The following is an 87,355-nucleotide window of genomic DNA, read 5'->3' on the forward strand; positions in this document are numbered from 1 at the left end:
AGTGGTAGCAGAAGCGGTGCTAGCAGGTGCAACGGCGGTTGCTGTACTAGACTCAAACAATGGCTTACCATCTGTACCGACTACTTCTTTCCAGCTATCACGGAAAGTTGCTTTACTGGCTGATGAGAATGGTACGAAATCCAATGCTTTGGCAGCATCATCACCACTGGTATACGCCCAGTCAAAGAATTTCAAGGTATTTTTGACATTTTCTGGATTAGCAGGTTTTTTATGTACCAAAATAAAGGTAGCGGCTGAGATTGGCCATGCTTGTGGGTCTGCTTGGTTGGTTAGCACAATGCCAAATCCGGGGGTTTTCGTCCAATCCGCATTACCTGCAGCAGCAAAGGTTTCGGCTGATGGCTGTACGAAGTTACCTGCACTGTTTTTAAGTTGGGTATACGCCATGTTGTTTTGTTTGGCGTAGGCATATTCGACATAACCAATCGCATTTTTGGCACGCATCACATTACTGGCAACGCCTTCATTACCTTTACCACCTGCCCCTGCTCCTGTTGAAGCGGTAGGCCATTTGATAGATTTATCCACACCCGGCCCTGCTTTCCAATCAGGTGATACCGCACTGAGGTAGTGGGTGAAATTGTAAGTTGTACCAGAACCGTCTGAACGGAAAATGGTGGTAATTGGTGCGTCAGGTAGTGTTGTTCCTGCGTTCAAGGCAACAATCGCTGGGTCATTCCATTTTTGGATTTTACCAAGATAAATATTGGCAAGGGTTACGCCGTCTAGTTTTAATTGACCTGCTTTGATACCGTCAATATTCACCACAGGCACAACACCACCAATCACGGTAGGGAACTGTACAAGACCTTCTTTGTCCAATTCTTCCTTGGTCATTGGGGCATCGGTCGCACCAAAGTCTACTGTTTTGGCAATGATTTGTTTAATACCACCTGATGAACCAATTGATTGGTAATTGACTTGACCACCTGTGGCAGTTTTGAAATCACCTGCCCATTTGGCATAGATAGGCTGTGGGAAAGAAGCCCCTGCACCTGTGATGGTGAAGACTGCACTTGGATTGCTACCAGTGGCACTGCTGGCTTTGGCTGGGTCTTTGTTTTCGGCAGGTTGGTTGCCACAAGCAGTTAAGGCTAAGGTTGATGCAACCACTAAACTTAATAATGAATAACGCATAACAAACTCCTATAAAAAAGGGAAGTTAGGCGAATTGGGAGAAATACGTTGAAATTTATAGCAAAATTTATCAATCACTTAAAATATTGACGGCTAAAAATCGTCAATATCTTCGTATAAATCCCCAATTGACCCTAACAAAGTCACAATGTATTAAAATTGTGACTATGATTACAGGAAAATATGACAAAATTATGACAAAGCTTCATAAAGCCGTCATAATTTTTTATGAGTAATTGAAATATAAGGTTTTTTATATTAAGGAAGAGGTTTGTTTGATTAAAAAATCACCATGATGTCAGGTATCGCACCACAAAAAACCCCACGGCTGTCGCACATAAGGTCAATACCACGTGTAACACGACCAACATAGCCCCCTGCCCCCACTGTCCACGCCCAAATAGCCCAAACACTTCCGCACTAAAGGTGCTAAACGTGGTCAAGCCACCCAAAAATCCTGTGGTAATCAGCCCTCGCCAAGTCGGACTCAAGCGTTCGACATACACCAATGCCACGCCCATCAATAAGCCACCCAATACATTGGCAAGCAATGTGCCGATAGGTAACCAAGGATGCAGACCATTAAACCGTGACAATATTGCTCGCAATACCGCCCCCACGCCTGCCCCCAGTCCAATTAATAGCCATTGCATAATAGATGCTCACTAAACCGCTGGCAACAGCGTCATATCCCAACGTGGCAAACATTTGACCGCCAACTCATCGCTTTGACCTGCCTGCAAACGCTGATAGCCTGCAAACGCAATCATTGCCCCATTGTCGGTACATAATGCAGGTGGGGCGTAATGCACGGTTGCACCGATTTTTTGCAGTTGGGTCGCCAATGTGTCACGCAATACGGTATTGGCACTCACGCCACCAGCGATGACTAGACGTTGCATGCCTGTTTGCTGAAGGGCTTTGACACATTTTTTGGCAAGGGTATCGACCATCGCATATTGAAAGCTACTGGCAATATCGGCACGAGTTTGGCTATTTTGAGGATTGGCAGGGTCAGCGTGAGCCACCGCTTGGTCTTTAATCAGATTATGCACAGCGGTTTTCATACCGCTAAATGAAAAATCCAGTCCTTTGCCTAGCATGGGGCGAGGTAGCTCAAAGGCATTGGGATTGCCTGTTTCGGCAAGTTTGGCAATGTTAGGCCCACCCGGATAAGGCAAATTGAGCATTTTGGCAGTTTTATCAAAACATTCCCCTGCCGCATCGTCAATGGATTCACCTAATATTTCATATTGACCAATACCTTGTACAGCAACCAGCATGGTATGTCCACCTGACACCAATAATGCCACAAATGGAAAACTGGGAGCATTGTCGCCCAATAAAGGGGCAAGTAGATGCCCTTCCATGTGATGCACGCCAATGGCAGGCACACCCAACGCCATCGCAAGGCTACGCCCAAATAATGCCCCTGTCATCAATGCCCCCACTAGCCCCGGCCCTTTGGTAAAGGCGATGGCATCAATGTCGGATTTTTGTAGGTTGCATTGATTAAGCAGTTCATTTAGTAAGGGAATCAATTTACGGATATGGTCACGACTGGCAAGCTCTGGCACAACGCCCCCATAAGTGGCATGTAGCTCGATTTGACTATATAGCACTTGTCCCACCAAGCCTTGATTGGCAAGGTGGCGTTGCTCACTGTCAAAAATCGCCAGCCCAGTTTCATCACATGAGGTTTCAAGCCCTAATACTCGCATATATTACCTTTTACGTTATCATTCATAGGTGGTTAATCATGTTTGATACGTCTATTAAATTGATTGACGTAATAATTGTTATCACCCTTGGTGACATAAAAAACATTTTTATCTTCAACTTCAATATCATCGTATTGCGTTGGGATAATCAGTGTACCTTGTTCATTGACTACGCCATATTTACCGTTTAGCTCAACAACACTAAAGCCATCGGTAAAATAATCCACATCATCATACTTTAGCGGAATCACTGTTTGACCCTTGGTGTTAATCATGCCCCATTTACTATCTTTGGACACCACCGCATAGCCGTCATAAAAGCTATAAACATCATCGTAGTTGGGGGCAATCACCATGTTATTTTGACGGTTGATAAAACCATAGCGATATTCATCGTTTTTATTTAACAGACCTGCCAAAGCAAGGTCGTCAGTAAAGGTATCTAAATCATCATACATTAATGGAATCACAATGCGATTATTGACATCAATCATGCCATATTTATCGGATTTACCCACGATGGCGATACCGTCTTCAAAATCCTCGGCATACTCATATTGTAAGGGAATTTTAACATTACCCTTTGTGTCAATATAGCCTGCCTTATCCTTTTGATAAACATAGGCTAAATTATTATAAAAATCACCAATTTCATCATAAATCAAGGGTGTAACAATACGACCTTTGGTGTCAATCAATCCAGATTTGTCATTAAGGGTGACAATCGCAATGCCTTCTTCAAAGTCTGATACATCATCATAGGTAGCAGGAATCTTCATTGCCCCTTTTGCATTGGCAAACCCCCATTTTTCACCTTTTTGTACGGCAATCAGTCCATCCACTTGACAAGTGCTGATATCATCGAATTTATCGTATAAAGCCTCAGGCACGTCATCACAGGCATAGCTGGTCACACTTGCCATGCTCATTATCATCATTGCCAATAGTGTTGATTTAATATTCATTATGTGTCCTTTTTATTTATATAGCTTATAGTTATGAGTATATTACTAAATATTTCACAGATAAAAAAGGGCGTATTGAATACGCCCTAAATATATTTTAAACCACAAATCAAACAAATGATTTTTCAATATTACTGTGTTTTTTACTATAAAAATATGCCAAGCCCAACACGACCAAACAAATAGGCAGACATAATGGTAAAAACATCGGATTTTGCATCCCACCATATAGCACAAATAGCGAGCCAAGCGTGGCAAAAAACGGGGCAATCACCCCAAAGAATACACTTTTAATGATACCTTGTCGCCACATTTTAAACACCGTAAAATAAAACACAATATACAAAATATAACTCATCACGATGGCAATTTCTGAAATATCCATTGAGCCTAAAATACCACTTTTCATGGTCGCATAATGCACGGCTAGCCAAAACATCGACAATACAAAACCCATCAATGCCGAGCCTAATGACAAATTGTATTTTGGTGAAATTTGGCTGATTTTATTGCCCCAAGGAATGCGACCTGTAATCGCCAATGAATAAGGCAAGCGAATCAAGCCCAAAATCAAGCCGTTCACCGTTCCCATTACCGAAATCACCACAAATACCAAAAACGCTTTGGCAGCGGTTTCACCGAATAATTTACTCGCCACCATATTGACGCTGTCATCGCCCAGTGCCAACACCTGCTCTGCCCCTAAATACGAGGTGATACCAACAAAGTACAATAAATAGCCAAATAAAATCAACAAAGGTGCGACAACCAAGGCAATCGGTAAATTGCGTTGGGCGTTTTTGATTTCCCCAGAAATACTGGTCGATACCACCCAACCATCAAAGGCAAACGCAATCGGACCGACTGCCCCTAACCATGCTAAAGTTTGGGTGGCTTGTACCGCTTGAGGCGTGGGTTGCGTAATGGCTTTGACAGGGTCGCCAAATAAAAACGCTGTCACACCCAACACGAATAACGGAATCAGTTTGACAATGGTCGAAAAAACTTGGAATTTACCTGCAAACACTGCCGAAAAAATATTAAACGCATAGCACAACACATACCACGCCAGCCCAATGCCAATCTGTAACTCAAGTGATGCATCTTTGACCCCAAACAGCAAAGCGGTATAAATGCCGACCACCCATGTTACCACCACGCCCAACGTGGGAAAGTACAAAAACAACTGAAACCAACCAATCATGGTAGAAAAATGTGGACTGACAAACTCATCGGCATAGCCAATCAATCCGCCATGTTTGTCGGTGCGTTTGGCAAGCTCGGCAATGGTCAGCGAACCAAAAATAATCGCCACCGCCGCCAACACAAACACCACCACACCCAACAGCACGTTGCCATTGGTGTATTTAAGGACGTTATCCGCCTTAAAGAAAATCCCTGACCCAATCACAATACCGACAATCATCGCCAGTGCTGTGACCAAATTATACCGCCCTTGTATTTGGTTGCTCATCATCGTATCAACATATCAAAGTTTAAGTCCATCACAACACCTACAATCCTAGCAAGAATCTTGGCAAAAACTTGTTGCGACCCCTAAAAATACGCTATCCTATACCCCCTACTTTGACTTTTCAATAGCATTAATAACAATTTTTTTCAAATCAGCAAAAATTAAGTTACCAATCCATGCCAAATTCATCCCCCATCACCACCAACCACCCCCAACCGCCCACCATCGCCATCATCGGTGCTGGGGCATCTGGCTTGATGGTAGCGGACTATCTCAAAGACTTTGCCGTGACGGTGCAAGTCTTTGAACAAAAACCCTCGCCTGCCCGCAAGCTACTGATGGCAGGTAAAAGCGGACTCAATATCTCACACGCCGAACCACTAGCTAACTTTGTCAATCGCTATCACCCCAATGATTGGCTGACACCGCATATTCACAACTTTAATGCCAAACATATTCAAGATTTTATGGCGAATCTTGGCATAGAATCCTTTGTTGGCTCAACTGGGCGAATCTTCCCTACCATGATGAAAGCCTCACCCTTGCTAAGAGCATGGCTACAAGACTTGGATAAACATGGCGTACAGTTTTTTTATCGACATAGTTGCACTAATATTGACGGTAATCAGGCAACTTTTAGCGTTGAGAAAGACGGTCACATTAGCGAGTTTACCCAACAATTTGATGCAATTGTGCTAGCCTGTGGCGGTCTGTCGTGGTCACGGCTTGGCAGTGATGGTAAATGGCAAAATTGGCTCAATAAGAATGATATCACGCCTTTCTACCCCAGTAATGTGGGGATTGTGCGGACATGGTCGTCCCATTTGACCAATGATTTTGGTAAAGCCTTAAAACGGGTCAAAGCCAGTGTTAAACTGCTGAATGGCACAGTTGATGACACAATCGAACAGGGCTTTGGTGATATTGTCATCAGTCATTACGGTATGGAAAGTGGGCTGATTTATCGACTCAATCATGCCATGCGAGAGCAATGCAATGCGACTGGTAAAATCACCTTACAGCTTGATTTATTGCCTGATATCAGCCATGAAAAACTGCTAAAAAATCTAAATAACCCCAAAAAACAATCGTTATCCAATGTATGGCGAAAGGCAGGGCTAGACCCTGTCAAAATCGCCTTGCTACGAGAAATCGTACCAAAAGTGGATTGGCATGATGGTGATACAATGGCTCAGTTTATCAAAAACTTAACCATTGAGTTTGACAGTTTTCGTCCGATTGAGGAGGCGATTAGTTGTGGCGGTGGGGTGAAACGCTCGGCATTGACCGAAGATTTTGCGTTAAAATCCAATCCGAATGTGTTTTGTTGTGGGGAAATGCTCGATTGGGATGCACCGACTGGTGGTTATTTGCTGACGGCTTGCTTTGCGACTAGTAGAGCGGTGGGAGCTGGGGTGGTGAAGCAGTTGAATACGGAGAAAAAATGACAAATATTCAACCTGCACAAATCCAATGGCAAACTGACGACAACGGCTCAACCATCCCCACTTCCACCCAATTTGGCGATGTGTATTTCTCCAAAACAGACGGCTTGGCAGAAACTCGCTATGTGTTTTTGGACGGCAATGACCTAGCCCACCGCCTCGCCCACCTGCCAGACTTTGAGCGCTTTGTCATCGGAGAAATCGGCTTTGGCACAGGGCTAAACGTCCTCGCTATTTGGCAAATGTGGCAACAAGCCAAACCCAATAACCACAGCCATTTACATATCATCACCACCGAAAAATTTCCGTTATCAAAAGACGATTTGCAACAAGCTTTGAGCGTTTGGCACGAACTAGCCCCTTTCGCCAAACAACTCATTGCTAACTATCCGCCACCGTTGGCAGGTTGTCATCGGCTAAATTTCTTTGATGAACGCATTACCATTGATATTTGGCTCGGTGATGCGACTGACAGCCTGTCGCAAGTGCTTGGACAAAGCAAAGTCAATGCGTGGCTATTGGACGGCTTTGCCCCCAGTTGTAATGATGAACTGTGGTCGAACGGCTTATTTGAGCAAATCGCACGGCTATCGGACAATGGCACGACATTAGCGACTTTTAGCGTGGCGAGTATGGTGAAAAATGGGCTAAAAAATCACGGCTTTACCCTTGCCAAACGTAAAGGCTTTGGTAAAAAACGAGAAATGCTGACCGCCAGTTTTACGCCAGTTGAAAAACGCATTGAATTTAGCCAGTTTAATTTTCGCTATAACAAAAAGATTAAACCCTATTTTATCACCCTACCCTTTACCGAGCGTTTTGAAAGCAAACTTCGCACTCGCAAAAAACCCAGTAAACGCAAGGGCTTTGCGTTACCCAATTTTTCACCGACTACACAAGCGTTAAATATTGCGGTGATTGGGGCTGGCGTGGCAGGGCTGTCGGTGGCGTATGCGTTGGCAGTGCGAGGTCATAGCGTGACGATTTTTGATAAAGACAAGCCATTGTCAGGGGCTTCTGGCAATATTCGTGGCTTTCTCGCTCCCAAGCTGACTAGTTTAAAACGCCTTGCCACCAACCTACACGCCATTGGCTATTTGGCAAGTTGTCGCTTTTATCCGTTTTTGACTCAGCAAACAGGCTTTGATATTTTGGACACCACAACTTGCCTAGATTTGCTGTCGCACAATCGCCTTGAACTGAATGAGGTGCAGGACTTTCCGTGCGAATTTGCCAGTTTGTTAAGTGCGGAACAGGCAGATAATTTGGCAGGGTATGAGGTTGGGCAGGCGATTTTATTACCCAATGCAGGGCTAATCAATACCGCCAACTTTGCCAAAGCTGTGCTAAGTCACCCCAACATCCGCTTTCAACAAGGTAATTTAACTGCTTTCACCCAAGTCCATGATAGCGTTGAATTACGAATCAGTAATATAGTCACAGAAACAGAAAAATGGGACAAGGCAGGTGAGCGAAACTGTACAACTAGTACTGTGAGCGAACCTAACGCAGTACCAATTTCTGCTTTCGAAGACTATACGCAGAAATTTGACCATGCTGTACTATGTATAGCTTTGAATACCTGTGATTTTTTACCTCAAATCAAACGCTTTAATTATAGCCGTGGTCAAGTCAGCTGGTTTACGGTTGATAAACAACAAGCGGAAAATTTACCAAAATTACCACTGAAATATGGCAGTTATTTTGCCAGTTTTGCAAATAATGGGAACAAAGTGGTAATGTTGGGGGCGAGTTTTGTCCGTGATACGCTAGATACCGAGCCGAAGCTTGCCGACCATATTAGCAACGTGACCGAGTTTTTGGACGCTGTACCACAGGCAAAAGAAATAATTAATATGGATAACATTAATACCCATTGGCAAGGGCGAGCCAGTATCCGTAGTCAAACGGTGGATTATTTGCCGTTGGTGGGGCAAGTTTGGCATGGTAGCTTTTATAATAAGGGCTTTGAAACCGATAGCCGAGTGTGGACGTTTTCGGCATTGGGGTCAAAGGGCTATGCCTATGCCCCTGTGTGTAGTGAATTGGTAGCAGGGCTGATGTGTGGGGAAATATTACCCTTGGCAAATAACATGGTGGGGAAATTAAGTCCGAATCGTAGAGTGTTACAGCAAACTTAACTTTTTCTTACCAAACCCTTCTACTTCGATACCTTAACTTGGCTTAAAATTATCCAAATTGCTGATTTAGACATACAACAACAAAAAGGATAACTCCATGAACGAAAAACAACCCCAAACCGTTGATAATTTTAACGATTTTAACCAAGCTATTTTAAACGGTGTCAAACACATCACCATCACTCGCAGTATTTTTTGTTTAAGCAGTATCACCCTACCGCCCAATACCGTATTAGAGGGACAAAACCAAGAAAATGGGGTTAAGCCTTCGCTATCTTTTGCCGATACGCACGGTATCTGCGTGACCCAAAACAACCAAATCCATAACCTCAATATCCAAGCCGATGCCGATAAAAAGGCGATTTTTAACAGTCTCATGGTCGAAGACTTGGGGCAATTTTCTTTCACCGATTTGACATTGGTTGGGCAGTTTAGTTTTATTTTACGCCGTGGGGCAAAAACTGCCAATCTTGCTGTCAAAAACCTCGACATCATCTTTGCCGATACACGAAAAAACTTTGAGCAACCACAAAAATACGGAGCAAACGTGCTACAAGGGGCGTTTACCGTATTTAACCAAAACAGCGATGAAGCCAGTCTGATTACCCTCAACGTGGATAATATCAGTATCGGGCGTGAATATGCCCCTATCGTTGGCTCTGGGCTGTTTGTGTCGGGCTTTGGCGATAAAGGCGGTCGACTTGTGGCGGATAAAATCACCACAGGGGCGATTTATTCCAACGGCAAATTACCACAAGGTACGCCAAATATCATCACCGCAGGCGTGTTTGTGGTGTATGGTGCAGAAGTCAAAGAACTCATCCACAACGGTGAAATCACCACCTATGGCGTGAATGACATGGTGTTAGATACGTGGGGAACGGTCGGTAACTGGACTTCTCACAAGGCGATTACCTCGTATGGGGCGAGTGGCATTGGCTTTGTTAACTTTGGTCAAGTGGAGAATTTTGTGGTAAAAGCCCCTGTCGTCACCTACGGACAAGGAGCAAGGGGCTACAACCAGTATGACGGCACGGTGAAAAATATCGAATTTGACAGTATTGCGACTTTTGGCAATGGCTCGATTGGCGTACAAATTAGCAAACCGATTGGCAACTTTACTGTACATAAAGACATCACCACGCATGGCGGTGAGGGTGATTCCTTGGTAAAAGGCGTGGTTGTTCAGCTCAAAGCGATTGCTTTGAGCGTGAAAGAAGATGGTGTGGTGGAAAATTTATCAGTTGGTGGCGATATCGCAAGTCATGGCGATGGTGTAACGGCTTACGAAGTGGCAGGCGAAGTCAAAGCCTTGTCGGTGAAAGGCGAGATTAAAGCTCATGGTAAAAACGCTAAAAATGTTGATATGGTTGGTGAGGGCAAATCAACCACGATTTAATTAGGCGGTTTAATTAAACGATTGAATTAAAAGGTAAATTACACCGTGGTGTACTGATTGGCTTCCTATGCGACTAATACGCCACATATCTATCTTGGCGGTGGTTGATGGTCAAAATCGCATTCAGCACTACCATGCCCAAAATCGAAATCGCAATCAATTGCCAACTGACATACCACAGCGAAGCCAACAGTACCATCCCATCTAAGAACAACATCACCTTGCCCGCAGGGATTTTAAGATAGTGTTGGGCGTATAATCCGATGATATTAAAGCCACCTAGACTGGCACGATGGCGGAATAAAATCAAAATCCCAACCCCAATCAACACATTGGCAAAAATACTGGCATATAACGGCTGTACCTCACCCACCGAAACAAAATGTGGATGTAGCTCTGTCATTAACGAAAGGGTCGTTACCGCAATCAGTGTTTTTATCACCATCTGCTTACCCAAACGCAGATACGCCAAAACATAAAACGGCAAATTGAGTAGCCAAAACACCACACCAAACGGCAACGCAGTGGCTTTTTGAATCAATAATGACAGCCCTGCCGTACCACCCACCATTACGTGCGAATGTTGTAATAAAAGCAATGCAAACCCAATCATTGACGTACCGATAGTCACCGCAAATGCGTCTTCCATCAAGCTATGGCTGATATTGTTGTCATTGGTGTCGGTCGTGGTATCGGCTGAAGTGGTTGAATCGGTCATGGTTGGCTCTATATTGCAGGTTTAAGGCTTCAAGTTTTAAGTTTCATATTGATTGAAAAGCTTGGGTGGAAAAAACTTGCATAAAATAGGGCAAATTGCAGGGATATTCAAGGGGAATTTAGGGCTTGGTAACAGTTTATTGAATTTTCTATTTTCTCAAAAGCTTTTGATACACCCAACTTCTTAACCCATTCGGCAATAACCGCACAGGCAGTCGAATGGCGAGATTTTTAATCATTTGAGTAAGGGTCAAAAAACCCTGCTGATAAAATTTACCTTGTATATCAAGCTCATACTTGGCATAGTCTAGCCCACCACGCCTTTCGTACATCGCCTCGCCTGCCCTTGCATACACTAGCACATCAGGCAGATTGGCAAACTGCTGACCTGCCAACAACAACCGCACCCACAAATCATAATCCTCAAACAACGGAGCATGACGGTAGCTACCCACCTTTAGCACGGCTGATTTTTTGAAAGCCACCGTCATATGATTGATGGGATTACGAGATTTAGCGGATTGTAAAATCGCTTCATGCGTGGTCGGTACTTGGCGTGAGGCTTTGCCGTTAGAGATATTGCCTTCAAATTCAATGATTTGCCCGCCCAGTACGTCAATGGATGGATGTTGCTCAATATAGGCGATTTGCATGGCAAAGCGATTATCAACACAGATATCATCGGTATCCATGCGAATCACCCACTCATGTGAGCATTGGTTTAGCCCTGCATTTAACGCCTGCCCTAGCCCTACATTCTTTTCTAAAGCAATGATTTTTAGCGGTAATTTGGATTTAAAATCATTCACCACTTGTTGCAAATGTGGGTTAATTGAGCCATCAAATACCAATACAATCTCATCGGCTGGCAAGGTCTGTGCGACTAGGCTTTGCAAACAGGCTTGTAAATAATTGGGCTGTTCTTTGTCATACAAAGACATCAATACGGAAAATTTCATGTTAGCTACTCGCCCCATTCTCTAACCAACCCATCGCCACCGCCTTATCCACTTTACGAGCGAACCAAAACCCATCGTTTTTTGCCTGTTGTAATTTTGGTAAATCCAAATAAAGCGGACTATTGCCATTATTCACCGCTTTATCAAAAATAATGAATCGTTTGTTATCATTGGCAACGGTTAAATCGGCTTTTTCTTGACCTAGCTTTTCTTTGATAATGGTTTGAAAAAAATGCTCATCTGGCACAAGTTTTCGCTCAAAAAACTGGCGATATTCATCCACAAACGGCAAAATCTTCGCCCAATCTTCACGAGTGACCGAAAACCATTGCGAGCCAAAATACACTGACTGTTGATAAGGTGATAGTTTCGCCAAACCTTGATAGCCTTTGGTCAACACTTTACCAATAAATTGCCGTTGCCAATCGGTATCAGCGTGCAAGGTATCCGAGCGAAAGCGATATCCATACCTCGGAGCAAGCTCACAAGTCAACATCATGGCAAAATTAAACTGCATTTTCCAATTTTGTTCAATGGTATCAAAGTCTTGCAATACCACATCTTCACCACTAATCAGATGAAAAAACTGATTGTCAGTATTGGCAAAAGCCGTATCAAACAGGGCTAACGTGGCTTTGACTTGGCTAAACCCGCCCCACTTCACATCAATGCGATGGTTTATAATAACTATATTTGCTAAGTTTTCATATTGCGTGAGTAAGCTGTCATCGCATTTTTTATCAAAATGCACATAAAAATTGACGTTGGGCGTGCGTTTTGCCAATTCGATAAAATAATCAATTGGCTTGTGGGTTTGGATAAGGACGGCGTGTTTTTTCAATTTAACCCCCTCCCTTAGTAAAGGGAGGGCTGGGGAGGGATTCATTATCCAAGTCAATCATGGTAAAACCTTTTTCTGCCAAAAATTCATACGCCTCGCTAAAGCGTTGATATAACGGCTGATTATAGACGATAAAAATATCCACTCTCGGAAAATCTCGCAAGGTAAATACTGCCGTACTCATAAAGGTATAAAGCTCATAACGACAATGCGGATTGGCGGTTAGCTCATCGGACAGATAGTCTTCGATGATTTTCTCGCTATGAATCACCGTCATTTTATCGCTAAAATCGAGATTTTCTCTGGGGTGCGGACAAAAATACTCGGTTTGATAATCACGAATCAGTTTATCTACAACCTCATGGTACACCGTTTCACCGACAAAATTATCAATCGCTTGTCCAAGAATTAGGCGTTTCACTTGATTGGTTTCGACTGCGGTATTTTCACTATTTTGCGTTAGCAATTCAATGACTTGGATGTTTTCGACAAGGTTTTTTTCATGCGGAAAAATGGTGTAATGGCGTGCCGTTTTTGCTAGAATCGATGGAATATCAGGATAGCGAATACCGACCAACTTTTTAAACAATCGCATCGGCAATGATTTTGGTAACGGATTAAAATAAGTGGAATTGGGGAAAATATTGGCTGTACCATCATCAAAGGTGTAGAGCTTGCTAAATTTTACTTTAGAAATAACATATTGCAAAAACAACACATCTAAACTAGCAAGGTACGCCCCTTCAATTGGTTGTTGCCAAATACCGAATTGTTGTAGCGTGGTTTTTAAACGGTTTAACGTGGCAAATCGCTCGCCCCACGTTTGGTTTTTTAGCTCGATAAAGGCAGATTGTTGGCAGACTTTAGCAAGTTGTTGATAATAATGATGATGTTTAGGATTGTCACCATACGGCAAATATAAGCCGATAAATGCAGATTGGCTGTTATTAATTTGATTGGTTTCGATAATGCGTTTGGCAATCAAAACTTGTAAGGGCGTGATACAGATAATGAGGTTCATTTGCTAATTTTTTCTTGATTAACCTGTAAGCTAAAATAATATAAAAATGGTAAAATCGCCACGTTACTAACGATGGTCGCCAATGGTACATAGCTCAATGCCATTCGGCTAGTCACCCATAACATCGCTAAATAAATAAGGGTCGATAGCACCGAAGCCGTGGCAATTTGGCGATTTTTGGCATGATAAAATAAAAAATTAACCAACAAAAGATAAGGAATCGTCAGCGAAAACGCCCCCACAAATACTGCCGTATAATACTGACTATCGGCAAAATTCGCCCCCAACACCCATGCAAATACCGCCTTTGGCACAAGCCACGCCACCCCTGCCAACACAGGGGCAATCGCAAAACTTAACCAAAACCAACGCTGTAATTGGGCTAGGCGGATAGTATTTTTCTTTAATTTTTCATACAGATACGGCACACTGGCACTGTTGATTGCCATAATCACAATGCTTACGCTACTGGCGATTTGCACCCCTGCCGAGTACACGCCCAACGCCTCGCTACTAAACTGCTGATAAATCATCAAGCGGTCAAATTGCCCTTTTACCGTATAACTTAACGCATGAAACAGCAACGGGAAACCGAACAATAGTAAATAGCGAAACCCCAACATAAAACGTCTTGGGGTAACGGCAAAACGCAAACCAAATTGTCGCTTGGCAAGCCATAACGCACCGATAAAAGTCAAACAAAACGACAACGCCACCGCTAGCAAGCGTAACGCCACTTTATCGCTGTCAATCAGTTGAAACATTAGCACGGTAAACAGCACATTGCTCAACGCCAAGCTGATTTGAATAGCAAAATAGCTAAGTGGGCGTTTTTGGCATTGGCGTAGGGCAAGTTGGTTTTGCACAAGGCTTTGGAACAGGGCGGTCAGACAGGCATATAGCAGTAATTCATCGCCCAATAGTCCACAAATAACGCTCGCCAGCCCCCACACGATGGCACTATACACACCACCTGCCACCAATACATTACCCAACCCATGTTTACCATACACATAGTAATAGCGTGTCAATGCCCCACTTTGGGAAAGGCTGACAAAAATCAATAAAAATGCCGTGACTGCCGTGTAATACGACAATGACCCAAACCCTGCCGTTCCCAGTTGGCGTGTGAGATACGGCAACAGCAAAAACGGCACGGCTTTGGCGGTCATCTCGCCCATGACATACACGAGGCTGTCTTTGAGTAGGGCGGATTTGGCAAGGGTTTGTATTTTGGTTAGCATGGGAAATTTAAATCACGACTTCACAATCTTATCCCAAGCCGTTGGCGTGTTTTTGACAATATCAACCGCCACTTTTTTACCCAATAATTCATCATAAAACTTCGGTGCAAGCCCAAATCCTGGACGAACGCTACGAATATGCTGTGGCGTAATGACCTCGCCTGCCTGCATATCTTGCACAAAATAGAGCGAACGGCGAAATTGAGCATTGCCGATTTCACTCGACTTACGACCATAATCCACCTGCCCCAAGGCTTGCCAAGCGGTTTTGCTATCACGGCAAAGGGCGGTCAATTCATCAGCTTCGAGCGAAAAACTGTCATCCGCCCCACCGCCATTGCGGTCTAGGGTCACGTGTTTTTCGATGATACACGCCCCCAACACCACACTACTGATGGCAGTCGTATTATCGAGCGTATGGTCGGACAAGCCCACTGGCACGCCAAAGCGAGTTTGCATATCCAAGATGGTGCGTAGGTTGTAGTCCTGTGCAGGGGCAGGATAGCCACTCACACAGTGCAATAACGCAAGCTCACGACAACCACCGTCACGAGCGGATGCGACCGCCTCGGCGATTTCATCACTGTCCGCCATGCCTGTGGAAATAATCATCGGCTTGCCTGTACTGGCAACGTATTTAATCAGGGGTAAATCCACCGCTTCAAACGAGGCGATTTTGTACGCAGGGGCGTTTAAGTCTTCGAGCAAATCTACTGCGGTATGGTCAAACGGTGAGCTAAACATGGTAATGCCGACTTTGCGAGCGTAGTCAAACAGGGGCTTATGCCAATCCCAAGGTGTGTAGGCTTGCTGATAAAGTTCGTACAGGGTGCGACCGTCCCACAGTCCGCCATGAATTTGAAAGTCTGGGGCGGTGCTGTCAAGGGTGATGGTGTCTGGGGTGTAGGTTTGCATTTTGACGGCATCTGCACCGCTTGCCTTTGCCATGTCGATAATGCGATAGGCGTTGTTAATGTCGCCATTGTGGTTGGCGGACATCTCGGCGATGATGTAGGGGGCATGGTCAATGCCGATGGGGCGGTTGTTGATTTGGAATTGGTTTTTAGTCATGGATTATTTCCAACGATATAAATAAGGTTTAATCAAGCATTTGAATATAGTAAACAACTCTTTTAGGTCAATCGTTTCATCTACTGGCAATGATAAAATTAAAGGCTTTGGTTTGCCAGTTTTACCAATTTCTTGAATAATTTCAATGGGCATTTTATCCTTTATCATAATTGGCTCTAACTCATAATAAAGCTTCTCTCGCCAACCCAACTGATATTTGTCTAACAACTCAATGTAATACAACATCATGCCAAACGTGATTATTCGACCATCCAAGCCATATCGCCTATGTTGTAATTCGTAGCCAAAACCTAACTCAGGAATCCCATCTCTAATAGGGTAATATAAGACAATATCTTTGTTTTCTGATGTGATATCTTCGCTACATTGTCCTCTTTCACAATAACCATAAGTGTAGTTATTATCTCGATAGCGAATATAAACACTTTCATGATTATAGGCAAATTGATAATCACCGACTTTAAAAGGCAACGTTAAATTTGCTTGTGAAAATAAACTTTTCAATTCATCAATAAAGGCTTGCTCATACTGATTCATGCAGAATCTCTCAAAACAAAAACTTATCCGCCATCAATTTAAATTCCACCACATCAAACACCTCACCATTGACATAATAATGCTTGGCTAAAACGCCTGTTTGCTCAAAACCCAATTTACGGTGCAATGCCAATGATGGCTCATTATATGCCAACACTTGAGCAGTGATTTTGCTAATCCCATTGGTATAAAGAACAGCCGTATTAAAAATCTTAGCGATTGCTAACACCCCCAACGCAAAGCCTAACCCCTGCCCTTTTGGACTAGTCGGGGATAAATAAAAACCCCAAGTTGCGGTTTTTTCATCGTTTTTGACTTTCGTTGACGTTAAAGTTTGATATTTATCGAGCGTGATTTGGGTCACATTGGCAAAGCCCATCGGCTCATTATTAACGCTAAAAATCATCAAATGCACATTAGGATTAGCAAGCTGTTTGGCAAACCATTTTTCATGCTCAGCCAAGGCGATTTCATCTTGCCCAAACATATATTGTCGCACATCGACATGATTTCGCCATTGCCAAATCATCTGCGTATCGTCTTCAGTGGCTTGTCGCACCTTACCATATTGCAAGGTTTTAGCAAATTCAAGCCAATTCGCCACACGTTTTGCCCCATGACCATCGACTAACTTGGCAGATTGACGGCTGAATTTTGCATAATTTTCGCTTAATTCATTCAATAGGCTAGGTAACTGCTCATCGAGTTTGGCAATGTCACTGACCACTTTTACCACATTTTGTTGGGCTAACGCCTCGGCAATCACCTTTTGATTATCCGCCAACACCAACAGCACCATCGGCAAACCCAAACAACAACGCTCCCAAGTCGTGCTACCACTAGCCCCAATCGCAATATCCGCATTTACCATCAGCTCCGCCATATTACTGACGTTGACAAGGACTTCACAAGGGAAAGGGGCGGTTTTGGCAAAAGCTTGCACGATTTGGCTATGCGGTGCAGTTTTACCCATTACCACTGTTACATTTAAAACAGGGATGTTAACAGAAGTGACATTAAAAGACGGTTGGGTAGATTTCGCCAAACTTTGCAAAATTTTGAGCGTAATATTATCTTTATCAACACCGCCCAAACTGATAAGAATGTTTTTTGATTTGGTTAAATGCTTACGTCTGCTTAGGCTAAATTCTCGCCACTCGCTAAATTCTTCACGCAACAAGGTATAACGAGTGCCTAGCAGTAATTGACAATGGGATGGGACAAGATTTTGATAGTCGTCAGCTTTTCGCCCAAAATTTTGGTCAAGCAATATCTCACAGTCATGCTCACGGTCTGCCAAATCATCAATTGCTAAAATTTTAACATTTGGCAAAAACTGTTTGGCTTGCTGTTCCCAAGTTTTGCCAATCGCATAATGGTCGATAACCAGCCAGTCGGGTTGCAGGGCGGTTAATATCGGCTGACATTCGGCAAAGTCATCGCTTTCACTGACACCTAGCCACTCGCTGTGTGGATGATTTTTTGCAAACGCATGAGGCACAGGTTTGGCTAACAGCTGAACATCAAAGCCTTTTTGCGTGATAAAATCCGCCAAATGCCCCGCATGTTCACGACAAATAAAGCTCACCGTATGCCCTTGTTGGCGTAGCCTATCGGCAAGGGTCAAGCAACGCATGATATGACCGCTACCAATTTGCAAACTTGCATCTGCTCGAATGACAAAACGCATGATTTTATTCCACTCTAACCAACGTGACAAAGGGCTTATTATATAAGCCCTTTGATAAAAAATATAGCAATACACGCATCAAGTCAGCGAATTAAATTGGTTTGCCAGAGCTATTACGGCGAGCGAACCCATCACGGCTACTTTGCTTTTCACGGTTAAATTTATCGCCTTTGCCACCTTTAAAATCACCCTCTTTACGGCGTTTTGGGGCATCAAAACCATCTTGACGGCTATCGCCAAACCCATCGCTACGCTTGCCAGCACGGTGGAATGGCTTGCTATCACGGTGTTGGCTGTCACGGTCACGGCTAAAACCGTCATCTCGTGAGCGTGCTTTAAAATCCTGTGAGCGATTGGTGCGTTTATCGCCTTGACCTTGACCGTCACGCTGATGACCAAAGGTTTCTTCTACCATGCGAGGTTTACGTGATTTATCAAAACGTGGCTCGGATGAGCGATTGTCAAAACGCTCATTTCGCCCTTGGCGGTCACCACGTTTTTCAAAGCGTTCGCCGTGGTCTTTATCAAAACGGTCTGAACGTTCTGCATGACTAAAGCGGTCTTTGTTTTTAAAACCATCTTGACGCTCACGTTTGAACTCATTGTTAAAAGGTCTATCCGATGATTTTGCCGAACGCTCGTAACGGTCATCTTGTGAGCGTCTTTCGAAACGAGGTTTGTCACCATGATACGGACGGCTGTCACCAAAGTCTTCACGTTGACGGCGTGGCTTGAAATCACCATCACGCTCAAAACGTGGTTTATTGTCAAACCTATCAAATTTGCCAGACTTTTCGGCATGGCGTTTTTCATAACCACTGGTATCATGGTTTTTGCCAAAACGATTGTCCGAACGCTCACCACGTCCTTCAAAGCGGTCTGAACGCTCAGAACGATGCTCTGAACGGTTATTAGAACGGTTGTCAAAACGGTCATCTGAGCGATGGTGTGGACGGTCATTTGAACGGTCGTTTGAGCGATTGTCAAAACGGCTGTCCGAACGTCCACCACGATTTTCGCTGTAGCCACGGCTATCACCACGTCCACGACCACCGCCAGAACGGTTGTCACGACCACGACCGTTGCCATCACGACCACGTCCACGACCTTCAAATTTTTCCACAAAACGTGGCTCTAAGCCCTCAATCGTGGTTTCTTGAATATCACGTTTTAAGTAACGTACGATATTGCCAAATTGACGGCGGTCATCACGACTACATAGATTGATGGCAATCCCTGTACGCCCTGCACGTCCTGAGCGTCCGATACGATGTACATAATCTTCGACTTGACGAGGCAAGTCATAGTTAAACACGTGGGTAATATTCGGTAAGTCAAGACCACGAGCCGCCACATCAGTCGCTACCACGATGTCATATTTGCCACTACGCAAATCTGCTACGATGCGGTTACGCTTGCTTTGTGGCAAGTCACCATGCAAATAACAGGCTTTGTGTTCCCACTCACGTAGGCGTTCGGTCAGCTCTTCGGTACTGCGTTTGGTCGCCGTAAAGATAATCGCTTGTCCACGCTCTGGGTCACAAATGATATGTTCTAATAATTTGTTTTTATGCTCAAAATTATCACAGAAATATACTTTTTCTTCGATATGAGCGGTTTCGACTTTGATATTAATACGCTCTGGATCAGTGGTAAAGCTTTCGGCAATTTTACCTACCGCACCATCCCAAGTCGCTGATGACATGATGGTTTGACGATTGGCAGGCGTGGCTTTTAAAATCGCATCAATATCATCGGCAAAGCCCATATCTAGCATACGGTCAGCTTCATCAAGAATCAAAATTGACAGGCTCGACAAGTCCACACGTCCAGCATTGATATGGTCAAGCAAACGACCAGGCGTTGCGATAATGATTTGCACGCCTTTTTTCAACGCACGAATCTGTCCGCTATATGCCGAACCACCCACCAACGGAATACTAAACAAATCACGCATTGACGAGCCATATTTACGGATACTGTCTGCGACTTGGTGAGCCAATTCACGAGTTGGGGTCAAAATCAAGGCTTGCACCGCTTTTGGTGAATTTTTGCCACGTTTGACATTGTTTTCTGGGCTGGTATGAATATGGTGCAACACAGGCAACACAAACGCTGCCGTTTTACCACTACCTGTTTGAGCCGATAGCAACAAATCACGACCTGCCAATGCTGCAGGAATCGCTTGGGCTTGAATTGGGGTTGGGTTGGTATAGCCTGTGGCTGTGATACTTTTCAAAATCACAGGGGCGAGACCCAATGCTTCGAAGCCCTCACCTTCATCTTCATCCCTTACTTCGTCATCTACATCGACTTCATCTGCCAAATGAATGATAACATTCTCAACTTCATCTTCTTCGACTACATCCACTGCCAGTGGTAAATCAGCTAATTGTTTTTCGGTTTCTGTTTGGGCTGGTGCTTCGTTGGCGTTATCAAAAAAACTATCTAAAGGGTTTACATTCGTCATAAAAATCTCATATTTGGTTAAGCGTGTTTGTTCAAAAAAGTTTTAATCCCGCTACATCTCACATCAAATTTATTTGTGGGATTAAAGCCCCTCTTTCATAAAGAGGGGTTGGGGAGATTAAAAATGTCAAATAAATAACAAGTATCGCCCATCAGCGATATCAAAATTTTTTGGCTAAAAGCAAACACGCAAACCAAAACTGCTCAATCAAGCGAGTTTTATATGATTTATAAAGAAGAAATGTCTAACACTATTTAAAACAAATAATGTTTATTATCAAATGGTTAATAGTAATGATTAAAAATCATCCTGACCATTTACAAGGACAGTCGTCTAAAATGTTATGACAAACGTGATGTTGATAATATTTGGAAATTAACTTCTGCTAGCTGATTTAATCGCTAGAAAAGTTTCAATGACCTAAAATAACATAGAAACATGACGTTGCTGTAAGCGTATTATGTGAATCATAAAATCACCCAGCATCATCAAAATTGCCGTTCGGATACTTTTGGTTAAGCTTAAATTATATCTGCTTAAATAAAAGTTATCATTGGCACAAGGCGGGGTATTTATAAATTAGCCAATCCAATCAATTACTAAATTATTGGACAAAAAAAGAGTAACCCCACTAGCACATCTTCGGCACACTCAGGAACTGCTACCGTTGCTACCTTCCGGTCCTGGCGGGGTTCGCAGTCGCAAGTTGCGAAGCTACCAATGGGATTACCGAGGTGAAATTATATAGATAAACTTTGATATAAGCAAGCGGTTTTTCACAACCGTCTAAAAATATTGGCTGTATGCCCAATTTTAATAGGACTTACGCAAATTTTGAATTTATCTTACTGAATTAAAGACACTAGACCCCTGCCTACGCAGGGGTGACGAGTAAATTACAAATATTCCGTCATTCCTGCGAATGCAGGAATCCAGTGTCTTTTGCGTAAGTCCTATTTAAATTAAAACCATCAAATGCCTAGCAAGAAATCTGTAAATAATCGGCAATTTTTTTACCTTTCTTGCACAAATCCCCCCTAGCAATTTGCCCCAATAATTTTTACAATTTTATAAATTGTTACAATTTTACCCAACCTAATAAAAGGAAATTTTATGACTATGTTAAAAAAACTTGCCCTAACCAGTGCCTTAGCCCTCACGACCCTTACCAGCCTACCTGCCACCGCCATGCCAACAGGAAACGCCATGACTACCAACACCCTTAATTATGGTTTGCTAAACTTTTCCGCCTCTGCCAGTCGCAAAGTCGATAACGACCAAATCAATGCCAGCCTCAATAAAACCGTACAAAACAAATCGAGCAGTGAAGTGGCTAACCAAATCGCCAAAACTCTGAACCAAGCGGTGAGCATTGCCAAAAAATACCCAAATGTGCAAGTCACCACTGGCAACCAATCAACTTACCCACAATATGATAAAAATCAAAAAATCATCGGTTGGATAGGCAATGCCAATCTTAATCTAAAAAGTACCGATACCGTAGCGACCAGTAAACTCATCGCAGAATTACAGTCATTTATGACCATGGATAATTTAAACTTTTCAGTATCTGATGAGTTACAAAAAAAAGTCGAAAAAGAATTGACCATTGAGGCTTCTAAAGAATTCCAAGAGCAAGCCAAAGCCTTGCTTCCTGTGTGGAACGCCCGTGATTATCAACTAGTCAATCTTGAGTTTAACCAAAGCGGTGGCTCATACGGTCGAGCCTACGCCCAGCCTGTGATGATGATGGCGGAAGCTGGCTCTGCCAAAGTCGCTGACCAAAACTTCCAAGCAGGTGAAAGTACCCTGTCAGTGACCGCAAATGGTCAAGTACAGTTGGTGAAATAATACTCCATACTAAACAAAAAATCGGTCTATATTGACCGATTTTTTGTTTATAAATTGATGTTAATTTTTATTTTTTTATACCACGGCAACGCATCGTAGGCTTTTTTGGCTTCTGCCATCGCTTTACGTTGTTTTTGAATGGCAATGTTATTGGGCAAAATTTGCAGTTGGCGACTAGTCGAAGCCACGACTTCCCCTTTGATATTTTCGACTTCAACCGTCAAGGTATAGGTATTGGGGTCTAAGGTATCGGTTTCGATGGCAACTTGATGTTCTTGACTGGTCGATAAATGCTTACCATTTAGCCGATAGACCAGCCTATCCCCTGCTCGTAGGCGTGGACGTAATTGCACATCAACCGCAATCGGCTGTACCACTCGGCGATATGCCATATTCGGAGCTGGACTGAGCAAAGTCAGCTGATAATCGCCTCGTTGACTTACCTTCACGATGGGGGCAGATAACGGCTGATTATTAGCATTGATGCCATTATTTGTGTTTACCACGGCTTCGACCATTTCATTTTCAACAGTTTGCTTTGTGGTTTCAGCAATTGGGGCTTGAGTGGCTAAACTTTGCGTATTTTGTGTCGCAGGAGGAGCATTACGCCCCAATTGGTCTAAGACTTTGAGCTGTTGGGTACTTTGAGCATATTGGTAGGCGATATTGGGATTGTCGGTATACACGACACTGCCATCCGCTTTGATGGTTTTATACACTTCTGCCCAACTTAGGCTCATTGGGCTAATTAGGTTGATACAACCAAGCGTGGTGATGGCTAAATAACGAAATGTGTTTGCCATTGGGATTATTCCTATTGTTTTTTATCATAGCAAAATAAAATTTTCGCCTTATTTTAGCATGAATTTTTGTTGAACAAACTGTTTGGCATAAAAAAACCCAACTCACGCAGAGTCGGGTTTTTCAAAGATTTTGACCGATTAACAGCTGTAGTACATATCAAATTCGATTGGATGTACTGATACGTTATAACGCTCAACTTCTTCTTTTTTCAAGTCGATGTAAGCATCCAACATTTCTTTAGTGAACACGCCACCTTTTAGCAAGAACTCATGGTCGTCTTTTAATGCTTGTAGAGCGACTTCTAAGTTCTCTGCCACGGTTGGAATCAACGCTTCTTCTTCTGGTGGCAAGTCGTATAGGTTCTTGTCAGCAGCTTCGCCTGGGTGGATTTTGTTTTGGATACCGTCTAGGGCAGCCATCAACAAGGCAGCAAAGCATAGGTATGGGTTACACGCTGGGTCTGGGAAACGAGCTTCGATACGTTTGGCTTTTGGGCTAGACACGTAAGGAATACGGATTGACGCAGAGCGGTTACGTGCTGAGTAAGCCAGTTTAATCGGTGCTTCGTAGTGTGGTACAAGGCGTTTGTAGCTGTTGGTTGATGGATTGGTAATCGCATTCAACGCACGAGCGTGCTTGATGATACCACCGATAGCGTACAATGCAGTTTCTGATAGGCCTGCGTATTCGTCACCAGCAAAGGTGTTTTTGCCATCTTTTTGGATTGACAAGTGAACGTGCATACCTGAACCATTGTCACCTACCATTGGTTTTGGCATAAAGGTCGCAGTTTTGCCGTATTCGTGTGCGACGTTGTGTACCGCATATTTGAATTGTTGTACTTCGTCTGCTTTGCGTACTAGGGTGTTGAATGATACACCGATTTCTAGCTGACAAGAAGCAACTTCGTGGTGGTGAACTTCGACACGACCTTCGCCCATGATGGCTTCAACAGCGGCACACATATCGGCGCGCATATCTTGTGAGCTATCAACGGGTGGGACTGGGAAGTAACCGCCTTTGACACGTGGACGGTGAGCGTAGTTACCGCCTTCCATTTCTTTGTCAGTTGACCATGCTGCTTCGTCCGCAGAAATGGTATGTCTTGCGCCTGACATATCGATTGACCATTTTACATCGTCAAATACGAAGAATTCTGGCTCTGGGCCGAAGAATGCTGTGTCACCGATACCTGTTGATTTTAGGTATTCTTCAGCACGGCGTGCGATAGAACGTGGGTCACGGTCATAACCTTGCATGGTTGATGGCTCGATAACGTCACAAGTCACGACAACGGTAGTTTCACGGAAGAATGGGTCGATAAATGCAGTTTCGGCATCTGGCATCAAAATCATGTCAGAGGCTTCAATGCCTTTCCAACCTGCGATTGATGAACCGTCAAACATTTTGCCTTCTTCAAAAATGTCTTCATCCATGCTACTCGCTGGGTAGCTTACGTGTTGTTCTTTACCCTTAGTATCAGTAAAGCGAAAATCCACCCACTTGGCTTCGCTTGATTTGATTAAATCTAAAAATTTATTTGACATAATACCTGTTCCTTTTGCACTAAAAAATAAAAAAACCTTTCGCCACTTTATACCCTTTTTGGTTTGCTGACAAGGGTAAAATTCAGCATTTTTTATCATAACATTGATACAAATTTGCAAATGCTACTTTGAAAAAAAGACGCTTGACCCCTGCATTCGCAGGGGTGACGAAACTTAAAAAAATCGCCATTCCCACGAATGTGGGAATCCAGTGTCTTTTTATGCAAGTCCTAATTAAGTAAGCTATTATAATCATTTCAATTTATATGCCAATTTGTCATTGGCTATTTATTAAAAATATAAATATTTGAAAAATAAGCTATTTTTATAAAAATATTTTTCATGCATATCATATTCCCACATTTTTCTCATTTTTTTATCAATTAAGTTTACGTTAAATCTGTAAACTTTTTCAATTTTATAAATAAAATGCACCTTTTTGATGATTTTAATTTCTAAAAAATCTATTTTGGTGCAAAATTGCTATTTCTTGGTTGATTTGGCGATATTTTTGGGAAATTTTGCGTATTTTTGGGGATAAGTTAACAAAATCATTAACTAAGGCTTTTTTTGTTACGATTTTTTGTCTAAACTGTAGCGTTTATTTGGTGTTAACGCATGATGGGAGAACTGGTATGAACCCAGTATATATTACCTTTGCATTATATCTGCTGGTAGTGCTAGGGATTGGCTTTGTGGCGTATTTTGCCACTCGCAATTTTGATGATTATATCTTGGGCGGTCGTAGCCTCGGTAGCTTTGTGACAGCAATGTCGGCAGGGGCTTCGGATATGTCTGGCTGGCTGTTAATGGGCTTACCCGGTGCGATTTATGTGTCTGGGCTGAGTGAGTCGTGGATTGCGATTGGCTTGGTGATTGGGGCGTATTTTAACTGGCTGTTGGTAGCAGGTCGCCTGCGTGTGCATACCGAGTTTAATAATAATGCGTTGACCTTACCCGAATATTTTCATCATCGTTTTGGCGGTGGATTGGCGGATGGTAATCGGCTAATTAAAATCGCTTCGGCTTCGATTATTTTATTTTTCTTTACCATTTATTGTGCGTCAGGCATTGTGGCTGGGGCAAGGTTGTTTGAAAGCCTGTTTGAGATTGACTATAGTACAGCGATGTGGCTTGGGGCGTTTGCGACCATTATTTATACCTTTATTGGGGGCTTTTTGGCGGTCAGCTGGACGGATACCATTCAAGCCAGTTTGATGATTTTTGCCCTGTTATTTGCCCCTATTATGGTGTATTTGAATTTGGGTGGAATGGATGAAATTCATTCAGCCATTGCGATGGCAAGTCAAGCCAATACCAAAAACTACGCCAATGTATTATTTGGCACGTCATTTGTTGGTATTATTTCGGCGGCAGCGTGGGGCTTGGGTTATTTTGGACAACCGCATATTTTGGCTCGTTTTATGGCGGCTGATACGGTGAAATCCTTGACCAATGCACGCCGTATTGGTATGACGTGGATGATTTTGTGTTTAGCAGGTGCGGTGGCTGTGGGCTATTTTGGTTTGGCTTATATGACAGTGCATCCTGACCAAACAGCGATTTTAAAAGATAATAACGAGCGTATTTTTATTGGTTTAGCTCAATTATTGTTTAATCCTTGGATTGTCGGGGTGGTGTTATCAGCGATTTTGGCAGCGGTGATGAGTACGTTAAGTTGTCAATTATTGGTGTGTTCAAGTGCGATTACTGAGGACTTTTATAAGGGCTTTATCCGCCCCAATGCCAGTCAAAAAGAATTGGTATGGATTGGGCGTGGGATGGTGCTAGCGGTGTCGTTGGTGGCGATTGTGATTGCCCAAAACCCAAATAGCAAAGTGCTTGGCTTGGTATCGTATGCGTGGGCAGGCTTTGGGGCGGCGTTTGGTCCTGTGGTGCTGTTGTCGCTATTTTGGAAACGCATGACCAATGCTGGGGCGTTGGCAGGTATGATTATTGGTGCGTTGGTGGTGATTGCGTGGAAACCTGTGACTGGTAGTAGCTTATATGAGATTGTTCCCGGTTTTATTTTGGGGCTTATCAGTATTGTAGTGGTGTCACGTTTGACCAAAGTGCCAACGGAGGTCGTCAATCGATTTGACCAAGCCAATGAAGCGTTTTTAAAGGCAAAATAAAGCACATAATATGACTATATAGTCACACATTTATGTAAATATTGTGGCTATATAGTTGCCAAACCATTAATTTTTCTTTATGCTTATGACAGTTTTATGAGAAATGTTTGTTAATTTATTGATGTTTTTGACAAAAAATCAATGCCCTCATAAGAAGCAATACCTACATGGTAGTTTTTTTGTGTTAAATGGAGTTTTCTATGTCTGCTAAAATCAATACATTAGCCCTTGCTGTGGCTACCCTTTCTGTTACTTCTATCAGCCATTCGGCAGGTCTTGACCGTTCAACCCAACCTAGCTGGGCATTCACTCAAGATGGTACGTTTGCTTATATCGAGCATATCACCATTGACCCAACAATTGCAGGACATGATGCCAAAGCCCCAGCTTCTGCCACGAGCTATCAAACAGGCAAGCCAGTATCAGATATGGCAGAAGATTATCACTTCCTAAACTTTGGTGCAAAAGCGGATGTAAATGACCGTGTTAGCCTTGGTGCATACTTTGACCAACCTTGGGGAGCGGATGTTCAATTTACAGGCGATAATAACTTCGTTGGTGCACCAACCAATGTTATCAATGGTCTTTATGCTCAAACAACCAAAGCGTTAAATGATGCAGGTTTACCTGTAACTATTAATAATGCAACTGACTTACAAAATACCATTAGTGATATTAATAATCAAATTACTGCAGGTAAAACCCAACTTGCTACGGCACAAAATACACTTGACCAATTATTAAAAGTTTCTAATCCTACCACACAACAACAAGCCCAAATCACAGGATTACAGACCGCTATCACAACTGGCACTGCCAATCTACAAAAAGGGCAAACCACTTTGACTCGCTTAGGAGCAACCCAAGCAACCACAAATAGCTTGGCTAAAATCCAAGGCGGTACAAATGTCACCGTTAGTAGCCAAAACTTTACAGGATTGGTGGGTGTCAAACTCGGTGAAAAGAAAAACATCCAAGTATATGGTGGTCCTGCGATTCAAAAACTAGAAGGCGATATTCACTTACGTGGCAATGCCTATGCAGCCGCTTCAGGGTATGATGAAACAATTCCATCAAGCACGGGTTATGGTTGGGTCGCAGGGGTCGCTTATAGCAAACCTGAAATTGCTCTAAAAGCATCGCTAACTTACCGTTCAGAAATCGACCATGATACCAATATGGTTGAATACTACCCAATGGCCCCTTTAGCCAGTGGTGGTAGCTTATCTAGCCGTCAAATCAATAACGTAACTGTAACCACGCCAGAGTCCATTAATCTTGACTTCCAAACAGGTTTAAACCATACCACGTTATTAACTGCAAAAGTACGTTATGTGCCTTGGAGCGAATTTAAAGTAACCCCTAAACTTTACAATGCCGTATCAAAAACAGCCAAAGACCCTGCAACAGGTCAACAACTGTACCCTAATGGGCTAGATTTATTATCATATTCTGATGATGCGTGGTCAGCCGAAGTGGGTATTGGTAAAAAACTTAGCCCAAAATGGGGGGTTTCTGGCTCAGTGGGTTGGGATAGTGGTGCAGGCAATCCTGTAACCTCATTAGGTCCAGTCGAAGGTAACTGGAACGTGGGCTTGGGTGCAAAATATAACATTACCCCAGAATGGTCTGTTTCTGCTGGTGCAAAATATTTGATGTTTGGTGATGCTAAAGCCAAACTACCTACTGGCACTTTGGTGGGTGATTTTGCTGATAATGATGGTTTTGTATATGGTCTACGCCTATCGTATCAAAAGAAATAATTTTTAAGCCATTTAACAAACTTTTTAACAGCCCCTTAACCGATTAAGGGGCTTTTTTATCGGATAAAACACTATCCATTTAACAAATTTGTTGTCTGTTTTTCACCTCTTTAAAGTCAGAACATGATAAAATATGTTACTGATTTATCAGCAAACTTTCTAAAAAGTAAACATTTCATTTTTATACACACTCAACTTATCCCAAAGTTAAAGTTGTAGGGGCGTAACACTTATGCCCTTTTACGATAATAGAAATTGGGATTAGTATTACACTAAAATAAGGAAATATTTTATGTCATTTAAACTTCGCTCATTATTTGTTGCCGTGGCAGGTATCTCTGCTTTTTCAGCTCACGGTGCAGGGCTTGACCGCTCAACCCAACCGAGTTGGGGCTTGACCCAAGATGGTACGTTTGCTTATGTTGAACATATCACTATCAGCCCTGAAGTCGCAGGCAAGGATAGTGCAAGCAAATCCACAGGCAATATGAGTGAAGATTATAACTTCTTGAATTTTGGGGCAAAAGCGGACATTAATGACCGTGTCAGCATTGGGGCATTCTTTGACCAACCGTGGGGAGCGGATGTTCAATTTAAAGGCGATAATAACTTTGTGTCACCTACCGTAGATAAACTACAAGACACTGTCACAGCCGTTACACAACGTGTTAATAAAACGCAACTTGACCTCATTCAACAATATACACCTGCAGTACAAGCAGGAAAAATGACCCAAGCTGATTTGAAGAAATTGATTGCTAGTAAAATAGCCAATGAGTCGATTGGTGTGAAAGCTGTTGCCTCAACTGTTGGCGAAGGCACAAGCGTCACTGTAAGTAGCCAAAATGCCACCCTAGTTGGTGGAATAAAATTGGGTAAAAACAATAACTTCCAAGTATATGCAGGCCCTACTATCCAAAAACTTGAGGGTGATATTCATTTACGTGGGATGGCATATGGGGTATTGTCTGGCTATGATGCTTATATCCCAAATAGCAACGCTTATGGTTGGTTAGCAGGGGTCGCCTATAGTAAACCAGAAATTGCCCTAAAAGCATCCCTAACTTACCGTTCAGAAATCGACCATGATGCAACATTTGATGAAAGTATCCCTGAATCAACTGCCACCGCTCTGACTGGTTTTACAGGCTCGCCAGTTGCTCTACCCCATAGTTTTTCACAAAAAGCTACCATCACTACCCCAGAGTCATATAATTTAGACTTTCAAACAGGGCTAAATCCCACCACCCTTTTGACTGCCAAAGTACGCTATGTACCTTGGGGTGATTTTAAAGTCACACCACCTGCTTATCATAGCTTAGCAAAAAACCTTGGGAAAAACCTAAATATCGTTGATTACTCAGATGATGCGTGGACAGCCGAAATCGGTCTTGGTAAAAAACTAAGTCCAAAATGGGCGGTATCAGGCTCGGTTGGTTGGGACAGTGGTGCAGGTAATCCTGCTTCGTCACTAGGTCCAGTCGAAGGTAACTGGAACGTAGGATTGGGTGCAAAATACAACATCACCCCAGAATGGTCAGTTTCTGGTGGGGCAAAATACCTAATGTTTGGTGATGCCACTGCTCAATTACCAGACCATGCTACCAATGTTGGTGAATTTGCTGATAACGATGGCTTTGTCTATGGCTTGCGTCTAACTTATCAAAAGAAATAATGTGTAACCCATATAAGTGCCAAATAAAAACCCACAATTTTGTGGGTTTTTGCATGTTATTTAGCAAATTTTTTGGCAAAATAAACCAATCAATCATTGCCCACAGACTTTAGTCCCAACATATCTAGCAACGCCATCATGCTGGCAGACATGGTAATATTCGGGTTGGTAACAACACCCAAATAACGCTGTAATTCAATCGGTGTTTCCATATTCACAGGTTGCAGGTCTTGATTAATCAGGGTCTGTGGTAGCACTGACCACCCCAGCCCCACCGACACCAACATCCGAATCGACTCCAGTGGATTGGTACTCATGGTGGCATACGGTTTCAAATTATGTTTGGCAAACTCCGCTAACGTAATCTGACTGGTAAAGGTATTGGCAGCAGGCAAAATTGCTGGATAATTGGCAAGTTGCTCAAGGCTGACATTTAGTTTTTGAGCCAATGGCGACAGTGTGCCTGTCACAAAATACAAGGGGTCAGACCATAGCATATGATAGTTCAAACGCTTGTCATACACAGGTGGTAATGTCATAAATGCCACTGATAGCTCGCCATCTAACACCGCTTTATGAGCTTGCTCTGAATCAACAAAATGCACTTCTAACTGTACCGCAGGGTAGCTTTGGATAAACTGTTTTAGCACCGCAGGCAGATGGTGTAAGCCGATGTGATGACTTGTACCAATGACCAATTTACCTGATACGGTTTGTTGACGATTTTTTAGGTTAATTTTAAGATTATCATAGTCATCTAGCCAGCGTTTGGCATGGGGAATTAAATCATGGGCAGCTTGGGTTGGGATAATGCCACGTCCTACCGTATCAAACAAGGTGACATCAAATTCATCTTCTAAGTTTTTGATACGTTTACTCACGGCAGGTTGGGTGATGAATAACTTGTCAGCAGCTTGGGAAATACTGCCTGTTTGCATGACTGCCAAAAACGTATTAAGATTGGTAGTATTCATTTGTTTCCTTTTCCTCGTTTATCAACCTAAAAATCCATCATCTAAAGAGGGTATTTTAGTATAAATAAAAGTTTTAACTGTCAAATTATATATTAATTATGATTATATGACTTACAAATTGATAACACAAGCATTTATATCAGCTTAATTTACACAAAAAAAACGATTGTTATAGCCATAACAATCGTTTAAAAAAATCTTCAATAAATCAAGTAAAATAGCCATCAAGCTCTTCTATTTCATATGCTTCTAGCAATTCATCATAACTCACAGAAAAACTGTCAAAATATACTTGTGGTAAAGCGTCTTCGCCATTTTCTTCTTCACTAATATAAGTCACGCCATCGGCATACTCTGCCATTTTTTCGCCAAATGCTTTTGTTGTGTCGTTATCTTTTTTACCCACAACAACAATTTCATCAATACCCCCATACTCCATAACCATATCAATGGCATTGATACACTTTTCACAGTCAGGCTTTACAAAAACTGTTACATAGGAAGACATAAGATTATCCTTTTTTGACATTAAACTTGATTAAATATCATAACAACTCCGATATTATCAATATAAACAATAGTCAACGTGATTTCAAATTATTTCGACTAAACAACAACCACATTGATTCCAAAAAATTCTCAAACATATAAAAATCATCAATTAAAATTATGATATTTGTCTGCTATAATTATGGCATCTAACTGATATAAAATAACGAATAGGATGTAGCTATGACAGCCAAAACATTATACGACAAACTTTGGCAAGACCACTTGGTCATTCAACGTGATGACGGCTCAAGCCTAATCTATATTGACCGTCACCTATTGCACGAAGTCACCAGCCCACAAGCCTTTGAGGGCTTACAACTGGCTGACCGCAAGCCTTGGCGTCTTTCTGCTAATGTGGCAACACCCGACCACAACGTCCCCACTACTACCACTGAACGTAGCAAAGGTGTGAGTGGGATTAAAGATGATGTATCACGCCTACAAGTGCAAACCCTTGATGAAAACTGTGAAAAATTTAATATCACCGAATTTACCATCAATGATGTGCGTCAAGGTATCGTCCATGTCGTAGGCCCAGAGCAGGGTTTGGTACTACCCGGAATGACGGTGGTTTGTGGCGACTCGCACACAGCCACGCATGGGGCGTTGGGCTGTTTGGCTCATGGGATTGGCACGAGTGAAGTCGAACACGTGCTTGCTACCCAATGCCTTGTACAGAAAAAAATGAAAAATATGCTGATTAAAGTCGATGGCAAATTGGGGCAAGGCGTTACACCAAAAGATGTCGTGCTTGCCATTATCGCCAAAATCGGTACAGCAGGCGGTACAGGTCATGCCATTGAGTTTGGCGGGCAAGTATTCCGTGATATGAGCATGGAAGGTCGTATGACCGTGTGTAACATGGCGATTGAAGCAGGGGCAAGGGTCGGTATGGTCGCTGTTGATGATACTACCATTGAATATGTCAAAGGTCGTCCGTATGCCCCAACTGGCGAGAACTGGGATAAAGCCGTTGCTTATTGGAAAACGCTAAAATCCGATGATGATGCGGTATTTGATACCGTGATTGAGATGGATGGTAGCAAGATTGCCCCACAAGTGTCATGGGGAACATCGCCTGAGATGGTGGTGGATATTACCCAAAATGTGCCAACGCTTGCCGATGCCAAAGATGAGGTACAAAAAGACGCTTGGACTCGTGCCTATGAGTATATGGGCTTGACCGCAGGACAGCCGATTAGTGATATCAAGGTTGACCGTGTCTTTATCGGTTCATGTACCAATTCTCGCATTGAAGACTTACGTGACTCTGCCAGTGTGATTAAAGGTCGTAAAGTCGCTGATAGTGTCAAAGAAGCGATTGTAGTCGCAGGGTCTGGACTGGTGAAGCAACAAGCCGAAGCTGAGGGCTTGGATAAAATCTTTATCGAGGCAGGCTTTGAATGGCGTGAACCGGGGTGTTCGATGTGTTTGGCGATGAATGCGGATAAATTACAGCCCAAAGAACATTGTGCCAGTACCTCAAACCGTAATTTTGAGGGTCGTCAAGGCAATGGCGGACGCACACATTTGGTATCACCAGCGATGGCGGCAGCGGCGGCGATTGCAGGGCATTTTGTTGATGTTAGAAATTTTTAAGGAAAAACCATGACCCCCTACACCACCCAACAAGGCATTGTTTGCCCACTTGACCGTTCAAATGTTGATACTGACTTAATCATCCCAAAGCAATTTTTGAAATCTATCAAACGTACAGGCTTTGGCGTAAACCTATTTGACGAACTACGTTATATGGACGAAGGTTATATCGGACAAGATATCAGCAAACGCCCCATTAACACCGACTTTGTGTTAAACCAACCTCGCTATCAAGGTGCGACTATTTTATTAGCACGTGAAAACTTCGGCTGTGGCTCTAGCCGTGAACACGCTCCTTGGGCGTTGGAAGAATACGGCTTTCGTACCGTGATTGCTCCGAGCTTTGCTGATATTTTCTTTAACAACTGCTTTAAAAACGGTATGTTACCTGTGGTGTTAAGCGAAACGGACGTGGATGAATTGTTTAACGAGTGTTTTGCCAATGAGGGTTATCAATTAACCGTAGATTTGCAAAAGCAAGTCGTCATTGCACCATCGGGCAAAGAATATGGCTTTGAAGTCGATGCGTTTCGTAAGCATTGTTTGTTAAATGGGTTGGATGATATTGGTTTGACCTTGCAAGAAAGCGATACCATTAAAGCGTTTGAAGAAAAAGCGAAGACGGATAGACCTTGGGTTTTTGGGTAATAAAGGAAAATTAAAATGACAAAATTAATCGCAGTATTAAAAGGTGACGGCATTGGTCCAGAGATTATCGGACAAGCCGTCAAAGTATTAGACAAACTCATCGAGCAAGGCTTAGATGCCCGTTACGAATACGCCGACTTAGGTGGTATTGCCTACGACAATCACGGCTCACCCTACCCTGCCCCCACCCAAGAACTTTGCCGTAAAGCCGATGCCGTGCTATTGGGTGCAGTCGGCGGTCCAAAATACGACACGCTTGACCGCCCACTGCGTCCCGAGCGTGGCTTACTTGCCATTCGCAAAGACTTGAACCTTTTTGCCAATCTACGCCCTGCTATTTTGTACAAAGAACTCGCTAATGCATCAACCTTAAAGCCTGAAGTCGTTGCTGGCTTGGATATCTTGATTGTGCGTGAGCTGACAGGCGATATCTATTTTGGTGAGCCACGAGGCATCCGCACGCTTGAGAATGGCGAGCGTGAGGGATTTAACACCATGAAATACAGCGAATCAGAAATTCGCCGTATCGCCAAAGTCGCCTTTGAATCCGCTCAAAAACGCAACAAAAAACTCTGCTCAGTGGATAAAGCCAATGTGCTAGAAACCACCGAACTTTGGAAAGAAATCTTCACCGAAGTCAGCAAAGATTACCCAGATGTTGAACTATCGCACATGTATGTTGACAACTGTGCCATGCAATTGGTCAAGAATCCCAAACAATTTGACGTGGTAGTGACTGGCAATATCTTTGGCGATATCCTATCTGACCAAGCCAGTATGCTGACAGGCTCAATCGGTATGCTACCATCCGCTAGCCTTGATGAAAATGGCAAAGGACTATACGAACCCTCACACGGTTCTGCCCCTGATATCGCAGGACAAAACAAAGCCAATCCCCTAGCGACTATTTTGTCATTAGCCATGCTGTTACGTTACAGCCTCAATGATGAAGCCCGTGCCAAACAAGTCGAAAATGCGGTACAAAAAGTGCTTGAACAAGGTCTGCGGACAGGTGATATTTATGAAGCAGGTACAACATTGGTAAGTTGTAGTGAGATGGGTGAAGCGGTGGTTGCTAATCTTGGCTAAAACCATGAATCGCTCACGCTATTGCCTCCAAATCCGCTATAATGCCGTTTTTATTAGGTTAAATAGGGTAATAATAGACTAATGTACTCAATTCACCATGAACCGCATTTTAGCAATCGCAATAACTGGCTACGAGCCACGGTATTGGGGGCAAATGATGGGCTAATTTCCACCGCCAGTCTGCTGATGGGCGTAGCCGCCGCCAATGTCAATGAGCAAACCTTGCTACTCACAGGCGTTGCCTCGTTGATTGCAGGGGCGATTAGCATGGCGGCAGGGGAATATGTGTCGGTATCTTCGCAAGCAGACACCGAAAAAGCCGACCTTGCCAAAGAAGCCCACGAGTTAGAGCATAATGCTGAGCGTGAACTTATCGAGCTGACCACTATCTATCAGCAACGAGGCTTAACGCCCCAACTGGCTCACCAAGTGGCAGTGGCATTGACCGCTCACAATGCCCTCGAAGCCCATGCACGTGACGAAATCGGTCTGACTGAAACAGGCAGTGCCAATCCATTACAAGCCTCGTTAGCGTCTGCGGTATCCTTTATCCTTGGGGCGTTATTGCCTGTGCTGTGCGTGTGGTTATTGCCCAAAACCAGTCTGTTGGTGGGACTCGGAGCGACCACCTTGGTGGGGCTTGGGTTGTTGGGTTGGTTATCGGCAAAACTCGGTGGGGCAAACCCCTTACCTGCGGTGATTCGTATCGTGGTTTGGGGCGTGGTGGCATTGGTGGCGACCAGTTTGATTGGGGAATTGTTTGGGGTAAAAACTGGTTAATATAACGGTAGGCAACACCCTTTAACAATGGCATAATACGCCTCTCTTTATCCTTGTAATCTCACTTCATTATGCCAAACATTCAACACGCTTCTTCTTTGGGTAAAATACTTTCTCACTTTTCTCAAAAACGCCCTGTCAACGCCTATTGGCTATTGCCAATTGTGGCATTATTTTTAGTGTTCACAGGTAACGATGGCTTTTTTGCCCAAATCAACAAGGTTTATCCAATTGCCAGTCATATCGGCTTTACCTTATCGGTGGCGATGGTGCTATTTGGCGTGTTGTTGCTGTTGATGTGGCTATTTAGTTATCGCTTTACCCTCAAATTTGTGTTGGTATTTTTGTTGATGGTGGCAAGCATTACAGGCTATTTTACCGACACTTACGGCACGGTATATGACACCACCATGTTACAAAATGCCATGCAAACCGATAAAGCTGAAAGTTCAGATTTGTTTAACATCCTGTTTTTAATGCGAATTTTATTATTGGGCGTATTGCCAAGTTGGGCAATTTTACGCCAAAAAGTATATTTTCCTCGTTTTAAACACGCTATTTTACAACGCTTAGGGGTTTTTGTTGCCAGTTTAGCCTTGATTGGCTTGCCGATTGTGGCTCAAAGTAAACAATTTGCCTCGTTTTTTCGTGAACATAAACCGATTCGTTTTTATACCAATCCTGTCACGCCCATTTATGCAGTGGGGAAACTCGCCAGTCTTGAATATAAAAAATTGACCATTCCCAAAGACACCATCATGCACGCCAAAGACGCAACCCAAGCGACTTCACCTACCCAACGCAAGCCAAAATTGGTGGTGTTTGTGGTCGGCGAAACTGCCCGTGCTGACCATGTCGGACAAAATGGTTATAGCCGTAATACCTTTCCGCAAATGAGCAAAACCGCTGGTGTGACCAACTTTGCTCAAGTCACTGCCTGTGGTACGTCCACGGCTTATTCTGTGCCATGTATGTTTAGCTATGTAGGGGCAAAGGATTATGAAGTGGATATGGCGAATTATAATGAGAATGTGTTGGAAACGTTAAATCGCCTTAAAATCAATGTGTTATGGCGTGATAATAATTCTGACTCCAAAGGTGTGATGGATAGACTGCCAAAAAATGCCTATTTTAATTATAAAGAAGCCCCCACCAATACGCTGTGTAACACCAATGAATTTAAAGAATGTCGTGATGTCGGTATGCTCGTGGGGCTAGATGAATATGTCAAACAGCATCAAGGGCAAGATGTGCTGATTGTGCTACACCAAATGGGCAATCACGGCCCTGCGTATTTTAAGCGATATGACAAAGCCTTTGAGCAATTTACCCCTGTCTGTCAAACCAATGAACTTGCCAAATGCCCACCCCAACACGTCATCAATGCCTATGACAATGCCCTGCTTGCCACCGATGATTTCTTGGCAAAAACCGTCAACTGGCTGACTGGCTATGATACGTCACACCAAGTCGCTATGCTATATGCCAGTGACCACGGTGAAAGTCTAGGTGAAAAAGGCGTTTATCTGCACGGTATGCCTAATGCCATCGCCCCAGTCGAGCAGAAACACATTGCCTCGATGTTTTGGGCAGGGCAACAGTCAGGTATTCAAGCGGTGGCAAGTGATACCGAATTGAGCCATGATGCCATTACCCCTACCTTGCTAAAATTATTTGATGTTAAAGCGACTGTTGCTGATAACAAAGTGTTATTTATCAAATAATATTTGGCATTTTAACTATTGTAAGCTTTAATCCCCCTTTGAAAAAGGGGACTTTCGCCTCAGCTGAAATGTATTTACTGGAAAAAGCCACTCCTTTTGTAAAGAGGGGGTTGGGGGAGATTCAAAAAATGGCAAATTATTTAAAGGATATTTCAGTGACCCCATCCCCTTTTGTCAAACAATGGCGATTTGAAACTCTACTGGCATCGGGGGGTGCAATTCTCGCTACACTATTTATTGAACATAGCTCACTGGACGTTGCCGTTAGTCAATGGTTTTATCAAGGTAATAGACAATGGTTGATTGATAAGTCTGCACATTTACCCGATTGGATTTTTTATACAGGTATCAAACGCTTACTAATTGTTTTTGAAGTGTATATCATTTTGGCATGGTTACAGCGAGTATTGCTGGCAAAAAAACCACAACATCGACTTGCCCAGCCGTTTACCCAACCACTTAAATTATTTCGCCCATTACAAAATTTTAGCCAACAAGAATTGTGTTATTTAGCCGTAACGATGATTGTCGTGCCAAGCGTGGTTGCAACGCTAAAAGCTGTGACCAATGTCCCCTGCCCCAGTCATTTACAAATCTTTGGCGGTGAGTTTGCATATTTAAGCCTTTGGCAAGATATCGTCAGTGGCTCTGGGCAAAAGTGCTTCCCTGCCGCCCATGCCAGCTCAGGTTTTGCCTTGTATGCTTGGGCATTTTTACCCAGTCTTGCCAAAAAACGTTGGCAAATTGCCATCGCTGTGACTGTGTTGGCATGGCTGATGGGGGGCTATAAAATGGCGATTGGCGACCATTTTTTGAGCCATACCCTTGTGTCGATGTGCCTTGGTTGGGCGATTGGCGGAGGTTGTGCATGGCTGATGTTTAAGAAATAGGAGTTTACCCCTTTTTTCCACATTTGTTACGACATTTCAAAAAAACATGACTGTTAGGTTTACATTTTTTTTATGAATCTTATGCAAGTTTTGATTGCAAATTTTGCAAATTCCTCTAAGATAGGTTTTTATGCGTAATGTTTTGTAAAAACTTTGTTACGTTTTACAAGGATTTAACGCCATCTATTAATTTTGAGCCTGTATTCATACCATCACATTTGCTCGCCATGGGATGAATGCAGGTTATTTATTTGACAAGTGACTGCTGTGATAGCGTAATGCTAGGATGCAAGTGGAGGTTTTATGTCGTTGCATGATATCGTCAATGCCATTAATGACTGGGTATGGAGTCCCGTCTTAATCTATTTATGTTTGTTGGTGGGATTGTATTTTTCGATTCGTGGTCGATTTTTACAAGTTCGCCATTTTGGACGGATGGTTCGTCTATTGATGGACGGCAAAAGTACCGACCAAGGTGTTTCGTCATTCCAAGCACTTGCTATGTCATTGGCAGGGCGTGTGGGTACAGGTAACATTGCTGGGGTGGCGACTGCCATTACCTTTGGTGGGCCTGGGGCATTGTTTTGGATGTGGACGGTAGCTTTCTTAGGTGCAAGCACAGCATTTGTCGAGTCAACATTAGCTCAAATTTATAAAGAACGTGATAGCGAAGGTCACTTTGTCGGTGGCCCTGCGTATTATTTTGAGAAAGCCTTGGGTCAAAAATGGTATGGCGTGCTGTTTGCTATTTGTACGATTTTAGCCTGTGGTATTTTGCTCCCCGGTGTACAAGCCAATTCGATTGCTGAAGCCATGACTAACTCAATGGGCATTGCCCCTGCGGTTTCGGCAGCGGTGATTGCAGCGGTACTAGGGTTTATTATCTTTGGTGGGGTCAAGCGTATTGCCTCATCAGCTGAGTTAATCGTACCATTTATGGCGTTGGCGTATATCATTGTGGCATTGGTCATCATCATCATGCACATTGGTCAATTGCCTGAAGTGCTTGGTTTGATTTTGCGTTCAGCGGTTGGTATGGATTCAGCCTTTGGTGCAGTATTGGGCCTAGCGATTCAATGGGGTGTTAAACGTGGCGTATATTCAAACGAAGCAGGTCAAGGTACAGGCCCTCACCCATCAGCTGCTGCCGATGTGTCACACCCTGCCAAACAAGGCTTGGTACAAGCGTTTTCGGTGTATGTGGATACCTTGTTTGTGTGTTCGGCAACAGGCTTTATGCTGATTATCACAGGGATGTATAACGTACAAGACCCAAATAATAAAGAAGCGTTTTTATACAATGGTGTAAAAGGCGTGGTAGCAGGGCCTGGCTATGTGCAGACAGCGATGGAAAACATCATGCCTGGTTTTGGTTCTATCTTCGTGGCGATTGCGTTGTTTTTCTTTGCCTTTACCACCATCATGGCATACTACTACATGGCAGAAACCAATATCCGCTACCTTGGACGTACCCTTAAACTTGATTGGGCAATTCCTGTCCTTAAAGTGGTGATTGTATTGGTGGTGATTTACAGCTGTCTAAAAACCGCTGACCTTGCGTGGGCATTGGGTGACCTAGGTGTTGGCTTGATGGCATGGCTAAACATCATTGGGATTTTGTTTTTACAAAAACCTGCGTTTGCCGCCTTACGTGACTATGAAGCCCAAGTCAAAGCAGGTAAAGACCCAATTTTTGACCCACGAGCGATTGGCATTGACAATGCACCGATTTGGGATGACATCAGTGCCAAATACCGCAAAGAATTTGGTGAACACCCAGACCATGAGCGTTTTGTGCCATAATGGTTAAAAATAAGTTGGTATTCAACACAAACCCCATTGTTTTAGCAATGGGGTTTTTATTTTGGTCTAAATTACGTTTAATTTATGTCCGCTTCATCGGCATTTTAACCAAACCAAATATCGCAATCAGCAATGCCATCACTTGTATTGCCACCAACGTCCCTACCGTCATTTGCCATTGTCCCTGCCGATACGCCAACCCACACGCCCACGCCCCCAATGTCCCACCCAAATAATAAAACATATAATACAACCCAGAGGCAAGTGAACGCCCCTGTTTGACATTCACCGCAATATACGTGATGGTCGCAGATTGGGTGATAAACACCCCAGAAGACATCACCGCCAGCCCCAAAATTACTAGCCACAACGGCTTGGCAAGGGTCAATAACACCCCAATCATGGAGATGACCACCGCCACTCGCACCATCCGAGCCGCCCCATATTGCCCAATCAAACCACTAGCAATCGGTGTCACCACCACGCCTAGCAAATACACCGCAAAAATATTGGCAAGCCCTGCACTGGTCAGCGAATACGGCTTATCGGCAAGGTGCAAATTGATAAAAGTAAAACACCCCACCAACGAAAACAGCACGCACACGCCCAACAGTGAAGCGGTAATCACATAGCGATTGTGCAAATGGCTATGCAACGTGCGAAATGACGCTTGCCAATTGGCATGAGGGACGAAATGCTGTGATTTTGGCAACTGCCACGCCACCCACATCGCCCCCAACAAGGTCATCGCCCCCATCCACAAAAACCCATGTCGCCACCCTATCCATTCATGCAAATGCCCCAAAATAAAGCGTCCCAAAAACCCACCCAACACCGTGCCAGCCACATAAAACGACATCAGTTTTGCCAACGCTTTACCATGATACTCTTCCCCCACATAGGCAATCGTCACCACGGTAATGCCGGGAACTGCCAAACCCTGTACAAACCGCCATAACATCATCATATCCAGTGATTGCGACACACCCATCAACGCAGTGGGAATCCCCATCAGCACAATCGCTGTAATAATCACCTGCCTACGCCCTATCGCATCGGACAACATCCCCATCAAAGGTGACATCAACGCCACCGCCAGCACCGTAGCTCCGACTACCATCCCTGCTTGGGTTTCGGTGGCATGAAAATCCTGCATAATAATCGGCAAAATTGCCTGTATCGAATACACCTGCAAAAAAGCAAACACCCCAATAATGCCAATGGTTAATTGCAATAATAACGTAGGTGACTGACTGGGTGTTGGTGCGGTATTATTGGTATTTGAGGGTTGAAATGGCTGAGATTGAACCGTATCAGCATTGGTTGCGTGGTTGGCAGAAAGTACAGGCATAAGACAAGGGCTATTAATGGCTGAGTAAAAATAAGGCGTTATACTAGCACTTTTCCGCCCTTACCCTCACTAAAATTACATATTCGCCACAACTTAAACTGTCCCTGTGCGTCACAATTGGATAAACTAATTAACCTAAACTCGGGATAAGAAGTATTAACATTTTACCTATAATCCCCCTAAATCCCCCTTTTTCAAAGGGGGACTTGCCCACCTTTTTAGTCTAAGTTATGGGGGTATAGCCCCCTCTTTCGTAAAGAGGGGGTTGGGGGAGATTTAAATGATAAAAATATCAATGACTTATAATTTTTCTTAACCCAAACTCAGGTTAATTAAAAATAATTTCTTCAAAAACAGGACTCCCATGACCACGTTAAAATCCCCTATGCCCCAACCCCTTGCTGATTATTTACACCAGTTGCATCAAGTTATCGTACCATTTTTGGTCGCTCAAGGGCTGACCCCTAACGCCATCAATGCTCGTGAAGCCCTTGCCAATCTGACTCATACCTTTGTCACCGAAGCCCCCACGATGGCAAAAATCTTAGATACAGTGTTGCTCACGCCTAGCACCTTTCGAGGCTATCCAGTACCGCTTCGCTTGTTTATCCCCTCAACGCTTGCCCCTACGAATAAAGACAATCCCACCAACGTGCCAATCTTGGTGTTTTTTCATGGCGGTGGTGGCATGGCAGGCTCGGTGAGTGTGTATGATAAAATTTATAAAAAATTGGCAGATACCACTGGCTATCTGGTGGTCGCCCCAGAATATCGCCTTGCCCCAGAAAACCGCAATCCCTGTGCCATTGAGGATGCTCATGCCGTGTTGCAATTTTTAACACCGACCTTGCAAGCCTTGGGCTACCAAAATAACGGCACACTGATGATAGGCGGTGATAGTGGCGGTGGTGCGATTACCGCCACCTTGGTGCAAGACTGGCTTGCCAATAAAATTGACACCGATTTGGTGATTACCCATCAGTTATTGATTTATGCAGGGCTAGACTACACGCTATCACAGCCATCCATGCAAGAAAACGCCACAGGCTACCTACTTGAAACCAGTAAAGTGCAATGGTATTACGATAATTATTTTAACCGTTATGATGATAGAGAATTGGCTTCGCCTTTTTGGACGGATTTGGCAACCTTGGCACACCACTCGCCCAACACCTTACCCAAAACATTAAATATTTCAGCAGGTTATGACCCATTGCGAGATGAGGATATTGGCTATCACGAGCAGTTATTAAAAGCAGGATTTGACAGCCAATGGGTGCATTTTGCCGATATGCCCCATGCCTTTTTAAATATGGAAAATCTATGTGCCGAGCAATGTCAGCAAATGTATCAAGCGGTTGGGGATTTTGCGAAGAAATACTGATAGTTAAAGCTGGGCGTATGCCATACGCCCATACAAGCTACCTAAGTTCAAAATAAGACTTGACGCAATCATATGATTTTAAAGTAGAATATTCTTAAGGTAAGGTGCGTCATACGCACCTATTAAAGATGTTGCTTTTGAATGGTGCGTATGACGCACTTTACACATGTAAATATGTTTGAAAAATCAGAGATTTATGGATGTTGCTAGCGTTAATTGTTTTAAACCAAATAATTGCTCGGCAAATTGCCAATCACTCTCATCATCAATATCCACCACGCTATATTTTGGCAACACAAACCCAGTCGCATGGCTATGAATACGCTCTTCGGTCAGCCACGCCTGCCGACTACCCCAATAAAACTGCCCTGCATCATAATACGCATGGGGCAAATCTTGGGTGCGTACTTGTTCATTTTGGCTAAACACAGACGTTAACTGATTCTCGGTATCCATCTTGAGTGAACGCAAAATATTCGATTCAAATTCCAACACAGGAAAGCAATATAAACTCGTTGATTTTTGCCAAATATCAAAGCTTTCAGTTAAAGCATTTGACGTTAATAACGGCGTACAAGGATACAGGCAACACACATTGACTTTTTCGGCAAAATCTTGCACTGCATGGCGAATCACTGCAACCGTAGTGGCATAATCATTGGCAAGTTCGACAGGTCTATCAATGACCTCTGCCCCATGTTGACGAGCGATTTCGGCAATTTCACCATCATCCGTGGACACGATAATTTTTTCAAATAATTGGCTATGCTTGGCGGTTTCGATGGCACGAGCAAGCATGGGTTTACCACAAAAATCTTTGATATTTTTGCGAGGGATACGCTTACTACCGCCACGAGCAGGGATAATGCAGATATTCATAATTGTCTTAATAGGCTATCTTAAAAGGGCGTATGCAATACGCCCCTACTGTTTTAAATTAAAGCTGTCTTTAACGCATTGACCACTTGGTCTTGCATTTCCTCAGTCAAATCATAATACAACGGCAAGCTAATTGCCCCTGCATAATACTGCTCGGCATTCGGAAAGTCACCCAACTTAAAGCCCATGTTTTGATAATACGGTTGAGTATGCACAGGAATATAATGCACATTCACGCCAATATGTTGCTGACGTAGGCTGTCAAATACTTGTTTGCGAGTTTTGCCACTTTCCGTCTTAACTTGAATTGGATACAGATGCAAGCCTGAATAATGACTTGGATTACGATACGGCAAAATAATCGGCAAATCTTTGAGCAATTCATCATAACGCTTGGCAAGCTGATGACGTTTGGCAACAAAAATATCAAGGTTTTCCATTTGGCTCACGCCCAACGCCCCTTGAAGCTCAGTCATACGGTAGTTAAAGCCCAAATCAATCTGCTGATAATACCAACCGCCATCCGACTCGTGCGTCATCAGACTGGCATCACGAGTTATCCCATGACTACGAAGCATCGACATTTTATCGGCTAATTCCTTATCATTGGTGACTGCCATACCACCCTCAGCCGTGGTGATGATTTTGACAGGATGAAAGCTAAACACGGTAATATCACTGTATTGGCAACTACCGATTGGTTTATCAGCATATTTACCACCAACCGCGTGTGACGCATCTTCGATGATGGCAAAACCATATTCTTGCGAAAGGGCGTGGATTTTTGCCATATTGCATGGCTCACCGCATAGATGTACAGGAATCACGATTTTTGGTAAACGGTTTTCTGCTTTTGCCAGTTTTAATTTAGCTTCCAGTGCCTCCACCGACATATTGAGCGTCACAGGGTCAATGTCGACAAAATCAACCTTTGCCCCACAATACAGCCCCACGTTACTAGAAGCGACAAAGGTAATCGGGCTAGTCCATAACCAATCACACTCACCTTCTTTGCCTTGACCCAATCCCAATGCAAGGCAAGCAATATGCAAAGCCGAAGTCGCACTATTCACCGCAATGCCGAAGCCTGCCCCACAATATTGGGAGAGTTTCTTTTCAAAATTAAGGACTTGCTCACCTTGGGTCAAAAAGTCCGATTGCAACACAGCCACCACCGCATCAATATCGGCTTGGGTGATGTGCTGATGCCCATACGGAATTATGTAGTGAGCAGGGATAAAGGTATGACCGTAAGAAATTTTTTGACTAATCGTATTGGTTGACATATAAGTCCTTAATTTATTTAGGAATCATTATAATCAATCCTAAATAGTAGTAAAAAATATTTATATTAAAGCAACAAGTCATATCTTCATAGGCGTTTATAATGGTAATCTTCTATTATTAACCATAAGACCTTTTGAGATATATCAATCTAAAAATCATTCAGTAATTGTGTCATCTGTACATCTGGAGACCTAACAACCCATTCCTCTTTATCAATTTTTATCACAAAAAGACTATCATCGGCATCCATAAAGTGTTTTAAAATGTTTGCTATTTGCACCGTACTGTACTTAGATTTGACGATATATATTGATTCATAAGGTCTTATCCATAGTCTTTTGAAAAATAAATCCATATTTCTATGGATACCTTTTAAGCTATTCTCATCTTTAAGCTGAATATTAATTAAATAGTATTTAGACATTGCGATTTCTTCCTAACCATAGTTTTTATCACACCTTTATTAAAACATGAATAAAATTTAGGCTCAATTTGAATCTGCCCAACAACTAAATAATAATGATGGATGAAGATAGTTGATTTTTCTTATTTTTTATAAAATATTTTTACCATTCAAATTAGAATGATGACCTATCATTGTATATTTCAACCAATAAAAAGATGCCTTCAATTTATTAATATGGTCAACTTTATCTTGCCCCAAAGCCTGTCATCATGGTTTGAATGGTTTTAAACACAATCAACATATCAAGGGCAAATGAAATATGCTTAATATAATAAAAATCGTACTGTACTTTTAGGGCGGTTTCGTCCTCATTACCTGCATAGCCTTGGGTGACTTGGGCCCAACCCGAAATACCAGGTTTGACGATATGCCGATAATTATAAAACGGAATGGTTTTTTCAAATGCTTTTACAAAACTTAACTGCTCAGGTCGTGGACCAATTAGGCTCATGTCGCCTTTTAATACATTGATAAACTGCGGTAATTCGTCAATCCGAGTTTTACGGATAAATTTACCGACTTTTGTCACCCTAGCATCATTTTCTTGAGCCAGTTTTGCCCCATGTTTTTCGGCATCAAATCGCATACTGCGAAATTTATAGATTTTAAACAGCTTACCGCCCTGTCCGACTCGCTCTTGCACAAAAATCACTTTTCCGGGGCTTTCAATGCGAATCAAAATCGCCGTGATGATACAAATAGGTAAAATCAAAGGTGCAGTCAATAAAACCACAATACTATCAAATACTTGCTTAAAGCATAAATATTGTGGTGACGGTAATAACGACCCCAATTCATTTTCATACAAATGATGAATCGCCAGTCGCCCTGTCAAAGATTCAAACACTTGGCGATTATTATACACCGCTCGCCCTTGCAAGGTCTGCTCCGTCAAAAATAATTGCCATTGGTCATCGAGCATCGGTGATGACAAATCCGCCACGATGGCTTGCACATGGCGATGTTGCTCTGGTGTAAGGCTTGGGCTATCCAATCGCACCCAATGAATCTCGGAAGACGCATCAGGAAAGAGTTGTTCAAAATTTTGGCAATGCCCCAACGGAATATATGCCATTGATGGCTGAGAGGCTTTTTTCTCGATTAAATGGGATAAAAAGAAAAATATCGCCCCAATTAAGCCAGCAAATGTTAAGTAATACAGCGAATACCGCAAACGAAGCACAATAATCACGCCTGCCAAAATCACTGCCACCGCCATTAAAATCGGCACAATATAACTTACCGACCGCCGACCCGGAAACTGAGCCAGTTTGTTAAGCCCCAAGGTTGCCAATATCACACCCAAAGTCGCCAATAGCATGCTATTGGATTGGGTTTCGATAAGATTATTTGACAATAACCGCCCTGTCCATCGCCACATCGCTGGCAATAGCACAATAATCACCCAAGCCACCAACAGCCGTATGGGCAAATAACGCCAAAGTCGAAGTAAAGATTGGGGCATTGATGACCTATAAATTAATATTATTTCCCAGTTTCCAATCCTGTTTTACTCGGATTGGCTTTTCGCCATTGCACAAATTGGGTATATAAATCCCCAAAAGTCGCAGGGTCTCTATCAGCAAAATTTTCCAAATCGGTATCGACATTATCACAATCGGTCAAATCACGCACCATGATGCACGAAGCTTGGATTAGCTCAAATGCCTTGGCTTTATCACCTTGATAAGCATACAGTTGGGCATTAGCAAGCAAATTAAATTGTGAAGAATCCGAAGTCAAAACATCTTGAAAAATCTCACGTTTTTTATCCAGTTGGACGGCAGTTACAGGGGCTTGCATCGCCAAAATACGGTCATGGTAAGCACTAAAACCAAACACCCCTGCTTGATAATTCATCTTATTATCTTGGAATTGGTGATTTTTATGGCTCACAAATTGGTCATAATTCAGATAATTTTCTGCCAAATAGGTGTTGGTATAAAATCCTGCACCGCCTGCCAATAGGCTTAATATACCCATTACCCCGCAATTTAGCCATTTTTTTGGCAAAATCCGCCAATTTGACTGGTCAATCAGTGCCAAAAACAACGCAAATACCGCCAAATAGCGAAAATACCAAAGCGGATATTCCACACTGGCATATAATAAACTGGCAAGCACAAATGCCAATGCAATCGCACTCTCAGCACTGTGTCGCCAATGAATCGCTCGCAATAAAATCCATACAATAGGCACAAAGCACAACGCACCCACCACGCCCAATTCTGCCAAAATCATGGTAAAAAAGTTGTGTGAATGGTCGGCAATTTCGGGCCATTTAAAATGTTGAGCATAATCCACACTGGCGGACATATAATGATTCCAGCCCACCCCTGTCCAAGGATGGTCGTGAAACATCATCATCGCACGTTCGCTTAATGCACTGCGATTGCCCTGCCCACCTGCCATACGGCTCACCGCCCCAAGGCTATTGCCCCCAGCGGTATAATTGGCAATCCAACTCGTCCCCATATAATACAGCAAAAACATCACCCAGCCAAAGCCTGCCAATAAAAACTTCGACCGCCACGGTGACTGCTGGGCAAAAAAATACACCCCAATCACCGTCAACATCATCACCAACCCTGCACGGCTCTGCGTCAACGCAAGCCCAATGGTAAAGCACACAAACAATACCATCAACCCAAAACGATATAGCTGACGGTAGCGACCCAAGGCGATTTTTGGTAATGCAGAACTTGTTAAACGAGCATTTTTGCGAATAAAATCTTGGTTGATGGTATCCTTGCTAATATATTGACTAAAGGCTTGATGAAGCTGATAAATCACCCCACACAACGCCAATACAAAGCCATACGCCGTATGATTGGCTTGCCCAAAATTACCATCATAGCGATTGGGTTGGGCATTATCACGCACAATGACCCAGCCTTTATAAAACCCTTGGTAATTCTGCATTTGGCTAAACTGAATAAAAAATGTCAATAATGCCATCACATACACAGCGATAAAAAAGCGGTTTAACAACTGTGACTTATCGGTGACATTACCTGCCACCATCGCCACCATCGCCACCATAAACAAGCAGGCTATCGGAAAAATCAACGCATCAGGGTATGCCAAAGTATGCAATAACGGCTGACAGCCCAACAACACCGCCAATGCCAGCCATGTCCCCACCGATAGGCTAATTTGGCGAATCGGATAATATAATAGAAAGCCAATCACACCCACCACAATCGGAAAAAAAGCCATCGCATTGACCAAAAAATCTCGCCCAAGCGGTGAATGCCAAGGGGCGAGATAACACAGCACTGCAAGCCCCATACATAGGGCAAACCAACGGCTATTATCATTATCGAGATGAGGGGCAGTGACTTGGGCGGACAGCGACATAAACAATTCCCAAATAAAAAATGCTAAACGGGGTAGTTTAGCATTTTTTGTGTGATAGCAGATAGCACAAGAAGACTATTTTTTGGTGGCAGTAATTTTATTAATCGCTACCACTGTCCCAACATGCTGACCTTGAGCATCAATTAAAATTAATGGCAAATCCATACTTGCCTCTGTCACGACTGGGAAATAACCAGTTGCAGTGGGGTAATTGGTTTTGATAGTTTGGTAAAAGGCTTTATCAAAACTTTCAACTTGCGTTAAAGATAACTTTTGTTTAAGTGCTTGTTGTGGATTATAAGGTAAGTATTTTGAAATTTGATAAACCAAATTTTCGGTTTTATCATCGGTTGGAAGAAAGACCAATTTAGGTTTTAGCCAATTTTGTTCAAAAATGGATGGTGGCGTGACTTTCAACTCATTTTTGGGATTAGTAATAAATGCAGGCGAGATGGTATAAGCGGTATCTTTATAGATGGCTATCCAAGCAGGGCGAGCATTCGCAATACTCCACATCCCCCAACCAAATGCCAAAAGCTGAATAATGACAATAACAGCTAAATCCATTTTGATGGTTTTTTTGCCTTTTTTATAGACCATAAAAGTCAGTAATGGTCCTAAAATCAAATCAATACCTAGCATTAAAATAAAAATAGTCATCACGTTAAATAACGCAAAATAAGGATTGGGATACCAAATCAGAAAAATAATGCCTGAAGCAATTAACATTAATAAAGCAGAGAGCAAAAAATGCGTTCCAAAAGCTTTTAATTTATCTTTAAACATATTATTTTATACACTTTCATCAGTTAATTGAATTATCAAACATACAATTTGATGGTAGATACTGGGCATCTATATTTGATTTACATACCCAAGAGTCATCTAATAATCGTTGCCATATCACTTTTTTTCCTTGCAACTGCCCAGATGCCCCTGTAGAAACTGTCGCAACAATCGTTGAATCACGAGTTAAAGGATTGCTGATTTGTGCAACACCTGTATTATGAGGCAAGGTTAAGCCAACTTGTGAACTACCAGATATTAAAGTGGAACCTGTGGCTCGTGGGTCGCACTCATTCCTTTGAAGTCCAATATTGATTCTACCTGTTTGAAAACATTCCTCTACAGAGAGCTTTAACATACTCACCTCATAAGTTAATCGACTTGCTTGTGTTTTTACCACAAATTGTTGATATTGTGGCACGGCAATAGCCGCTAAAATACCAACAATCGCAACCACTATCATTAGCTCAATTAACGTAAAACCACGCTGTGTATAAGAACTATGTTGGGGCATAATGAATCCAAATTTAACGGAAATAATCGAATATTTAATGCAGTTTTCATACCAGCTTTCTATCGTTAGTGATTCAAAATACGATAAACTTGAGTGACTAAATTTTGTTGATATTGTGACCCTAAAGGATTGCCGTTACTCAAGATGGCGACAACCTCACCTTGCTCAGTCATCGCTAATAAAGTATTTAACCCTAATAAGCGACCATCTCGATAATATACTTTTTTATGCAATGGTGATTGTTGATAGGCATAGGTTGCATAACCATAACAATCCTGCCATTTGCTCAAGTCACAGGGTGTGTTTGGTATCGTCAAAATATTAGGTGAAGGTTTTTTCATCATCATTTTGGCTTGCTGGGCTAGGTTGATAGCATTGCCTGACAGCCCTGCTGCAGAAGCCAGCCCTTTAAAATCAAAGGCACTATAAACATCGCCAAATCCTGTAATATCAGTTTCTACATAGTTGTAAAACACCTCATCAATTGCAGGTTTGTTTTCAACAAAGTCAATGGTGGTAGGCGTCAGATGGTATTGTTGCTGAATAATCTGTACATAAGGTTGTTTATTAACTCGGCTAATTATTTCTCCTAACAAACAATAACCCAAATTAGAATAGCTCATTTTTTCATTGGGGCTAAAGTTGAGTTGGATTTTATTAAGATTATCAAGGTGATTTGGGCAAATTTCTTCGCCAATGCCAAACATATCATTACCCCCAAATACTGTATAACGGTCAAATCCACCTCGATGCAATAATAACTGCCCAACCGTAATTTGATTAATTCGGAGGTCTTTTGGGTTATTAACTTCAGTCAGAATCTGTGTAATTGGGGTATCAAAAGACAGTTTATTTTGTTTGATTAATTCAAGGGTGGCATCAGACGTCCATAATTTAGTCACACTGGCATAGCGAAAGCGTGTTGTTTGGGTGACTGGGTCAGATAATAATGGATATTGACCAATATAACCATTTTCACAGTGGTGGATTTGATTATTTTTATCAATGAAGGCGATTTGATTACTTGGGGCATTACCATAAGTGGTTTGGTTTTTGATGATATCTGCAAGCCATGTGGGAGCATTTGGGCTACAGGTGAGTTGTTGATTAGAAAGCTTGGCTCGTAGGGGATAAGTTTTTAGCCATAATTTATTGCGTGCGATGGTATTCACATAGTAATACCCACCAATCACAGCTATCAAAATAACAACTAATAATTGGATAAAATCTTTTAGTTTGAGGTTATGAAACATGGTATCCCCTATCCTATTTATAGGCTTTTAATTGGTTATTATATATTGTTTTTATTAGTAGGTTGATTTGATTAATCCATTCATTATCTTGGCGATAATTGGTTAGTAACACCCATACCCCCCCCTTATTATCAATAATCGCCAAAGCAGTCGTATTAGGTAAGCTACCACTCCGCCAATAGAAAGTAAGATTAGGATTCACACTATATTCATATCCCATATAACCATGACAACCATCAACCACTGATACATCGCAATCTTTCATATCTGATGGTCGTTCAGTAATATTGGGCGATTTGGCTACTTCTATCGTTTTTAGTTGTCTAGCTAAACTTATTGCACTACCTGTAAGCCCACCTGTGGAGGCTAGAGCATAATAATCAAACGAAGCAAACTCAATATTATTTATCTGATTACGTTGATTCACAGATGGTATCTCAGCTCTAGATTTTTGATACCTTTGGATAAACTGTATATTATTTGCTGTCAGATAATATTGACCGTCAACGCTATCCATAAAATTGGTATTCGTTTTATGTTCAATCACTTTGGATAATAGACAATAGCCTGTATTAGAGTAAACTTTCTTTTGGTTTGGCGTAAAGTCTAGCTTAATGTTTTTAAGATTTCCAACATCATAGGGACACCATGGATGTTGCGTCAACATATTATCTCCACTGATATTTCTATCAAACCCTGCTCGATGTGATAATAACTGCCCAATTGTTATTTGAGTGACTCGATTATCTGTATATGGCTGGTGTCCCAACACAGGTAACACATTCACGAGTTTATCATCAAGCGATAATTGATGCTCTCTAACCAAAGATAATACAGCATCAGAGGTAAAAATTTTTGTTAAACTTGCATAGGCATATACAGTGGTATCCTCAATTTTTTTTGAAAAAAGAGCATAACCCTCCCAGCCTGCATGACAAGTTGACACTTGACCTAATTTATCAATATGAGCTATCTGTAATGTAGGATAATGGTAGTTTTCAATCGTTGGTATGGCTATATCTTGTAGTAAACGTGATTGCACACCTTCACAATGCAAACTATGCTTCACCAAATCACTATAGCTCAACCAACGTATAATTAATAATCCTCCAATAAGTAATACTAGTATCATTAATATTATTATTTGATATTTGGGGATATGGGTGGAAGCTTTATCCATCGAAAAATTCCATGCTCATTAATATATTGCATATAGGCTCGATACTCTGGGAACTTACTCAAATGTCGCTCCTCACTCCAAGCTCTGCCAAAATAAATTAAACTAGTCAAGGTCAATGCCAATATATTATGCCACCACTCCAAACTAAATACGATAATGCCAAAAAATGGTAGGGTATTTAACCACCAATATAAGTTTTTGGCAATATACGCAGGGTGTTTGGTATAGCGATATACCCCTGTATTCACTAAACGTCGCCAACTGAGATTAGAAAATGTAATACCGAACTCCGCTGTCGCTAGCCAATAAATGACCCAAGTCAAATTCACCGTAATAAAAAATAGCCAATATATTATAGTATCTTTTGGTACGATATCTGACCATAACAAGTCATCAGCTTGTTTATTGATATTTTCTCTTAATATAAATAAGGGCGGATAGCACAATAAGGCAAATAACCAACCTAAAAAATGCGATTCTGTATCTTTAATATCATTATTGATTAGCTTTAAGCTCAATAGATAACCAGAGGTCCCTATCAGGACGTCAAGGGTAACTCCCACATTAAATAATATTTTTGTTAAATTAATGGGGGTCAAAGCCCAGCTCATATTCAAAACTGTATAAAACAAATTTATCAAACTACTATACATATAAGGAATAAAAATAACTTTTACCAAGGTCTTTAATAAAAAACTCTTTATTACATCCCTATCAACAGCCATCTGACGATTAAGTATTTTACCTATTTTAGCATACTCATCTTCGGGATTGGCAAGGTAGCTATCTGTCACCATCACATAAATGAATACTACTAATAATAAAAATGGCAACACAGCTAACACATCATCTATAAAAACATTATAACTGACCAAATTAAGCTGTAGAAAAATAAAACAACAAGTAATAATGGTGAGTAATTGCAATAGCACCACAATAAACTTACTTCCGATACGTTGCCAATCAAAACGTTTTTGATTTATTTTTGACCAACAAAACTGGGGATTTTGCCAAAGTGCAATGCAAAATATTGGTATAAAACACAGCAAAAACCACGCTCTTACCTCCCATTCTTGGGTCAAATGACTATTCATATTTATGGTTTTTATCAAACAAAAACCCAGCAACCAACTCAAAGCTAAAATACTAGACGCAAACCATCCATTATCAGTCACTGTTTTTAGCATAGTGTACATTGCCTCAATACCAATGATTATTATTTAAGCATCAAAAAAAAGAGATACCGAAGTATCTCTTTTTTTTTGAGCCACTAATCTAAAGATTAGTTACCATTAGACGCTGCTTTTGCTGGACAGTTAGCAGGAGCAAATTTTGTATCAACAGTAGTGCCACATGACCAGCTACCACCTGCATTTGAAGCAGCACGAGTCCAAGTTACCGTTTTAGTTTTTAGTGGACCAGATGCAGCAGTCCCAAATGTACCTACGATAGTGCCAGCACCTGTTGACATATCAAATGTTAGAGTAGGTTGCTTGCCACCATTCCCACTCTCACCACCTGTAGGCATCGTGCCTACACTACCTGCAGCACCTAGCAAACTAGAAGCTGGTACTTGGAAAGTACACTCATTGCCATCAGTCAAGCAAAGGTCAACTAAAGTACGAATTGAACCTAACTCACCGATAACACGGGTAACTTGTGATTTAGTTACGTAGTTTTGGTATTGTGGGATAGCGATTGCAGCCAAGATACCGATGATAGCAACAACAATCATTAATTCGATAAGTGTAAAACCTTTTTGAGTGTTCATAATGAACTCCTTATGTTGGTATAGATGATAACCTTATTATATAAACTAGATTATCAATTTGTTTATTTAGTTTGGCAAGGTTGTTTTGCCTTGGTGATATAATAGTTGCAGTTAGCGTGCCAAGTTTTTTTATTTTGCCAAAAAATTCAAACTTTATAGAAATATCCTATTTTTTTAATTGTTTATTGCCATTTTTGCCCAATTTTCTTAAAAAACTTCAATTCCTTCTAAAATTTTCCGCAATTTTTGACCATAAAGTGACATTTTTTGTTGCATTGGGCTTACCAATTTTTTTCACCTTTCGCATTTACTGACCAATTATGCCCACATTGTCATTATTTTTGTTACCCATTCAAAGAATAAAAAAATGTCACCATAAAGGTGACATTTTTTTGTTAGATTAATAATTGACGCATTATCGCCACTCATCGTTTCTACCACATTTTTTGTCGACAGTATTATTTGGCTTGGTAATTACACGACATTTTAAACCAGTATAATCAACAGATAATACACCATCACTACTTAAGACCGTATTTGCTCTTGGCGTCGCTTGAACTTTCCAACGAGCGGAGGTCATATTGGTAGCTGTCATATCACTATTAGGACTATCACCCACGTTGACAATTTTGACATCATAAGAGGGCGTACCATTTGGGTATGCCATCACACCGCCATTGACCGTACCACCTAATACCCGCTGTAGGGGAATATTAGTATATACCCCTTCAACTAACTTACGAGATTCGATACGAGTGGCAATGTTACCTAATTCTGCCATCATATCTGCACGTCTAGCATTTATAATATAACGTTGATAACTTGGCAAAGCGACAGCCGCTAGTATAGCAATGATAGCTATGACAATCATTAGCTCTATTAGGTTAAAACCTTGTTGGGTATTTTGGGTCGTTACCATGTTGTACTTCCTGTGCCACAATGATTATTGCTAAAAACACTTACAGTAGTAATGGTGCTATCTAAGGACTCACAACGTGTGCCTCTACTCGTCATAGCAAGGTATGGCATACCGCTATTAGCTTGCGGTGTGGCTAATATTACCCAGTTAGTAGCCACACTGGTACTAGCAAATGTCGCCTGTGCGAGAGCATTACTTGCACCAGTTATTGTTACCATTCTAATGGTGTATTTGGCTGTACCTGTCGTTGGATAAGCAAAACTCATATTATCTGAACCGAAAGTCTGTGACTGAGGTACAAATCCAGCATAGTTAAGTTGTCTAGCTCGCCATCTATCTAGCTCACCTGCTTGCAAAAGCATAATGGACTTGGTTTTCTGTACATCATTCTTTCTGGTAAATTGTTGATATGATGGTATCGCGATAGTAGCAATTATCGCAAAAATCGCTACTGTCAGCATCAGCTCGATTAAAGTAAAACCTTCTTGCTGATGGTGATTAGTTGAAACCTCACTATGGCGTTCATATGGTTGATTATCCATATTAATTCTCCCACCAATCACGTGGGTTGATTAGCTTATCGCGATTTGTGCCTGCTGAGTTAATTGTACCCATTAGTAGCTCACTAGGTTTAGTAAATGCGGATTTATCACAATTAGCTCCTGTACATTTGGGCTGAAGAACCCCAAACAGTGAACCATTTTCTCCTGGTCTAGATTGAGTAATAATATTATCAACAATACCTGCACCAGCTAATGATACTGAACGTTTGGTATAATCTGTACCACCATTATAGCCAGAGGCGGTACAGTTACCATATGGTAAGCACATTAATGTACGCTGGGTCGCTCCCTGTACAGTCGCTGAACAGCCCTCTGCCATTAAGTTAATATTTGGGTTAAAGATAGAAACAAATAATAATCCTGCCTGTGCATCAGGTTCATTAAACATCTTCATACCTTTAATTTTAGCTGCATCCGTTTCAAGCTCGGTAGTACTCATGGTAGCTGATGAACCTGTCCCTGTAGTTTTATACCATTGGGTCAAAGGGAAATACCAACCATGTTTAAAACCAGTTTCCGCCGTGCCTTTTTTCATATTGGTCTTGATATTTGCATCGGTTGCAGTATATTCGACTTTATCTAAGTTTGTAACTGTTAGATTTTTGGTGATTAGTGCTTGTTTCAATGTCGTATCAGTGCCACTAGGACCTGATGTGCCACAGACAGCATCTGTTTTATAACAGAAAAAGTTCTTTTTACCAACCTCTCTGTCCATAAAGCTATAGATAGCATCGGGCTTGGTGGCATCTCGCTTGTCAGTCACTGGTAAGCTACGATTGCCTGTACCTACTGTAATTTGCCCCATTGCAGTACCATCAATCTCATCTGTGACGGTAAATAAGGGACGCTCATAAAAACGTGGGGGTGCATCAGGACTTGTTGCTTCAGCACTGACATCTAATAATTTGACCACTCTATCCACACGGAAAGTATCTGTACCACTATCTGTACCAGTAGTTGGGTCTATTTTAGTATTGTTATTGATATCTGCACGCCATACTCGCCCACCAAGGTCAGCGAAGTAAATATGGTCAGTCAGACCATCGTAATTGCGGTCAACGGTACGGATTTCAGTCACAATACTATTGGTCATATCTGCGTGTTCAGATTTTTGTAAAGTAGTCACACGGGTAGTCGAGTTATTGGTTTCGTTTTTACTTGCACCATAGCTTGCCCACCACAGAAGTTTACCATTGTCAGTAGTTGTATCAATGGTAGTTTCTTTGGTAGTAGTATTTTCTTTTTCCTCACCGATACGCACCATATAGACGGCATTACCTTGGGCTTGAGCTTTACTTTTACACTTAGCATCTGTATTAGCAGAGTCGTTAAGTTTAAAACTCGTACTTTCATAGCAAGTGTCATATCCTCCCGGTAGGAAGTTGACCATGACTTTTTTACCACCTACTTTTACATAACCTGTACTTGGCTTACCCCATGACTGTCCCATACGAGAAAAGGCAAGTTGGTCACCAGTAGTCGCATAAGTACCATTTTTCATACCAGAGATAGTTGTCACTGTACCTTGTAAATAGTTAGCATAGTTTGAGCCGACAGAATATACCATGCTTGGAGCATCTGCATTACTAATATTCAAGCCATAATAAGTCGAGCCACCCATACGTAAACCACCAGTAGCGAAGATTTGAGAAGCAGCATAACGCATAGCCGAGCCAGATGTACTAATGTTGTAGTTCGCAGTTACACTCCAAGGTGCATCAACCCCATAAGGCTGTTTGCCATTATTCGTACTATTACCTTTTTGTAAAGCAGCAGATTGTAAGTCCAAAATTTCTTTTGGAATAAAGGTAAACTGCTCTTTACCTGTCGCATCATCAACGAGATGTAATGCACCGTCCATTGAGCCATATAGTACGCTATCTTTACGAGTCGTAGGGTCAAACTTACCAACACTACTAAGTGTCACACCATAAGTCACGAGTTGAGGAATAGAGTGAAGCACACCACCAATGTTTTTATTGGTCTTTTTAAAGGTATTTGAAATAACAGTCGTGCTATCCACAATATCAGTCACTGTATTAGGCTGAGCATCATAACCCATAAAATTTAAGACTTTGTTTAAAATACCTGTAACAACAGGTGTTCGCACGGTATCCGTTCCTGTTGTTGGTTTGACCAAATCTGTGCGTAGTACTGGTTTTAGGGCATCAAAACCTGTAGTTTTTCTAGTAGTCGGATCAACTTTAATGTTGGTTAAAGTGCCATTCACATTCACCCATAAATTACGGTCATTATTAGTTTTTTCAAAGACTTGTTGAAATGCACCGCCGACTTGTGGCAAAGCAACATCAGGACTCGTTGCATCTGCACGTGCAGTATCATTAATAGTATTCCAAATATCACTGGTATTGGTAGCAAACTTACCTGTGATATCTACAAAAACATCTGTTGCACCACTTGCATCAGCAGTAACGTGGCTATTACGAATAAAGTATTTTTTTAGATTACCATCCCATAGTGATTCTTCACCTGGTTTAGGGTCAAGTATTGGGGTATAAGCATAACCGCGAGATTGTTGGGTATTGAGAGCATCAAGCGGTACAGACATTGAGCCTGTAGAAAGGGCAGGAATTTCTTTACTACCAACACCAGCAATAAATGACGTAATGCTCTCTGCTAATTGTTGAGGGGTCTCAACATAATAAAAACCACCTTCACCATATTCTTCGCCTTTTCTACCAAGTTTACATAAGTTAGTCGCATCTACACTATCGCTAGTGCAATCATCTTTACCTTCTAGAGACTTGAAGACACTACCAAAACCCGCTGTACCCGTTATGATTTGACGTTTTTTGGGATTGGATACGTTACGAAGGGCTTTAGCATATTCACCCATACATTTCCACCCACCTATTACCCCAGACTCACCATCATTTGATAAACCTGAACTGCAAACACCATTTGAACCCATTGTTATCGTATTATTAAGCGATTTATTCATTAAATCTAAAGAAGATGTCTGAAAGTTATTATTGGGAGAACCATCAGTGAGAAAATAAATACCATTACCATCACATTGAACTGTATTAGGTACGCCAGTCGTAACTGGAGAGCTATAATTATTTCTATTACTAGTATCTATTGCAGAGGCATTCGCTTTACTGAATCCACTAAAACTCTTATCTTCATTATATTTAGCTGAATAGTATTCGGAATCTCCATTTGAATAATTTACTGTAAGCCCACCAGTTACTCTATAATTGCGTGTATAGCTATCTAAATCATTTTCACTAACATCTCTATACTTTCTAATATATTTACCACTATTACAGTTATACCTATATTCATTATCCTGAATACTTAGAGAGCCTAATTCTGTACATTCATAGATAGAATAGTACTTTCTCCTATATTGTGTATAAGAATACTCGGCATAACCTAACGGTTTTCTAAGATTCGTAAGGGTCGTGGTAACAGTTGTATTAGTACCCAACATATATGCTCCAGCCTCTGCAAACGCATGGGAGCTTGGTGTATTAGTCTCTGCATTCAAACCCTTAACAACCTCCAACATCTGTCTTCGATTTTCTAGAGATAAATTTTTCGCAGGATAACTTACTACACCGCCACCCAAGCTTTGACTGGTGTAAAAGAAATTGGAAAAACCAACTTTATAATTCTTAAAATCTGTTCCTTCACTAAAACTGCCTTTAGGGTTAGCTAATAATGGCATCAAAGCCATCTTTAACCTAGAAATACGATCATAATAAGTTTTACCACCGATGGTACAAGACTTAACGTTATATTTTATATTCAACCCACCTGAGGTAACTTTCTTACCCAAATCATCGTAAATATCTTGAGTAATTTCAGTGGTATCTACCCAGCTTGATGCACTTCCTGTTTTAGCACAATAATAGCTGTTACTTTGAGTTGCTAAAGTTATTCCTTCAGCTTTATAGTCCTCCCCAATACTACGCTCATCCATACTACCTGAGTTGTCAAATACCAACATAACATTAGCCCCACCTTCAGAGGCAGCTTTATACAGTTCAACATCACTCGCATGGCCAGTCACATTCGCCATCATGAGCGTACCCACAGCCACCGTCAACACTCGAAGATTAGGATTAAAAGACTTCAAAGAAGCACTCGCCTTATTATTATGCTGTTGTTTTACTCGTTTCATCATTACCTGCCTTGGGGAGCATCTCACCCTTTCAAAACCGTCATCATTGATTTATAACCGATAGCCATTGGTCACTATATTATACACTTTGCACCTGCTGGCTCATGTTTATAACTTTGAACTTGGATATTATGAGGCACTCCTAAATCTGTTAAGCACTTATCCATCGTATCAATTTTTTCCTTGAGACAACCTGCAACGGTTGTTCTACCAGTCGAAGTACTACTACCCAAATCTACATTCCCACTAGTATAACTAGGTACAAGTGATACTGAATAACCCTTAAAATAAGTACAAGGTGGCTCATCATAGCCTGCACTGGTAGTCAAGTCATTACTTGAATCATTTCTAGAATGACCACAAAGTGGGCAATCACCCTTCATTTCATTGGTTTTCATAAAGGTCATTTGTGTCATAACACGACCCTCATTGACATAATCATTGGCATTGGTAGGATCACAAAAGCCATTGCTTGCTCCCGTTAACACACTACCAGCAGCATTCTTTTGAGTGACTTTATCAAGACGAAATAACGCATCTTCTTTGGGACGTACACAAAATACGACTTCTGCACCCACGTGCTGTTGCCCTGGACGAGTAATAAAACCCTGTAAGGTATCCAAAGCACCTCGACTTGTGGAAGTCGCCAATAGCCTGTCTTCTTTTTCGACTTTACCAAATGCTGAGTCATTCGCTTGGAACATTAATTGAGAAATTTGTGACGCAGTCGCGACTCGTAAGTCTGTGGTGCTTCGCTTAAAGACCATGACACCCAAAATAGATACCAATAACAAGACTATTAATACAATAATCAATACTGCACCTGATTGCGACTGAGGAATTTTTTGATGTGGATTCATTATACAGTTCCCCTTGCATTTCTCAAGAATACAGTAGTTTGTAAAACACGACGCATTTTGCCATCATTCTTTGAGCTATCATTAAGTGTTAAACCTGTCTTATCCAATACATCGAAACTTGGGTCTTCTGATGCGGTCACTGAACTATCTGAACGCATTAATAAACCTATTTGAATATTGACAATCCGATTACCTGTTAAAGTTGGAAAGGGGTCAGCCTTAGCAGTGGTGACAGGGGTAGGTATTGGCATATAGGTGAGCTTATAAGTATTTGGTTTAGTAGAAAATTCTTTACTATCACTCACGCCCAATAACACCCTAAAATAATCAACATTTGGAATGATGATTTCACCATTGCCTGCTAAATTTTGGTCAGTATCAGTTGCTTCTCTAACCTTGGGATCGGTCGCCGAAGGTTTTTTATATTTATCAATATTAATCGCATTTTGGTTAGTAGCATCTTTTTTCGCTACTGTTTCACTATAAGTATAAATCGCAGAAGAACAAGCCAAGCCACCATCTCGTACAAAGTAACGCTCAATGACATAATCATCTTTCATAACATTACGGCCTTGACAATCACTCTGATTATCCATTGGGACTTGATATTGGATGGTAAGTTGGTCACTTTGTAGTGCAGATGTACCACTTACCACGCTACTGCTACTATTAACAGATTCACTACGTGTTAATAAATTTCCTGATATCAGCGCATTATTCTTTGATAGACCTCGCAAATTACTTGGAAATTGTTCATCTTTATTATTTACTGTGACTGTATTATAAAATGTTGTTAATTCACTTGGGGCAGTTAATACAATACCGCCTTGAGGTGTGAGATGATTGAGAAAGAAAGCCCCATTTGTACCATCAGACATCGCACCATAGTTAGCTTTACGGATTTGTTTGGTGAGATAATCCATACCAAAAGCATTATTATCTACGACATTTGAGCCAGCTTTTTGAATATTAGCAGAGAGCGTATTAGTATAAAAAATCTGTAAAGCGGCGGCAGAAATAAGTAGCCCCAGTATGAGTGATATCATTAGTTCAATAAGGGTAAATCCTCGTTGCATTGTGGCAGTCATTAATTCACCTCCATAAACATACACGTGGCTTTAGGGTGATAAGTACCACCGCTTTTAATTGCATTGGCATCTGTCGCATCACGAGGCGTTAAACAGTCCATTGACCCATCGCTTGGGTCAGTATCACTACCAATAGTAGGATTGGTCTGTCCCCATGCGGTAATCAAACAATATGAATACATGACATTGGTAGCGGCATTCGTGCCAGCCCCACCAGTACTGGGGCATGGCTGTAAATCCATTGTCAATCCTGTGGCATTTAGCTGTCGAGTGAGTCGCCATACGTCAGCCGTTGCAAGCTCTGATGCTGTACATAGACCATTAGAATTAGTGGTTGGTTGGCACAACTTTGTAGGCTCTGTTAATGTACCTGCCTCAAAGCTATTAAAGGCAGTTTTATAATCGGCAATGGCACTTGGATTGGCTCGTACTCTTTCTGCGAAGGAGCGCATAAGCAGTAATGTCTGTGACCTATCAACGGATTCACTGGTTGCCTTGACAGATTGAAGCTGTAAAGCACTAAAGCCTAAAATAGCAATCGCTAAAATTAGCAACGCTACCAGTACCTCCATTAAGCCCATACCTCGCTCATTATGTCTCATGAACAACTCCCATTAGCTGTAACTGTGGTATTGCCTTTTGCATTCACAGTAATAATATATTTATCACTTTTTTCGCCGTCCATACATAATGTAAACTGTGCTGTTGTAACAACCGTACCAGAGGCTGTTGACCCTTGATAAGTCACCTGTTGGGGACTAAAACTTATTGCAGTTAATGTTGTAGGCGTAGTCGTGACCACAAGTTTTTTTGGCAATACATAGGTGGCAACCACGGTACTTGGAGATAATAAGGACAATGTCAACTTCTTATCAGTATCTGCTGTTTTACTATCTAGTACTAGATTTGTTGACCGTTGGTTAATTAAGGCTTGGGTTCTGGCTTCCTTGATAGCCGTCTCAAAACTATTTGCTACTTCTTTAATTTTCATATTATTTATTTGCTGTTGCATGGATGGCACAGCCATACTCGCAATAATCCCCAAAATTGCTACAGTGACTATCATCTCAACTAAGGTAAAGCCAGCTATGTTAGACAATTTTATTGGTCTGCTCATCGTCTATTCTCATTGATTAATTTTTGTAATAGGTGGTGTCATTAGTAGATACCAACTGTGATAATCTCTAAATTCTGCAATAATTATACCTAAAAAAGCAATAATTTATAATGTTTTACAGTAATCATACAACATTTACTTATAAATATAACCTAATAATATGCCACTTATTTTAACCAATTATTATGAAAATATAAAAAACATTAGGATATATGGTGGTAAATAAGCGTTTGATTATTTTGCATCTTGAACATGCCGTCCATGCAAAACTGCCACTGCATGAAATTGATACTTGTCAATAAATTGTACATCATAGAAGGCTTCTATCACAGCCGATAGGGTCGCCCCAGTCGTCACTACGTCATCAAATACGATGATATGACGTAGTTGGGATAAATCGCTAAGGTCATGGGTTAGATAAAAGGCATTTTTGACATTATCCAAGCGAGCTTCTCGGCTAAGTCCCTGTTGGTGTTGGCGTTCTTCACGTTCGACACCCCAAAATAAAGGAATTTGCCAATGAAAACTCAAATAACATGCTAGCCAATATAGTGGGTCAAAACCTCGCTCGGTGAGGCGTTTTGTGGTGCTGGGAACAGGGGCAATGACTGAATTGTTGGCATGACAGCCGATGGGGGGTGTAAGCTGTCGGATGGCATGTACCAGTGGCATGAGTTGGGTTAAATTGTGGCTATTTTTTAGCCCTGTGATGGCGTTTTGGTAGGGGAATTGGTAAGCCACACTTGCCACCCCTTGTACGGTGCTAGCATTGGGTAAGGTTAGGCTAAAATTTTGGGATTGCCAATGTATAGAATGATGGCATTTTTGACAAATAAAGGCTAATTGGTTAAACCAATGCTGATGGGCATGGGGTTGATGCTGAACAGCCCCTATATAAGGATAATGTTGCCCACACCATTGGCAATGGCGTAATAGCTTGCCGTGCAAGGTGAGGGCAATCGCAAAGGGAAGTTGCCACCATTGTGGGATGGGCTGGATAGGTGACTTTTTCACATCAATACAGTTAGGGTTACCCTTAATTTTTAAGGTGAATTAAATCAGCAATAATACGTTGAGGTTTTGGGCGTATTCAATATGCCTCTACAACATTCGTTTTATTACTCGTTTAAGGGCGGTTATAGCCCTTTAAAATCATTAAACATCAAGCCCACACCGACATTGGTACTTTTATGGTTGTAGTCTTGGATATTTTCACCATAGCCATGAAATAGCTGAATAAAGGCTTTCATACCGCCTGTCAATGGGTAGGCATAATCCACTTGCACTGCCCCTTTGTTTTCAAACGGATTATAGCGTACCACGCCACCCACAGTGCTATTGTCGCTTAAATCATACAGCCAACGCACATCGCCATAGCCCATATAGTCTGCAATATCTGGGTTGTCAGATTTATTATCTGTGGCTTTACCAATAGCCCACACTCTTGGTATGACGGTGAGTTTACCCCACTCTGCCCCTGCCATCAGATAGGCACGGTTCCATGAGCGTGATAGTGGGTCGCCTTGACCGTTGGATTCATGCACCACGCCAGCCCCTAACAAACGCAGATTGCCATGAGCAGGTAGTTTGGCAGTGACAGGTTGGGTGATAAAAATTTCTGGTTGGTAGTCTGAGCTACGAAATGGGCGAGAATGGCGGTTATAAAGTTGCCAATAGGCTTGTTGGGTATAGCCAAACCACACATCGGCATTGGTGTTAAAGACATCTTCTGCCAGTTTTGTCTTAAATGAAACTTGCATTTTGGTGTCTAAATTTTGTAATTGGTCACCTGTTTGTACCACGTGGTCTTGGGTCGGCGAATGAATGTCATAGTTGGGCGTGGCGTTATACCACACAGGCATGACATACATGGGTAAATGCGGACGGATGGTCAATAGCCCCTGTGGGTTATTTTGGTCGAGGTCATATAACACACTTAATGCACTATAGCTTGCCACATCATTAGCGGTCACGCCCACTTGTTGCAAAATATTGGCTTTATCACGCTCGGACAGCATATCATCGGTGAGTTGTTGAATCGAGGCATCGCTTTCCGCCAAGATAGGCACGGCTTTACGCTCTTGCAGACTGGCAGTAATGGTTTTGCTTAAATCCAGTGGTTCTTTTTTGGTGGGAATGATTTCCCCCAATGCCACTTTATCAAAACACGCCAGACGGGCAATATTATCGGTGAGTTGGGTACATTGAGCGACTTTAGCAGGGTCAATATTATCAGCAGAAGGGATGCTCGGATACTTTTGTACTGCAGGTTGGTTGGTAATCAACTCGGCATAAGCATATTGGCTGGCGAAAACACCCAACATCATCAGCGACAATGTTTTGAGGGAAGATGGGACAGAAAAGGAAGTTGCCATAAAAAGCCCTAACTAAAAATTTGTAGATATCATGTCAGATTCTATACAAAACCACAAGACAGTTTATCAAATCTACATGACTATTCAGCTTATTTTATTAAATATTACCAATATTTTTGCCCTTGATATAAAAGCCATCCATCTTGGTGGCGACTGGCAGGGTCTTTATGTGTCCAATGCACCACGCCACCTTTGTCATTATAAATGTATTCACCATAAAATTGTATCGGTGTATGGGCTTGCACGTTTGCCACTCGAGGAGCAAGGTCAATATTATGGGCAATTAGCACGGTAATTTGGGGATAATCGTCAATTCTGACCAATAATTTTTGGTGGCGACTGCCATCATTGTCATCTTTTAATACTTTAATGATTTGCCCACAGCCTATTGTTTGGATTTTACGATGTTGTTTTTTTTGTTGATATGCTTGAAAAATCGCACGGTTATTACAACCTACCGTTGGTGTGTTAGTGGCGATGGACGGATTTGAGGCATCCATTTGATTTGATGGTGGGATATTTTTGGTAGTTGATTTAGTTTGAACGGTATTATTTTTGACATTATCGGTCACATTGTCATTGTGATTGACATTATTCGTCCCTTTATCATTGGGAAAACACCCTGTTAGACCAATACTGACACCTAACATGACAAATAGTGTCAGTATGACTGGTAAGGGGTGCTTATTGTTAATCCTAGTGAGAGAAAGGGGCATTGCCTGTCCTTATTAATATCGTCATTCCTGCGAATGCAGGAATCCAGTGTCTTCTGCGTAAGCCCTACACCTATACCAAATTTAAAGCTTCGCCAAAACCTTTTCAAAATCTGGGCGTTTAACTTCGCCATTTTGACGTTCGACCAGTTTTCCTTGTTGGTAATACAATAGCACAGGCGGCCCAAACACTTGTAACTCTTGATATACCTGCCGACTATTGGCATTGTCTTCGGTCACGTCTAGCTTCACCACTTGCCAATCTGCCAAACTCGCAGGCGGACTGGCAAATAACGTTTTATCCATAATCCGACATTCGATACACCAACTGGCAGTGACATCCACCAACACTTTAGGGTGACTTGCCAAAATCGGTTGTAATTCCGCCAAAGTATGTACACGTAGAGGCGGTTTGGCAACGACATTATTGGCGTTAATCAAAGTGGCAGATTGATGGTCAGCATTTTGATTAACATCACCATAGCTAACAGAATTTTGGCTCAACGATTTAAGCGGTTGCCAACTGTCAGTATTACCCAACGCCATGCCCACCACCAAACAAATCGTCCAAATCGCTGTCAAAAATGCGACCGCACGAGTGAGCAATTGCACACGCCCTGCCCATTGCCACGCCCACACAGTCACCACCGCAAACCACAATGCCCACAGCCCCAATATCCACACCGACTGGAACACTCGTTCCACCATCAGCAACGCCACGGCAAATAGACTAAGGGCAAAGCCTTTTTTCACCCAATTCATCCACTCGCCTGCCTTGGGCATAAAGTTACCTTGGGTCGCTCCCAAAATAATCAATGGCGTGGATAATCCTAACCCCAGCAAAAACAACGCCAAAAAGCCAATCACAGGATTACCAAGGGTTGCCACCCCTGCCAATGCCCCCGCAAGCGGTGCAGATACACAAGGCGACACCACCAATGCAGAGAAAAACCCTGTGATAAAACTACCTGTGACACTGCCAAGGCGATTTTCGCCCACTTGAGTCAAACGCTGTAACTGCATGGTGACACGTACAGGCAGTCGAATCGGTAAGCTGTCCATCATATACAGCCCCAGTAGCACAAACAGCCCTGCAAAACTGAGCAATATCACAGGGTTTTGAAGCATATTCATCAGCCCCAATGACTGCCCAAATACCGCCACCAACGCCCCAATCAGCCCATAACTGGTCGCCACCCCTAGCCCATAACCGCCTGTCAGCAATAAGCCTTTTTTGGCAGAGGGGTTATGTTGGCGAGCCACGATATTGGCGACAATCGGCAACATCGGCAACACACAAGGGGTAAATGCCAAACCCAATCCTGCCAAAAACAACAGCAACAATGCTAACCCAGTATGCTCTGCCAACCCAAAAATATCTGGATTGTTGATGTTCGCTGGGCTGGTTGGATTGGTTGAATTATCCGTAGGCGTGGTTTGACTTGTGACTGAGCCAGTAGCGGTCGAACTGGCAACAGAACTTGTATCATCGCTCTTCACAACACTGGGAGCAGAAGCGGTAGGGTTTGCGACATTAGCAATATTGGTAACATTACTGATAGTCACCGCACTGGCAACCACGGACGGATTAGCCGATTTTTCTTTGCTAGTGGTAGTTTGGCTTGCGACTGGGGCAGTTGAAGCCACAGAGGGTTGTTTTTTATCGAATGTTTTAGCTAAGGCTTTGGCTTGAGGCAATGAGGATAAGCCTGTCAATTGCAAAGGGGTTTTTTCTGGGGGATAGCACAGCCCTGCTTTAGCACAGCCTTGCCATTTAATCATCGCAGAAGCGGTATCAGTCACCGCTTGTTGAGCTTGCAACGTTGTGGTTGCCACAAATGATTGTTCAAACACAGGCACACGCCCAAAATCTGGGTCATCCACATAGGTCGGCTGGATGTTAAACTGCCAAGGACTAGCCGTCACTCCCTGTGGTAATTCAATCTTTAGCTTATCTCGGTAAGCATAGTAACCTTTCACAATCTCGACTTTGACCGTGATTTGCTCACCTGATTGGCTAGGTATGACTTGAAAGGCTTGATTGACAGGCAACGGCTTGTCTTTGGCGACCTGTTGGCTACCACTGTTTGCAAACACTTCGCTTAGGCTAATGGCTTGGGCAGGGCTAGCAAAAGTCATAGCCGTGACAAGCACCCACCCCAATGCACTATTAAAGGATGTTTTTTTGACAAATTGCATGGCTTGCCTTGCCTGTAAAGGGGTAAAAACCGCCATAAACTTTATAAACCTACTATTGTGAATTAAATCAAAAATAAGACTTTAAAATTTTGGGCTTATGCAATACGCCCCTACAAGACTGTCTTATTTTTAGTCTAGACAACTATACTACAATTTAGCAAAAATATCGGCATTGTTGTCTTCGCCACCTTCTTGACCATCCGCCCCCAATGAGAACAGGTCATAAGCTCGCCCTTCTGTACCCGGAGCGACATACTGCAGTTCATTGTCCCAACCGTCTTTGGGCATACCGCCTTTGACATAGCCACCCTCGGGCCAATTTTTTGCCCCTTGTGGTGGGGTAATAAGGCTATTTAAACCCTCTTGGGTGGTGGGATAGCGTCCATTGTCAACTTTAAACATATCAATGGCGTTCGAGGTAGTAGCAAGGGCAGTTTCGGTGGTTTTGACACGAGCCTTATCGCTTTGACCTGCGACTTTTGGCACTACCAATCCTGCTAAAATCGCCAAAATCACCACCACCACCATCACTTCAATCAAGGTAAAACCTTGTTGATGGGAGGAAAGCTGATAAGATGGGAAACGGGTTGTTTTCATTGGATTTGTCGCAAACATGTTATTTCTCAACATTGATAAATTTGGCTATGATTCAAAAATTTAACCATTGTAAACGTTTTGTATGGCAATTTCGAGAGTGGGTAAAAAAATTGACAATTCAGCAATATTACCCCGCCAAATCATTCATATTAATAATCGGCAACATCACCGCCATCACAATCGTCATCACAATCACCCCCATCAACACCAACATCAACGGCTCAAGTAAGGATAATAATGTACTAATCATATTGGTGGCTTGATTTTGTTGCATATCGGATGCACGAGTGAGCATATTATCCAATTCGCCAGAGTTTTCACCACTTTTTATCATCTGCACCATCATGGGCGGAAAGTAGTTACTGCGTTCAAGCTGATTGGACAAACTCGCCCCCTCGGTGACTTTTTCGGTAGCGTGTTCGATGGTGTGTTTGATATGCACATTACTGGTCACTGCCCCACCAATGGCAAGGGCTTCGACCAACGGCACACCAGACCGCACCAAAATCGCAAGGGTACTGGCAAAGCGTGAAGCATTCAGACTGCGTGACAACTTACCAAAAATCGGCAAACGTAATACCAAAGCATCAAAACTAGCTCGCCCTGCTTGGGTATTGATAAATTTGACCAGTACAATCACTGCCAACGCCAACCCAATCAGCAACAGCCACCACCAATGGGTCAGCAGATTGGATGCACCCAATACGACTTGGGTAATCCACGGCAGGGCTTGCTCCGACTGCTCAAACACTTTGACAATCTTAGGCACGACAAATGTCATTAGACCAACTACCACCGCCACTGCCATGATGAGCAGAATCACAGGATACACCAACGCCCCTTGAATCTTTTTTTGCATGGCAAAGCGGTTTTCGGTGTAGTCGGCAAGCTGGTTTAAAATCAAATCCAAATGCCCAGACCGCTCGCCTGCCGAAATAGTGGCGATATAAATCGGTGGGAAATTGCCTGCTTCTTGCAACGCATTGGCAAGGCTATAGCCCTCCAACACTTTGGCTCGCACCGCATGGGTCAAGGCTTTGACATGGTGTTTTTCGCTTTGTTTGGCGATGGCGTGCAGGGCTTGTTCGATGGGAATGGCGGAGGCAAGTAACACGGATAATTGGCGAGTCATTAGGGCAAGGTCATACGCTCCCATGCCTTTTTGCCAAAAGCGTTTTTGCCCTGTGGCTTGTTTTTGTACAGGATTGACTTCTATCGGCAACAAGGATTTATCACGCAATTGTTGGCGAATTTGGCGAGCCGAATCACCCTCCAAAATCCCCTGTTGCGATTTGCCCATGCTATCTAAGGCTTTATATTGATACGCTGGCATGATTGATATGACCTTAGCCGTGAATAAATGCGATTATTTTAACGGCTTCACAGGCTGAAATAAAGCCAAATGTTCAATTTCGCCATATTGAAGCTGTGCGGATAATTCCTCACGCAGGTCTTGTTTATTAAAGCTATTGACTTCGGCAATCAACATCCGTTCAATACGTTTATCAATGGCATATTCACTGATTTGGGCAACATAAATCGCCAGTTGATACACTTGGGCTTTCAGGCTTTCATCCAGCTCTTGGAGTAAGCGTACCGATTCTGGCACGTTGACCCATTGATAAGGATAATTGGCAACGACCGTTTCTTTCAGCGGTGTGACCGAATAGCCCACGCCTAAATGGGCAAAATAATAGCAACAAAATAGATAACCCAAAATATGCCCAATAAAATAGCCTGCGTTAGGTTGATAACACGCCACCCCAAAAAACTGCAACACCGTAGACGCTAAACTCTGCTCAACCCTGCGATAATCAGGCGAATAAGGGTCAATTCCCACAGTAGGAAGGTTGAGTAAATTGGCATTTTGGGCGGTCATTTGCCAACCAAGTGGACGTTGGGCAGGCATTTGACTCACCAACCCCAACACCAAATCATCCACCACATGTAAGGTATCGACCATTTTCATCAATTGCCCCAATTCCACTGTATCACGGCTATTGAGGTAATGGGCAGTTTGAAGCTTATGCAGTTCTTTAAATTGGGCAGATTTTTGGCTAATATAAAAGGCAGTGCCGTTTTGGTGGCATTGCGTGACACGTTGTTCTTGTTGACGAAATAATCGCAAGCGTTGTTGGGGAATATCGAGTGTGGGGGTAGTACGTGTGACCGTGACGGTCACGGTATGAGGATTGGCAGTCGCCCCTTCGGTAGGCAACGGCATATCTGGATTGGCGACACTGGTTGAATTGGTTGACATGCTACCCATTACCCATGTTAAATCATAGTATCGTCAATTAAATCAACCATAACATTAACATTGGCAAATATTGGGCGTATACCATACGCCCCTACAGCCGTCATCTTATTTTTGAGTTAAACAACGATAAAATTATCAAATTTTATATTTACTAAATAATGATAATAACACAAGTTCTGGGTGAAGCCTAGTCACTTAAATCTGTCCAGTTAAAGAACCCTTAAAATTAAAAAACTCTTAAAATTAACATAATCCCTTAATTTTCATCATCATTGCGAAACTGCTGACGATATTTTCGAGGTGACATCCCATACACTCGCTTAAAAGCTTGACTAAACGTGCTATCCGAAGCATAGCCGACCAGCTCACTAATACGACTAATGCTATTTTCTTGCAATCGTAAATAACGAGCTGCCAAGCGTAACCGATAATCCGTCAAATACGTCAACGGCGGTTCACCGACCACTTCACGAAAGTGTTCAGCAAAACTACTGCGTGACATACCTGCAACCTCAGCCAAACGATGAATCGTCCAGTTAAAGTCTGGTCTATCGTGCATCACCGCAAATGCTTTTGCCAAATATGGGTCTTTAAGGGCTTTTAGCCAGTTTTCAGTCGCCTCGGGCAAATCCTCGATATAAGTCCGCACACATTCAATCATCAAAATACTTGCCAAACGATTGATAATGGTGGTTTTTCCCAAGCGATTTTGGGCAGACTCCAATGCCAAAAACTTTGTGCCGATATCTAGCATCATCATTTTCTGCTCTTCTCGACCTTGGTGTTCTGGCAAGATGTTCGGCAAAGAAAGCAACAAGGGTCGAGTAATCTCATGGTCATAATGACATACAATCACCACAAACTCACTCAAGTTATCTTCATTCGATTTATCAAGTTTACCAACTTGGATGGGGTGACTGGCATCTTTTACCAAAAAAGGAGCAAGGTCAATCGCATCATTGACATCCGCATCGGTTGCCATTGATTTATCTATCATAGATTTCACCACATGGTTACGCCCACCGGGTACCATCACAATATCGCTAGCCACAGCTTCACGAGCCGTTTCCGCTACCGTCAAATTAAGCCCACCCTTTACCACTAAATAAAACACGATACAATCTTTTTTATCTAAATAAAAAGACCACTGACCCTGACCACGAACATAAAAATATTCCGTTTGGAATAAATGTACATCTTCTAACAACATACTAAGTGCGTCCATCGTTTTTTCCTATATTTTTCGCACATGACTCTTTTTCAGCGTAGAAAATAAACCACAACCTGTGGTTACACAAGTCGAAATTCAGTTACTGGACTTCACATAAAAAGTTAAAGACGCTGTATAAACCTTGGCGTAACCTTTGCAGGTTTTCGCCTCAAATCTTCTCGGTAATTTCGCCAATAGCGGAGATTGTTGCGTAAATTAAATTAAACCATCATAAGTGTTGCATCAGCGTTGTTGTGGAGCAATGCTTATAAAATACTGATTAATTTGTTATCTATAGCAGAATTGAAATAGTCATTCGACTAAAAGAATGGATACACCGAACCTCCCATGTATATGATAAATTTAATGTGAATATTTATTACATAATTAATTTATCATAAATTAATTAAATAAGGGTCTACTATACCGTTATGCTCAAGATTTATCGTGGGGCAATTGGTGAACTGTGTGTGGCTTATGTTGGTCGTTTTAGGTAGATATAGTATTCGCTTTATAAAAACGTAACGCAGACAAGATAAACGTAACAAACCGAAAAATTTTAGTTGAAGTATCAAAAATGGGGATTTACCTTGCAAAAACCCCAAAAACGGTATATAAAATCAGCCTTAATGCCCAATCTATGGGCAATGCTTGCTTGATTAATACCATGACCCTACCCACCAGTAAATCCGCCTTACGTAAACAATTAAACCGCCAACGCCAACGGCTGACTGTTAGCGAACGCCAACGTGCCAGCCATCTTGCGGTGCGTCAGTTACACCACATTGCCCAACAATTTTGCCTACCAAAACAGGCTAAAATCGCTGTGTTTGTCGATGCGTTTGGGGAATTACCCACCCAATCGCTGATTGATTGGGCAACACGCCAAGGTTTTGCTATCTATCTGCCTGTGGTGACCCATCCTCACCAACCATTGACCTTTATCCAACTTGCCCCAACACATCTACGCAAGGCTCGTTTATGCCGTCATGCGTTTGGCATGCGTCAGCCTAAAAAAGGTAGACAATTATCCGCCAAAAAAATGGATATGATAGTTGTGCCATTGGTGGCAATCGACAAACAAGGCTATCGCATGGGGATGGGGGGCGGTTTTTATGATAGAACACTGGCAAAAACCAAGACCAAACCACTGACCATTGGTTGGGCATATGATTTTCAGTGGGTGGCACAGCTACCGCATGAAGCGTGGGATATTCGGCTGGATGGGTTGGTTACCCCTAGCCACTCGGTGTGGTTTCGGCGTTATTAAGCAGAAAGATAAATTTTTCTCAAATATCATTTAGGATTTTGTTATACTAAATCATTTTCAATATTGGAATAAAAAATGACAATGACAAACCATCAAATCAACAACAGCGACCTACTCACCATCGGCTCACGTAGCTTTTCATCACGCTTATTGGTCGGTACTGGCAAATATAAAGACCTAACCGAAACAGGCGAAGCCATCGCCACCAGTGGGGCAGAAATCGTCACCGTTGCCATTCGCCGTGTCAATATTGGACAAAATAAAAACGAACCCAATTTGCTTGATGTCATTTCACCCAATAAATACACCCTATTACCGAATACCGCAGGCTGTTTTGATGCCGATACCGCCATTCGCACTTGCCAACTGGCTCGTGAATTGCTTGACGGTCATAATCTGGTCAAACTCGAAGTATTGGGCGATGAAAAAAACCTTTATCCGAATGTCATCGAAACTGTCAAAGCTGCCAAAGTGCTGATTGATGACGGCTTTGAGGTGATGGTATATACCTCGGATGACCCCATTGTCGCCAAAGAACTAGAAAACATGGGCTGTGTGGCAATTATGCCATTGGGAAGCTTGATTGGTTCTGGACTTGGATTACTAAATCGCCATACCTTAAGCCTAATTATCGAACAAAGTAACGTCCCTGTGTTGGTGGATGCAGGCGTGGGAACAGCCAGTGATGCCTCGATTGCGATGGAATTGGGCTGTGATGGTGTATTGATGAATACCGCCATTGCTCACGCCCAAAACCCTGTCTTGATGGCATCAGCGATGAAACATGCGGTTATCGCAGGACGTGAGGCATTTTTGGCAGGGCGGATGCCTGCTCGTGTCATGGCACAAGCCAGCTCACCACAAACAGGCTATTTTTTTGCCAAATAATGATAAAAATATTTGTCATTATCACAAGTTAGCTTCTGTATAGGCGTATTGCATACGTCCAATATGCAAAATGCTAGTAAAGGGCTTATTCAATAAGCCCCTACAATTCTAAATTTTGAATATATTGTTAATAGGACTTACGCAAATTTTAAATTTATCTTGCTGAATAAAGACACTAGACCCCTGCCTACGCAGGGGTGAAGAGTAATTAAAAACCTCTTCATCATTCCTGCGAATGCAGGAATCCAGTGTCTTTTGCGTAAGTCCTATGTTAAAAGACCTATTTTAATGTTAAGGCGATTTCATGCGTTTGCTCACTGTTGTTGACCAATTATTTTTACAATTTGAAAATCGTGAACAGCCGATGCACATTGGCGGTTTGTTTTTGTTTGAATTGCCTGCTGATGCCAGCGATAGCTTTGTCAGCGACTTGGTACAGCAAATGCTAAAAAACAAAACGCCACCCAGTTTTCCCTTTAACCAAGTGTTGCATCATTTGATTTATTGGCAAACCGAAGAGCATTTTGAAGTTGAGCATCATTTTCGCCATATCGCCTTGCCCAAGCCTGCTCGCATTCGTGAATTATTGACCTATGTATCACAAGAACACAGCAAATTGCTCAACCGTGCCAAACCAATGTGGGAATGCCATGTCATTGAAGGTATTGAGGGCAATCGCTTTGCTTTGTATTTTAAAATCCATCACTCGATGGTGGATGGTGTGGCGGCGATTCGTTTGGTCAAAAAATCCCTATCAAAATCCCCTACTGAGCGGATGAGTCTGCCAATTTGGTCATTGATGACTCGCCATCGTCACCAAGTGGATGCCTTGATTCCTGAGGATAAATCGTGGCTCGCTATCGCCAAACAACAACTGACTGCCCTGCCCTCAGTGGCCACCAGTGTGACAAAAAATCTGTTTAAAAATGCGTATGAGCGGTTTAATCCCAATTATATCTCGACTACCCAAGCCCCAGACAGTATTCTAAATCAGCCTGTGTCTAGCTCTCGGCGTATTTCTGTGCAATCGTATGAACTGGCTCGCTTTCAAGCGATTGCCAAACAGTTTGAAGTCACACTCAATGATATTGTATTGGCGGTATGTTCAGGGGCGTTACGGCGATATTTGTTGTATTTGGACGCATTGCCCCAAAAACCGTTGATTGGCTTTGTGCCATTATCATTGCGAGAAGATGAAAGCAGTGTCGGCAATCAAATTACCTTTATTTTGGCTAATTTGGCGACCGATGTGGTTGACCCTTTGCAACGTTTACAAACCATCAATGCCAGTACCGTCAATAGCAAACAACGTTTTGCCCGTATGAACCAAAGTGCGTCATTGGTTTATAGTGGTCTTGCGTATAGCCGTTCGGCATTACAGATTGCGACTGGATTATTCCCTGATTATCGTGGCTTTAATTTGATTATATCCAATGTTCCCGGTTCTCGTGAGCCGTTGTATTGGCATGGGGCGAAGCTAGAGGCTCTGTACCCTGCCTCGATTGTGATGAATGACCAAGCGATGAATATTACACTATGTACTTATGTTGATAAAATTGAGTTTTGTATTGTGGCGTGTAGTCAAGTATTGCCACACAGTCAGCGAATTTTGGATTATTTGGAAGATGAATTGCAAGTGCTTGAAAATTTGGGATAAAAAAACGGCAAAATTTGCCGTTTTTTTTGTGTAATAAAGGCTTAGTGATTGAGAATTTTCGATAAGAAATCTTTGGCACGGTCACTACGAGCCCCTGCAAAAAACTCCTCACGGCTACAGTTTTCTACTACATTGCCTTTATCCATAAACACGATACGATTCGCCACTTTACGAGCAAAGCCCATTTCATGCGTCACACACATCATGGTCATACCCTCATTCGCTAGCTCAATCATCACATCTAGCACCTCTTGAATCATCTCTGGGTCAAGTGCCGAAGTTGGTTCATCAAATAACATCGCAATTGGGTCCATTGACAACGCACGAGCAATCGCCACACGTTGTTGTTGACCACCAGAAAGTTCAGCAGGGTACTTTTTGGCATGAGCCGATAGCCCCACACGGTCAAGGTAGCCCAAGCCTTTTTTCTCCGCTTCGGCTTGGCTACGCCCTAGCACTTTGATTTGGGCAAGGGTAAGATTTTGTAAAATTGACAAATGCGGAAATAGCTCAAAATGCTGAAATACCATTCCCACTCGGCTACGCAATTTTGGTAAATCTGTGGCTTTATCCCCCACCGAAATACCATCAATCAAAATCTCACCTTGTTGAAATGGCTCTAAGCCATTGACCGTTTTGATAAGGGTTGATTTACCACTGCCCGAAGGCCCACAGATGACTGTCACATCACCTTTATGGACGTGAGCGGTACAATCAGTCAATACTTGAAAATCACCATACCATTTGCTGATTTTATTAATATTAATCATAATATCTGGGCTTGCATGTCCACTGTTCGACACTAAACCACCAAATTCATTAATCCACGTTGTTTCATCAATACGGGTTGCGACTGCCATAGTTTTTTCCTTTAATCTGTTATCAGTGGGTGGTCAAGCGTAAGCGTTTTTGATAGCGATTGACCACGGTTGAAGCAGTCAAACTAATCACAAAATACACCAACCCTGCCAGCAAAATATAAGGGGTCAATAAGCCCATCAAATCGCCTCGCACATAGGCAGCACGGAAGAAATCTACCAAGCCAATGGCAAATACCAAGGTGGTATCTTGGAATAAGATAATCGACTGCTGTAGCAATAACGGAAACATCTTGCGAAATGCCTGTGGCAAAATAATATACCGCATAGTTTGGCTGTAAGTCATGCCCAAAGCTTTGGCGGCATTGACTTGTCCTTTACCAATCGACTGAATCCCTGCCCGCACAATTTCCGAAAAATACGCTGCCTCAAATACCATAAACGCCACGACACAAGAGGCAAATGCAGTATCCACGGTCAAATAACTGCCTGTGACTAGGTTATATACCATCGGTACAGCAAAATAAAACCACAACAATACCAATAACAACGGCACAGAACGAAAGAAATTCACATAAATTTTGGCAGGGATTGCTAATAGTTTGATACCTGACAATCGCATCAATGCCAACACCGTGCCGAGTGCCAAGCCACCAAAAATCGCCAAAAACAGCACTTTGAGGGTCATCATCGCACCGCCCAACAACGCAGGCATAGCGGTTTGTAATTCTACAAAGTTCATGCGTCACCCCCATCAATTTGACCTTTGATTCGCAAGCGTTTTTCTAATTGCCCCATCATAAAAATCAAGGTCAAATTAAACAACAAATAAATAATCGTTGCAAAGGTATAAACCTCAATGGTGTTCTGTGTATATTCGCTAATGGTTTTGGTTTGGCTAATCAACTCTGTCACACCCACCAATGAAGCAACCGAGGCATTTTTGAAGCAGTTGGTCAATTCTGAACTTAATGGTGGCAAAATCACTCGAAACGCTTGAGGCAATACAACATAGCGATAGGTTTGTGGCAAGGTGAACCCAAGGGCATAACCTGCATTGAGCTGACCTTTTGGCAATGACTCAATCCCTGTACGTACCTGCTCGACAATCCGTGCTGCTGTAAACAAGCCTAAACCAATCCCTGCCGAAATCACCGCCGAAGTATTGGGGCTTAACTCTTGAAACCACCACTTTTGTAAACTGGGGGTCAGCCAAGTCGGTACAACATAAAACCAAAAAAACAATTGAATCAACAACGGTATATTACGAAAAAAACTCACATACGCCGTACCAATCGTTCTAGCAGTTTTATTGGGCAAGGTACGCATGATACCCAGTACCGTTCCCACCATCAAGGCAATTAGCCAACCCACACTACCAATTACTAACAGCCACATAAAGCCAGTCGCTAGCCACTGCCAATAGACCTCAGAGCCTACGCCTGTTGGTTGAAGCAATACACCCCAGTTCCAACTATAATTCATGGGTTACCCCCAAATGCTTAATTATCATTGATTAACACCATTTTATACCAAGTTCAATAAATATCGTATTGTAGGGGCTTATTGCATAAGCCCAATGTTTAAAATCTCAAACAGGGCGTAAGCATTACGCCCCTACAAGTTGATTTTTTGGGTGTGGTATCGCCTACCCATCAAAAAAATAAGACTGACGTTGGTAAAAACACAATCCGTCAGTCTTAATGAAAATCCCGTAAAATTACTGGGCAGGTTTTGAGGCAGGTGCAGTTGCCGAAGCCGTTGCGGTAGCTGTATCTAACTGGGTCACAGCTTTGTCATGTGGCGTGGCAAGTAAGCCTTTTAGGTTGGCTGACATGGCAAAGCTCATATTGACATTTTTTGGTGGGATTGGGTTCATAAACCATTTGTCATAAATCTTGTTGATTTCGCCAGACGCATAAGTCGCTTTTAGGGCATCATCAACCACTGCTTTAAACTCGCTGTCGCCTTTACGCATCATACAGCCATAAATTTCAAATGATTGCGGTGTGCCTACGATTTCCCATTTGGCTGGGTCTTTGGCTTTGGCTTTTTCACCTGCCAACAACACGTCATCCATCATAAAGGCAACGGCACGCCCATTTTCTAGCATCAAGAATGACTCACCGTGGTCTTTGGCAGACACGATATTGATACCAAGTTGTTTTTCTTCATTCAGTTTTTTAATAAAACGCTCAGAAGTTGTACCTGCGGTGGTCACCAAAGTTTTGCCTTTTAAGTCAGCAAAGTCTTTAACGCCAGAATCTTTGGCAGTCAATAAACGTGTACCAACTTCAAAGAAACCAACTGAGAAATCAACTTGTTGTTGACGCTCTTCGTTGTTGGTGGTTGAGCCACACTCAAGGTCAACTGTGCCATTTTGTACCAATGGAATACGAGTTTGTGACGTAACAAGGTTATAACGCACTTTCAAATCTGGCATATTCAGTTTTTGCTTGATGGCTTCTACGGCTTTTAGCTGTAGGTCATGGGCATAGCCAACAGGCTGATTTGGTGTATCGGCAATATAGGAAAATGGAATTGACGAGTCACGATGACCCAACACGATTTCGCCAGATTTTTTGATTTTATCCAACGTTTTTTCGGCTGGTGCAGTAGGGGCTGGTTGGCTACCTGTACCTGCTTCAGTTTTGGCAGTTTCGGCTGGCTTATTACAAGCTGTTAAGCCAAGGGTTGCAACCGCTAATGTCGTCAAGACGAATGGCTTCATCGAAATTACTGTCATACTAAAATTCCTTGTCAATGCGAATCAACCGACTCGCTATCAAATATCAAACCAACCCAAATAAGATTGGCGTTTACCACACCAAAACCGTCACCAAAAAAATCATTAGATTTTGGTAACCTTATGATAATTATTTTTACATTCGATGACAATAGCTAAACAAAAATATTTATAAATTTAACGATTTGGCTCATTGACTTTGTTATTACTATTGATGGCTTCTGCTAGATGTGTGGTGGCATCACTCACAGATAATGGTAAAGGATTGTCATGTGGATGCTCATAGAGCGACTGCATTTCTGCGGATAGGGCAAAATTCAAATTCATGTTAGATGGCGGTATCGGCGACATAAACCAACGTTGGTAATATTGGCGAATTTCACCTGTTGCATACAATTCACGCAAAGTGTTATCCATCAATGACTTAAAGACTTTATCATTATGAGCTAACGTACAGGCATAAATTTCAAACTGTGCTGATTGACCAACAATATTCCATTTATTAGGATTTTTAGTCTGTTGTCGATTAGCATACAGTAATATTTCATCACTATCAATCGCATCAACCACTTGTGTTTCTAAAACATTAATCAAATCACGGCTATTTTTGACAGCTATTAATTGGGTGTCAAATTGATTTAAAGCCACATAGTCTGCCAAAATTTTTTCGGTAGTTGAGCCTTGAATCACCGCCACTTTTTTATGGTTTACATCGATAAAATCTTTGATTTTAGAATTTTTTTCCACCATCAACCGAGAGCCTGTAACAAAATATCCCACCGAAAAATCAACCATTTTACGGCGTTCTGGGGTATTACTGGTGTTGCTACACTCAAAATCCACCTCACCACTGGCGACTTTTTTGATACGCTCTTGGGCGGAAATGGGCTGATATTCCACAATTAGATTGGGATTATTGAGCTGTTTTTTGATGGCTGTTACAATACTTTTTTGAATGTCTATGGCGTAGCCAACTGGCTCAGATTGCGAGGGGATATTATAAGAAAATGGCACCGATTTATCTCGATAGCCAATGACAACCTTGCCTGTTTTTTGAATTTTATTGAGTGTTTGGTAGTTGGTTAACGCTTCTTGGCGGGTACTGTCTGTTACCGATTTGTCAAGATTATGGTTATCACAGCCTGTCAATGCCAAAGCAATGGCAATAAATATAAACATTTGTTTCATAAATTCCCCACTACGTTATGACTAAAATTTTCGGTTATCTGTTTTTAATAAAAATAAAGGTTATAATTTTATTATATATTAACTATTTTATAAGTAAATTTTAAAAAATGATTAAAATTGTTTAGGGTATTAAGTTTTTTAAACAGTCTTGTTTAGCGTATTGCTATTTTAACAATTGCCCCCATTAAGTCAATCATCGAAATATTACCATTGGTTATCAAAAATAGGTTGCTTTATGTCTGAATTTTTATCAAATACTCCCTCAACTACGAACCTACGCCAACGTTTTTTTATCGAAAACACCCCTGTGCGTGGCGATGTGGTGCATCTTAGTGATAGTTATCATCAAATTACACAACAAAAATCATATCCTATTGCTCTACAAAAGCTACTGGGCGAAATGCTAGTATCTGCCAGTTTGCTGATTGGGACACTAAAAATTGATGGGCGTTTGTCTATTCAATTACAGCATAATGACATCACCAATGATGGCACGCCTGAGCTAAAATGGGCAATGGCAGAATGTGATAGCCGTGGGCATATTCGTGGGCTAGCAGATTGGACTGGCGATTGGAATAATTTACACACCGCAAATCAAGCCTTTTCAACCTTGGGGGCAGTCGGTGAGGGTGTGCTATTTATCAATGTGCAACCCGATCCAATGTTTGGCGTACAAGCGGAAGGCTATCAAGGCATCGTGGAGCGTGTGGCGGATAACTTGGCGGATTGTTTGGCTCATTACCAAAAACAATCAGTGCAAATTCCAACCTTGATTAACCTAGCGTGTGATGGCGAGCAAGCAGGCGGTATTTTGGTGCAGTTGTTGCCTGTGCTTGATGAAGAAGAGAAAGCTAGTGTCGATGCGGATTTATTCCCACGTTTGACCATGCTGACCAAAACGCTAAAGGCAGAAGAATTGACCAGCCTTGAGCCAACCGAAATTTTATATCGCTTGTACCATGAAGAAGATGTGGTAACTGCCGAACCTGTGCCATTGGCGTTTGCTTGTACTTGCTCTCGTGAAAAAACTGCCAGTGCAATTTTCCAGTTAGGGGAAAACCAAGCTTTAGAAATTGCTGATGAACAAGGTGGTGCATTGGCGTTGGATTGTGGCTTTTGTGGCTCGGTGTATCGCTTTGATAAACAAGATATTGAAGCGGTGTTTGGTTAACAGGATTGGTAATATGATAGGATTTACGCAAAAATTCCATGGGTAGGTTGGGTGGAAGAATGACACCCAACCTAAGCCTTTTAAATTGTTGGGTATCGCAAGCTCTACCTAACCTACGATTTGGTTAAATGCGTTCCCTCCAAAAAAACTGCTTTTCAAAAGTAGGGCTTAAAATTTATCCTGTTTATATCATCCATCTATTACGCCAACTGATTCACCCATTTGAGTGGGGCATTTTTCATCCATTGGCTCATCATCGACCACGGCATCGCAGGGACGCACGCCTCTTCTGGCTCGCCCTCGATGGCGATTGCCAAGGCTTTTGTTCCCACTTCTTCACTGACTTCAAAAGGTAATGGTTTCGCCCCCTCGTTGATTTCGGTACGGATATAGCCTGGGTAAATGGTCGATACTTTAATCGGTAATTCTGATAGCAACATATCGGCTCGAATCCCTTCGGCAAGATGAGCAATCCCTGCTTTACTGGCTGCATATACTGACATATGTTTTGGCAGACCACGCATCGCAGACATACTTGAGATAACGACCAAATGTCCGCTATTTTGCTTGCGGAAAATTTCCATCCCTGCTTCACACTGAGCCAGACCTGCCACAAAGTTGATTTCGGCGGTACGGCGGTTGATGTCAAACGCCCCTTTACCAATACGGCGACCCTCGCCCACCCCTGCATTGACCACAATACGCTCTAGCGTGCCAAACTCTTGAGCAAATTCATGGAAAACTTTGAACACCGCATCATAATCGGTCACGTCTAGGGCTTTTACGCTGACTTTGACGGTTGGATTATCCGCTAAAACTTTGGCTTTGAGTTCTTCAAGGCGTTCGGTACGTCTGGCACAAATCGCCAAGTTATACCCCATACTGGCAAAATACGTTGCCATACCTGCCCCTAGCCCAGAGCTTGCCCCTGTAATCAGGACGGTTTTGCCTTTGCCGACTTGTTTGTCGATAAAAGGTGACAAATCGGTATTAGGGGTCATCACGGTTTGTTGGAATTGTTGCATGAGTTGATTGAGGTTTAACATTGATTATCCTTAATATTTAATGGGTAGGGGCATATTAAACACGCCCAAATTCGTATTTTTTACAGCAGGTCTTTAACAAAAGGGCGTAAGCATTACGCCCCTACAATGTTATTTTTGAACGCAATATTAATTTTACCGCCACGTTACCATTTGCTCGCCTTGCTGGTAAAGGTAGCTAAATTCGTTGAAAGTTTGCAAAAAGATAGCGTTTTCTTTAACAAGCTCTTTTTCTTTAACAGCCTCTTTTTCTTTAATTACAAAGGTATGCACACTGGCATTGGCGATGTGCCAGTTAAGGTCAAAGGCTTGGGCATCGGATAGCTTCATCACTTGTTGCACGATACTGGCAATCACGCCACCCGAGGTAAACGCCATACTATGCTTGCCATCTTCGGTGCGAGCAATCAGCCGTTCAAAACCTTGCCAAGTACGACTCAAAAACCCTTGCCAACTTTCATCATAATCGCTGTCATGCTCACCACCTTGCCAACGGTTCATGGCTTGAGTGAATAGTTCGGCAAATTTCAACTCTGGCTGAGGCTGACTGGTGAGATATGCGATAAAACTACGTTTATCACTAAAGCCCAAGTTGGCTTTGAATAATACCTGTTCATGGTTAAATTCATTAAACCCACTATCTGTTCCAAGTTGTGATGGCAGTGCCAAGGGTGCATAACTAGGACTGTGCGGATTATGCTCGATATGATGGGTGATTTCGCTTAATTCGATACCCTCACGGCTAACATAATAGTGGCTCAAAAAATGGCGTAAGCTGTCTTGTTGGCGAGCCATTTCACCTGATATCACCGCATCCACTTGGCGACCCGATTGACGAAAACTATCGCCCAACCATTGCGTTTGGGCGATACCTTTGGGGGAAAGTTGGTCATAGTTTTCTGCCCCAAACGAGGCTTGACCATGACGCACAAGGGTAATTAGTTTCATTTTTACCTTTTATTCTTTGGTTGTTTTTATCATCTCAACACATCGTTGATATAACGCACTAACAATCATGCCAAAATCTTTGAACGCAGGATTGTCGGTTTGTCCATGATAATAACGGTAATAAATCTGTTGAGCAATCCCTGCCAAACGAAATACCCCAAATACTTCGTAAAACGCCCAGTTATCCACGCTTAAGCCCATTTTATCAAGGTAATACGCCACCACTTGCTCACGGGTCATCATGCCTACAAGGTGGGTTGGCTGACGGCGAGTGGCTTTCATCACGGCATTGTCATCGGCTTGAATCCAGTACGCCAACGCACAGCCCAACTCCATCAATGGGTCGCCCAAGGTCGCCATTTCCCAGTCCAATACGCCAATCACTTGGGTCGGATTGACAGGGTCTAAAATCACATTGTCAAATCGCCAATCGTTGTGAATCACGCAAGTTTTGCTGTCGCTCGGAATATTGGCTTTGAGCCACTCACGTACATCGACAAAGTCTGGCACGTCTGGTGTGCGTGCTTGTTCGTAGCGTTTGTCCCAGCCCATCACTTGACGTTCGCAGTAGCCCTCACCTTTACCCAATGCCATCAAATCAGGGTTTTGCTGATAATCAACTTGGTGTAACGCAATCAAGGCATCAACCACGTTTTGGCAAAGGTCACTGACTTCCTGCTCGGTTAAGGTCAAGTCTTTGGGTAAATTGGCACGAGGAATAATACCCTCGATTCTGTCCATCACATAAAAATCACAGCCAATTACCGCCTCATCAGTACAAAGGGCAACCATATTTGGCACGAGTGGATATTGGGATTTTAGGGCGTTTTGTACCGTGTATTCACGCACCATGTCGTGAGCGGATTTGGCTTTTGTGCCTTTGGGTGGACGGCGTAAAATCAAATCTCGATTGGCATATTCAAGACGATATGTCCAGTTGGACGCACCACCAGAAAATTGGGTGACTCTTGGCTCAAGGGGTGGTTCGCCTTTTAAATCAACGCCTTGCGATATTAGCCAAGTGGTAACGGCTTGGGCATCGAGTTCTTCGCCTTGGCGGACGGTGTTTGCGGTGTCTAGCATTGTATATTTTACCTTGTCAATTAGTAATGGCTATTGGGCGTATGCAATACGCCCCTACATAGGTTCTAATTATTCAACAAAATCGTTAGTTAAAAAATCGCCTTAAATGGTGCGTATAACGCACCTTACTTAACTTGGGCTTGGCGTTTTTTGACTTCTAATTTGGCAATCATACCTTTATGCACTTCGTCTGGACCATCGGCAAGACGTAGGCTACGAGCTTGGTTAAAGAACATCGGCAATAAGGTATCTTGACACACGCCCATACCACCATGTAGTTGAATCGCCATATCCACCACTTCTTGCAATACTGTTGGGGCAACGACTTTAATCGCTGAAATTTCGGTCAATGAGGCTTTTGTGCCAAGTTTATCCATTTTATAGGCAGTGTACAGGGTCAATAGGCGTGCTTGGTCGATTTTGACACGAGCCTCAGCGATACGCTCACGATTGCCCCCTAAGTCCAAAATCGGCTTACCAAAGGCAGTACGGCTCAAACCTCTGTCAATGGCAAGTTCTAGGGCTTTTTCTGCCGCCCCAATACAACGCATACAATGGTGAATCCGCCCCGGTCCTAAGCGACCTTGTGCAATGGCAAAGCCCTCGCCCGCCCCACCGATAAAGTTCGCCACAGGCACACGCACATTGTCAAAACTCATCTCGCCATGTCCATGTGGTGCATCATAGTCATTAAACACCTTGAGCATACGCTCGATTTTGACCCCTTTGGCATCGACTGGCACAAGCACCATCGAATGTTGATGATGACGGTCTTTGCTAGGGTCTGGCGTGTGAGCCATAAAAATCACCAATTTGGCATTTGGGTCGCCCAAACCTGACGACCACCATTTACGCCCATTTAGCACGATTTCATCACCCTCGACAATCGCTGTCGCCTGCATATTGGTGGCATCCGAGCTTGCCACATCTGGCTCAGTCATACCAAATACCGAGCGAATCTCGCCTGCCAACAGTGGGGTTAGCCATTCGGCTTTTTGGGCATCGTTGCCATATCGCCATAGCACTTCCATGTTACCGCTGTCAGGGGCGTTACAGTTGAAGACGTGAGGGGCGATTAAACTTCTGCCAGACAGTTCGGCAATATGGGCGTATTCTTGTACCGATAAGCCTTGACCAAGGGTGTCATCTGGGATAAACATATTCCATAGGTTTTGGGCTTTGGCTTTGGCTTTGAGTTCGGAAAGTTCTTCGGGCCATTGCCATGTTGTCCAGTCGCCGTCTGGGTTCATTTTGTGGGCTTTTTGCCAAAAGGCGGTTTCGATAGGTTCGATTTCGGTTTGGATAAAGGCTTTGGTGCGTGCGATGTAGTCTTTGGCTTTGTCGCTGAGTTGGAATTCCATGCGGTGTTTTCCTTTTGCTGAGTTGAATTTTGTATTCTTGATACAGCATAACGGATTTTTTATAATGAATAAAATGATTTGTTTTCAAATATTGGTATGAATTTTATTCATTTATTAACTGAAGTTACGCACTTCAATAAAAACAAGGTATTATAAAAAAAAGCAAGTCACTAAGAGCCGACAAATGAATAG

General features: G+C 42.4%; 72 protein-coding genes, 1 other RNA gene and 1 pseudogene (1 of these 74 only partly in view). 19 read left to right on the top strand and 55 right to left on the bottom strand.

All coding sequences use genetic code 11. The annotated features are described in order from the left end of the window. From pstS to ACK1U4_RS03590, 5 genes are all read right to left on the bottom strand, one after another. Positions 1-1,158 carry the 5' portion of a phosphate ABC transporter substrate-binding protein PstS gene (gene pstS, locus ACK1U4_RS03570; RefSeq protein WP_419399999.1) on the bottom strand. Its footprint begins 18 nt before the window's first position, so the window shows 1,158 of its 1,176 coding nt (coding positions 1-1,158); the start codon lies at positions 1,156-1,158; the stop codon falls past the left edge of the window. Positions 1,159-1,445: 287 nt separating this feature from the next. Beyond that, positions 1,446-1,811 carry a CrcB family protein gene (locus ACK1U4_RS03575; protein ID WP_419400000.1) on the bottom strand — a complete coding sequence of 122 codons (366 nt, stop codon included), beginning with the start codon at positions 1,809-1,811 and terminating at the stop codon, positions 1,446-1,448. A 12-nt stretch (positions 1,812-1,823) separates the two neighbouring features. Further along, positions 1,824-2,879 carry a tRNA (adenosine(37)-N6)-threonylcarbamoyltransferase complex transferase subunit TsaD gene (gene tsaD, locus ACK1U4_RS03580; protein WP_419400001.1) on the bottom strand — a complete coding sequence of 352 codons (1,056 nt, stop codon included), beginning with the start codon at positions 2,877-2,879 and terminating at the stop codon, positions 1,824-1,826. Between the two features lie 32 nt (positions 2,880-2,911). Beyond that, a complete protein-coding gene (locus ACK1U4_RS03585) occupies positions 2,912-3,844 on the bottom strand; it encodes a WG repeat-containing protein (RefSeq protein WP_419400002.1) in 933 nt (310 codons plus the stop codon). Between the two features lie 109 nt (positions 3,845-3,953). Further along, the gene (locus ACK1U4_RS03590) at positions 3,954-5,318 is read right to left on the bottom strand and encodes an APC family permease (protein WP_419400003.1); all 1,365 of its coding nucleotides are present in this window, start codon (positions 5,316-5,318) and stop codon (positions 3,954-3,956) included. Positions 5,319-5,494: 176 nt separating this feature from the next. Here ACK1U4_RS03590 and ACK1U4_RS03595 point away from each other — a divergent pair, with 176 nt between their 5' ends. From ACK1U4_RS03595 to ACK1U4_RS03605, 3 genes are all read left to right on the top strand, one after another. After that, positions 5,495-6,766 (top strand): TIGR03862 family flavoprotein, encoded by a 1,272-nt coding sequence (locus ACK1U4_RS03595; RefSeq protein WP_419400004.1) that lies wholly within the window; start codon positions 5,495-5,497, stop codon positions 6,764-6,766. Then, on the top strand, positions 6,763-8,904 hold the full coding sequence (gene mnmD, locus ACK1U4_RS03600) for a tRNA (5-methylaminomethyl-2-thiouridine)(34)-methyltransferase MnmD (protein WP_419400005.1): 2,142 nt from the start codon (positions 6,763-6,765) through the stop codon (positions 8,902-8,904). The genes ACK1U4_RS03595 and mnmD overlap by 4 nt, the downstream gene beginning before the upstream one ends. Positions 8,905-9,001: 97 nt before the next feature. Beyond that, positions 9,002-10,303, top strand: a complete 1,302-nt coding sequence (locus ACK1U4_RS03605; protein WP_419400006.1) for a hypothetical protein — start codon at positions 9,002-9,004, stop codon at positions 10,301-10,303. 73 nt (positions 10,304-10,376) lie between these two features. On the opposite strand, the gene ACK1U4_RS03610 is transcribed toward ACK1U4_RS03605, so the two are convergent. The 10 genes and pseudogenes from ACK1U4_RS03610 to ffs form a co-directional block, all read right to left on the bottom strand. Next, a complete protein-coding gene (locus tag ACK1U4_RS03610) occupies positions 10,377-11,021 on the bottom strand; it encodes a YitT family protein (protein ID WP_419400007.1) in 645 nt (214 codons plus the stop codon). A gap of 148 nt (positions 11,022-11,169) precedes the next feature. Beyond that, complete coding sequence (locus ACK1U4_RS03615; protein ID WP_419400008.1) at positions 11,170-11,979, bottom strand: glycosyltransferase family 2 protein; 810 nt, start codon at positions 11,977-11,979, stop codon at positions 11,170-11,172. 1 nt (position 11,980) lies between these two features. Next, positions 11,981-12,820, bottom strand: coding sequence for a beta-1,6-N-acetylglucosaminyltransferase (locus ACK1U4_RS03620; protein ID WP_419400009.1), 840 nt, complete (start codon positions 12,818-12,820; stop codon positions 11,981-11,983). Position 12,821: 1 nt separating this feature from the next. Then, positions 12,822-13,841, bottom strand: coding sequence for a glycosyltransferase family 52 (locus ACK1U4_RS03625; RefSeq protein WP_419400010.1), 1,020 nt, complete (start codon positions 13,839-13,841; stop codon positions 12,822-12,824). Continuing rightward, positions 13,838-15,085, bottom strand: a complete 1,248-nt coding sequence (locus ACK1U4_RS03630) for an oligosaccharide flippase family protein (RefSeq protein ID WP_419400011.1) — start codon at positions 15,083-15,085, stop codon at positions 13,838-13,840. Before ACK1U4_RS03630 ends, ACK1U4_RS03625 begins: the two co-directional genes overlap by 4 nt. A 12-nt stretch (positions 15,086-15,097) precedes the next feature. Further along, positions 15,098-16,156, bottom strand: a complete 1,059-nt coding sequence (gene pseI / locus ACK1U4_RS03635; RefSeq protein WP_419400012.1) for a pseudaminic acid synthase — start codon at positions 16,154-16,156, stop codon at positions 15,098-15,100. 3 nt (positions 16,157-16,159) lie between these two features. Then, positions 16,160-16,714: a hypothetical protein gene (locus ACK1U4_RS03640; protein WP_419400013.1), complete on the bottom strand. Its 555-nt coding sequence runs from the start codon at positions 16,712-16,714 to the stop codon at positions 16,160-16,162. A 10-nt stretch (positions 16,715-16,724) separates the two neighbouring features. Beyond that, a complete protein-coding gene (gene pseG / locus ACK1U4_RS03645) occupies positions 16,725-18,404 on the bottom strand; it encodes a UDP-2,4-diacetamido-2,4,6-trideoxy-beta-L-altropyranose hydrolase (RefSeq protein WP_419400014.1) in 1,680 nt (559 codons plus the stop codon). A gap of 634 nt (positions 18,405-19,038) precedes the next feature. Next, positions 19,039-20,730 (bottom strand): annotated as a pseudogene (locus tag ACK1U4_RS03650) (DEAD/DEAH box helicase); the annotation flags it as partial. 770 nt (positions 20,731-21,500) lie between these two features. Continuing rightward, an RNA gene (ffs, locus tag ACK1U4_RS03655) (signal recognition particle sRNA small type) lies at positions 21,501-21,597 on the bottom strand. A gap of 390 nt (positions 21,598-21,987) precedes the next feature. On the opposite strand from ffs, the gene ACK1U4_RS03660 reads away from it, so the two are divergent. Beyond that, positions 21,988-22,725 carry an SIMPL domain-containing protein gene (locus tag ACK1U4_RS03660; RefSeq protein WP_419400015.1) on the top strand — a complete coding sequence of 246 codons (738 nt, stop codon included), beginning with the start codon at positions 21,988-21,990 and terminating at the stop codon, positions 22,723-22,725. A gap of 47 nt (positions 22,726-22,772) precedes the next feature. On the opposite strand, the gene ACK1U4_RS03665 is transcribed toward ACK1U4_RS03660, so the two are convergent. Then, on the bottom strand, positions 22,773-23,528 hold the full coding sequence (locus ACK1U4_RS03665) for a DUF4124 domain-containing protein (RefSeq protein ID WP_419400016.1): 756 nt from the start codon (positions 23,526-23,528) through the stop codon (positions 22,773-22,775). A 138-nt stretch (positions 23,529-23,666) separates the two neighbouring features. After that, positions 23,667-25,076, bottom strand: a complete 1,410-nt coding sequence (glnA, locus tag ACK1U4_RS03670; RefSeq protein WP_419400017.1) for a type I glutamate--ammonia ligase — start codon at positions 25,074-25,076, stop codon at positions 23,667-23,669. Positions 25,077-25,711: 635 nt separating this feature from the next. On the opposite strand from glnA, the gene putP reads away from it, so the two are divergent. The 3 genes from putP (at position 25,712) to ACK1U4_RS03685 (ending at position 30,649) form a co-directional block, all read left to right on the top strand. Beyond that, positions 25,712-27,211 carry a sodium/proline symporter PutP gene (gene putP, locus ACK1U4_RS03675; RefSeq protein WP_419400018.1) on the top strand — a complete coding sequence of 500 codons (1,500 nt, stop codon included), beginning with the start codon at positions 25,712-25,714 and terminating at the stop codon, positions 27,209-27,211. Positions 27,212-27,411: 200 nt separating this feature from the next. Continuing rightward, positions 27,412-28,974, top strand: coding sequence for an outer membrane protein transport protein (locus ACK1U4_RS03680; RefSeq protein ID WP_419400019.1), 1,563 nt, complete (start codon positions 27,412-27,414; stop codon positions 28,972-28,974). A 292-nt stretch (positions 28,975-29,266) separates the two neighbouring features. After that, positions 29,267-30,649, top strand: a complete 1,383-nt coding sequence (locus tag ACK1U4_RS03685; RefSeq protein WP_419400020.1) for an outer membrane protein transport protein — start codon at positions 29,267-29,269, stop codon at positions 30,647-30,649. 89 nt (positions 30,650-30,738) lie between these two features. Here ACK1U4_RS03685 and ACK1U4_RS03690 read toward each other — a convergent pair whose 3' ends face one another. Together ACK1U4_RS03690 and ACK1U4_RS03695 are read right to left on the bottom strand one after the other, a co-directional pair. Next, positions 30,739-31,623, bottom strand: a complete 885-nt coding sequence (locus ACK1U4_RS03690) for a LysR family transcriptional regulator (RefSeq protein WP_419400021.1) — start codon at positions 31,621-31,623, stop codon at positions 30,739-30,741. A gap of 208 nt (positions 31,624-31,831) precedes the next feature. Further along, the gene (locus ACK1U4_RS03695; protein WP_419400022.1) at positions 31,832-32,131 is read right to left on the bottom strand and encodes a hypothetical protein; all 300 of its coding nucleotides are present in this window, start codon (positions 32,129-32,131) and stop codon (positions 31,832-31,834) included. 224 nt (positions 32,132-32,355) lie between these two features. Here ACK1U4_RS03695 and leuC point away from each other — a divergent pair, with 224 nt between their 5' ends. The 7 genes from leuC to ACK1U4_RS03730 all read left to right on the top strand — a co-directional run bounded on the left by leuC (position 32,356) and on the right by ACK1U4_RS03730 (position 40,708). Further along, positions 32,356-33,774 carry a 3-isopropylmalate dehydratase large subunit gene (leuC, locus tag ACK1U4_RS03700; protein ID WP_419400023.1) on the top strand — a complete coding sequence of 473 codons (1,419 nt, stop codon included), beginning with the start codon at positions 32,356-32,358 and terminating at the stop codon, positions 33,772-33,774. 9 nt (positions 33,775-33,783) lie between these two features. Continuing rightward, positions 33,784-34,422: a 3-isopropylmalate dehydratase small subunit gene (leuD, locus tag ACK1U4_RS03705; protein WP_419400024.1), complete on the top strand. Its 639-nt coding sequence runs from the start codon at positions 33,784-33,786 to the stop codon at positions 34,420-34,422. 15 nt (positions 34,423-34,437) lie between these two features. After that, complete coding sequence (leuB, locus tag ACK1U4_RS03710) at positions 34,438-35,511, top strand: 3-isopropylmalate dehydrogenase (protein WP_419400025.1); 1,074 nt, start codon at positions 34,438-34,440, stop codon at positions 35,509-35,511. Positions 35,512-35,592: 81 nt separating this feature from the next. Then, complete coding sequence (locus ACK1U4_RS03715) at positions 35,593-36,291, top strand: VIT1/CCC1 transporter family protein (RefSeq protein ID WP_419400026.1); 699 nt, start codon at positions 35,593-35,595, stop codon at positions 36,289-36,291. A 107-nt stretch (positions 36,292-36,398) separates the two neighbouring features. Next, the gene (locus ACK1U4_RS03720) at positions 36,399-38,015 is read left to right on the top strand and encodes a phosphoethanolamine transferase (RefSeq protein ID WP_419400070.1); all 1,617 of its coding nucleotides are present in this window, start codon (positions 36,399-36,401) and stop codon (positions 38,013-38,015) included. 128 nt (positions 38,016-38,143) lie between these two features. Further along, entirely contained in the window at positions 38,144-38,905 is a 762-nt protein-coding gene (locus ACK1U4_RS03725) for a PAP2 family lipid A phosphatase (protein ID WP_419400027.1), read from the top strand. Between the two features lie 303 nt (positions 38,906-39,208). Then, a complete protein-coding gene (locus ACK1U4_RS03730; RefSeq protein ID WP_419400028.1) occupies positions 39,209-40,708 on the top strand; it encodes an alanine/glycine:cation symporter family protein in 1,500 nt (499 codons plus the stop codon). An 82-nt stretch (positions 40,709-40,790) separates the two neighbouring features. On the opposite strand, the gene ACK1U4_RS03735 is transcribed toward ACK1U4_RS03730, so the two are convergent. Beyond that, a complete protein-coding gene (locus tag ACK1U4_RS03735; RefSeq protein WP_419400029.1) occupies positions 40,791-42,059 on the bottom strand; it encodes an MFS transporter in 1,269 nt (422 codons plus the stop codon). 364 nt (positions 42,060-42,423) lie between these two features. Between ACK1U4_RS03735 and ACK1U4_RS03740 the strand changes: the two genes are divergently transcribed. Next, positions 42,424-43,443, top strand: a complete 1,020-nt coding sequence (locus tag ACK1U4_RS03740) for an alpha/beta hydrolase fold domain-containing protein (RefSeq protein ID WP_419400030.1) — start codon at positions 42,424-42,426, stop codon at positions 43,441-43,443. A gap of 186 nt (positions 43,444-43,629) precedes the next feature. On the opposite strand, the gene pseF is transcribed toward ACK1U4_RS03740, so the two are convergent. The 26 genes from pseF to ACK1U4_RS03870 all read right to left on the bottom strand — a co-directional run bounded on the left by pseF (position 43,630) and on the right by ACK1U4_RS03870 (position 73,005). Next, positions 43,630-44,322 (bottom strand): pseudaminic acid cytidylyltransferase, encoded by a 693-nt coding sequence (gene pseF, locus ACK1U4_RS03745; RefSeq protein ID WP_419400031.1) that lies wholly within the window; start codon positions 44,320-44,322, stop codon positions 43,630-43,632. A gap of 53 nt (positions 44,323-44,375) precedes the next feature. Beyond that, on the bottom strand, positions 44,376-45,608 hold the full coding sequence (pseC, locus tag ACK1U4_RS03750; RefSeq protein ID WP_419400032.1) for a UDP-4-amino-4,6-dideoxy-N-acetyl-beta-L-altrosamine transaminase: 1,233 nt from the start codon (positions 45,606-45,608) through the stop codon (positions 44,376-44,378). Positions 45,609-45,757: 149 nt separating this feature from the next. Continuing rightward, a complete protein-coding gene (locus tag ACK1U4_RS03755) occupies positions 45,758-46,033 on the bottom strand; it encodes a hypothetical protein (protein WP_419400033.1) in 276 nt (91 codons plus the stop codon). 226 nt (positions 46,034-46,259) lie between these two features. After that, positions 46,260-47,540: a sugar transferase gene (locus tag ACK1U4_RS03760; protein ID WP_419400034.1), complete on the bottom strand. Its 1,281-nt coding sequence runs from the start codon at positions 47,538-47,540 to the stop codon at positions 46,260-46,262. A 20-nt stretch (positions 47,541-47,560) separates the two neighbouring features. Then, a complete protein-coding gene (locus tag ACK1U4_RS03765) occupies positions 47,561-49,435 on the bottom strand; it encodes an O-antigen ligase family protein (RefSeq protein ID WP_419400035.1) in 1,875 nt (624 codons plus the stop codon). A 75-nt stretch (positions 49,436-49,510) separates the two neighbouring features. Beyond that, a complete protein-coding gene (locus tag ACK1U4_RS03770) occupies positions 49,511-50,164 on the bottom strand; it encodes a hypothetical protein (protein WP_419400036.1) in 654 nt (217 codons plus the stop codon). Positions 50,165-50,240: 76 nt separating this feature from the next. After that, the gene (locus ACK1U4_RS03775) at positions 50,241-50,735 is read right to left on the bottom strand and encodes a pilin (RefSeq protein ID WP_419400037.1); all 495 of its coding nucleotides are present in this window, start codon (positions 50,733-50,735) and stop codon (positions 50,241-50,243) included. Between the two features lie 65 nt (positions 50,736-50,800). Next, positions 50,801-51,988 carry a serine hydrolase domain-containing protein gene (locus tag ACK1U4_RS03780; RefSeq protein WP_419400038.1) on the bottom strand — a complete coding sequence of 396 codons (1,188 nt, stop codon included), beginning with the start codon at positions 51,986-51,988 and terminating at the stop codon, positions 50,801-50,803. A gap of 13 nt (positions 51,989-52,001) precedes the next feature. Continuing rightward, positions 52,002-53,168, bottom strand: a complete 1,167-nt coding sequence (locus ACK1U4_RS03785) for a serine hydrolase domain-containing protein (protein WP_419400039.1) — start codon at positions 53,166-53,168, stop codon at positions 52,002-52,004. Beyond that, positions 53,129-54,355 (bottom strand): methyltransferase family protein, encoded by a 1,227-nt coding sequence (locus ACK1U4_RS03790; protein ID WP_419400040.1) that lies wholly within the window; start codon positions 54,353-54,355, stop codon positions 53,129-53,131. Before ACK1U4_RS03790 ends, ACK1U4_RS03785 begins: the two co-directional genes overlap by 40 nt. A 95-nt stretch (positions 54,356-54,450) precedes the next feature. After that, positions 54,451-54,939 carry a pilin gene (locus ACK1U4_RS03795; RefSeq protein ID WP_419400041.1) on the bottom strand — a complete coding sequence of 163 codons (489 nt, stop codon included), beginning with the start codon at positions 54,937-54,939 and terminating at the stop codon, positions 54,451-54,453. Between the two features lie 415 nt (positions 54,940-55,354). Then, positions 55,355-55,858 carry a type IV pilin protein gene (locus tag ACK1U4_RS03800; RefSeq protein ID WP_419400042.1) on the bottom strand — a complete coding sequence of 168 codons (504 nt, stop codon included), beginning with the start codon at positions 55,856-55,858 and terminating at the stop codon, positions 55,355-55,357. Further along, positions 55,852-56,400 (bottom strand): type IV pilin protein, encoded by a 549-nt coding sequence (locus ACK1U4_RS03805; protein ID WP_419400043.1) that lies wholly within the window; start codon positions 56,398-56,400, stop codon positions 55,852-55,854. Before ACK1U4_RS03805 ends, ACK1U4_RS03800 begins: the two co-directional genes overlap by 7 nt. A 1-nt stretch (position 56,401) precedes the next feature. After that, positions 56,402-60,571, bottom strand: a complete 4,170-nt coding sequence (locus ACK1U4_RS03810) for a hypothetical protein (RefSeq protein WP_419400044.1) — start codon at positions 60,569-60,571, stop codon at positions 56,402-56,404. A gap of 74 nt (positions 60,572-60,645) precedes the next feature. After that, a complete protein-coding gene (locus tag ACK1U4_RS03815; RefSeq protein WP_419400045.1) occupies positions 60,646-61,431 on the bottom strand; it encodes a PilX N-terminal domain-containing pilus assembly protein in 786 nt (261 codons plus the stop codon). Beyond that, positions 61,431-62,519, bottom strand: a complete 1,089-nt coding sequence (locus tag ACK1U4_RS03820) for a PilW family protein (protein ID WP_419400046.1) — start codon at positions 62,517-62,519, stop codon at positions 61,431-61,433. Before ACK1U4_RS03820 ends, ACK1U4_RS03815 begins: the two co-directional genes overlap by 1 nt. After that, entirely contained in the window at positions 62,519-63,121 is a 603-nt protein-coding gene (gene pilV / locus ACK1U4_RS03825) for a type IV pilus modification protein PilV (protein ID WP_419400047.1), read from the bottom strand. Before pilV ends, ACK1U4_RS03820 begins: the two co-directional genes overlap by 1 nt. After that, positions 63,118-63,636 carry a GspH/FimT family pseudopilin gene (locus ACK1U4_RS03830; protein ID WP_419400048.1) on the bottom strand — a complete coding sequence of 173 codons (519 nt, stop codon included), beginning with the start codon at positions 63,634-63,636 and terminating at the stop codon, positions 63,118-63,120. The genes pilV and ACK1U4_RS03830 overlap by 4 nt, the downstream gene beginning before the upstream one ends. 234 nt (positions 63,637-63,870) lie before the next feature. After that, a complete protein-coding gene (locus ACK1U4_RS03835; RefSeq protein ID WP_419400049.1) occupies positions 63,871-64,650 on the bottom strand; it encodes a ComF family protein in 780 nt (259 codons plus the stop codon). 122 nt (positions 64,651-64,772) lie between these two features. Continuing rightward, positions 64,773-66,011, bottom strand: coding sequence for a phospholipase A (locus ACK1U4_RS03840; protein WP_419400050.1), 1,239 nt, complete (start codon positions 66,009-66,011; stop codon positions 64,773-64,775). A gap of 104 nt (positions 66,012-66,115) precedes the next feature. Beyond that, a complete protein-coding gene (locus ACK1U4_RS03845; protein WP_419400051.1) occupies positions 66,116-66,727 on the bottom strand; it encodes a DUF3465 domain-containing protein in 612 nt (203 codons plus the stop codon). A gap of 81 nt (positions 66,728-66,808) precedes the next feature. Further along, entirely contained in the window at positions 66,809-68,959 is a 2,151-nt protein-coding gene (gene dsbD, locus ACK1U4_RS03850; protein WP_419400052.1) for a protein-disulfide reductase DsbD, read from the bottom strand. 111 nt (positions 68,960-69,070) lie between these two features. Then, complete coding sequence (gene gspG, locus ACK1U4_RS03855; RefSeq protein WP_419400053.1) at positions 69,071-69,520, bottom strand: type II secretion system major pseudopilin GspG; 450 nt, start codon at positions 69,518-69,520, stop codon at positions 69,071-69,073. Positions 69,521-69,647: 127 nt separating this feature from the next. Next, positions 69,648-70,853 (bottom strand): type II secretion system inner membrane protein GspF, encoded by a 1,206-nt coding sequence (gene gspF / locus ACK1U4_RS03860; protein ID WP_419400054.1) that lies wholly within the window; start codon positions 70,851-70,853, stop codon positions 69,648-69,650. Between the two features lie 33 nt (positions 70,854-70,886). Then, entirely contained in the window at positions 70,887-71,780 is an 894-nt protein-coding gene (locus ACK1U4_RS03865; RefSeq protein ID WP_419400055.1) for a hypothetical protein, read from the bottom strand. A gap of 256 nt (positions 71,781-72,036) precedes the next feature. Further along, positions 72,037-73,005 carry an AraC family transcriptional regulator gene (locus tag ACK1U4_RS03870; protein ID WP_419400056.1) on the bottom strand — a complete coding sequence of 323 codons (969 nt, stop codon included), beginning with the start codon at positions 73,003-73,005 and terminating at the stop codon, positions 72,037-72,039. Between the two features lie 562 nt (positions 73,006-73,567). On the opposite strand from ACK1U4_RS03870, the gene ACK1U4_RS03875 reads away from it, so the two are divergent. The 3 genes from ACK1U4_RS03875 to ACK1U4_RS03885 all read left to right on the top strand — a co-directional run bounded on the left by ACK1U4_RS03875 (position 73,568) and on the right by ACK1U4_RS03885 (position 76,805). Beyond that, on the top strand, positions 73,568-74,260 hold the full coding sequence (locus tag ACK1U4_RS03875) for a 5-formyltetrahydrofolate cyclo-ligase (RefSeq protein ID WP_419400057.1): 693 nt from the start codon (positions 73,568-73,570) through the stop codon (positions 74,258-74,260). Positions 74,261-74,341: 81 nt separating this feature from the next. Next, entirely contained in the window at positions 74,342-75,148 is an 807-nt protein-coding gene (locus ACK1U4_RS03880; RefSeq protein WP_419400071.1) for a thiazole synthase, read from the top strand. 304 nt (positions 75,149-75,452) lie between these two features. Beyond that, entirely contained in the window at positions 75,453-76,805 is a 1,353-nt protein-coding gene (locus ACK1U4_RS03885; protein WP_419400058.1) for a WS/DGAT/MGAT family O-acyltransferase, read from the top strand. 41 nt (positions 76,806-76,846) lie between these two features. Here ACK1U4_RS03885 and ACK1U4_RS03890 read toward each other — a convergent pair whose 3' ends face one another. The 5 genes from ACK1U4_RS03890 to ACK1U4_RS03910 all read right to left on the bottom strand — a co-directional run bounded on the left by ACK1U4_RS03890 (position 76,847) and on the right by ACK1U4_RS03910 (position 81,557). Then, positions 76,847-77,575 carry an amino acid ABC transporter ATP-binding protein gene (locus ACK1U4_RS03890; RefSeq protein ID WP_419400072.1) on the bottom strand — a complete coding sequence of 243 codons (729 nt, stop codon included), beginning with the start codon at positions 77,573-77,575 and terminating at the stop codon, positions 76,847-76,849. Positions 77,576-77,687: 112 nt separating this feature from the next. Next, positions 77,688-78,365, bottom strand: coding sequence for an amino acid ABC transporter permease (locus ACK1U4_RS03895; protein WP_419400059.1), 678 nt, complete (start codon positions 78,363-78,365; stop codon positions 77,688-77,690). Further along, positions 78,362-79,108, bottom strand: coding sequence for an amino acid ABC transporter permease (locus ACK1U4_RS03900; RefSeq protein WP_419400060.1), 747 nt, complete (start codon positions 79,106-79,108; stop codon positions 78,362-78,364). The genes ACK1U4_RS03895 and ACK1U4_RS03900 overlap by 4 nt, the downstream gene beginning before the upstream one ends. A 235-nt stretch (positions 79,109-79,343) precedes the next feature. After that, a complete protein-coding gene (locus ACK1U4_RS03905; protein WP_419400061.1) occupies positions 79,344-80,369 on the bottom strand; it encodes a glutamate/aspartate ABC transporter substrate-binding protein in 1,026 nt (341 codons plus the stop codon). A gap of 177 nt (positions 80,370-80,546) precedes the next feature. After that, positions 80,547-81,557, bottom strand: a complete 1,011-nt coding sequence (locus tag ACK1U4_RS03910) for a transporter substrate-binding domain-containing protein (RefSeq protein WP_419400062.1) — start codon at positions 81,555-81,557, stop codon at positions 80,547-80,549. A 235-nt stretch (positions 81,558-81,792) separates the two neighbouring features. Here ACK1U4_RS03910 and ACK1U4_RS03915 point away from each other — a divergent pair, with 235 nt between their 5' ends. After that, positions 81,793-82,728, top strand: a complete 936-nt coding sequence (locus tag ACK1U4_RS03915; RefSeq protein WP_419400063.1) for an Hsp33 family molecular chaperone HslO — start codon at positions 81,793-81,795, stop codon at positions 82,726-82,728. 200 nt (positions 82,729-82,928) lie between these two features. Here the strand turns inward: ACK1U4_RS03915 and ACK1U4_RS03920 are convergent, their stop codons facing one another. From ACK1U4_RS03920 to ACK1U4_RS03935, 4 genes are all read right to left on the bottom strand, one after another. After that, positions 82,929-83,729 carry an SDR family oxidoreductase gene (locus tag ACK1U4_RS03920; RefSeq protein ID WP_419400073.1) on the bottom strand — a complete coding sequence of 267 codons (801 nt, stop codon included), beginning with the start codon at positions 83,727-83,729 and terminating at the stop codon, positions 82,929-82,931. Between the two features lie 177 nt (positions 83,730-83,906). Continuing rightward, positions 83,907-84,719: a histidine phosphatase family protein gene (locus tag ACK1U4_RS03925; protein ID WP_419400064.1), complete on the bottom strand. Its 813-nt coding sequence runs from the start codon at positions 84,717-84,719 to the stop codon at positions 83,907-83,909. A 9-nt stretch (positions 84,720-84,728) separates the two neighbouring features. Next, the gene (locus ACK1U4_RS03930) at positions 84,729-85,802 is read right to left on the bottom strand and encodes a phosphotransferase family protein (protein WP_419400065.1); all 1,074 of its coding nucleotides are present in this window, start codon (positions 85,800-85,802) and stop codon (positions 84,729-84,731) included. Positions 85,803-85,927: 125 nt separating this feature from the next. Beyond that, on the bottom strand, positions 85,928-87,163 hold the full coding sequence (locus tag ACK1U4_RS03935) for an acyl-CoA dehydrogenase family protein (protein ID WP_419400066.1): 1,236 nt from the start codon (positions 87,161-87,163) through the stop codon (positions 85,928-85,930). Positions 87,164-87,355 lie beyond the last annotated feature (192 nt).

The organism is Moraxella sp. TY6 (assembly GCF_048551375.1).
In the GTDB taxonomy this organism is placed as follows: domain Bacteria; phylum Pseudomonadota; class Gammaproteobacteria; order Pseudomonadales; family Moraxellaceae; genus Faucicola.

Coding starts and splice junctions, on each gene's coding strand:
- ACK1U4_RS03900 (WP_419400060.1), bottom strand. CDS start 79,108: ATGAATTATAGTTGGAACTGGGGTGTATTGCTTCAACCAACAGGCGTA.
- ACK1U4_RS03590 (WP_419400003.1), bottom strand. CDS start 5,318: ATGAGCAACCAAATACAAGGGCGGTATAATTTGGTCACAGCACTGGCG.
- ACK1U4_RS03870 (WP_419400056.1), bottom strand. CDS start 73,005: ATGGACGCACTTAGTATGTTGTTAGAAGATGTACATTTATTCCAAACG.
- ACK1U4_RS03935 (WP_419400066.1), bottom strand. CDS start 87,163: ATGGAATTCCAACTCAGCGACAAAGCCAAAGACTACATCGCACGCACC.
- ACK1U4_RS03630 (WP_419400011.1), bottom strand. CDS start 15,085: ATGCTAACCAAAATACAAACCCTTGCCAAATCCGCCCTACTCAAAGAC.
- ACK1U4_RS03890 (WP_419400072.1), bottom strand. CDS start 77,575: ATGATTAATATTAATAAAATCAGCAAATGGTATGGTGATTTTCAAGTA.
- ACK1U4_RS03880 (WP_419400071.1), top strand. CDS start 74,342: ATGACAAACCATCAAATCAACAACAGCGACCTACTCACCATCGGCTCA.
- ACK1U4_RS03865 (WP_419400055.1), bottom strand. CDS start 71,780: ATGTCAACCAATTCAACCAGTGTCGCCAATCCAGATATGCCGTTGCCT.
- ACK1U4_RS03715 (WP_419400026.1), top strand. CDS start 35,593: ATGTACTCAATTCACCATGAACCGCATTTTAGCAATCGCAATAACTGG.
- ACK1U4_RS03640 (WP_419400013.1), bottom strand. CDS start 16,714: ATGAATCAGTATGAGCAAGCCTTTATTGATGAATTGAAAAGTTTATTT.
- ACK1U4_RS03820 (WP_419400046.1), bottom strand. CDS start 62,519: ATGACTGCCACAATGCAACGAGGATTTACCCTTATTGAACTAATGATA.
- ACK1U4_RS03830 (WP_419400048.1), bottom strand. CDS start 63,636: ATGAGCAGACCAATAAAATTGTCTAACATAGCTGGCTTTACCTTAGTT.
- ACK1U4_RS03695 (WP_419400022.1), bottom strand. CDS start 32,131: ATGTCTTCCTATGTAACAGTTTTTGTAAAGCCTGACTGTGAAAAGTGT.
- ACK1U4_RS03925 (WP_419400064.1), bottom strand. CDS start 84,719: ATGAAACTAATTACCCTTGTGCGTCATGGTCAAGCCTCGTTTGGGGCA.
- ACK1U4_RS03905 (WP_419400061.1), bottom strand. CDS start 80,369: ATGACAGTAATTTCGATGAAGCCATTCGTCTTGACGACATTAGCGGTT.
- ACK1U4_RS03910 (WP_419400062.1), bottom strand. CDS start 81,557: ATGAAACAAATGTTTATATTTATTGCCATTGCTTTGGCATTGACAGGC.
- ACK1U4_RS03785 (WP_419400039.1), bottom strand. CDS start 53,168: ATGGATAAAGCTTCCACCCATATCCCCAAATATCAAATAATAATATTA.
- ACK1U4_RS03730 (WP_419400028.1), top strand. CDS start 39,209: ATGTCGTTGCATGATATCGTCAATGCCATTAATGACTGGGTATGGAGT.
- ACK1U4_RS03725 (WP_419400027.1), top strand. CDS start 38,144: ATGGCAAATTATTTAAAGGATATTTCAGTGACCCCATCCCCTTTTGTC.
- ACK1U4_RS03685 (WP_419400020.1), top strand. CDS start 29,267: ATGTCATTTAAACTTCGCTCATTATTTGTTGCCGTGGCAGGTATCTCT.
- pseG (WP_419400014.1), bottom strand. CDS start 18,404: ATGCGTTTTGTCATTCGAGCAGATGCAAGTTTGCAAATTGGTAGCGGT.
- ACK1U4_RS03770 (WP_419400036.1), bottom strand. CDS start 50,164: ATGTTAATTGCTTCAGGCATTATTTTTCTGATTTGGTATCCCAATCCT.
- ACK1U4_RS03690 (WP_419400021.1), bottom strand. CDS start 31,623: ATGAATACTACCAATCTTAATACGTTTTTGGCAGTCATGCAAACAGGC.
- pseI (WP_419400012.1), bottom strand. CDS start 16,156: ATGACTAAAAACCAATTCCAAATCAACAACCGCCCCATCGGCATTGAC.
- ACK1U4_RS03575 (WP_419400000.1), bottom strand. CDS start 1,811: ATGCAATGGCTATTAATTGGACTGGGGGCAGGCGTGGGGGCGGTATTG.
- ACK1U4_RS03920 (WP_419400073.1), bottom strand. CDS start 83,729: ATGACCCCTAATACCGATTTGTCACCTTTTATCGACAAACAAGTCGGC.
- ACK1U4_RS03625 (WP_419400010.1), bottom strand. CDS start 13,841: ATGAACCTCATTATCTGTATCACGCCCTTACAAGTTTTGATTGCCAAA.
- ACK1U4_RS03740 (WP_419400030.1), top strand. CDS start 42,424: ATGACCACGTTAAAATCCCCTATGCCCCAACCCCTTGCTGATTATTTA.
- pilV (WP_419400047.1), bottom strand. CDS start 63,121: ATGAGACATAATGAGCGAGGTATGGGCTTAATGGAGGTACTGGTAGCG.
- ACK1U4_RS03895 (WP_419400059.1), bottom strand. CDS start 78,365: ATGAACTTTGTAGAATTACAAACCGCTATGCCTGCGTTGTTGGGCGGT.
- ACK1U4_RS03885 (WP_419400058.1), top strand. CDS start 75,453: ATGCGTTTGCTCACTGTTGTTGACCAATTATTTTTACAATTTGAAAAT.
- ACK1U4_RS03840 (WP_419400050.1), bottom strand. CDS start 66,011: ATGGCAACTTCCTTTTCTGTCCCATCTTCCCTCAAAACATTGTCGCTG.
- ACK1U4_RS03805 (WP_419400043.1), bottom strand. CDS start 56,400: ATGGATAATCAACCATATGAACGCCATAGTGAGGTTTCAACTAATCAC.
- ACK1U4_RS03595 (WP_419400004.1), top strand. CDS start 5,495: ATGCCAAATTCATCCCCCATCACCACCAACCACCCCCAACCGCCCACC.
- ACK1U4_RS03755 (WP_419400033.1), bottom strand. CDS start 46,033: ATGTCTAAATACTATTTAATTAATATTCAGCTTAAAGATGAGAATAGC.
- dsbD (WP_419400052.1), bottom strand. CDS start 68,959: ATGGCGGTTTTTACCCCTTTACAGGCAAGGCAAGCCATGCAATTTGTC.
- ACK1U4_RS03765 (WP_419400035.1), bottom strand. CDS start 49,435: ATGTCGCTGTCCGCCCAAGTCACTGCCCCTCATCTCGATAATGATAAT.
- tsaD (WP_419400001.1), bottom strand. CDS start 2,879: ATGCGAGTATTAGGGCTTGAAACCTCATGTGATGAAACTGGGCTGGCG.
- ACK1U4_RS03930 (WP_419400065.1), bottom strand. CDS start 85,802: ATGCTAGACACCGCAAACACCGTCCGCCAAGGCGAAGAACTCGATGCC.
- ACK1U4_RS03915 (WP_419400063.1), top strand. CDS start 81,793: ATGTCTGAATTTTTATCAAATACTCCCTCAACTACGAACCTACGCCAA.
- leuD (WP_419400024.1), top strand. CDS start 33,784: ATGACCCCCTACACCACCCAACAAGGCATTGTTTGCCCACTTGACCGT.
- ACK1U4_RS03610 (WP_419400007.1), bottom strand. CDS start 11,021: ATGACCGATTCAACCACTTCAGCCGATACCACGACCGACACCAATGAC.
- ACK1U4_RS03660 (WP_419400015.1), top strand. CDS start 21,988: ATGACTATGTTAAAAAAACTTGCCCTAACCAGTGCCTTAGCCCTCACG.
- ACK1U4_RS03815 (WP_419400045.1), bottom strand. CDS start 61,431: ATGAATCCACATCAAAAAATTCCTCAGTCGCAATCAGGTGCAGTATTG.
- ACK1U4_RS03875 (WP_419400057.1), top strand. CDS start 73,568: ATGGGGATTTACCTTGCAAAAACCCCAAAAACGGTATATAAAATCAGC.
- ACK1U4_RS03780 (WP_419400038.1), bottom strand. CDS start 51,988: ATGTTTCATAACCTCAAACTAAAAGATTTTATCCAATTATTAGTTGTT.
- ACK1U4_RS03775 (WP_419400037.1), bottom strand. CDS start 50,735: ATGCCCCAACATAGTTCTTATACACAGCGTGGTTTTACGTTAATTGAG.
- ACK1U4_RS03680 (WP_419400019.1), top strand. CDS start 27,412: ATGTCTGCTAAAATCAATACATTAGCCCTTGCTGTGGCTACCCTTTCT.
- pseC (WP_419400032.1), bottom strand. CDS start 45,608: ATGTCAACCAATACGATTAGTCAAAAAATTTCTTACGGTCATACCTTT.
- pseF (WP_419400031.1), bottom strand. CDS start 44,322: ATGAATATCTGCATTATCCCTGCTCGTGGCGGTAGTAAGCGTATCCCT.
- ACK1U4_RS03735 (WP_419400029.1), bottom strand. CDS start 42,059: ATGCCTGTACTTTCTGCCAACCACGCAACCAATGCTGATACGGTTCAA.
- putP (WP_419400018.1), top strand. CDS start 25,712: ATGAACCCAGTATATATTACCTTTGCATTATATCTGCTGGTAGTGCTA.
- leuC (WP_419400023.1), top strand. CDS start 32,356: ATGACAGCCAAAACATTATACGACAAACTTTGGCAAGACCACTTGGTC.
- gspG (WP_419400053.1), bottom strand. CDS start 69,520: ATGAAAACAACCCGTTTCCCATCTTATCAGCTTTCCTCCCATCAACAA.
- mnmD (WP_419400005.1), top strand. CDS start 6,763: ATGACAAATATTCAACCTGCACAAATCCAATGGCAAACTGACGACAAC.
- ACK1U4_RS03585 (WP_419400002.1), bottom strand. CDS start 3,844: ATGAATATTAAATCAACACTATTGGCAATGATGATAATGAGCATGGCA.
- ACK1U4_RS03845 (WP_419400051.1), bottom strand. CDS start 66,727: ATGCCCCTTTCTCTCACTAGGATTAACAATAAGCACCCCTTACCAGTC.
- ACK1U4_RS03665 (WP_419400016.1), bottom strand. CDS start 23,528: ATGGCAAACACATTTCGTTATTTAGCCATCACCACGCTTGGTTGTATC.
- ACK1U4_RS03810 (WP_419400044.1), bottom strand. CDS start 60,571: ATGAAACGAGTAAAACAACAGCATAATAATAAGGCGAGTGCTTCTTTG.
- ACK1U4_RS03605 (WP_419400006.1), top strand. CDS start 9,002: ATGAACGAAAAACAACCCCAAACCGTTGATAATTTTAACGATTTTAAC.
- ACK1U4_RS03615 (WP_419400008.1), bottom strand. CDS start 11,979: ATGAAATTTTCCGTATTGATGTCTTTGTATGACAAAGAACAGCCCAAT.
- glnA (WP_419400017.1), bottom strand. CDS start 25,076: ATGTCAAATAAATTTTTAGATTTAATCAAATCAAGCGAAGCCAAGTGG.
- ACK1U4_RS03790 (WP_419400040.1), bottom strand. CDS start 54,355: ATGCTAAAAACAGTGACTGATAATGGATGGTTTGCGTCTAGTATTTTA.
- leuB (WP_419400025.1), top strand. CDS start 34,438: ATGACAAAATTAATCGCAGTATTAAAAGGTGACGGCATTGGTCCAGAG.
- ACK1U4_RS03795 (WP_419400041.1), bottom strand. CDS start 54,939: ATGAACACTCAAAAAGGTTTTACACTTATCGAATTAATGATTGTTGTT.
- gspF (WP_419400054.1), bottom strand. CDS start 70,853: ATGCCAGCGTATCAATATAAAGCCTTAGATAGCATGGGCAAATCGCAA.
- ACK1U4_RS03800 (WP_419400042.1), bottom strand. CDS start 55,858: ATGGTAACGACCCAAAATACCCAACAAGGTTTTAACCTAATAGAGCTA.
- ACK1U4_RS03760 (WP_419400034.1), bottom strand. CDS start 47,540: ATGCCCCAATCTTTACTTCGACTTTGGCGTTATTTGCCCATACGGCTG.